The organism is Streptomyces sp. NPDC040405, from assembly GCF_055595765.1.
The window spans coordinates 1,405,729-1,518,766 of sequence record NZ_JBVIVI010000001.1; the positions used below are offsets into that span (position 1 = coordinate 1,405,729).

Sequence of the window (113,038 nt, forward strand, 5' to 3'; positions counted from 1 at the left end):
GTGCTCCAGGGCGCCGAGCACCGAGGTGGGGAGGGTGACCGTGACGAGCATCACCGCGACCATCTGGGTCGAGACCAGCCCGGAGACCGGGCCGACCGCCCACGACATGCCGGTCAGCAGCGTCCATACGGCGAGCATCACGACGAAGGTGGCGACGTGGGCGGCGGCCAGATAGCCGAGGAAGGTGGAGACCGCGAGCAGTGACGCGGCGGCCAGCGCCAGCTCCGGCCGGGGCCGCCAACTCTTCTGGAAGATGGCGATCCCGGCGGAGAACGCGCCGAACGCCGACGACACCGCGAGGGTCGGCGAACCGAACCAGAGGGTCAGCCCGACGACGATGGCCACACCGCAGGCGCCACGGACCGCGACCAGCGGCTCCAGCCGGATGCGCTCGATCGTCAGACCCGCCTGGGCCGTCTGCTTCAGCGCGTGTGACCAGCTCATACGGCGAGACTACGACCTTGATCTGCGAGCGAGGAACCGGCCGTCTTGGGCCGATTCCTCGCTTACCCGTCCTTTCGGCCCTCGTCAGCCCTCGGGTGTTGCGCAATCCACGTTGAGCAGCTCGATGGGCCGGGTCGCGTCGAGGTCGACGTAGGCGGTGAAGGAGCTGGGCTCGCCCTGGCCCCAGTACGTGGTGATCGTCGCCCAGCCGACCCGGGCGGACTGGGCCGTGGTCACCTCGCCGACCTCGATGTCCCGCGGCTCGTTCTGCGCGCACAGCAGCAGGTCGTACTCGGGGGTCTGCGCGATCCGCTCCTTCAGGTACTCGGAGACCAGGTTCTCGCGCTCCCAGGGGCGCGGCCCGTGGTTGCCGTAGAAGCCCTCCAGGAAGTGGTGGATCTCCTCGGCGGTGAAGCGGCCGTTCGGATCGGTCTTCACGCCGTGGGACGCGGCGGCCGCGGGCGAGCCCGCGGCCAGCACGAGTCCGAGGCCGAGCGCGGCGGCGCAGCTTCCGGCGACCGCCGCGGACCGACGAAGGGTACGAAGCATGAAACATCCCCCTGTGTATGGTCTTGTGCCCATTGTTCGGGCGAACACTCAAGAAGACCTACAGGCGGGGTGGATGGTTGCACTGTGCCGCGGCGTTTTCCGGCACGACCAATCCCCCGCCGGTCGGTGACCGGCGGGGGACGCGAGTCTCAGGCGATCAGTGGTTCTTGGGGAAGCCCAGGTTGATGCCGACCTCTTCCGACGGCTCCGGCCAGCGGGTGGTGACGACCTTGCCGCGGGTGTAGAAGTGCACCCCGTCGTTGCCGTAGATGTGCTGGTCGCCGAAGAGCGAGTCCTTCCAGCCGCCGAAGGAGTGGTAGCCCACCGGCACCGGGATCGGCACGTTGATGCCGACCATGCCCGCCTCCACCTCCAGCTGGAAGCGGCGGGCGGCACCGCCGTCGCGGGTGAAGATCGCGGTGCCGTTGCCCCACTTCGAGGAGTTGATCAGCTCGATGGCCTCGTCGTAGGTCTCAGCGCGGACCACGCACAGCACCGGGCCGAAGATCTCGTCGCGGTAGGCGTCGGCGGTCGTGGGGACCTTGTCCAGCAGCGAGACGCCGATGAAGAAGCCGTTCTCGTGGCCGTCGACCGTGTAGCCGGTGCCGTCCACGACCACCTCGGCGCCCTGGGCGGCGGCACCCTGGACGTAACCGGCGACCTTGTCCCGGTGCTCCTTGGTGATCAGCGGGCCCATCTCGGAGGACGGGTCGTTGCCGGGGCCGATCCGGAGCTTGGCGGCGCGGTCGGCGATCTTCTTCACCAGGTCGTCGCCGATGTCGCCGACGGCGACGACGACGGAGACCGCCATGCAGCGCTCACCGGCCGAGCCGTAGGCCGCGTTGATCGCGTTGTCGGCGGCGAAGTCCAGATCGGCGTCGGGCAGCACCAGCATGTGGTTCTTGGCGCCGCCGAGGGCCTGCACCCGCTTGCCGTGCTCGACGGCCTTGGACTGGATGTACTTGGCGATCGGGGTGGAGCCGACGAAGCTGACCGCGGCGACGTCCGGGTGCTCCAGCAGCCGGTCCACGGCCACCTTGTCGCCGTTGACGACGTTGAGCACACCGTCCGGCAGCCCCGCCTCGGACGCCAGCTCGACCAGCCGGTGGGAGGCCGACGGGTCCTTCTCGCTGGGCTTGAGGACGAAGGTGTTGCCGCAGGCGACGGCCACCGGGAACATCCACATCGGCACCATGGCCGGGAAGTTGAACGGCGTGATGCCCGCGACGACGCCCAGCGGCTGGCGGATCGAGGAGACGTCGACCCCGGTGGAGACCTGGGTGGACAGCTCGCCCTTGAGCTTCTCGGCGATGCCGCAGGCCAGCTCGACGATCTCCAGGCCGCGGGCCACCTCGCCGAGCGCGTCCGAGTGCACCTTGCCGTGCTCGGCGGTGATCAGCTCGGCGATCTCGTCGCGGTGGGCGTCCAGCAGCTCGCGGTACTTGTAGAGGATCGCGGAGCGCTTGGACAGCGAAACGGTGCCCCAGGACCGGTACGCCTCCTTCGCGGAAGCGACGGCCGCGTCGACGTCCTGGACCGAGGCCAGGGCGACCCGGGTGTCCTGGGCGCCGGTGGCCGGGTTGAATACCGGGCCGAAGGTGCCGGACGTGCCCTCGACGGACTTTCCGCCGATCCAGTGGTTGACGGTCTTCATGGGTGCGAAGCCTTTCTCTCGAAAAACGTCAGAGGTGGCGGCGGCGGCCGGCGGCGTGCCGGTCGTACTCCTCGCGGGCCTTCACGGCAGCCGGGCGGGTCGCGGTCTCGGCTACAGGCACATCCCACCACGCCTGTGCGTCGGGTGCGCCCGACACTGTGTCGCCCGTTTCCGTCTCCACGTAGACACATGTGGGACGGTCCGATGCGCGGGCGGTCGCCAGCGCCTCCCGCAGCTCGGCCACGGTCGCGGCGCGCAGCACGTCCATGCCGAGCGAGGCGGCGTTCGCGGCCAGGTCCACGGGGAGCGGATCGCCGGTGTACGTGCCGTCGGCGGACCGGAAGCGGTAGGCGGTGCCGAACCGCTCGGCGCCGGTCGTCTCCGACAGACCGCCGATCGAGGCGTAGCCGTGGTTCTGGAGGAGGACGATGTTGATGTTGATGCCCTCCTGGACCGCGGTGACGATCTCGGTCGGCATCATCAGGTACGTACCGTCCCCGACCAGCGCCCACACGGGGCGGTCGGGCGCCGCGAGCCGTACGCCGATGGCGCTCGGGATCTCGTAGCCCATGCAGGAGTAGCCGTACTCCAGGTGGTACTGGCGGGGCGACCGGGCCCGCCACAGCTTGTGCAGGTCGCCGGGGAGCGAACCCGCCGCGTTGATCACCACGTCGTCGTCGCCGACCGTCGCGTCCAGCGCGCCCAGCACCTGGGTCTGGGAGGGGCGTACGGAGGTGTCCTCGGCGGCGTACGCGGCGTCCACCAGGCGCTCCCAGCGGGCCTTGCCGGTGCGGTACTCGGCCTCGTACGTCTCGTCGACCCGGTGACCGGCCAGCTCGGCGGTCAGCGCGTCGAGACCGGCGCGGGCGTCGGCGACCAGCGTGGTGGCGGCGAGCTTGTGGGCGTCGAAGCCGGTGATGTTGAGGTTGAGGAACCGGACGTCCGGCTGGGCGAAGAGGGTCGCGGAGGCGGTGGTGAAGTCGCTGTAGCGGGTGCCGACCCCGATGATCAGGTCCGCGGTGCGGGCCAGGTCGTCGGCGACGGCGGTGCCGGTGTGCCCGATGCCGCCGATGTCCGCGGGGTGGTCGTAGCGCAGCGACCCCTTGCCCGCCTGGGTGGAGGCGACCGGGATGCCGGTGGCGTCGGCGAACGCCAGCAGGGCGCCCTCGGCCTCGCTGTGGTGAACGCCGCCGCCCGCGACGACCAGCGGCCGCCGGGCGGCCCGGATCAGCCGCGCGGCCTCGGTGGTCTCGGCCGCCTCCGGGGCGGGGCGGCGCACCCGCCACACCCGGTCGGCGAAGAACTCCTCCGGCCAGTCGAACGCCTCGGCCTGCACGTCCTGCGGCATGGCCAGGGTGACCGCGCCGGTCTCGGCCGGGTCGGCGAGCACCCGCATGGCGGCGAGCGCGGCCGGGATCAGCGCCTCGGGGCGGACGACGCGGTCGAAGTAGCGGGAGACCGGGCGCAGCGCGTCGTTGACGGACACGTCGCCCGCGTACGGCACCTCCAGCTGCTGGAGCACCGGGTCGGCGGGCCGGGTCGTGAAGACGTCGCCGGGCAGCAGCAGCACCGGCAGCCGGTTGACGGTGGCCAGCGCGGCGCCGGTGACGAGGTTGGTCGCGCCGGGCCCGATGGAGGTGGTGACGGCCTGGGCGGCGAGCCGGTTGGACTGGCGGGCGTAGCCGACCGCGGCGTGCACCATCGACTGCTCGTTGCGGCCCTGGAGGTACGGCATGGTGTCCTGCCCGGCCTCCAGCAGCGCCTGGCCGAGCCCGGCCACGTTGCCGTGGCCGAAGATGCCCCAGGTGGCGTTGATCAGACGGTGCCGCTGCCCGTCCCGCTCGGTGTACTGGTGCGCCAGGAACTCGACCAGGGCCTGGGCGACGGTGAGGCGGCGGGTGGTCATCGGGCGTCTCCTGCGGGCGCGTCAGGGGCGGGAGTCTCAGGGGCTTCGTACAGCGGAAGGCGGGAGTCGACGGGCTGGTCGGGCCAGGTGGAGCGGATCCAGCCGTGGTCGGGGTGGTCGCAGATCAGCCAGGCGCGCTCCTCGCCGGGGCCCGACATGACGTTGAGGTAGTACATGTCGTGGCCGGGCGCGGCGATCGAGGGGCCGTGCCAGCCGTCCGGGATCAGCACGGCGTCGCCGGAGCGGACCTCGGCCAGCACATCGGTGTTGCGGCCGTGGCCGGAGGGCGAGACCCGCTGGTAGCCGATGCCCTCGTTGCCATGGGCCTCGGCGATCTCGAAGTAGTAAATCTCCTCCAGCTCGCTCTCCACGCCGGGGCGGCACTCGTCGTGCTTGTGCGGCGGGTACGAGGACCAGTTGCCGCCGGGGGTGATCACCTCGACGGCGATGAGCTTGTCGCACTCGAAGACCCCGGCGGCACCGAAGTTGTTGACCTGGCGCGAGCAGTTGCCGGTGCCGCGCAGCTCGACGGGGACGGCGGAGGCGGGCCCGTAGCGGGCGGGCAGCCGCCGCTCGCAGCGGGCGCCGGTGAGCGCGAAGCGGCCCCCGGCGCCGCTGGCGATCGTGGCGTGCGCGTCGCGCGGGACGTACGCGAAGTCGCTCACCCCGCTGAACACGCTCTCCCGGCCGTGCAGTTCGAAGGTCTCGCCCTCGGTGATCACCGTGCAGCCGCCGCTGAGCGGCAGCACGATCCACTCGCTGTCGCCGGTGGCCAGCTGGTGCGAGCCGCCGGGCGGCAGGTCGAGCACGCGCAGGCTGGAGTAGCCCCAGCCGGCCCGCCCTGGGTCGATGTCCAGCGCGTACGGGCCGTCGGCCGCCTTGCCGGCCTGCACATGGAAGCCGAGGGACGATTCGTTGGTGGTCATGGCGTCAGTGTTTCCTCCGGTTCCGGGGCCGATTCACAACAGGCCGATTCAAGGCAGGCCGATTCACAGCAGGCCCGTTCACAGCAGGCCGACGGCAGTGTCCACGGCGGTCTCCACGCTGCCCTCCGCCGGATAGAGCAGCGAGCGGCCGACGACCAGGCCCTGGACGGTGGGCAGACGCAGCGCCTTGCGCCACTTCTCGTACGCCCCCTCCTGGTCCTTCCCCACCTCGCCGCCGAGCAGCACCGCCGGGAGCGTGCTCGTCTCCATGACGGCGGCCATCTCGTCCGGGTCGTTGGTGACCGGCACCTTCAGCCAGGTGTACGCGGAGGTCCCGGCGAGCCCGGAGGCGATCGCGATGGACTTGGTGACGGCCTCGGCGCTCAGGTCGTTGGAGACCCTGCCGTCTATCCGGCGGGAGATGAACGGCTCGACGAAGACCGGCAGCTGCCGCTCCGCCATCTCGTCGATGGCGCGGGCCGTGGTCAGCATGGTGTTGAGCGACCCGGCGTCGTCGTAGTCGACCCGCAGCAGCAGCTTCCCGGCGTCGAAGCCGAGCCGGGCGATGTCCTGGGGGCGGTGGCCGGTGAAGCGGTCGTCCAGCTCGAACGAGGCACCGGCCAGCCCGCCGCGGTTCATCGAGCCCATGACGACCTTGCCGTCGAGGGCGCCGAGCAGCAGCAGGTCCTCCAGGATGTCGGCGGTGGCCAGCACCCCGTCGACGCCCGGGCGGGACAGCGCCACGCACAGCCGCTCCAGCAGATCGGCCCGGTTGGCCATGGCCAGCTTGTGCCCGCCGACGGCGAGGGCGCCGCGCGCCGGATGGTCGGCGGCCACGATCATCAGTCGGCCGCTGTCGCCGATGAGCGGGCGGCGGATCCGGCGGGCGGCCGCCTCGGCGATGGCCTCGGGATGCCTGCTCCGCACCGTCACGAGGTCGGAGATGCTGATGCTCAAGGTAGGGGTCCTCTCTTATCGGCCGGTACGGCGGGCTTCCCGAGCGCCGGATGTGCCCCATGGATTGAGGCGGCACGGGCGCACCGCGTCACTCTTGGCTGAGCAGGGCCTCGACCTCGGCCTGGGTGGGCATCGCGGAGGAGCAGGCGAGGCGGGACGCGACGATCGCGCCCGCGGCGTTGGCGTACCGCATGATCCGCTCCGGGTCCCAGCCCGCCAGCAGCCCGTGGCACAGGGCGCCGCCGAACGCGTCGCCCGCGCCGAGGCCGTTGACGACGTCCACGGGGACGGGCGGGACCTCGGTGGCGGTGCCGTCGCGGTGCACGGCGAGGACGCCCTTGGGGCCCTGTTTGACGACGGCCAGCTCGACCCCGGCGTCCAGCAGGGCCTGGGCGCATGCCGCGGGCTCCCGTACGCCGGTGGCGATCTCGCACTCGTCCACGTTGCCGACGGCGACGGTGGCGTGGCGCAGGGCCTCGGCGTAGAAGGGGCGCGCCGTCTCCGGGTCCTTCCAGAACATGGGGCGCCAGTCGAGGTCGAAGACGGTGGTGCCGCTCTTGGCGCGGTGGGCGAGGGCGGCGAGGGTGCTGCCGCGGCTGGGCTCCTCGCTGAGGCCGGTGCCGGTCATCCAGAAGATCCGGGCGGCGCGGATCGCGTCAAGGTCCAGCTCGCTGGGGTAGATCTCCAGGTCGGGGGCCTTGGGGCGGCGGTAGAAGTAGAGCGGGAAGTCGTCGGGCGGGAAGATCTCGCAGAAGGTGATCGGGGTGGGGTAGTCCTCGACCGGCGTGACGAAGCGGTCGTCCACCCCGAATCCCTGGAGTTCCTGGTGGATGTACTCGCCGAACGGGTCGGCGCCGGTACGGCTGATCACCGCGGAGCGGTGGCCGAATCGGGCTGCGGCCACCGCGACATTGGTCGCCGAGCCGCCCAGGAACTTTCCGAATGACTCGACCTGCGGCAGCGGCACTCCGGTCTGCAGCGGGTAGAGGTCCACTCCGATGCGGCCCATCGTGATCAGGTCGTACGGCTCACTCATGCGTGCCCCTTCGGGAAAGACGCAGCTCAGGGTTGTCGAGGGCGAACACCTGGTCCCGCCCGGCCCCTTCAGGTCTAGACGGGCCCACGGCCCGCTGTCAAGGATTTGTCATTACATTCGGACGTAACCACGAGAGCGCCACGGAGCGCGTTATAGCCTCGTTACGTCCAGATGAAATGTTGTCATGACAAACTCTTGACAGGTAGTGGCCACGAGGAGTTGGCTCCCCCTCATGCAACGGCTGTGTTAACACCGGACCTGGCTTGAGAGGTGCTGGAGCAGATGGACCTCAGATTCGACCGTCGCCACAGAGCGGGACTCGCCACCATCGCCGCCGTAACGGTTCTCCTCGCAACGGGATGCAGCAGTCAAGGGGGCAAGAAGGCCCAGGACGCCGCGGACGACATCTCCGCGGGCAAGGCCAACACTCCCCGGATGAAGATCGCGATGATCACCCATGCCGCCCCCGGTGACACCTTCTGGGACACGGTGCGCAAGGGCGCCAAGGCGGCCGCCGCCAAGGACAACGTCGATCTGGTCTACTCCAGCAGCCCCAACGGCGGCGACCAGGCCAACCTCATCCGGAACGCGATCAACCAGAAGGTCGACGGCATCGCCGTCACGCTGGCCAAGCCCGCCGCGATGAAGGGCGCGATAGCCAAGGCCGAGAAGGCCGGGATCCCCGTCGTCGGCTTCAACTCCGGGCTTGAGGACTGGAAGTCCCAGGGGCTGCTCGAATACTTCGGCCAGGACGAGAACCTCGCCGGACAGGCTTTCGGCAAGCGCCTCAACGAGGTGGGCGCCAAGCACAACATCTGCGTCATCCAGGAGCAGGGCCATGTCGCCCTGGAGGCCCGCTGCGCGGGCGTGAAGAAGACCTTCAAGGGCAAGACGGACACCCTCTACGTCAACGGGACCGACATGCCGTCGGTCAAGTCCACGATCTCCGCCAAGCTCAAGCAGGATTCGAGCATCGACTACGTGGTCACGCTGGGCGCGCCGTTCGCACTCACCGCCGTGCAGTCCGCCAAGGAATCGGGCGGCAAGGCCAAGGTCGCCACCTTCGACCTCAACAAGGACCTCATCGCCGCCGTCAAGAGCGGGGATGTGCAGTTCGCGGTGGACCAGCAGCCCTACCTCCAGGGCTATCTGTCCATCGACTCGCTGTGGCTCTACAAGAACAACGGCAACTTCAGCGGCGGCGGCGAGAAGCCCGTGCTGACCGGCCCCGCGTTCGTCAACAAGGACAACGTGGAGAAGATCGCCAAGTTCGCCGAGAAGGGCACGCGGTGATCCGGCCATGACCCAAGCCGCCCCACCCGCCGCCGCCATGCCACCGGCCTCCCCCGCGGCGCGCCCCAAGACCCGCACCGCCGAACGCTCGCTGGCGCGCCGGGCCTTCGCCCGGCCGGAAATCGGCGCGCTGGTCGCCGCCGTCGGCGTCTACGTCTTCTTCTTCGCCGTCGCCCCGACCTTCCGGCAGGCGGACTCGTTCGCCACCGTGCTCTACCAGGGCTCGACGCTGGGCATCATGGCGCTCGCCGTGTCCCTGCTGATGATCGGCGGCGAGTTCGACCTGTCGGCCGGTGTCGCCGTCACCTCCTCGGCGCTGACCGCGAGCATGCTCAGCTTCCAGCTCACCGCCAACGTCTGGGTCGGCGTCGGGGTCGCCTTGGTCGTCTCGCTCTCGGTGGGCCTGATCAACGGCCTGCTGCTGATCAAGACCGGGCTGCCCAGCTTCCTGGTCTCGCTCGCCAGCTTCCTGATGCTCCAGGGCCTCAACCTGGCCGTCACCAAGCTGCTGACCGACAACGTCGCCACCAACACCATCAACGACATGGACGGCTTCGACTCGGCCAAGGCGGTCTTCGCCTCCGAGATCACGGTCTTCGGCGTCGATGTGAACATCACCGTGTTCTACTGGCTGGCCTTCGCCGCCCTCGCCACCTGGGTCCTGCTGCGCACCAAGTTCGGCAACTGGATCTTCGCGGCCGGCGGCTCCAAGGAGAGCGCCCGGGCGGTCGGCGTGCCGGTGAACCTCACCAAGATCGCGCTCTTTATGACGGTGGGCCTCGCGGCCTGGTTCGTCGGCATGCATCTGCTCTTCGAGTACAACACCGTGCAGGCCGGTGAGGGCGTCGGCAACGAGTTCTACTACATCATCGCGGCGGTGATCGGCGGCTGTCTGCTCACCGGCGGCTACGGCTCCGCGATCGGCGCGCTCCTCGGCGCCTTCATCTTCGGCATGGTCAACCAGGGCATCGTCTACGCCAACTGGAACCCGGACTGGTTCAAGTTCTTCGTCGGCGTGATGCTCCTGCTCGCCACGCTCGTGAATCTGTGGGTGCGCCGTCAGGCCGCCAGGAGGTGATGGGAATGTCCGCCAACGACCTCACGAAGCCCGCACCGGCCGCGGAGGCCGCCACGGAGCCGGTCGTCCAGCTCAAGGGCGTCGGCAAGCTCTACGGCAACGTCCGGGCCCTGGAGGGCATCGACCTCGACGTCCGGCCGGGCCAGGTGACCTGCGTACTCGGCGACAACGGCGCGGGCAAGTCCACCCTCATCAAGATCATCTCCGGGCTGCACCGGCATGACGAGGGCGAGTACATCGTCGACGGCAAACCGGTGCGGCTGAGCAACCCGCGCGAGGCCCTCGACCTCGGCATCGCCACCGTCTACCAGGACCTGGCCACGGTGCCCCTGATGCCGGTGTGGCGGAACTTCTTCCTCGGCTCCGAGCTGACCCGCGGCCCCTGGCCCGTCCGGCGGCTCGACATCGAGCGGATGAAGGAGACCACCCACGCGGAGCTGTCCGCCATGGGCATCCACCTGGACAACCTGGAACAGCCCATCGGCACCCTCTCCGGGGGCCAGCGGCAGTCGGTGGCCATCGCGCGGGCGGTGTACTTCGGCGCCAGAGTGCTGATCCTGGACGAGCCCACCGCGGCGCTGGGCGTCAAGCAGTCGGGCGTCGTCCTGAAGTACATCGCGGCGGCCCGCGAGCGGGGCCTGGGTGTCATCTTCATCACCCACAACCCGCACCACGCGTACATGGTCGGCGACCACTTCTCGGTGCTGAGACTCGGCGCCCTGGAGCTGAACGCCGCCCGGGACGACGTCAGCCTCGAGGAGCTGACCAACCACATGGCCGGCGGCACCGAGCTGGCCGCCCTCAAACACGAGCTGGCGCAGGTGCGCGGGGTCGATGTGGAGGAGCTTCCCGAGGTCGTCGACACCCCTTCACCCTGACCTGACGACCTGACATTCGGACCTGATGACGTGACATTACGTCCGAATGTCCTGACGAAGTCTTGACGGCCCCCGGTCCGGCCCGTAAAGCTGCCCAAACCAGCATGAAACGCGGGCCCCGGCCACCACCGGAAACGAGCGACCCGCACCGCCCCCTTCCCCGGTCCCCCGACCGGCGAGAGGAGACCCTCTTCCATGACTGCCGCCGCCTCCCCCGTGCCCGCCCTGGACCGACTCCGGGTCGGCTCGGCCCCCGACTCATGGGGGGTGTGGTTCCCCGACGACTCGCAGCAGGTCCCCTGGCAGCGCTTCCTCGACGAGGTCGCGGAGGCCGGCTACGAGTGGATCGAGCTGGGCCCGTACGGCTATCTGCCGACCGACCCCGCCCGGCTCACCGAGGAGATCACCCGCCGGAACCTCACGGTCTCGGCGGGCACGATCTTCACCTCCCTGCATCACGGCCCCGAGGTCTGGGACGCCACCTGGGAGCACGTCTCCCAGGTAGCGGAGCTGACCCGGGCCATGAACGCGAAGCACCTCGTGGTCATCCCCTCCTTCTGGCGCGACGACAAGACCGCCGAGATCATCGAGCCGCCCGAGCTGACCGCCGAGCAGTGGCGCCATCTGTCCACCGGCATGGAGCGCCTCGGCCGTGAGGTGCGCGAGCACTACGGGCTCGACATCGTCGTCCACCCGCACGCCGACACCCACATCGACGGCGAGGAGAACGTGGCGCGCTTCCTCGACGCCACCGACTCCGACCTGGTCAACCTCTGCCTGGACACCGGCCACTACGCCTACTGCGGCGGGGACAGCGTCAAGCTCATCGAGACCTACGGCGAGCGCATCGGCTACCTCCACCTCAAGCAGGTCGACCCGGAGATCCTGGCCGATGTCGTCGAGAACGGGGTGCCGTTCGGCCCGGCCGTCAAGCGCGGCGTGATGTGCGAGCCGCCGAAGGGCGTCCCGGAGCTGGGGCCGGTCCTGACGGCCGCCCAGAAGCTGGACGTGGACCTGTTCGCCATCGTCGAGCAGGACATGTACCCGTGCCCGCCCGACCAGCCGTTCCCGATCGCCGAGCGCACCCGCCGCTTCCTGCGTTCCTGCGGCGCCTGACCCGCTCCCCTTCGATCCCTTTCCGATCCCCTCCGATCCTCCGGACGAGCAGAAAGAGAAGAGAGACACCTATGACCCAGCAGGGCACGCTCGGGATCGCCGTCATCGGGACCGGCAAGATGGGCGCCGACCATGTGCGCCGCATCAACGAGGTGATCAGCGGCGCCCGGGTGGCGGCCGTGGTCGACATCGACGAGGCACGCGCGAAGGCCGTCGCCGACACGTCCGAGGGCTGCCAGGCGTTCACCGACCCGGCCGCCGCCATGGCCGCGCCGGGCGTGGACGCGGTACTGATCGCCTCGCCCGGCCCCGCGCACGAGGCCGCGCTGCTCAGCGCGTTCGAGCACGATCTGCCGGTGCTGTGCGAGAAGCCGCTGACCCCGGACTCGCAGTCCGCGCTGCGGGTGCTGGAGGCCGAGCAGCGGCTCGGTCACCGTCGCATCCAGGTCGGCTTCATGCGCCGCTACGACACCGAGTTCATGAAGCTCAAGACGCTGCTCGCCTCCGGTGAGCTGGGCCGTCCGCTGCTGATGCACTGCCGTCACCGCAACGCCTCGGTGCACTCGTACTTCACCACCGAGATGCTGATCAACGACTCCGTGGTGCACGAGATGGACCAGTCGCGCTGGCTGCTGGAGCAGGAGATCGCCAACGTCACCGTGCTCAAGCCGACCCCCAACTCGCACGCCCCCGAGGGGCTTGCCGACCCCCAGCTGGTGATCTTCGAGACCACCGGCGGCGCGATCGTCAACGTCGAGATCTTCGCGAGCTGCGGCTTCGGCTACCAGGTCCAGGCCGAGGCGGTCTGCGAGCGCGGCACCGCGCGCGTCGGCGACGCCCACGGCATGCTCGTCAACCGCCCCGGCACCTGGGGCGGCGAGATCGCCCCCGACTTCGTGGCCCGCTTCGAGGAGGCGTACGACCGCGAGGTGCAGGCGTGGGTCGACGCCACCCGGCGCGGCGTCGTCGAGGGCCCGAGCGCCTGGGACGGCTACGCCGCGGCCGCCGTATGCGAGGCGGGGGTGCGGGCGCAGACCACCGGCGAGCGCACGCCCGTCGACATGATCGCGCGCCCCGACTTCTACGCCTGACGCTCAGGGGCGGGCCGGTCGCCACCACGACCGGCCCGCCCCCTTTGTTCCACACTCCGCACGCTTCCCCGCTTGAAAGGTTTGTCCTTCTTATGAAGATCGCCCTCGACCCGCATATGCTGCGCAAGGGGCCCCTGCTCGAACTCCCCGCGCTCGTCGCCGAGCTGGGCTTCGAGTACATCGAGCTGTCCCCCCGCGACGACTTCATCCCCTTCTTCAAGCATCCGCGGGTGGACGACGGCACGGTGCGGCAGTTCCGGAAGGCGCTGGACGCCGCCGGGGTGCAGATCTCCTCGATTCTGCCGCTGTTCCGCTGGTCCGGTCCGGACGAGGACGAGCGCCAGGCCGCCGTCCGCTACTGGAAGCGGTCCATCCAGATCGCCGCCGACCTGGGCGTGGACAGCATGATCTCGGAGTTCAACGGCCGCCCCGAGGACCCCAGCCGCAGCGAGGGCCAGTTCTGGCGGTCGATCGAGGAGCTGCTGCCGGTCTTCGAGCGCGAGTCCATCCGGCTGACGCTGGAGCCGCACCCGGACGACTTCATCGAGGAGGGGTACGAGGCGATCAACATGATCCGGGGCATCAACCACCCCCTGGTCTCCTACCTCTACTGCGCCCCGCACACCTTCCACCACGGCAATGACGCCCCCGGCCTGATCAAGCACGCGGGCGACCTGCTCACCCATGTGCATCTGGCCGACACCTTCGACCACACCGCGTCCTCGGGCCTGCGCTACATCATCAACCCGCCCGGTTCGGCGGCCCGTATCCACCAGCACCTGGACATCGGCCAGGGCGAGGTCGACTTCGACGCGCTGTTCGGCGCGCTGCGGGACAACAACTTCGACGGCACGCTGACCTCCTGCGTCTTCGCCTGGGAGGACCGCGCCCGCGATTCGTCCGTCTTCATGCGCCGGAAGATCGACGAGTACCTCTCCACCTGGAAGTAACCGGCCTCCTGGAAGCAGGGGCCGCCGCGTCACCCGGCGGTCACAGGCGTCACATCTCCGCGCGGCTTACGTCACAGGTGTTCAACAGCCCCTAGCCGCCCGTCACCCGGCTCGTTCACCGAACACAGGCCGAGTGAAAGGGCGCGAGTGATGACCGATCGAAGGCTGTGGTCCTACAAGGAGATCGCCGCACATATCGGTGTACAGACCGACACCGTACGGTCCTATCGCAAGCACGGTCACATGCCGCCCCCCGACCTCGTGGAGGGCGGCAAGCCGTTTTGGTACGCGGACACGATCCGGGCCTGGGTGGCCCGCAGACCCGGCAACCGCCGCGCCCGGCGCGACTCCAAGGACTAGGGGGTGTCTTGTGGATCGCGCCGGGCGCCGCGGGTCAGCGGACGCTCACCCGGTCCCGGCCGCGGCCCCTCCCCGGGTCCGCGCCGGTGTCCCCGTCCGCCTCCCCGGCGGCGCCGGGAGACTCATCGGAGGGGGCGAGGGAGCCGGGCGCGGCCTCCCCTTCGCTCAGCCCGAACCGGGTGTGCAGCCGCCGCAGCGGGCCCGGGGCCCACCAGGTGGCCCGGCCGGTCAGCTTCATCACCGCCGGGACCAGCAGACTGCGCACCACCATCGCGTCCATCAGCACGGCCAGGGCGATACCGAGGCCGAGCATCTTGGTGTTGGTGACCCGCGAGGTACCGATGGCCACCATGACCACGGCCAGGATCAGCGCCGCCGCCGTGATCAGCCCGCCGGTGCGCCGCAGGCCGAACTCCACCGCCGCCTCATGGTCGCCCGTGCGCTCGTACTCCTCCTTGATACGGGAGAGCAGAAAGACGCCGTAGTCCATGGAGAGCCCGAAGGCGACGCAGAACATCAGCACCGGCAGGGTGGTCTCTATGTCTCCGGAGCTGGTGAAGGCCAGCGGCCCGGACAGATGCCCCTCCTGGAAGACCCACACCATGGCGCCGAACATCGCGGTGAGGCTGAGCGCGTTGAGCAGCACGGCCTGGAGCGGGATCAGCACGCTTCCGGTGAGCAGGAAGACCAGCAGCAGGGTGACGGCGATGATGATCGCGCCCGCCCAGGGCACCCGGTCGGCCAGGGACTCCTTGGTGTCCACCAGGACGGCGGCGGTGCCGGTCACCGAGGTGCGGAACGGGGGATCCTGGGCGCGGATGTCCCGCACCAGGTCCTGGGTGGCGGGCTCCACGCCCTCGCCCTTGGGCTGCACGCTGAGATACGCCGCGCCGTCGGCCGCGCGCGCCGCCTCGGCCGGGCCGGGCTTGCCCAGCTGGCGGCCGTCCGCGAAGTGACCTGCCGGGCTGTCCACCCGCAGCACCCCGGGAAGGGCGGAGACCTTGGCGCTGTAGTCGGCGAGCGCCGCGGCACCGGGCCTGCCCTCGGCCAGGATCTCGACCCCGCCGCCGGGTCCGCCCGCGAAACCGTCCCGGATGTGCTGCTGGACCACGTGCGATTCGGCGCCGGAGGGCAGCTGGCGGTCGTCCGCGGTGCCGAACTCCACCCGTAGGAAGGGCAGCCCCAGCGCCACCAGCCCGGCGACGGTGGCCAGCGCGAAGAGGGGGGCGCGCCGCATCACCAGCCGGGCGAACCGCCCCCAGCCCGCGCCCGGTTCGGCCTTGCCTGCGGCCCCGTCGCTCCCGTCGGCGCTCGCGTCGGCGCGACGGCCGCGGCGCAGCAGCCGGGTGAGGTCCCACTTGTTGACCCGGTCGCCGAGCAGCAGGAGCGCGGCGGGCAGCACCACCAGGGCGGCGGCCGCGGCAATGAGCACCACGGCGATGCCCGCGTAGGCGAAGGAGCGCAGGAAGTACTGCGGGAAGACCATCATCGCGGCGAGCGAGACGGCGACGGTCAGCGCCGAGAACAGCACGGTCCGCCCGGCGGTGCGCAGGGTGGCGGCGACGGCCGGGAGCGTCTCCCCGCCCGCCGACAGCTCTTCGCGGAAGCGCCGCACGATGAACAGGGCGTAGTCGATGGCGAGTCCGAGGCCGAGCGCGGTGGTCAGGTTCTGCGCGAAGACCGAGACATCGGTGAACTCGGTGAGCACGCGCAGCACGGCGTCGGTGCCCAGGATCGCGATGACGCCGATGAGGAGGGGAAGCAGGGCGGCCACCGCGCTGCCGAAGACCATGACGAGCAGCACCAGGGTGACGGGCAGCGCCATCATCTCGGCCCGCAGCAGGTCTTCCTGAATGGTGGTCTGCATCTCCTGCTTGACGGCGACCGGTCCGCCGACGGAGACCTCGACCGGCCCGTGCTGCCCGCGGAGGTCGGGGGCGATGCGCTCCAGCGTCTTGCCCGCGGCGTTCTCGTCACCGGTGATGCGCGCGGCGATGATCGCCTCGCCGCGGTCCTTGCTGCGCAGGGCGGACGCGCCGGTGCCCCAGTAGGAGGTGACGCCCGTGACCGCCTGCTCGGCCGCGAGCTTCTTGGCGAGCCCCCGGGCCTCGGTGGCGACCGCCGGGTCGTCCACCTTCTTGCCGCCGCTGTCGACGAGCAGGATCAGGTTGGGCTGGGAGGCGGGGAACCGCTTCTCCAGCGCCTTGGTGGCGTACGAGGACTGGGACGCCGGGTCCTCCCAGCCGCCGCCCGAGAGCCGGTCGGCGACGCCGCTCCCGGCCACGACGGCGAGCGCCGTGAAGAGCAGAGCGATCAGCAGGGACAGCCGCGGCCTGGCGGTGACCAGGCGCGTCCATCCTCCGATCCGCTCGCCGGGCGGCCGATTGGCATCGGTCATGACGCGGTGTCCCCTTCGCCTGTGCCCATGCGGCCGGCCCCGCCCGGACGGACATACCGGCAGGCGGGCAGGCAGCATGGGTCGCTGATTGCCGACGAACCGGCAAACACGAGCGACCGCTCGCATTTCTCAAGAATGCGAGCGGGCACTCGTGTTTGTCAATCGCACATGGGAAGCTGTGGATTGTGACCGAGAGCCAGGAAGCCCGACCCGCGAGCCCCCGCCGCAGGCAGGCGCGCGGCGAGCGCCGGATCCAGCAGCTGCTGGACGCCGCCGCCAGCATCTTCTGCCGCACCGGCTACGCCTCCGCGAGCACCAACGCGATCGCCCGCGAGGCCGGGGTCTCCCCCGGCACGCTGTACCAGTTCTTCCCGAACAAGGAGGCCATCGCCGTCGAGCTGGGCGACCGCCTCACCCAGCAGATGCGGGACGCCCACGGCGTGGCCTTCACCGCCGAGAACGCCGCACTGCCGCTCGGCGAGATGCTGGACGTGGTCCTCGACCCGCTGATCGAGTTCAACTGCGCCAACCCCGTCTTCGTCGCCCTGATCTGCTCCTCCGATACCCCGGGCACGGTCGCCGAGGAGCATGTGGCGCTGCACGCCGCGCTGCAGACCCAGGTCGAGGACCTGATCGGCACCTACGCCCCCGAGCTGCCCCCGGAGCGCCGCACGCGCACCGCGACCATGGCGTTCGCCCTGTTCAAGGCCGGGCTGGAGCTGATCATCTCCCACGAGGGAGAGGACCGCGAGGCGTACATCACCGAGGTGAAGAACTGCCTGTACGGGTACCTGGCCCCCGTCATCGGCACCGAGGCGGCATCCGCCAGGACCTGACCGCCACCGGGCCGGCCACCCCTGTGACGACACCCCAAGGGGGTATCACTCCAGCGGCGCGATGAGCGCTGTCGACAGCCGGAGCACTCCCGGCTTCCGGGAATACCCCCTAGGGGTATAGAGTTGAAGCGTCAGGAGGCGCTGCGCCAACCGGCGCCCCTCGCGTACCGTCAGCCACTCCCCCACAGAGGAGAAGTCCATGAGCTCCGAGGCGAACACCGTCACCGCCGTCTACCAGGTGACCGGCATGACCTGCGGCCACTGCGAGGGTGCCGTCGCCGAGGAAATCGGCGCCCTCGACGGCGTCAGCTCCGTCAAGGCCGTGGCCTCCAGCGGCCAGGTCACCGTCATCTCGGCCGCCCCGCTGGACGACGAGGCCGTCCGCGCCGCAGTCGACGAAGCAGGTTACGAGCTCGCATGACCATCACGGCTCCCGTCGCCGGGCACGAGGAGCGGGTCGAGCTGGCCATCGGCGGCATGACCTGCGCCTCCTGCGCGGCGCGTATCGAGAAGAAGCTCAACCGACTGGACGGCGTCACCGCCACGGTGAACTACGCCACCGAGAAGGCCCAGGTGTCCTACGGCAGCGGCGTCGAGGTCGCGGACCTCATCGCCACGGTCGTCAAGACCGGCTACACCGCCGAGGAACCGCGCCCCGAAGAGCCCGAGCCCGCCCCCGACCGCACCGCCGACGGCGCCGAGGCCGCGCCCCCGGCGCCTGGCGAGCACGGCGCGCTGCGCCACCGCATGCTCGTCTCGCTCGTCCTCTCCCTGCCCGTCGTGGTGCTGGCGATGGTGCCCTCGCTCCAGTTCGACAACTGGCAGTGGCTCTCCCTCACCCTCGCCGCGCCCGTCGTCGTCTGGGGCGGCGCGCCCTTCCACAAGGCCGCCTGGACCAACGCCCGGCACGGCGCGGCCACCATGGACACCCTGGTCTCCCTCGGCACGCTCGCGGCACTCGGCTGGTCCCTGTGGGCCCTGTTCTTCGGCGACGCGGGCATGCCCGGCATGCAGCACGGCTTCGACGTCACCGTCACCCGTGCGAACGGCTCGTCCTCCATCTATCTGGAGGCGGCCGCCGGGGTGACCGCCTTGATCCTCCTCGGCCGCTATCTGGAGGCGAAGTCCAAGCGGCGGGCGGGAGCGGCGCTGCGCGCCCTGATGGAGCTGGGCACCAAGGACGTCGCCGTCCTGCGCGGCGGCCGCGAGGTACGGATCGCGGTGCGCGAACTGGCCGTCGGGGACCGCTTCGTCGTGCGCCCCGGCGAGAAGATCGCCACCGACGGCACGGTGGTCGAGGGCAGTTCGGCCGTCGACGCCTCGATGCTGACCGGCGAATCCGTCCCCGTGGACGTCGCGGTGGGCGACGCGGTCGCGGGGGCGACCGTCAACACGGCGGGCCGCATCGTCGTGGAGGCCACCCGGGTGGGCGCCGACACCCAGCTGTCCCGGATGGCCCGGCTGGTGGAGGACGCGCAGAACGGCAAGGCCGAGGTGCAGCGGCTCGCCGACCGGATCTCCGGCGTCTTCGTGCCGATCGTGCTGCTGATCGCCGTGGGCACCCTGCTGGTCTGGTGGCTGACGACGAACGACGCGACCGCCGCCTTCACCGCCGCCGTCGCCGTCCTGATCATCGCCTGCCCGTGCGCCCTGGGCCTGGCGACCCCGACCGCGCTCATGGTCGGCACCGGCCGCGGCGCCCAGCTGGGCATCCTGATCAAGGGCCCAGAGGTGCTGGAGTCGACCCGCCGGGTGGACACGGTCGTCCTCGACAAGACCGGCACGGTGACCACCGGCAGGATGAGGCTGCACCGGATCATCCCGGCACCGCGCACCAGCGAGGACGAGCTGCTGCGGCTCGCGGGCGCGGTCGAGCACGCCAGTGAGCACCCCATCGCCCGCGCCATCGCGGACGGCGCGGCCGAGCGCACCGGGACGCTCCCCGCGCCCGAGAGCTTCGGATCCGTGCCCGGGCTCGGCGTCCAGGGCGTCGTGGACGGACACGCGGTGCTCGTCGGCCGCGACACCCTGCTCACCCAGTGGGCCATCGACCTGCCGGAGGACCTGGCAGCCGCCAAGGCCGCGGCCGAAGCGGAGGGCCAAACGGCGGTCGCCGTGGCCTGGGACGGGCACGCGCGCGGCGTCCTCACCGTCGCCGATGCCGTGAAGGAGACCAGCGCCGAAGCCGTCGCCCAGCTGCGCGCCCTCGGCCTCACCCCGGTGCTGCTGACCGGCGACAACCGGCGCGTGGCCGAGACGGTCGCCCGCGAGGTCGGCATCGACGAGGTCATCGCCGACGTCCTGCCGCAGGACAAGGTCGACGTCGTGAAGCGGCTGCAGGGCGAGGGCCGGTCGGTCGCCATGGTCGGCGACGGAGTCAACGACGCCGCCGCCCTGGCCACCGCCGACCTCGGGCTCGCCATGGGCACCGGAACGGACGCGGCGATCGAGGCCGGTGACCTCACCCTCGTCCGGGGCGACCTGCGCGTGGCCGCCGACGCGATCCGGCTGGCCCGCCGGACCCTGGCCATCATCAAGGGCAATCTGTTCTGGGCGTTCGGCTACAACGTCGCCGCGCTGCCGCTCGCGGCGGCCGGTCTGCTCAACCCGATGATCGCGGGCGCCGCGATGGCGTTCTCCTCCGTGTTCGTCGTGAGCAACAGTCTGCGACTGCGTTCCTTCACGGCATCCACGGTCTCCACCAAGTCCCCATAAGCCGCACAACACCCATACACAGGAGCCTCGATCTTTGAATCGAGGCTCTTGCCCTTTTACGCCCCCATATGACAAGAGACGCAGATCACAGACAACCCAACGTAACCATTGAGGGGGGTCGCGAGTCTAATGGGGCGGTGAGGATACGTCTTGGGGGACGCATCCTGCTACGCGTGGCCGGGGCGACGTACTCGGGGAGCTTTGAGCGGCCCTCCCGTACGTACGCGTCCCGGCAGATCGCGTCCGTACGAGCCCGTACGGCCCACTGAACGCCCGGACCGGATCCCGTGGGGGGAATCCGAACCGGGACAAGGGAAGCGCCCCGCTCCGACCCGTGGGGGGATCGGTAGCGGGGCGCTTCTGGCCTACTGCGGCGCTTGCGGCGCCGCGCTCAGCACTGTCGTTTATTTAGCGCTGCTCGACCGGGACGAAGTCGCGCTCGACGACGCCCGTGTAGATCTGGCGCGGGCGGCCGATGCGGGAGCCCGGCTCCTTGATCATCTCGTGCCACTGGGCGATCCAGCCCGGCAGCCGGCCGAGCGCGAACAGCACGGTGAACATCTCGGTCGGGAAGCCCATCGCCCGGTAGATCAGACCGGTGTAGAAGTCCACGTTCGGGTAGAGCTTGCGCTCCACGAAGTAGTCGTCGGCGAGCGCGTGCTCTTCCAGCTTGAGCGCGATGTCGAGCAGCTCGTCGGACTTGCCGAGCGCGGAGAGGACGTCGTGCGCCGCGGACTTGATGATCTTCGCCCGGGGGTCGAAGTTCTTGTAGACGCGGTGCCCGAAGCCCATGAGCTTCACGCCGTCTTCCTTGTTCTTCACCTTGCGGATGAAGGTGTCGACATCGCTGCCGGACGCCTGGATGCCTTCCAGCATCTCCAGCACCGACTGGTTGGCGCCGCCGTGCAGCGGGCCCCACAGCGCGTTGATGCCCGCCGAGATGGAGGCGAACATGTTGGCCTGCGAGGAGCCGACGAGCCGGACCGTGGAGGTCGAACAGTTCTGCTCGTGGTCGGCGTGCAGGATCAGCAGCTTGTCGAGCGCGCTGACCACGACCGGGTCGAGGTCGTACTCCTGCGCCGGGACCGAGAAGGTCATCCGCAGGAAGTTCTCGACGTAACCGAGGTCGTTGCGCGGGTAGACGAACGGGTGACCGACCGACTTCTTGTACGCGTACGCCGCGATGGTCGGCAGCTTGGCCATCAGCCGGATCGTCGACAGGTTGCGCTGCTTCTCGTCGAACGGGTTGTGGCTGTCCTGGTAGAACGTCGACAGCGCGCTGACCACGGAGGACAGCATCGCCATCGGGTGCGCGTCACGCGGGAAGCCGTCGTAGAACCGTTTGACGTCCTCGTGGAGCAGCGTGTGGCGCGTGATGTCCTCACGGAACGCGGCCAGTTCGTCGACCGTGGGCAGCTCGCCGTTGATCAGCAGGAAGGCGGTCTCCACGAAGGAGGCGCGCTCCGCCAGCTGCTCGATGGGGTACCCGCGGTACCGCAGGATGCCCTGCTCACCGTCCAGGTAGGTGACGCCGGACTTGTACGCGGCGGTATTGCCGTAGCCGGAGTCCAGGGTCACCAGACCGGTCTGGGCGCGCAGCTTGCCGATGTCGAAGCCCTTGTCACCGACGGTGCTGTCGACCACCGGGTAGGTGTATTCGTCGTCTCCGTACCGCAGTACTACAGAGTTGTCGCTCACGTCATCCCTCACCGACGTCTGGTTCTCTTCCTCGAGGTGCCCTGACTCCCCCACCTTCCCCTACTCGGGTGATGGATGTGCACTCGGGGTCGACTAAAGGGCCTTTTGGCGGCACTCAGTGCCGCCTACACGGCCATCCTGCCCCGTTCGTCACCGTTCGGAAACCCTCTTGACACGCTCGACTCCTATGGCCCGCCGAGCCGGTGATCCAGCGCCGTACAGCGTCTGCCCGCCGAGACGGTACGCACCGCCTGCCCGAGCGCGCGGCGCGAGCCGACCAGCACCACAAGGCGCTTGGCCCGGGTCACCGCCGTATACAGCAGGTTCCGCTGCAACATCATCCAGGCCCCGGTGGTCACCGGGATCACGACGGCCGGGTACTCACTGCCCTGGGAGCGATGGATGGTCACCGCATAGGCGTGAGCCAGTTCATCCAGCTCGTCGAAGTCGTACGGCACCTCCTCGTCCTCGTCCGTCAGCACGGTCAGCCGCTGCTCGTCGTTGTCGAGGGAGGCGACGACTCCCACCGTGCCGTTGAAGACCCCATTGGCCCCTTTCTCATAATTGTTGCGGATCTGCGTCACCTTGTCGCCGACACGAAAGACCCGGCCGCCGAAACGGCGCTCCGGGAGGTCCGGCCGGGCCGGGGTGATGGCCTGCTGCAACAGTCCGTTGAGGGTCCCCGCGCCCGCCGGGCCACGGTGCATCGGGGCGAGAACCTGCACGTCACGGCGGGGGTCGAGGCCGAACTTCGCGGGGACGCGGCGGGCCGCGACGTCCACCGTGAGCCGCCCGGTCTCCTCCGTGTCGTCCTCCACGAAGAGGAAGAAGTCCGACAGGCCCTGGGTGATCGGCGGGGTCCCTGAATTGATCCGGTGGGCGTTGGTGACCACCCCGGACTGCTGCGCCTGGCGGAAGATCCGGGTCAGCCGGACGGCCGGCACCGGGCTGCCGTCGGCCAGCAGATCGCGCAGCACCTCCCCGGCGCCGACGCTCGGCAGCTGGTCCACATCCCCCACGAACAGCAGATGGGCGCCCGGTGGGACCGCCTTGACCAGCTTGTTCGCCAGCAGCAGGTCGAGCATCGAGGCTTCGTCGACGACCACCAGGTCGGCATCCAGCGGTCGGTCCTTGTCGTACGCCGCGTCCCCGCCGGGCTTCAGCTCCAGCAGCCGGTGCACCGTGGACGCCTCGGCCCCGGTCAGCTCGGCGAGCCGCTTGGCGGCCCGGCCGGTGGGGGCCGCGAGCACCACCTTGGCCTTCTTGGCGCGGGCCATCTCCACCACGGACCGCACGGTGAACGACTTGCCGCAGCCGGGGCCGCCGGTGAGCACCGCGACCTTCTCGGTGAGCGCGAGCCGCACCGCCTGGCTCTGCTCGGGAGCCAGATCGGCGCCGGTGCGCTGGGCGAGCCAGCCCAGCGCCGCGCCCCAGTCCACGCCCCGGAAGGCGGGCATCCGGTCCTCCTCCGTGCGCAGCAGCCGCCGCACCTGCCCGGCCAGCGAGATCTCGGCGCGGTGGAAGGGCACCAGATAGACCGCCGAGACCGGCTGACCGTCCTCCGGGCCGGGCACCGGCTCGCGCACCACACCCTCGTCGTCGGCCGCCAGTTCGCCCAGGCAGTCGATGACCAGGCCGGTGTCGACCTGGAGCAACTTCACCGCATCGGCGATCAGTTGCTCCTCGGGGAGGTAGCAGTGGCCCTGGTCGGCGGACTGGGACAGCGCGTACTGCAGACCGGCCTTGACCCGGTCGGGGCTGTCGTGCGGGATGCCGACCGATTGGGCGATCTTGTCGGCGGTGAGGAAGCCGATGCCCCAGACGTCGGCGGCCAGCCGATACGGCTCGTTCTTCACTATCGCGATCGACGCGTCGCCGTACTTCTTGTAGATCCGCACCGCGATGGAGGTGGAGACGCCGACGCCCTGGAGGAAGACCATCACTTCCTTGATGGCCTTCTGCTCCTCCCAGGCCGCGGCGATCATCTTGGTCCGCTTGGGACCCAGACCCGGGACCTCGACCAGCCGTTTGGGCTGCTCCTCGATGACATCGAGGGTGTCGACGCCGAAGTGCTCGGTGATCCGGTCGGCGATCCGCGGGCCGATGCCCTTGATCAGGCCCGAGCCGAGATAGCGCCGGATGCCCTGGACGGTGGCGGGCAGGACGGTCTGGTAGTTCTCGACGGTGAACTGTTTGCCATATTGCGGATGGGAACCCCAGCGGCCCTCCATCCGCAGCGACTCACCCGGCTGCGCGCCCAGCAGTGAGCCGACGACGGTCAGCAGATCCCCCGAGCCGCGGCCGGTGTCGACCCGGGCCACCGTGTACCCGTTCTCCTCATTGGCGTAGGTGATCCGCTCCAGAACCCCTTCGACCACCGCGAGTTTGAGCATGCACCGACCGTACCGCCGGGGGCGGACACCGGGTCAGGGGCGGACGGCGAGCCTGTGGATAACCCGGGGGACCGAGGCGACGCATCGGGCGGAGCGGATCATCACGATCCGGTTGCGGCCCGTTCCGGCATCTTGCACCGGCCTCGTGTAATCGATTCCAATCTCCCTCGGCGTCATCGATGTAATCGATTCCACGAGGAGGTGGGGGATGCCGGCCATCAAGGACGTGGCGCAGCGCGCCGGGGTCTCCGTCGCGACGGTCTCCCGGGTGCTCAACGATCACCCGTCCGTCCGTACGGACACCCGGGACAGGGTGCTCGCCGCCGTCGCCGACCTCGGCTACCGGCCCAATGCCGTCGCCCGCTCGCTGCGCACCCATCAGACCCGGGCCCTCGGGCTGGTCATCAGCGATGTGCTGAACCCCTTCTTCACCGAACTGGCCCGCTCGGTCGAGGACGCCGCCCGGGACCGCGGCTACAGCGTGGTCATCGGCAACGCCGACGAGCGGCCCGACCTCCAGGACCACCACGTCCGCACCCTGATGGACCGCCGCATCGACGGCCTGCTGGTCAGCCCCACCGACGGCGGCTCCCCGCTGATGCTGGACGCCGCCCGCGCCGGAACGCCCATGGTCTTCGTCGACCGCTGGATCGAGGGCGAGGGGCTGGACGAGGTGCCCGTCGTCCGCACCGACGGCGGGGCCGCGGTCCGCGATCTGGTGGCCCATCTGCACGCCCTCGGCCATCGCAGGCTCGCCATCATCGCGGGCCCGGCCGCCACCACCACCGGGCGCGAACGGGTCGACGTCTTCCGCTCCGCCCTGCGCGAATTCGGCCTCGCCCTGCCCGACGACCACATCGGCCAGGGCGACTTCCAGGCCGACAGCGGGCGACGGGCGACCGCCCGCTTCCTCGACCTGCCCCATCCCCCGGAGGCGATCTTCGCCGCCGACAATCTGATGGCGCTCGGCGCGATGGACGAGATCCGCTCCCGCGGGCTGCGGGTGCCCGACGACGTGGCGCTCGCCGCGTTCGACGACATCCCGTGGTTCGTCCACACCGATCCGCCGATCACCGCCATCGCCCAGCCCACCGGAGACCTCGGCCACGCCGCCGTCGGCGCGCTGATCGATCGCGTCGAGGGGCGGCCCACCGCATCGGTGACCCTGTCCGCCCGCCTGGTCCCCCGCCGCTCCTGCGGCGAGCCCGAAGGGAGCACGCCATGACCACGACGCCCAGCCCCGAGCCGGAACCGGCGGACCACGGGGCGGAGATATTGCGGATGGAGGAGGTCCGGAAGACGTTTCCCGGCGTGGTCGCGCTGGACGGCGTCGACTTCGACCTCCGCCGGGGAGAGGTGCACGTACTCCTCGGCGAGAACGGCGCGGGCAAGAGCACGCTGATCAAGATGCTGTCCGGGGCGCACCGCCCCGACGGGGGACGCGTTCTGGTCGACGGGAGCCCGGTCCGTATCCATGGTGCGCAGGATGCCGAGCGGCTGGGCATCGCCACCATCTACCAGGAGTTCAACCTCGTCCCCGACCTGAGCGTCGCCGAGAACATCTTCCTGGGCCGTCAGCCGCGCCGCTTCGGGGTGGTCAACCGTACGAAGATGGACGAGCAGGCCGCCGAACTCCTCGCCCGCGTCGGCGTGGACGTCTCCCCGCGGACCCGGGTCCGCGACCTGGGGATCGCCCGGCTCCAGATGGTGGAGATCGCCAAGGCGCTGAGCCTGAACGCCCGCGTGCTGATCATGGACGAGCCGACCGCCGTGCTCACCACGGAGGAGGTCGACAAGCTCTTCCGGATCGTCCGCACGCTGCGCGCGGACGGAGTGGGCGTCGTCTTCATCACCCACCACCTGGAGGAGATCGCCGCCCTGGGCGACCGCGTGACCGTCCTGCGCGACGGCCGCAGCGTCACCCAGGTCCCGGCCGACACCGATCAGGACGAGCTGGTGCGGCTGATGGTCGGACGGTCCATCGAGCAGCAGTACCCGAGGGAGCGCCCGACGTCCGACGGCACTTCGGCAGGCTCCTCCGAAAGCGCCTCCGGGGACGCCTCCGGAAGCGCCGGCGAGCCGTTGCTGAAGGTCCGGGGCCTCACCCGGGACGGCAGCTTCCACGGCGTCGACTTCGACGTGCACGCCGGAGAGGTGGTCGGCCTCGCCGGGCTCGTCGGGGCGGGCCGTACCGAGGTCGTACGGGCGCTCTTCGGCGCCGATCCGTACGACACCGGCACCGTCGAGGTCGGCGGCGTACCGCTCCCCCGCCATGACGTGGTCGCCGCGATGGACGCCGGGATCGGCCTCGTACCGGAGGACCGCAAGGGCCAGGGGCTGGTCCTGGACGCGTCCGTGCACGAGAACCTGGGCCTGGTCACGCTGCGCGGCGCCACCCGCGCCGGGCTCGTCGACCGGGCCGGACAGCGCCGCGCGGCCGAGCGGATCGCCGGGCAGCTGGCGGTCCGGATGGCCGGGCTCGACCAGCAGGTACGCACCCTCTCCGGCGGCAACCAGCAGAAGATCGTCATCGGCAAGTGGCTGCTCGCCGACAGCAAGGTGCTCATCCTCGACGAGCCGACCCGCGGTATCGACGTGGGCGCCAAGGTCGAGATCTACCAGCTCATCAACGAACTCACCGCGTCCGGCCATGCCGTCCTGATGATCTCCAGCGACCTCCCCGAGGTGCTGGGCATGAGCGACCGCGTCCTGGTCATGGCCCAGGGCCGGATCGCCGGAGAGCTGACCGCGCGGGAAGCGACCCAGGACGCGGTCATGGCCCTGGCGGTGAAGGACGTCAAGGGCGTCGAAGGAAGCACAGACGGCGCCGACGAGGGAGTCGGCGGCAACGAAAAGGAGGGCTCCCGTGGCCACTGACACGCTTCGGTCCACGAAGGACCCCGGGGGCCCGGCCGTGCTGCGCCGTGTGCTGCTCGACAACGGCGCGCTGAGCGCCCTGGTGCTGCTGCTGGCGGCGATGTCGCTGCTGTCCGGCGACTTCCTCACCACCGACAATCTCCTCAACGTCGGCGTCCAGGCGGCGGTCACCGCGATCCTCGCCTTCGGCGTCACCTTCGTCATCGTCTCCGCGGGCATCGACCTGTCGGTCGGCTCGGTGGCCGCGCTGTCCGCCACCGTGCTCGCCTGGTCGGCGAGTTCACAGGGGCTGCCGGTGTGGCTCGCGGCGGTGCTCGCCGTCGCCACCGGTGTGGCGTGCGGCCTGGTCAGCGGGGCACTGGTGTCCTTCGGCAAGCTGCCGCCGTTCATCGCCACGCTCGCGATGCTGTCGGTCGGCCGGGGCCTGGCCCTGGTCATCTCGCAGGGCAGCCCGATCGCCGTCCCCGACTCGGTGTCCGGCCTCGGCGACACGCTCGGCGGCTGGCTGCCGGTCCCGGTGCTCGTGATGATCGCGATGGGCCTGATCACCTCCGGGGTGCTGGGCCGTACGTACGCGGGCCGTGCGATGTACGCGATCGGCGGCAATGAGGAGGCGGCCCGGCTCTCCGGTATCCGGGTGGGGCGTCAGAAGCTCGTCGTCTACGCCCTGTCCGGCGGCTTCGCCGCGATCGCGGGCATCGTGCTCGCCTCCCGGCTCTCCTCCGCGCAGCCGCAGGCGGCGGTCGGCTACGAACTGGACGCGATCGCCGCGGTCGTCATCGGCGGCGCGAGCCTGTCCGGCGGCGTCGGCAAGGCGTCCGGCACGCTCATCGGCGCGCTGATCCTGGCCGTGCTGCGCAACGGGCTCAACCTGCTGGACGTCTCCGCCTTCTGGCAGCAGGTCGTCATCGGCGTCGTCATCGCGCTCGCGGTGCTGCTCGACACGGTGCGCCGCCGCGCCGGGGCCCGGCCCGCGGCGCCCGGTGCGTCGGCCGGAGGACCGTCCGGTGGCGGTCGCCAGGCGGCCATGAACGCCGGGAAGTTCGCGGTGGCCGCGGTGGTCGTCGCCGCCTTCGCCTTCGGCTCGTCCCTCTGGCACTCCGGTTCGGACAGCGGCGCGAAGACCAAGGTGGGGCTGTCGCTCTCGACCCTCAACAACCCCTTCTTCGTCCAGCTCAAGACGGGCGCCCAGGCCGAGGCCAAGCGCGCCGGGATCAGCCTCACCGTCACCGACGCCCAGAACGACGCCTCCCAGCAGGCCAATCAGATACAGAACTTCACCAGCCAGAACATGAAGTCGATCATCATCAACCCGGTCGACTCCGACGCGGCGAGCCCGTCCGTCAAGACCGCCAACAAGGCCGGTATCCCGGTGCTCGCCGCCGACCGCACCGTCAACAAGGCGGACATCGAGTCCCTGGTGGCCTCCGACAACGTCGCGGGCGGCAAGCTCGCCGCCAAGACGCTGGCCGAACGGCTCGGCGGCAAGGGCAAGATCCTCGTCCTCCAGGGCGTCGCCGGTACGTCGGCCTCGCGCGAGCGCGGCCAGGGCTTCGCGGAGGGGCTGAAGGCGTACCCGGGCATCAAGGTCGTCGGCAAGCAGCCCGCGAACTTCGAGCGGGCCAAGGCCCTGGACGTGACCACCAACCTGCTCCAGACCCACTCCGACGTCGACGGCGTCTTCGCCGAGAACGACGAGATGGCGCTCGGCGCGATCAAGGCGCTCGGCTCCAAGGCGGGCAAGTCCGTCAAGGTCGTCGGCTTCGACGGCGAGCCGGATGGCCTCAAGGCGGTACAGGACGGCACGCTCACCGCGACCGTCGCCCAGCAGCCCGAGCAGTTGGGGCGGCTGGTCGTACGGAACGCGATCAAGGCCGCGAAGGGTCAGAAGGTCGCCGGGGCGGTCAAGGTCCCGGTGAAGGTTGTCGAGTCGAAGTGACCGGCTGACGCGTATCAGCTGACAGGCAACAGCTGACGAGTAGCGGCTGACAGGTATCGGGTGACAGATATCGCCTGACAGGTATCAGCTGACAAGTAGCGGCTGACACATAACAGCTGACAGATATGGGCTGACAAAAATGCCCGTCTGAGAGGACATACCGCATGCACGACTACGACCTGCTGGTCGTGGGGTCGGCCAACGCCGATCTGGTGGTCGGCGTCGACCGCCGCCCCGGGGCCGGGGAGACCGTCCTCGGCTCCGACCTGGCCGTCCACCCGGGCGGCAAGGGCGCCAACCAGGCCGTCGCCGCCGGGCGCCTGGGGGCTCGTACGGCCCTGCTGGCCCGGGTCGGCGACGACGACTACGGCCGACTGCTGCTGGACTCGCAGCGGGCGGCCGGGGTCGACACCGTCGGCGTCCTGGTCGGCGGCGCGCCCACCGGGGTCGCGCTGATCACCGTGGACCCCTCGGGCGACAACAGCATCGTGGTCTCCCCCGGCGCCAACTTCCGGCTCACCCCCGGGGATGTGCGCGACGCCGGGAGCCTGCTGGCCGCCGCCCGCGTCGTCTCGCTCCAGCTGGAGATCCCGCTGGAGACGGTCGCCGAGGTGGTGCGCACGGCGGAAGCGGGCATCGGCGACCGGCCCGGGCCGCGCGTGGTGCTCAACCCCTCGCCGCCCGCGCCCCTCCCCGCCGACGTACTGGCCGCGTGCGATCCCCTCGTCGTCAACGAGCACGAGGCGCGGTATCTGCTGAGCGACCATCCGGCCGGAAGCGCCACGGACCCCGAGGCGTGGGCGTCGGCGCTGCTGGAGCGCGGCCCGCGCTCGGTGGTGGTCACCCTGGGCGGCGCGGGCGCGCTCGTCGCCGACGGCGACCGTACGGTCCGGGTCCCCAGCCTGCCGGTCGAGGCCGTGGACACCACGGGCGCCGGTGACGCCTTCACCGGCGCGCTCGCCTGGCGCCTGGGCGTCGGCGACGACCTGGAGACCGCGGTCCGGTACGCCGTGCGCGTCGGCGCGGCCGCGGTGACCCGGGCCGGGGCGCAGGTGTCGTTCCCGACCGCCGACGAGGTGTCCGCCCTGTGAAGCGTGCGGGGATCCTCAACCGTCATCTGAGCGCGGGGCTGGCGCTGCTGGGCCACACCGACACGGTGATGGTGTGCGACGCGGGCCTGCCGATACCGTCCTCCGGCCCCGTCGTCGTCGACCTCGCCTTCACGGCGGGGGTGCCGTCCTTCGAGCAGGTGCTGACCGGGCTGCTGGACGAGCTGGTGACCGAGGGGGCCGTCGCGGCGCAGGAGGTGAGCGAGTACAACCCGGCGGCGATGGCCCTGCTCGACGCCTATTTCCCGTACCCCGCGCTGGATCTCGTGTCCCACGAGGAGCTGAAGGCCCGTACCGCCACGGCCAAGCTGGTCGTCCGTACCGGCGAGGCGCGGCCGTACGCGAACGTGCTGCTGCGCTGCGGCGTGCCGTTCTGAATTGACCCGGTGCGGTGGAGGCGAAATACGTTCCGGCGCCTCCGCCCTTCCGCCGTTCCGGCCTTCCGCCATAAGTGAGTTATTTGTCACGCGACCAACTGGTCAGTAGGAATTCGGGGGCTCGCGTAGAAATGACTGATCGCTACACTCCCTCCACATGTGTAAGGCCAGCCGGAACCTCAAACGACAGAAAACCCGTCTCATAGCGACAGCTCACCGCCTCGCGGTGGTGAGCTCCGTGCCCGGCACCGCACCGGGCCGAAGACGTGTCGTCCGGGTCCCCCGGCAGGTGGCCCCGGGCGTCGACGGATGAGCCGCAAACCCAGACGCAGGCATGCCGCGGCCCGTGATCCCCGCGGGCACTGGCTGTTCCTGATCATCGTCCTCCCCGTGATGTTCGCGCTGCTGATGTTCCAGGGGTGGACCGACAACGAGATCGACACCGCGAAGACGCGGCGCTCCTGCACCACCCCCGTTCCCCGGGCCGTGGACAAGGGAGGTCCGGTTCTCCGCATCGAGGACGGCAAGGTGTCCTCCGCCTCGGTGCCCGCACGTACCGTGGCGCTCACGTTCGACGGCGGGCCCGACCCCGTATGGACGCCGCGCCTGCTCGACCTGCTGCGCAAGCACCATGCGCATGCCACCTTCTTCCTCTACGGCGCCAAGGCGGCCGAGCATCCGGACCTGGTCAAGCGGATCCGCGCCGAGGGCCACGAGGTCGGGTCGAACACCTACACCGGCGCCGACCTGGGCACCTCGTCCACCGCCCGCACCCGGCTGGAGCTGTCGCTCACACAGTCGGCGCTGGCGGGCTCCTCGGGCGCCCGCACCCAGCTGCTCCGGATGCCCCAGACGACCGCGATGGACACCCTGTGCGGCGCCGAGTGGCGGGCGGCGCAGCGCGTCGCCGCGGACGGATACACCCTGGTCACCGCCGACCAGTGGTACCGCAAGCCGTCGCAGGGGGTGGTCCGGCAGTTCAGCCAGACCTCGGCGGCCTACCAGGAGACGAAGAAGCTGCTCGGCGACCGGCACGTCCACCGGTTCACCACCGTGAGCGCCGGGGTCGGGGCGTCCTCGGGCGACCCGTCGGCGTCCACCTGGGAGCACTGGGAGGGCAAGGCCCTGATCTGGGCAAGTGCCATCGGGCGGGCGTTCACCAACGCCATGGCCTGGGTGCTCGTGATCGCGGGCACGCTGGGCCTGCTGCGCCTGGTGACGCTCGTCTTCTTCGCCCGCGCACACGTCCGGCGACTGACCCGCTACCGCCCCGGCTCCCCCTGGCTGCGCGAGGTCAACGATCCGGTGACGGTGATCGTCCCCGCGTACAACGAGGAGGCGGGCATCGAGGCCACCGTCCGTTCGCTGCTGGCCTCCACCCATCCGTATCTGCAGGTCATCGTGGTCGACGACGGGTCGACGGACCAGACGGCGGACCTCGCCACGTGGATCGACGACCCCCGGCTGTCGGTCATCCGGCAGATCAACTCCGGCAAGGCGACCGCTCTCAACACCGGGCTGGCGTACGCGTCGCACGACATCGTGGTCATGGTCGACGCCGACACCGTCTTCGAGCCCGACACCATCCACCAGCTCATCCAGCCGCTCGCCCATCCGGCCGTCGGCGCGGTGAGCGGGAACACCAAGGTCGGCAACCGGCGCAGCCTGCTGGGCCGCTGGCAGCACCTGGAGTACGTCTTCGGCTTCAACCTCGACCGCCGCATGTTCGAGGTGCTGGAGTGCATGCCGACCGTCCCCGGTGCCATCGGCGCCTTCCGGCGGGACGCCCTGATGGGCGTCGGCGGGGTCAGCGAGGACACCCTCGCCGAGGACACCGACCTCACCATGGCCCTGTGGCGGGCCGGGTGGCGGGTGGTCTACGAGGAGACCGCCGTCGCCTGGACCGAGGTGCCCACCTCGCTGCGCCAGCTCTGGCGACAGCGCTACCGCTGGTGCTTCGGCACGCTCCAGTCCATGTGGAAGCACCGGAGGGCCGCCGTCGAGCTGGGCCCGGCCGGGCGCTTCGGGCGCCGCGGCCTGTCGTACCTCCTGCTCTTCCAGGTGCTGCTGCCGCTGATCGCGCCGATCGTCGATCTGTTCGCCCTGTACGGTGCGCTCTTCCTCAGCCCCGTGCAGTCGGCCGGGATCTGGTGCGCCTTCCTCGCCGTCCAACTGGTGTGCGCCGGGTATGCGCTGCGGCTGGACGGGGAGCGGATGCGGTCGCTGTGGTCGATGCCGTTCCAGCTCTTCGTCTACCGGCAGCTGATGTACCTGGTGGTCATCCAGTCCGTGGTCGCCGCCCTGCTCGGAGCCCGGCTGACGTGGCACCGCATGCAGCGCTCCGGCACCGCCGCCCAGCAACTCCGGTCTCACGATCATGAAGAACTGTCGTCTATTTGATGTAGAGGAAGTGAACATGCAGACTGGCGCGCCATGAACGAGTGGGCGGACGGGCGGACCGGTATGAACCAGTACGGCGGCGGGATGGAGCCGCCGCACGTCACGACGGGCGACGTGTGGGGCCCCGGCGGCCCTGGCGGCTCCGGCAGCCCCAGCGGCTCCGGCAGCCCCGGCGGCTCCGGCGGGGGCCCGGTCCTCAGACGCAGACCGCCCTGGAGACCCGCCAGCCGGCGACGCCGGATCGCCCGGGCGCTGGCCCTCCTGATCTGCCTGCCGCTCGTGGCGTCCGCCGGGACCTACGGCTGGGCCGACAGCACGCTCGACCGCGAGGTCGACCTCGGCAAGGCCGCCGCGGACCGCCCGCCGCACGGCAAGGGGACCAACTACCTGATCGTGGGCTCCGACAGCCGTACGGGACTGTCCGGCGCGGCCAAGAAGCAGCTGCACACCGGCTCCGCCGACGGCGGCCGCACCGACTCGATGATGGTGCTCCACACCGGAGCCCACGGCAGCACGCTGATGAGCCTTCCGCGTGACTCGTGGGTGACCATTCCCTCATTCATCCGCCCCGAGACCGGCAAGCATTACCCGGCCGCCCGGAACAAGCTGAACGCGGCGTACTCGCGCGGTGGTCCCGACTTGCTCATCCGTACCATCGAGCGCAATACGGGCCTCCGCATCAACCACTACGCGGAAATAGGTTTCGCGGGTTTCGTGGGTCTGGTGAACGCGGTCGGCGGCGTGGACATGTGCGTGAAGAAAAATGTCAGGGACGAAAAATCGGGCCTGAACCTGAAGAAGGGCTGTCACACCCTCGACGGCACCAAAGCGCTCGCATTTGTCCGGCAGCGCCATCAAGAGGCCCAGGGTGATCTCGGCCGTTCCCAGAATCAACAGAAATTCCTGGCCGCGCTCGCCCACAAGGCCGCCACGCCGGGTGTCGCGCTCGATCCGTTCACGGTCTATCCGACGATGCGTGCGGGGCTGGACACGCTCATCGTCGACAAGGGCATGGATCTGAGCGACCTCCTGTCGCTGTTTCAGGCGATGAAGGGCGTGACGGCCGGTGAGGGGCAGCGGATCAACGTCCCTGTCTCCAGCCTGGGCTTCCGGACCTCGAAGGGCAGCGCCGTACGGTGGGACACCGCCCGGGCGAATAAGCTCTTCGGCGAGCTGAGGGACGACCGCCCGCCGAGCCCCGACCCGCGCTAGATGAGCCCCGACCTGCGCTGGAGCGAGGTGCGGAAACATTTCGAGGGGCCCGGTCCGTCGACCGGGCCCCTCGTTTCCCCCTCCACAGGGCTCCCTCTGAAATCCCCCCAGATCCCCTCCCAGGAAGCCCGATGCCAGGTACGACCTGCCAAGGCCGGGAAGGGTTGCACGGTTTTCGGAAGTTATCGTTCTGTGACGTAGCGGCCGCAGAACTCCGCCTCGATCACGTCAAAGAAGCGGGACGAGTCCGGAAGCCGGTCGCCGTTGGCGTTGAACGTCAGCTGGTGCGTGCCGTCCTCCGTGCCCACCACCGCCGACAGCGAGCCGTTGGTACGGCCGGTCTTGCCCACCACGGTCACCCCGCAGGACAGGGTGGCCGATTCGACCCCGAGCCCGTACCGGATCCCCTCGTCCGAGGGCACCAAGTTCAGCATCTCGTCCAGCTGGGCGCGGGGCAGCAGCCGACCGCGCATCAGGGCGCGGTCGAAGCGGTTGAGGTCACCGGCGGTGGAGATCAGCTCGCCCGCCGCGCCCAGCCAGCTCATGTTCTGCTCGGTGGCGTCGTGGACCGGGGCATCGGGCGAATCGTCGTGGAGCCACGAGTACGCGACGGGGTGCGGCCTCGGCATCCGCGGCCCGGTGCCGGGGAACAACGTTTCGCGCAGCTTCAGCGGCTTGATGATCCGCCGCTTCGCCTCCCAGGCGTAGGAGTGCCCCGTCACCTTCTCGATGACCATTCCCGCGAGTACGTAGTTGGTGTTCGAGTACCGCGGCTTCCCGCCCGATACGGAGGGCTGCGAGTGCTTCATCGCGACCGCCACCAGGTCCTCGGGCGAGTAGGTGTCGTAGCGGTGCTCGGGGAAGCCGCTGCCCGAGGTGTTGATCTGGAAGTCCGGGTCTTCGGTGTAGTTGTAGAGGCCGCTGGTGTGGTTGAGCAGACTCCGCAAGGTGATCTCGCCACCGTCGTTCTCGTTGCCCGGCACCACCCCGGGCAGCCACTTCTCGACCGAGTCGTCCAGGCTCAGCCGTCCCTCCGCCTCCAGTTGAAGGAGAACGGTCGCGATGAACAGCTTGGTGATGCTCGCCGCCCGGAAGTGCTCACCGGACGACCGCTTCCGGCCGGTGTCGGTGTCCGCGTATCCCGCCGACCCGAACCACTCCTCCCCGTCCTTCCACACTCTGGCCGCCACTCCGGGCGTCCCGCCCTCCGCTACCCACACCCGCAGCGCGTCCCGCGTCGCCTCATGGCCGTCCGCCGTGGCGGCGTGCGCGGGCGTGAGGGTGGCCGCGCCCACGGCCAGGCTCACCATCAGGGCGCATAAACCGCTGCGTATCGCTCGCTGTCTCATCCACAGACCTCCGGATCACCGGTGGGCCCGAATGGCCCCCGGGTGTGAGTGACGCGCACCACGGCCCGGGGGTTGATCCGAACGGGTCCGGGGTCGGCCGCGCCGACCCTCCGCCGACCGGCTGTTCGGCCGCTACGTGAGCGGATCCACCCGGCTCCAGCCGCGCGAGTACGTCGCCGAGACCTCGGCGCGGGAGGAACCCCCCGCCGGGTGACGCCGGAAACCGGCCTTCTCCAGCACCCTGATGGACGGCGGGTTCGACAGCTCCACGGTGGCGTGGACCGTGTGGACATCCGGGGCGGTGAGCGCGAAGGCGGTGAGGGCGCCGGTCGCCTCGGGGGCGTAGCCGTGGCCCCGGCGGGAGGGGACGATCCCGTAGCCGATTTCGAGGGTGCCGTCGCTCGGCGGCCAGAACAGGCCGATCGAGCCGATCACCAGGCCGGTGGTCCGCTCGATGATCTGGCGGTGGCCGTACGGGCCCAGCCAGGCGGGGTGTTCGGGGAGGAGACCGGCGATGACCTGGTCGCCCTCGGCGGGGAAGTCGTCGGCCCAGTGCGGTGGACGGGCGCCGTCGCGGACGGCGGTGGCCTCGGCGGGGGTCCAGGACCGCAGGATGAGGCGGTCGGTGGTCAGGTCGGGATGCGTGGCGGGGGTGGAAGAGGACACGTGGTGCTCCTGGTTGTCCGGAGGAGCCGGTCCGCGGTGGCGCTGTCGCCGTGCGCGGGCCGGACGAGGGCATGCCGACGAGGGCTGGTGGCAGCCATATTCATCAAGCTCCCTCGTCACCGATGAGCACGCGTCTCTCGCGCCGCGGCGACCGTAGTGGCCCTTCGCCGCACGTGCAACGGAATTACCGCGTCGGCGTCAGGTCCCGTAGAGCCAGCTCCCGTACGCCGCCTCATCGACCACGCCGTACAGCCCGATCGCGGCGGGCGCCAGGACCAGGGCCATGACGCCGCAGCGGACCAGGGCCGGTGCCATGATCGTGACGCCCTCCGTCTGCCCGGTGACCGAGCGCCAGTCGCGCCACCGGCGGATGTCGCCGCCGCAGGTCCACCAGAAGAACGCGCCGCACAGGAGGAAAACCCCGCCGAAGATGAGCCCGATGCCACCGACGACCGCGAGGAACTCCATCCGGTCGTGGTGGTCGGCGACGCACCACATGGCGACCACGAGCGCGAGGAGCGCTGCCAGCCCGTACAGCGCGCCGCGCCACAGTACGTCGCGCAGCCGCAGCCGTGGCCGGATGATTCCGCTCGCCCCCGAGTTCATGATCGCACCCTAACCGGCCCGGTCGGTGCTAGCTTCCGGAGGCGTGAACGACAGCGTGGACGACAGCGGGAACGGCAGCGCGAGCGACAGCGTGTACGTGGGCAACGCGGGCAAGGACGCGGCACTGGACCGGGGATGGATCCTCGGTCACTTCAAGGACGCCGACGACCCCCGCCACAGTGCGGACGTGGAGATCAAGTGGGGTGTCCACCCGCCCGGGGACGAGCGGGCGGAGTGGGTGCGGGGCGAGGAGCGGACGGCTCTGCTGGTGCTCATCAGCGGCCGCTTCCGCGTGGAGCTGCCCGGCCGCAGCGTCCTCCTGGAGCAGCAGGGCGACTACGTCGTGTGGGGGCACGGAGTCGACCACTCCTGGGTCGCGGAGGAGGAATCGGTGGTGCTGACCGTGCGGTGGCCGTCGGTGCCCGGATACGCGGTGGCCCCTTAGATATACGGGCGGCCGACGGCGGGAGCCACGAGCGTCAGAGCACCAGCGCGCGGTAGCGGTCGGCCACCTCTGCCAGGACCTCGGCGCCGTCGCGGGCCCAGAGCTCCGGGTTGAAGATCTCGACCTCGATGGGGCCGTCGTAGCCGGTCGCGTCGACCTGCTCGCGGAACCAGCGGAAGTCGACCGCGCCGTCGCCGAGCTGGCCGCGGCCCAGCAGGACCCCCTCCGGCAGCGGCGTGATCCAGTCGGCGAGCTGGAAGGCGGCGATGCGCCCCTCGGCGCCCGCGCGGGCGATCTGGGCGGCCACGGTGTCGTCCCACCACAGGTGGTACGTGTCCACGACGACGCCGACTTGGTCGGCCGGGAAGCGTGTCGCCAGGTCGAGGGCCTGGGCGAGGGTGGAGACCACGCAGCGGTCGGAGGCGTACATCGGGTGCAGGGGCTCGATGGCCAGGCGTACGCCGCGCTCGGCGGCGTACGGGCCCAGCTCCCCCAGCGCGTCGGCGATGCGCTCGCGGGCGGCGAACAGGTCGCGGCTGCCGGGCGGGAGGCCGCCGGAGACCAGGACCAGGGTGTCGGTGCCGAGGGTGGCGGCCTCGTCGATGGCCGCGCGGTTGTCGGCCAGGGCCGTGGCGCGCGCCTCGGGGTCGAGCGCGGTGAAGAAGCCGCCGCGGCACAGCGACGTGACGGTCAGGCCCGCGTCGCGGATGAGCCGGGCGGCGGCCTCCACGCCGTACTTCTGGACCGGCTCGCGCCACAGGCCGACGCCCGTGACGCCCGCCTTGACGCAGCCCTCCGCCAGCTCCGGCAGCGACCACTGCTTGATGGTCTCCTGGTTGAGGCTGAGACGCCCTGCGGAATTCAGGGATGCGGAACTCACTGGGCGACTCCATGGACGTTCAGCAGGTGCTTCATACGGGACTCCGCCAGAGCCGGGTCCGGGAACAGGCCCAGGCCGTCGGCCAGTTCGTACGCCCGCGCCAGGTGCGGCAGCGAACGGGCCGACTGGAGGCCGCCCACCATCGTGAAGTGCGACTGGTGGCCCGCCAGCCAGGCCAGGAAGACCACGCCGGTCTTGTAGTAGCGGGTCGGGGTCTGGAAGAGGTGCCGGGAGAGTTCCACGGTGGGGTCGAGCAGGGCGCGGAACGCCTCCGTGTCGCCGGTGTCGAGGCGGCGTACGGCCTCGGCGGCGAGCGGGCCCAGCGGGTCGAAGATGCCCAGCAGGGCGTGGCTGAAGCCGCGGTCGTCGCCCGCGATCAGCTCGGGGTAGTTGAAGTCGTCGCCGGTGTAGCAGCGCACCCCGTCCGGCAGGCGGCGGCGCAGGTCGATCTCGCGCTGGGCGTCGAGCAGGGAGACCTTGATGCCGTCGACCTTGTCGGGGTGGGCGGCGATCACATCGAGGAAGGTGTCGGTGGCGGCGTCCAGATCGGCGCTGCCCCAGTAGCCCTCCAGCGCCGGGTCGAACATCGGGCCCAGCCAGTGCAGAACGACCGGTTCGGTGGCCTGGCGCAGCAGGTGGCCGTAGACGTCGAGGTAGTCGTCCGGGCTCTTCGCCACGGCGCACAGGGCGCGGGAGGCCATCAGGATCGCCTGGGCGCCGGACGCCTCTACGACGGCGAGCTGTTCCTCGTACGCCGCGCGGACCTCGTCCAGGGTGCGGTCGCCGGGCGGCAACTGGTCGGTGCCGACGCCGCAGGCGATGCGGCCGCCGACCGCCTGGGCCTCCGCCGCCGAGCGGCGGATCAGTTCGGCGGCGCCCGCCCAGTCGAGGCCCATGCCGCGCTGCGCGGTGTCCATGGCCTCGGCCACGCCGAGCCCGTGCGACCACAGGTGGCGGCGGAAGGCGAGGGTGGCGTCCCAGTCGACGGCGGCCGGGCTGTCGGGGCTGACGTCGGCGTACGGGTCGGCGACCACATGGGCGGCCGAGAACACGACTCGGGAGGTGAGCGGAGCCCCGGGTGTCAGGGAGAGGGGCTCGGTGCGGGGTTCGTGGGGGCGGGTCGTGCCGCCCGGCCCGGGGAGGTGGAGGGTCACAGGCTCAGCTCCGGTACGTCCATCCGGCGGCCTTCCGCCGAGGAGGCGAGGCCCAGTTCGGCGAGCTGCACACCGCGCGCACCGGCCAGCAGGTCCCAGCGCCAGGGCTCGTCCAGGGCGACGTGGCGCAGGAACAGCTCCCACTGGGCCTTGAAGCCGTTGTCGAACTCGTCGTTGTCCGGGATCTCCTGCCACTGGTCGCGGAAGGACTCGGTGGCCGGGAGGTCCGGGTTCCAGACCGGCTTGGGGGTGGCCGAGCGGTGCTGGACGCGGCAGTTGCGCAGGCCCGCGACGGCCGAGCCCTCGGTGCCGTCGACCTGGAACTCGACCAGCTCGTCGCGGTTGACGCGGACCGCCCAGGAGGAGTTGATCTGGGCGATGGCGCCGCCTTCGAGCTGGAAGATGCCGTAGGCCGCGTCGTCGGCGGTGGCGTCGTACGGCTTGCCCTGCTCGTCCCAGCGGTGCGGGATGTGGGTGGTGGCCTGGGCCGAGACGGTGCGGACGGGGCCGAACAGCTCGTGCAGGACGTACTCCCAGTGCGGGAACATGTCGACGACGATGCCGCCGCCGTCCTCGGCGCGGTAGTTCCACGAGGGGCGCTGGGCGCTCTGCCAGTCGCCTTCGAAGACCCAGTAGCCGAACTCGCCGCGGATGGAGAGGATCTTCCCGAAGAAGCCGCCGTCGATGAGCCGCTTCAGCTTCAGCAAGCCCGGCAGGAAGATCTTGTCCTGGACAACGCCGTGCTTGATGCCCGCGGCCTGGGCGAGCCGGGCCAGTTCGAGGGCGCCGTCGAGGTCGGTGGCGGTCGGCTTCTCGGTGTAGATGTGCTTGCCCGCCGCGATGGCCTTCTTGAGCGCGTCCTCGCGGGCAGCGGTGACCTGCGCGTCGAAGTAGATGTCGACGCTTTCGTCGGCGAGCACGGCGTCGAGATCGGTGGAGACGTCGGCGACGGGGTCGAGGCCATGGCGCTCGGCCATGTCCTTCAGGGCGTGCTCGCGGCGGCCCACGAGCAGCGGTTCGGGCCACAGCACGCTGCCGTCACCGAGGTCGATGCCGCCTTGCTCGCGGATGGCGAGAAGCGACCGGACGAGGTGTTGGCGGTATCCCATCCGGCCGGTCACACCGTTCATGGCGATCCGCACGGTCTTGCGTGTCACGTGGCTTCGTCTCCTCACCAGAGTCACCAGTTCCACCGGAGGTGGTGGCAAGCGTCGTAGTAAGCGCTTCACAGTAAGCGCTTACTAAAAGCTACGCTAGCTGCCCCGGCCACCCCTGTACAGGGCGTGCACAGGGGCGGCACAGGGGCAGTCAGCGCTTCATCACGGAGTCACCGCGGACTCACCGCAGAGTCAAGCGATATGCGAGGGGCGAACGCCCGGTGATCAGCACGCGCGGCCCGGACACGGGCAGATCGCCGCCCATCCAGGTGTAGCGCTCCCCCGGGTCCACCACGGCGGGCTGGCGCGGGCCGCTGCCGTTGCCCGGCCCGAAGGTGATCACGTCATCGCCCGACGTGTACGTCCCGTACCCCTTGACCAGCTGATACGTGTCCTTCTGGCCGGGCACGGGCTCGACGCCGCTCAGCGTGCCCCCGGCGCGGAAGCACAGCTCGAAGGCGAGCGGGACCTCGGACTCGCCGACCTCGACGTCCAGATTCCAGCCGCCGTCCGCCTCGGCCGCCCGCACCTCGGTGTGCAGAGTGCGCCACTGCTTGGGGCGGTGCGGGAAGTCCATCGCAGACCAGAAGCGGCCGTCGTCGGTCAGCGGGTAACGGCCGTCCGGGCGGCGGTGCTGCGGCGGCAGCGGGAGGTGGTATCCGGCGCGGACGTCCGCCCACAGCCGCCAGCCGTCCGCCGTGCGCTCGACGTTCTCGGCGCGGAAGTGGCCGAGCGAGAAGAACTGCGGGGACAGCCGCAGCGAGTCCAGGATCGCGGCGCCCTTGCGCCACTTGAAGAAGGTCGGGTTGGTGGACAGGCCCGAGGAGATCGCGTGGACGTCGGGGAAGTCCGTGCCGCCGAACAGGGACGTACGGGTGGCGCCGCGGCCGATCCGGACCAGCCCGCTGTCCTTGTCGTGCCAGGTGAACTCGGACGGCGCCGCGGTGGCCTTCGGCAGCGGCGCGGCCAGCTCCGGTTCGTCCAGCACCTCGGCGAGGAAGTCCCCGAGCGGGGTCTCGTCGAAGGTCTGGTCCGCCCCGCGCCGCTGGACGGTCTCGGCCATGGCCGCGAAGCGCCCGTCCTTGTCCCGTATCGCCAGCGCCCGGTACTGGAGCCAGTACTCGGACAGATGCTTGACCGTCTTCTGGTCCTGGCGGCGCGAATGCACCGTCTCCACATCGCCGTTGGGCTCCACGAGGTGGAGCGTGGCCTCCAGATTGCGGCGCACGGTGTCGTACAGCTTCGGGCGGTCGGTGAGCCGGGCGAGGGTCAGCAGCGCGGGGTTGGTGACGATGGGCGCGTACGTGGCGCTGCGCTCGCTGTACTGGCCGCGCTCGTACTGGTCGATGCCCTCGGCCAGCCAGGCGTCGATGCGGCGGGTGTAGCGGGCGTCGGGCCAGAAGGAGTGGATACGGGCGAGCGCGGCGCACACCTTCCAGCGGTGGTTGGGCGTGTGCAGTCCGCCCGTGGAGAGCCCCGCCCCGGCCTTGCGGAGGATCTTCTTCAGGGTGGCGCGGACCTTCGCGGTGGACGCGTGGTCGTCGTCGTCCAGCAGCCCGTACAGCAGGCCCAGGTCGACGATCGAGAAGGCGGTGTCCGGCGGGGAGTGCACCGCGCCCTGGTCGAAGAGCCCGTCGTCGAACTGGGCGGCGGCCAGCGCGTCGGCGAGCCGGGTCATCGGCGCGATGAGCGCCGCGTCGTGGTGGTGCTCGGCGTCGGCCCACACATGGACCGAGGTGAGCAGGCGCAGACCGCGGGCAGCCGGGCGGGCCTGGCCGAGGTTGTTGAGCTGGGCGAGCGTCGCGTCGAGCCCGTCCACCACCTCGGCCACCCGCTTGTCGGCGGCCTTGGTGAGCAGGTCCAGGAACGGCTTGTCGGTACGGCCGGGGGAGGCAGCCGCGGCCTGGGGCGCCCCGGAGGCGAGCAGTCCGCTCACGGCGGCGGTTCCGGCGACGAAGTGACGGCGGGGCAGGCTCATAGGTGGTGCTCCGTGGCTCTGGCGGCGATCGCGAGGGGGCCGGGGACGAGGAAGAGGAGGGGCGGGTAGGCCCAGGCGCAGACGGCGGCGGTGGCCACGGCCAGCAGCAGGACGAGGCTCGCGCGGGGGGTGCGCACGCTGGCGTACGCCGCCGAGCGCAGTGCGATGCGCCAGCTCGTCGCCGATTCGGGGCGGGCGCAGGCCCGCAGCAGGACGACCGTGAGCAGCCCGGTCACGACGAGCAGCGCGGGCCGGAAGGCGACCGCGCCGGGCAGGCCCGCCCCGGACGCGAGCGCGTTGAACAGCAGCAGCGCGCCACCGGCCAGCATCCCGGCCCCGGCCAGCAGATCGCCGGTGCGCAGCCGGGCCCGCAGGGCGCGGAGGTAGCCGCCCGCGGTGGCGGGGGCGTCCTCCCGTACCCGCCGGTCGAGGACGGCGCAGGCCGTGGACATGGCGGCGGGGGCGGTGATCAGCGGCAGCGAGGCGGCGGCGGTGGCCAGCCCGACCGCCAGGACGTCGGCGAAGAGGGCGAAGCGGGGGCCGGTCAGCTCGCCCGGTTCACGGGTGGACGCGGAGGACGGCATGGCGTCTCACCCCTTCAGCCCGGAGTTGGCCATGCCCTCGACCAGGAACCGCTGGAAGGCGAGGAAGAAGAGCACGATGGGCAGCAGGGCGAAGACCGACATCGCGAACATCGGACCGAACGCCGACTGGCTGGAGGCGTCCACGAAGGAGCGCAGGGCCAGGGTCAGGGTGAACTTCTCCGGCTCGAAGAGGTAGATGAGCTGGGTGAAGAAGTCGTTCCAGGTCCAGATGAAGGTGAAGATCGCGGTGGTGATCAGCGCGGGCCTGGTCAGCGGCAGGATGACGCTGAAGAAGGAGCGGAAGGGCCCGCAGCCGTCGATCCGGGCCGCCTCTTCCAGCTCGCGCGGCAGGGAGCGCATGAACTGGACGATGAGGAAGACGAAGAAGGCATCGGTGGCCAGGAACTTCGGCAGGATCATCGGCCAGTAGGTGTTCACCATGCCGAGCTGGTTGAAGATGATGTACTGCGGGATGAGGATCGCGTGGTGCGGCAGCATGATCGTCGCGATCATGAAGGCGAACAGCGGCCCGCGCATCCGGAACCGCAGCCGGGCGAAGGCGTACGCGGCGAGCGAGCAGCTGATGACGTTGCCGAGGACGGCACCGCACGCGATGAGCAGCGAGTTCCAGAGCAACCGCCCGACGCTGACCTCGTTCACGCCCTCCAGGGCGGTGGTGTAGTTGCTGAATTCCAGGTGGCTGGGGAGCAGCTTCAGGCTCGCGATGACCTCGTCGGCCGGTTTGAACGAGGTGGCCAGCAGCCAGGCCAGCGGATAGAGCATCACCAGCATGACGGCGATCAGGCAGACGTGCAGCACGATCCGGCCGGTGGGCTTTGGCCGGGCTGCCGGAGTGGTGGCCATCGGGGCGGTGGTCATCGGGCCCCCTCGTTGTTGTCGTTGGCGTAGAAGACCCAGGCCCGGGAGGTCCGGAAGAGGATCGCGGTGACGACGCCGATGGCCAGCAGCAGCGCCCACGCCATGGCGGAGGCGTAGCCCATGTGGGAGGCGGTGAAGGCGCGGTCGTAGAGGTAGAGGGTGTAGACGAGGGTGGAGTCGGCGGGGCCGCCCTTGCCCGCGCTGACCGCGAAGGCCGGGGTGAAGACCTGGAACGCCTGGATCATCTGCAGCACCAGGTTGAAGAAGAGCACCGGCGACAGCATCGGGATGGTGATCGAGCGGAACTGCCGCCACCAGGACGCCCCGTCGACCGCCGCCGCCTCGTACAGCTCGGCGGGGATCTGCTGGAGCCCGGCGAGGAAGATCACCATGGGGGCGCCGAACTGCCAGATGGTCAGCAGCGCGACCGACAGGATCGCCCAGCCCGGCTTGTTGATCCAGCCGCCGATGTCGATGCCGACGCCGGAGAGGAGGTTGTCGACGGTGCCGCCGTCGTTGAAGATCGCCCGCCAGACGAGGGCGATGGACATCGACGCGCCGAGCAGCGAGGGGGCGTAGAACGCCGAGCGGTAGAAGCCCTTGCCGCGCTTGACGGACTTCAGCGCGATCGCGACGGCGAGGGCCAGCACCAGCTGGAGCGGCACCGCTATCACGACGTACGTGAGCGTCGTGGTGACCGACCGCCAGTAGCGGGGGTCCTCCGTGAACATCTGCGTGTAGTTACGGAGGCCCACCCACTGCGGGGCGTCGAACATGTCGTAGTCGGTGAACGACAGATACAGCGAGACGGCCATCGGCAGCAGCGTCAGCACGGTCGCGCCGATCACCCATGGCGACAGGAACACCCAGGCGGCGCCCTGCCTCTCGCGCTTCGGTGCCCGCTTGGCGCCCGCGGCGGGGGGCGCGGCGTCCTGGGGGCGGGTCGCGGTCGCGGTCATTGCCTCAGCTCCGCCTTCGCCTCGGTGATGTAGTTCTCCGCCGCTTCACGCGGCGACAGGCGCTCGTACGACACCTGGTCGTAGTCGCGCGTGAAGGTGGACTGCAGCGAGGCGTCGCCCTTGGGCGGCGCGGCGGGCGGAGCGCTGAGCTTGCCCTCGAACTGCTTCTGGTACGCGGAGACGACCTTGTCGAAGCCCTCCAGCTTGGGCAGCACCTTGTCCCGGATCGAGTCGTTGGCCGGGATGCCGCGGGTGGCGCCGAGGATGGCCCCGGCCGCCGGGTCGTTGAGCAGGAAGTCGATGAACTGGGCGGCCTGCTTGGGGTGCTGGGTCTTGGCGGAGGCCCCGAAGAACATCGACGGCTTGTAGTACAGGGCGGGCTTGCCGTCGTCACCGGCGGGCATCGGGGCCAGCTTCAGCCCCTTGCCGACGATCGGGTCGTAGCCGCTGGACGGGGCGTCCCAGTTGAAGTCGGAGACGGACTTGAGGCGGCCGAGCGGGGTGTTCTCCACCGTGCCGTCCATCTGGGTGGTCTGCTCGGCGGGAGCCACCACGCCCTCCTTGCGGAGCTTGGTGGTGAACTCCCAGAAGCGCGTCAGATCGTCGGCCGTGAAGCCCAGCCCGCCGCCGTCGGTGTACAGGGCCTTGCCCTGGCCCCGCAGCCAGATCTCGAAGACGTCCTCGCTCTGGCCCGGGTCGGTGGAGCCGACCCGGCCGCCGGTGGCCTTCTTCGACGCCTTCAGCTTGCGCATCGCGTCGGTCCAGTCGGCCCACGTCCAGTCGATCGTCGGCTCGGGTACGCCCGCCTTGCGCCACAGCGCCGCGTCGTACGGTATGGCCTCGGCGCCGCGGGCGACCGGCAGCGCGTACTGCTTGCCGTCCACCGCCCCGGTGGCCAGCAGCCCCTTGTCGATGTCCTTGGTGCGCAGCTCGCGGTGTTCGCCGAGGTCGAGCAGGATGCCGGAGGTGGCGTACTGGTTGATCTGCCGGTAGTCCAGCTGCATCACATCGGGTGCGTCGCCGCCCGCGGCCTGGGTGGCGAGCTTCGCCTTGTACGTGTCGAAGCCCGCGAACGACGTGCTGATGTCGATATCGGGATGGCGTTTCTCGAACAGCTTGACGGCCTTGTCCGTACGGGCCGCCCGGTCGGGGTTCCCCCACCAGGTGAACCGCAGGGTGACCTTGCCGCCCGAGCCGCCGCCCTCACCGCCGCCGCAGCCCGTCAGGGTCCCGCCGAGTGTGAGGACGAGAGCCAGGGCGCAGGACACCGTTGTCCTTTTCTTGCGCATCGCCGGACCGACCTCCCTCCTGTGATGTGCCGATGTGCCTGTTCATGTGGGGGGAATGCCGGTGCTTATTCGCCGTAGTACGGGAGCGTGGCGCCGGGCAGTTCGTACTCGTCCCGCCGCCCGCACATGCCGTAGCCGCCGCGGCGGCTGGGCCCGGTCGCGGTGACCCGCGCCTGCGCGAGATGGGCCGGGTCGCCCGCGGCCAGCGCGGTCAGCTGCTCGCCGGTGCGGTGGGCGGCGGCGAGCGCGCCGTCCCGCCAGCGCGGCTCCCAGTCCTTGACCTTGGGGGCGACGATCCGCACCGCCGCCTCGTGGAAGGCGCGCAGCGGTGCGTCGTCGCCCTTCTCGGCGGCGGCCCGCAGGGTCAGATAGCCCTCGACCGCGAGGTCGCGGCGGCGCCGGGCGGCGGCGTCCGCCTCCGGGCCCTCCTTGGCGGGCAGCGCGGCGGCCGCCGCGTACGCCTCGGGGTCGGCCAGCACCTCGGGCGGGAACGTGAACACCGCGTCCCCGGCCTCGGGCAGCCCGCTGTTCTGCATCAGCACGGTCACCTTGAGCCCGCCGCCCTGCACCATGCGGTGCACGGTGCCGGGGGTGAACCACACCACCGCGCCCGGCTCCAGCGGCGTCTCGGTGAAGCCGTCGGCCACGGTCAGGGTCTGGACGGCGCCGCGCCCGGCGGTGACCACGTACGCCTCGGTGCAGGCGAGGTGGAGGTGGGGGCTGCCGCCGCATACGCCGTCGGCCGCCTCCCAGTCGTAGGCGCTGATGTGGGACATCCCCACGCCGCCCGGCAGCGGGGCGGGCATCGCTGTCATCTCGCTCACCATCCGTGGTTCTTGAGGTAGCCCTCGGCGCGCGTACGGTCCCACGCGCCGTCGGCGACCACCACGCGGTAGCGGTAGCCGAAGGACTCCCCCGGCGGCAGCTCGAACTCCTCGAAGAACGCCCACGAGGGGGCGACCGAGGGGATCGGCTCGGAGCGCACGAACCAGTGCGAGGCGTGGATCGCGTCAGCGTTCTCGGGGGCGTGCGCGAACAGCAGCGTGGAGTGCGCGTCGATGTCGTCGTGTTCGCCGGTGAAGGCGACCCAGGGGGCGTCGGCGGCCGGGGTGCCCATCAGGTCCGAGGCGCCCTTCTCGCCCTCGCCGCCGCGCCCGTCCGGGCCGAAGGCGTCGCCGCCGGTGAAGTCGCGGGGGCCGCGCCAGTTGAGCCCGGTGTACCCGGCCATCTCGCGGCCCGCGGTGGTCGGGGAGCCGAAGTGCAGCGCCTCGCCGCGGGTGTTGGTGAGGCGGATGGACCAGTCCAGGGCCCAGGTGCCCTCGTCCGGCTCGACCGAGTGCAGCTCGATGGTGCGCAGTTCGCGCGCCCACTCCTGGCCGCCGTTCTCGATCCAGGTGAGCTGCTCGGTGAAGCGCAGCCGGTCGTCGGTGACCGTGAACTCCTCGAAGCCGTCGTGCCGCATGGAGCCGACCCGCTCCTCGACCCGCTGGTAGCCCTGGTCGGGGCCGAGGTAGGAGTTGCCGCCCCAGAAGTTCTGGCCGGACAGATGGCTGGAGGTCATCTGCAGACCCTTGTGCCAGCGGTGGTCGTTGGGCCGGTAGCCGGAGACCGGGCTTCCGGCGAGGGTGCGCAGCGGGTGGGCGTACGGCTTGCGGGCCTCGAAGGCGTCCGGGTCGGGCGCGTAGACGTAGGCCATCAGCTCGACGCCGCCGGAGGCGACCGAGATCCGCTCGCCGTGGGTGTGGGTGACGGTGATCTGCGAGGTCATGACGGCCTCAGCTCTCCTTCTTCTCGGCCTGCGGTGCCTTCGGTGCCCACTCGGGGTGGTTTCCGTGCATGGCGTCGTAGTACGGGTCACCGGGCGCGATCTCTCCCGCGTGCACGGGCCGTCCGGTGAAGGCCGCCTTGTAGAGCGCGGCGATGAATTCGAGGGTGCGCCGGGCGTCCGGGCCGCTGCCCGGGGGCCGTACGCCGTCCCGCATGGCGTCCAGCAGCCCCGTCAGCTGGGCCGCGTGCGAGCTGGGCAGATCGGCGGCGGGGGTGCGCCAGCGCTCCTGCCGGGCGGGCTCGTCGCGGACGTGCGGGGCGGGGGTGTAGATCCAGTCGTCGTTGCGGTGCCCGTAGAGATGGGTCAGCTCGACGGTGGCGTCGGCGCAGTCGATACGGATGCGGCTGACCTCGTCGGGCGAGAGCACGCTGTTGACGACGGTGGCCATCGCGCCGTTCGCGAAGCGGACCAGCGCGGTGGACACGTCCTCGCTCTCCACGTCGTGCACCAGCCGCCCCGCCATGCCGCGGATCTCGGTCCAGTCGCCGAGGAGGTGCAGCAGCAGATCCATCTGGTGGATGCCGTGGCCCATCGAGGGGCCGCCGCCCTCGGTCTCCCAGCGGCCGCGCCAGGGCACGGCGTAGTACGCGGTGTCCCGGTGCCAGGTGGTCTGGCAGTGGGCCACCAGCGGGCGGCCGAGGGCTCCGGTGGTCAGCAGGTCCCGGGCGTGGACGGCGCCCGAGCCGTAGCGGTGCTGGAAGACGACGGACGCGTACGGCCCGCCCGTCTCCTTCTCCGCCGCCGCGATCTCGTCGTACTCGGCGAGCGTGAGGCACAGCGGCTTCTCGCACAGCACCCACGCGCCCGCCTTCAGCGCGGCCACCGTCTGCTCGCGGTGGAGGGACGGCGGGGTACCGATGAGGACCAGGTCGGGGCGCTCGGCCTTCAGCATCGCGGCCACATCGGGATAACCGGCGACGGTGAATCCGGCGCTCTCGGCCGCCGTCGCGCGGAAGGCGTCGAGCCGGTCCTCGTCCACGTCGACCGCGGCGACCAGATCGACCCGGTCGGCGTGATCGCGCAGGGCGGGCAGATGGCTGCCCGTGACGATGGCTCCGGTGCCGATGACTGCGGCACGGATACGGGCGGTGGCTGCTGAGGCCATGGAGTGGGGCTCCTCGCCGACGGGACGGAAAGCGCTTGCTGGGGGTCGACCCTAGGCACGGTCCGGATGTCAGGACAAGACCCCGGCGAGCAGATTCCCGCGCCCGTTCCCGGTTCGATACGCGAGGGCCGGAGCGGCGCTGACCAGTGAGACGATGGACCCGGCCCCACCAGCGCACGGTGTCGCACCAGATGACCCAGGTGACCATCCGACGGAGGAAAAATGGCAGTGACCCTGGCCGATGTGGCCGCACGGGCTCGGGTCTCGGCGGCCACCGTGTCGCGCGTCCTGAGCGGCAACTATCCGGTTGCCGAATCGACCCGGGCCCGGGTGCTGCGCGCGGTCGAGGATCTGGAGTACGTGGTCAACGGCCCGGCAAGCGCTCTCGCGGCCGCCACGTCCGATCTGGTCGGGGTACTGGTCAACGACATCGCGGACCCCTTCTTCGGCATCATCGCGGGCGCCGTGCAGTCCGAGATGGGCGCCCCGGGCGGCAACGGCGGCCTTGATGGCTCCGGCGGCTCCGGCGGCTCCGGCGGCGAGGTCGTGCGCGGCGGCGAGAAGCTGGCCGTCATCTGCAATACGGGCGGCTCGCCCGAGCGCGAGCTGAACTACCTCACCCTCCTCCAACGGCAGCGCGCCGCCGCCGTCGTACTCACCGGCGGCGCGGTCGAACACCCCGACCACGCCGCCGCGGTCGCCGCCAAGGCGTCCCGGCTCGCCGCCTCCGGCACCCGGGTGGTGCTGTGCGGGCGGCCCCCGATCGAGGACGCGATCACCCTCACCTTCGACAACCGCGGCGGCGCCCGCCGGTTGACGGAGCATCTGCTGACCCTCGGCCACCGCCGCATCGGCTACGTCGCTGGCCCCGCCGAGCGCACCACCACCCGCCACCGGCTGGAGGGCCACCGCGAGGCCCTGACCGCGGCCGGGCTCGACGCGGACGCGGAGCAGCTGACCGTCCACGGCCTCTACGACCGCGCCTCCGGCTACGACGCCACCCTCGAACTCCTGCGCCGCGACACCGGCTTGACCGCCATCGTGGCCGCCAACGACACCATCGCCCTGGGCGTGTGCGCGGCCCTGCGCGACCAGGGCCTGCGGATCCCCGACGACGTATCGGTGGCGGGCTTCGACGACCTCCCCTTCAGCGCCGACGCCGTCCCCGCCCTCACCACGGTGCGGCTGCCGCTGCACGACGCGGGCGTACGCGCCGGACGGCTCGCCCTCGGCCGCGAACCACAGCCGCCGGGCGGGGTGGCCATGATCCGCGCCGAACTGATGGCCCGGGCCTCGACGGCCCCGCCGAGCCACTGAGGCGGGCGGCATGTCCGAGGCACACCTCCGCACCCCCGGCCCCGGCGACCTGGGCTGGATCGTCCACCGGCACGGCGTCGAGTACGCCCGGGAGTACGGCTGGAACACCGAGTTCGAGGCCCTGGTGGCCCGTATCGTCGGCGACTTCGGCACCCAACACGACCCGGCGTACGAGCGCGTCTGGATCGCCGAGCGCGACGGCCGCCCCGTCGGCTCGGTGATGTGCGTACGGGACGAGGCCCCCGCGACGGCCCGCCTGCGGCTGCTCTTCGTCGAACCGGACGCCCGGGGCCTGCGGCTCGGCGAGCAACTGGTGGCGGCATGCGTGGACTTCGCCCGCGCGGCGGGCTACCGCGACCTGGTGCTGTGGACCACCGACGTCCAGGCCACCGCCCGCCGGATCTACCAGCGGGCGGGCTTCGAGCTGACCGCCGAGGAGCCGCACCCGGGATACGGCGCGGGCCCGGTGACGGCGCAGGACTGGCGGCTCTCCCTTACGTCCCCGTAGGACGTACCTCCCCCTAGGACCTACCTCTCCGTAGGACTCCGCTCCGATCACGCGGAGTCTTCCAGGGTGGCACGCCAAACGGGGCTGTCGACATAGTGGTTGTCGAAGCGGTCGGCGGACTCGGCGATCTCCTTCGGGTCGGCCTCCCCGCGCATGACCCGGCCGAGCAGCCGCAGGTAGTCGAACCGGCCCATACCCGGGGTGAACACGAACAGGACGTCCGCCTCCGCGCCGGGCGCCGCGGCGAAGGCGTGCGGGGTGTGCGGCGGCACCGCCAGGAAGTCACCCTCGTCGAGGACGGTGACCTCCTCACCCACCAGCACGCGCAGGGATCCGCCGATCACGAAGAACAGCTCCGTCGCCTTGGTGTGGAAGTGGGCCGGTGCCCCCACGGCCCCCTCGGCGAAGCTGGACCGATAGCTCGTGAAGCCGCCGGGGGTGCCGTCCGACTCGCCGAGCAGGGTCATCACACTGCTCGGGTCGGCACAGGTCTCGGCGTCCGCGCGGCGGGTCAGTACCGCCTCGTTGTCTGCAGTCATGGGGCGACCGTACGGCCTGGAATGACCCGCCACATGGGTCATTCCAGCACCGAAATCCCGGGCCAATTAGGGAGGGGTCAGCCGCCGGGGAAGATCACATCACTGCACGAGTAGAAGGTCTGGTCGAAGTGGCTGGCCTGCCAGATCATGAACACCACGTGGCGGCCCGTGCGCCCGGGCGCGTTGACCGGGATCGAGACCGTGACCCCGTTCAGGACGGGGTCGGTGGAGGGCTCCCCCACTCCGGGGGCGATCTTGCCGGTCTGGGCGACGAGTTCGAGGTTGCTCCAGCGCAGCGGCTGGGTCGTGGGGTCGTAGCCCTGCTTGGTGACATAGATCCGGTAGTAGTCCGCGCCATGCTTGGCCTGGTCGTGGTTCTTGAAGGTGAAGCTGTTGCCGACCGAGGTGGCCTCCCACTTCCCGGGCACGTCCAGCGCGTTGTAGCGCCCGGACGAGGTGTGCCCGGCGCTGCACAGCTGCCCGTCGGGCAGCGCGGCCTGGTGATTGCCCGCGACCCCCTCGCGGTAGAGGCCGTTCCAGTTCCACATGGCGTTGGTGTCGGCCTGCCACGCCTGCCAGCACATGGGGTCCTTGGTCTTCATCTCCGGATTCTGGAAGTCCCCTCCCCAGCGCTTCCAGCACCCGTAGTTCCGCGACGCCGGCCCGATGGCCGACCCATGCGCATCGGCGGTGCCCACCAGCCCCACGGTGGCCAGCAACGTCGCGGCCGACGCGACGGCCGAGGCGCGAAGCCCCCATCTACGAGCATGCCCATGACAATTCATTGCGCCTCCAGAACCGCTGCGAGAGTGTGCGGGAGCGCTCCCATCGTAGGACGGGGATCATGAAGCGACCAGAGGCACGACGGGGCGTCATGGGCCCTGCCCATGGGATGGTCCGGCCGCGCATTCCGTGGCCGGTGTTCACGGCGGAACCGCCGCCCCCTACCGGGGCAGCAGCTCCACCCGGCCCCTTCAGAGCCTACGCTTCATGGGTCTCAATCCAGGCCGGTGCGACCGCTCCCAGAAGCGTTCGCCAGGGGCGCGCGGAAGAAGTTTGTGATGGTGCACCATTACGACTGCCCCTCTCCGGGTTCCTCACCGGTCGTTGAGGCCCGCTCGTCATCGGGAATCGCCAGCACGACCCAGACCGCTTTTCCCACCACCGCCCTTGGGGTCACACCCCACTGGTCGGCGAGCGCCTTCACCAGGAGCAGCCCTCGGCCGTGCACGGCATCTGGAGCCAGCGTCCCCAGCCTCGGGTACTGGTCGGCCGCGTCGTGCACCTCGATTCGCACGCTGCCCCCTTGATGCAGGTAGCGCGTCTCGATGTGACGTCCGGGCACGTGTGCATGACGCACAGCGTTCGTTATCAACTCGGACAGCACCAGGAGCGCGACTTCTTCCATGGTGGACAGACCCCAACTCGTCAACACTGTGCGCAAGTCGGCCCTCGCCCGGGCGACACATCGAGGGTGGCGGGCCCAGTGCCGCACCACCGTGGTCTCGTCCGGGCCTGTCAGCTCTGGCTTCATGGCGATAAGCGTGCAGGTGGAGCACAGAGTTCGGGACGACCAACGGGGTACCCAAGGCAGCGGAATGGGGTACCCCGACGCTCGGCAAGATCTACGCTTTACTTGACATACACCCCTACACCTCGTGAGCCGCCCATGAGTGAACGTGATGCCCGACGCAGCGGATATCCCCTCACCATCCCGAATCGCTTACTGCTGAGCGAGGACATGAAACGGGCCTGTAGGCGTCAGGACTTCGGTGAGATCTTCCGGCTGGTCAACCGGCGAGGACCAGCGAGCTACGCCGAAATCGCCGCCGCGGTCGGCAAGATGACCAGCGCCCGGGTAGGCGATGTGATCCGGGGCGTTCGTGGTATCCGCGGCGTCGCCGTCATGGAACGCATCGCCGATGGACTGGGGATTCCAGGCCACATGCTCGACCTTCCCGAGCGGCCGTGGGAGGGTACCCCGTCGCCGCGCGCCACCGCCCCGCCCCACGACTACGCTCACAGTTGCCAAGACGGTCCGGACGAAATCCCGTCCGTATTTCCATCGGGGACAACGTCTGGTCTGCCGACTGTGCACGTGGACCCACCGGACTCGGTGAACGCAAACGCGTTAACCAGACCCCTTCTGGTGTCGGTATTTGTCGACGGGAAGGAGCAGATGGTGCCGGTAAGCCGCCGAGCCCTTCTCGAGCACGCAGTCGGCGTGGCCCTGAACGGAAACGGTCCCTTCAGTACCGCGACCGCTTCTGCTGACATCGTACGACGCACCAGTTCACCCCGCTTATCAGCCGGGCGTAGCGAAGCGGCGATTGAGCACCTTCGGGACATGTGGCATGCACTGGTCAGAGCCGATAACCTGTTCGGGCCGCGCCATGCCCTCACGGCAGTCCATCATCAGCTCGCTGTGCTGCAAAGTCTGTTGGAAGACAGCCGCGGCGGGTACCGGCAAGAGCTTCTGAAGCTGTCGGCTCAGTACGCCGAGTCCGCGGCATGGCTCCACGAGGACTCCATGGATGCGTCCAGCGCGGAAACTTGGACGAGCCGTGCCATGGAATGGGCCATGGAAGCCGGCGACGAGGCGATGTTGTCGTGGACTCTGTTTCGCCGCAGCCAACTTGCGGCAGGAAAGAAGAACCCGGGCCAGACGATCGGATTGGCTCAGGCTGTCCAGCGCCACGAACGAGCTCTCACCCACCCAATGAAGGCAGCGGCCATCCAACAGGAAGCCCAGGGACTCGCACTCGACGGGGACGAGGTGTCCTGTCACCAGAGACTGGATGAGGCCCACGAGTACGCCGCCATCGCTGAATCCTCCGGTGACGCACGATCCGGCCACGGGGATTTCTGTACCCCCGGCTACATCGAAATCCAGCGCGCGAATTGCTGGCTCAACCTGTCCCGGCCTGACCGGGCGGTCTCCACCTTCCAGACCGCCTTGGCCGAACTTCCGGACGTCTACCAGCGAGACCGGGGATTCGCCCAGGCGCGCCTGGCCGTGGCGTACGTGGGAATCCAGGAGTACGAGCAAGCTGCCGCAGAGACCGCGTCAGTACTCGACATGGCCCACGACTCGGGCTCCGGCCGCACTCTGCAAGAGGCTGCCACAGCGATCAACGCTCTTGCGGCGGCGAGTAATGTTCCCGCTGTGCGGCAGCTACTCGACGCAGTCAAGGAGAACGCGGGGTTCTGATGGCCACGCCCAATGAACTGGCTGCCATGCGGCGGGCAATCGTCATCTCCGCCCAAGGCCTCGGGACGACGAGCCCCAACCCACCCGTTGGGTGCGTGATGCTCGACCGCGACGGCGTGCCGGTCGGCGAGGGCTACCACCTCCGCAAAGGAGACCACCACGCCGAGGTCAACGCCCTCACGGCAGCGGGCGAGCGGGCCGAGGGCGGCACGGCGGTGGTGACGCTGGAACCCTGCAACCACCACGGCCGCACCCCGCCCTGCCGACAGGCCCTGATCGACGCCAAGGTGTCCCGCGTCCTGATGGCGGTCATGGACCCCACCTCACGCGGGGCGGGCGGCGCGACGGTGCTCGCACAAGCGGGCATCGAGGTGGAGCGCGCAGTCCTGGAGCAGGAAGCGCTGCTCGTCCTCAGCCCGTGGCTGCACTCACTGCGTACGGGGCGGCCGCACATCACCTGGACGTACGCCGTCGGCGCCGACGAGGACCACAGCGACCAGCTGGTGACCGAGCTGCGCCGCACTCATGATCTGGTGATCCGGCGGAACGGGGCGATCGAGGAAGGCGTGCCGGGCGGCCACGGTGAAGGCGCCTTCCGTACGCCAGCTGGGCCGCTCGGCGACGAGCCAGCGAAGGCGGCGAGCGACTTGACCGAGTCCGGCGCTCGCTCGGTACTTATCGAGGGGGCCGGGAATGAAGCGGCACGTTTGCTCGCCAGCCTTGTAGACCGCGTCATCATCGACGCGCCCGGCACTCCGCCATCCTCTGCGCCGCCGTCGGCGAGCAGATTGATCCCGGGCGGATTCCGGCTTGTGGACACAGAGAGCTTCGGTGCGCACGTGCGTCTGATAGCGAAGCGAGCAGTCGACCGAGGTCATTAGGGCCTGTCCGGCGGATCTTTGATCAGTATGGTCATAGCCCTATGAAGGTTCTGATCGTGTTGTCCGCTGCGTTCGTCGTTTTCGTCATGCCAACCTCCCTAGTTTGGCTGCTGGGGCGGCGAGCGAAGATCCCTAACTGGATGCTGATCGTTTTCTTGCTGGCCGGGTGGCTGACAGTGTTCGCCGGCTGGTTCCTCTCGCAGCGTGCGCAGCCGAGCCTGTTTCCCGATACGTCGCCCTGCCACGGCATCAGCGCCACCCCTGTCTCGCAGTACTTCCCGCCCGACTCTTTCTGCCGCCACGCTGACGGGGAATTGCGGACGGTCAACGGGTCGGACTCCAAGTTCGTGTTCTGGGCCGCCGCCAGCACCACCTTGGCGATGCCGATCGCCGCCGTCCGTGCGCGGCGTCGTCAACAAGCCTGATCGCGCTCGCCTCGTCACAGGCGCCCCGGACCTCGACCACTCACCTGTAGTCGGGTAGCTGGGTCGCGCCAACGTGACTTGGATGCCCATCGCTTGAAGCCTGAGCTGTGTACCGAGGTCGCTTGATCGGGTTGTGCAGGTCAGGAGCGAAGCCAGAGACGGATCGAGGCGACGGTGACGGTGCCGTGGAAGATGTAGGCGCGCTTGTCGAACCTGGTGGCTACAGCTCGGAAGTTCTTGAGGCCGTTGATCGTCCGCTCGACTTCGTTCCTCCTCTTATAGATCGTCTTGTCGAAGCTGGTGGGCCGGCCGCCTCTGCTGCCCCGGTTCTGGTGGTTGACGCGCTGATTCTTCGGCTCGGGGATGGTGTGCTTGATCTGGCGGCGCCGCAGGTAGCGGCGGTTGCGGCGGGAGGAATACACCTTGTCGCCGCCCACATGGTCGGGACGGGTACGGGGGCGGCCGCCATCGGATGCGGTCCATGATGGGGATGAACTGTGGGGCATCGCCCCACTGGCCCGGCGTGATCAGTAAGGCCAGTGGGCGGCGTCCGCCTTCACTGGCGAGATGGATCTTGCAGGTAAGACCGCCCCGGGAGCGTCCGAGTCCCTCATCAGGGCGGTGCTGCCGGGGCGTTGTTCTTTTCGCTTCGGCAGATGCGGCTTCAGCCGGGCCCACTCCTCGTTCGTGAGAGCCCCCGCCCCATGAACACGTCAACGACCTCAGCGTGAGGAAGTCACATGATCCGTCGGACAGGCTCTAGTCGGCTTCCCCGGATCGGAGGTTCGCGCTCTTGAGGAGCAGGCGCCTGTCGGTCCCCCAGACGGCCAGCGCGCAGGCCGCGGATCCGGCCCCGAGGAGACTGGAGCCCGGCCAGCCGTGGGTGGCGAAGAGGGCGGTGGTTGCGGCTGCGCCGAGGGCGGAGCCGAGCGAGTAAAAGACCATGTAGCCGCCGATGACACTGCTGAGGCGATCCGGATGCGCGGCGGTGAGCAGGTGCTGGTTGCTCACATGCACGACCTGGACCGCGAAGTCGAGAACCACGATTCCGACGAGGGGGAGCCACAGCGACCACGGCAGCCGCGCTATCGCTGCCCACGAGAGGATGAGCAGAGTGAGCGCGAGACCGGTGACCGGGGCCGCCCGTCCTGCATCCGCCCACCGTCCCGCGCGTGCCGCGCCGAGCGCACCGGCGAGCCCGGCGAAGCCGAACAGTCCGATCTGGCTCTCGCTCAGCTGCCACGGCGTGTCCGCCAGCGGCAGCGACAGTCCGCTCCACAGGGCGCCGAACGATGCGAACAAGAAGAACGCGATGAGCCCGCGCGTCAGGAAGATGCGCTGCCCGAACAGTCCGCCGAGCGAGGCGACGGCCCGCCTGTAATCCCCAGATCGGTTGGGGCGCTCCTCTGACGGCAGTACGACGAGGACGAGGACCGCGAGCACGAGGGACAGCACCGCGAGCAGGGCGTAGACGCTCCGCCAGCCCCACACCTCGGCGAGCGTGCCGGTGACGGCCCGTGCGCCCAGGATGCCGACCACAACGCCCGAGGTCACTACACCGATGTTCCGTCCGCGTTCGGCAGGCGGCGAGACCGACGCGGCGTAGGCCACCGCGGTCTGCACCACGACCGCGAACACCCCAGCCGCCGCGAGCCCCGCGAACGCCACCCATGCGGCTGATGCCGAGGCCGTAAGGACCATGCCCACTGCGGTGACTGCCAGGTGCACGGCGATGAGTCGGCGCCTGTCGACCACATCGCCAAGCGGCACCAGCAGCACCAGCCCTGCCAGATAGCCGAACTGGCCGGTCGCGACGATCCACCCGGCGAGTTCTGCCGACACACCGAGGTCGCGTCCCATCGGCTCCAGAACGGGCTGCGCGGCGTAGATGCTCGCCACAGCGACACCACACACCATCGCGAGCAGCAACCGTCGCCACACGTTCATCGCACCCCAACCCCAATGAGTAGCAGATTGCAACCATTTTGACCGTACGACATAATGGTTTCAATCTGCAACTCATTGGGAGGTGTCATGTCACGCACGACCGTGCGCGCCCCGAACTCCGACTGGACCGACCCCGACTGCCCCGTCGCCCGCACGCTCGACCTCGTCGGCGACAGGTGGAGCCTTCTCGTCATCCGCGACGCGATGGACGGGGCACGATCGTTCACCGAGTTCCAGCGACGCACCGGCATCGCCCGCAACATCCTCACCGACCGCCTCCGCAAGCTCTCCGCTCACGGGCTCCTCGCCCAGCGCACCGCGCTATCGGGCCGCCGCCAGGAATACGTGCTCACCGACGTCGGGCACGACCTCTTCCCCGTCATCCTCACCCTGCGGCAGTGGGGAGAACGCCACGCCTTCGCCCCCGGCGAGGCCCACTCCACCCTTGTCGACCAGCACGGCACCCCTGTGCCGGAAATCGCGCCGACCAGCGCCGACGGCACCCTCCTCGACAGCGACACCACCCACGTGCGGAAGACCCGGTAGAAAGCAGACCTCGGCGCCTCATGCTCGGTCACCGACTCCTCGGCCTCGGCGAACGCCCGGTGCGGCGTCCGTACGGCGCTCATCGGTCCGAGGTCACTTGAAGCTGTGTGCTCCGCTGTCCGATGGCTCAAGTCCTCGCCGCAAGTCCAGCTCGCCGGCGCTCTGGTTCCCGCTCGTCTCGCCCGTCGGCTGAAATCCGAGCCTGAGGTAGAAATTCACGGGTCCGCCCGCGCCCGGACGCCAGGGGGTGGTCATGCGGGTGCCGTCCCGACGGCGGATTTCGGCAGCTACGGACTCGACCGCGAAGCGGCCGTCGATCGAGTGGTCGGACCGCTATCAGCCCGGGGCTCCGGCCGTAGTCTGCGAAAGGCAGTCGCACGGTCAACGCTTCTACCGGCGGCCAGTGATATTCCCGCTGCGCGAGATCTGATGGCCTTCCCCGCACTCAGGTAAGGAACCACGCCATGACCACCCCGGACGCCTTCCCCCTGGAGCCCACGCCGATCCATGTGGCCGACGGGGTCCTCGACGACCTGCGGGCCCGTCTCGCGCTGACGCGGCCGCCGCTGGACGAGGGGAATGGGGACTGGTCCTACGGCGTCCCGGACGGCTATCTCCGGGAGCTGGTCGCCTACTGGCGGGACGGCTACGACTGGCGCGGGGCCGAGGCGGCCATCAACGCCTACGAGCACTACCAGGTGAGCGTCGCCGGTGTCCCGGTGCACTTCATGCGCAAGCCCGGCCGTGGTCCCCGCCCGGTCCCGTTGATCCTCACCCACGGCTGGCCATGGACGTTCTGGCACTGGTCGAAGGTGATCGATCCGCTCGCCGACCCGGCCGCGTTCGGCGGTGACCCCGCCGACGCGTTCGACGTCATCGTGCCGTCCCTGCCCGGCTTCGGTTTCCCCGGCCCGCTCACCGGCTTCCCGGACGTCAACTTCTGGAAGGTTGCCGACCTCTGGCACACCCTGATGACCGGGACCCTGGGATACGAGAAGTACGCCGCCGGGGGCTGCGACATCGGCGGGATCGTCTCCAGCCAGCTCGGCCACAAGTACGCCGACGAGCTGTACGGCATCCACATCGGCTCCGGGCTGCCGCTCGACTTCTTCACCGGACCCCGCGCCTGGGACTTCGCCCGGAACCGGCCCCTCACCGACGACCAGCCCGCCGACGTCCGCGCCCGCATCATCGAGCAGGACCACCGCTGGGCATCCCACCTCGCCGTGCACATGATCGACGGCGCCACCCTGGCCCACGGGCTGAGCGACTCACCCGCCGGACTGCTCGCCTGGCTGCTGGAGCGGTGGAACGCCTGGAGCGACAACGGCGGCGACGTCGAGTCCGTGTTCACCAAGGACGACCTGCTCACCCACGCCACGATCTTCTGGGTGAACAACTCCATCGCCACGTCCATGCGTTACTACGCCAACGCCAACCGCTACCCTTGGGCCCCCGCCCACGACCGCACCCCGGTCGTACAGGCCCCGGTCGGCCTCACCCTCGTCACGTACGAGAACCCGCCCGGCATCCACACCGCCGACGAGCGCGTCCGGGCGTTCAGGACCGGCCCGCAGGCCGACTGGTTCCACCATGTCAACGTCAATGCCCACGACCACGGCGGCCACTTCATCCCCTGGGAGAACCCCGGCGCCTGGGTCAGCGACCTGCGCCGCACCTTCCAGGGCCGCAGGCCCTGAACACGGCAGATGTCCGACTCCCGTCGTAGGCTGAATCCCGCGCGCGAGAGCTGAGGTATCGGGAGGCTGACGTGGCCGAGACGACGGTGGCCGAGGTGATGGCCGAGCTGGCCGAGCTGGCGGACCCGAAGATCCGCAAGGTGAACGAGAAGCACGGTGACGATCACGGTGTGAACCTCGGCAAGCTGCGCGCGCTCGCGAAGCGGCTGAAGACGCAGCAGGAACTCGCGTGCGGGCTGTGGAGGACGGGTGACAGCGCGGCGAGGCTGCTGGCGATCCTGATCTGCCGCCCCAAGGCGTTCGGGCGGGATGAGCTGGACGGCATGTTGCGCGAGGCGCGCACCCCCAAGGTGCAGGACTGGCTCGTCAACTACGTGGTGAAGAAGAACCCGCACGCCGAAGAGCTGCGCCTGACCTGGTTCGCCGATCCGGATCCCGTGGTCGCCAGTGCGGGCTGGGCGCTGACCACCGAGCGCGTGGCGAAGAAGCCCGAGGGCCTCGGCCTCGTGGGGCTGCTCGACGTCATCGAGGCCGAGATGAAGGACGCCCCGGACCGCCTGCAGTGGGCGATGAACCACTGCCTGGCTCAGATCGGGATCGAGCACGCCGAGCACCGCACCCGCGCCCTCGGCATCGGTGAGCGCCTGGAGGTGCTCAAGGACTACCCGACGCCCCCGGGCTGCACCTCCCCGTTCGCGCCCGTCTGGATCACCGAGATGGTGCGCCGGCAGAACGGCAAGACGGTGGCGTGACCCGGGCCTCTACCTGAAAACCGCTCGCGCCGGGGCGGCCGTACCGGAAGGATCGGCTCCCATACGCACCACTGGTGCGAACCGCACAACAGCAAAGGGTGTACCCCCTGCGCGGCGCACCGCCACCCCGGCGGGTCGTGATCGCCGACGACCGGATGACGGCCGACGCCGCGTACCGCCTCGTCTGCGAGGGCACCGCGCTGCTCTGGCACGGCGACTACCAGGGCGCCCGCCAGCTCCTCGCCGCGCTGGCGCGGCGGGTCGACCGGGGGCCACGGCGGCCCCGGGGGCGGCGCGGACCGGCGGAGAGCCCGGCCGAGGCGTTCCACCGGCACCGCCAGGAGCAGGGCCGCCGGGCCCGGTTGCTGGGCATGCTGCTGGTGCCGCTGGACGCCGACCTCGCCGTACCGCTGCACCGGGCGCCCGAAGTTCGCCGGGTGCTCCTTGTCCCCCGACGCCTTCAGGACCGCACGCCGCCTGTCGGCTGCCCTGCCGACGTCGAGGACCAGGCCGCAGCCCACTCCGCAGTAGGAGCAGACCGTCCGCACCTTCGTCGTGTCCTCACCGCGCGAAGCCGGCGCGGCCACGGGCGCCTCCTTGCTCTGCTCGGTCCGATCTCACTCTTCGTGACCGTACGAACAGCTCATTACGCGGGTGCCTCTGCACCCGATCGCCCACGGTTAAGCCCGTCGCGCAGGACGGGGCGAGCGGGTGTGAGCAGAGGCTCCGAGTGGAGGTGAGCAGAGGCTCCGGCGTACGGGCTCGGGCAGCTGGGAAGCAGTGCTCAGCTGGGGAAGCTGCGCAGGAGCAGGCGCCACGCCGCGGTCGACGAGACCGGCGTCAGGGTGGCCGTCCGGGCGTCCGCCCCGGTCACGGCCCACAGCCCGTCGGCGGTGTCGAGGACCCGCAGGGTGCCCGTGCAGGTGTTGCCCGACGCATCGGGCCACCGCGTCGCCACCTCCCACCACCGCGCGCCGTCCGCGGTGGACGCGCCGACCGCCGCCAGCACCCGGAGTCCGGCCGGCGGACCGTCGTGCGGCGCGGCACCGGACAGCTCCTCGGGTGCGGCACCGAACAGGCCGTCGACCTCGGCGGCGGGCAGCGGCACCGGCACCGCGCCGGGCACCGGCCGCGGCCCGAGCCCGACGACCCGGGCCACCGCGGCCGGCACCGAAACGGGCACCAGGCAGGCCAATTCCACCAGGCCGTCCGGGGCGTCTTGCGCCTTCGAGGTGTCCGGGGGCTCCGGGGTGTCCGGGACCTCGGGGAGGTCCAGGAGCAGTGCCGCGGACTCGGCGCCCAGCCAGCCGGCGCCGTGCACACCGCTGCCGTCCACCGCGGCACCACGGACGGACACCATGGACACGGGGTCGGCGATGGCTTCCGCCAGCGGCGCGACGGCCGGGTGCGGCTGCCCGTCGGACAGCACCCCGGCGTCCACCAGCGCCCGCAGCCCCGCGCCGTCGGCCCGCTCGCCCTCCGCCCAGTCGTAGAAGGCCTCGAACAGCTCCGGGGACAGCCGCAGCCGCCCGCTGTCACGGTCGAAGTACGCAGTGGCCGTGCCGGCCGTACCGGCCCTACCGGTCACGCGGCCCCCTCCCGGAGCCGGAAGCGGCCCGCGACCGAGGCGAACAGCTCCGCCTTCGCGTCGTAGTCGAAGGTCGCGGCCGAGGCGGTCACGGTGAAGCCGCGCCGCCCGCTCGTCCACGCCCACTGTTCCCCGGTGATGGCCCCGGCCTCGGGGAGAACATGGTGGAAGAGCCGCCGCGTACCGGAGCCCGCGGGCTGCTCGTCCAGCAGCAAGTAGTCCTGGAGGTGGTCCGTCAGCGCCTGGCCCACGATCCGCTGCCACTGGTGCCCGTCGGCGACGTCCTCGGCCGTGACGACGACGTTCGCACGGAACGCCGCGCCGTCGCCCGGCTCCACCGCGATCAGGGCGACCGGCGGCCCCGGTGACTCGACCTGCTCCCAGTGCGCCGGCAGCGCGATGCGGAACTCCCGCTCCTCGTAAGGGCGCAGTTCGGTACTGGTCATGTGAGCTGCCCCGCCTGCTCCTTGATGAACGCGGCCACCTGCGGTGCCTTGCCCCTGGCCACGTCGAATACGTGGGCGTCGCTCGCGGTCCGCACGACCAGCCGGCGGAAGGGCGACCGCATCCAGAACCCCCGGCGCGGGCGGCCGTCCGCGCCCGCCCGCGCGGGCACCACCTCGACCCCGGTGATCTCCCCCGCGGGAACCGTCACCACGGTCGCCTTCCCGCGCAGCGAGTCCTCGCGCTTGGTGGCGGCGAAGCCGAGGCCCTGCGGGTACCAGGCCAGCGTGCCCTCGACGGTGCCCTTGCGGGCCAGCGCGTGATCCTGCTCGTCGGTGTCCGGGTCGCGCACCCACCCGCCCTTCCACTGCGCCACGGGCTCAGCCACGTGCCCGAACTCCCGCCGGACCTCTTCCTGGCTGAGCACGGCGGGAGCGTCCTCGGCGTAGGAGTCGATCAGGGTCGTCAGCGCGCCCTGGGGCGGCGCGCCCTTGAAGTCCTTCTTGTACTCGCCACTACGGAACCAGCGAGGCCCCCACCATTTCGGGAGGCTGAAGAACCCGGCGAACAGGACCAGGGCATGCACAGCGCTGATCAAGCCGAAGGGAAGGATTACCCACTTGGGAACGCCGAAGAGGTAGTAAATCCCGCCGCCGAACAGCACGAAGGCGAAGGCGGGAATGCCGATGAGCGCCAGGTTCGGGCCGCGGTCGATGACTGCCCAGGAACGGGCCTGCAGCGTACGACCGAGCCAGCACCAGACGGTGTAAACACTTCCGACCCCGCCTACGACGGTCCCGGAGAGGCCCCGGACCCCCCAGGATTCCGCATGGTCGAATTCCAGGTAGCCGCCCAGGAAGACCAGACCCATGACGACCACGGGCGACCTCGGCGAAAAGATCGACAGGGTCCGCTGGCGCCCCACGATTACCTCACTTCCCAATAATTCCGTTGATCCAGTCGCCGGCTTCACTGCCGATACCGGAACCTGCCGCAGCACCGACAAGACCACCGACCACCGCGCCCACCGGCGCGCCGACACCGCCGAACACGGCACCGACCGCCGCACCGGCTGCGGCGCCTCCCTCCGCGCCTGCCCAGGTTCCGCCGGTCGTCGCGAGGGATTTGGTAGCGGTACGGGCAACCCGCTTCCCGGTGGACATGTTCTTGTCCTGCGCATCGGCGCCCCACTGGCTCAGCCCCGAGGTGACGGCGGTGAGACCGAGGCTGGCCCGGCCACCCCACTTCCCGACCGCGGCCCACTTATTGCGGGCCGCGGCCGCATAAGGCTTGGCCTGCCAGTTCTTGCTCCACATCCGCCGGTAGGTGTTCTTCCAGAGCGGCTCGTTCTTCCACTTCAGGTAGCCGTAGCGGCCGCTCGACAGCACTCCTCTGGGCGCGAATCGGCCGTGTCGGTAATAGCCCATCCAAGAAACGGCGGCGCCGAGCCCCGTCGTCCCGAAACCACCCCACCCCAGGGTCTGTCGTCCCTGCTCGGCCCAATTCGTCCCGGGCCCGTCATTCGTGGCGTTGATCTTGTCCACGGCGGTCTGGAGGGCCTCGCCATACGCGGCGACCTTGCCGCGAACGGCCGAGGCGATGCGGTCATTCTCCTCGACCAGGTCCGGCTTGTGTCGCCAGCCGTCGCCCAGTGGCTTCGCCTTGGCGGCGAGGCTCTCGGCGTCGCGTTTCAGCTGCCGAAGCGACTTCTTGACCGGCGCGCCGGTGTGGGCGTATTCCTGCAGGGCGTCGGCGGTGGTCCGGGCGGCCTCGGCGACCTTGCTCGCCTGCTGCTTGACGGGCGTCATCTTCTCGCTGAGGACGATGCCGTTGGGCACGAGGTAGTGCATACCGACACCCTCGGCCCACGCCACATCGATTTCCCCGCCGCGGCGCTCCAGCCCGGAGGCGTTACGGCGGATTTTCTTGACCGCCGTCTCCAGATCATCGAAGTGCACGTCGTCCAGCGACGGGATTTCCTCCGGGTCGACCAGCGTGTCCGTCATTCACCGAACACCCGGCCCGAGCCAGTCGTTTCCCGTGGAGTTCGCCCGGTCGATTCCCTGGTTCGCGTTCCCCCGCATTTCGTGATCCCCCTCGTCGAACACTCCGGTTGCCTGCCCGGCACCGTCCACCGTGCGCGTCACCCGGGACGACATGATGCCGGTCTTCTGCTGGACGTCTCCCGCGAGCCGGGTCAGGGCGCTGGCGACGGGAGCGTCGCTCGCCAGCCCCGCTTCGTCGAGGGCGTCGAGCAGCATCCGGACGTCCGTGCCGATGTCGTCGCCCTGCCGGGTGGCCTTCCGGCCCGTCTCATGCATCCCGGTCGGCGAAATGTTGAATTTCATGACTCGGCCCTCAGCGAATTCCGTTCGGCGCACTCTCGAATAGCCGTGCGCCAACGATTCGCTCCCCCGGCATCCCGCGGCCGCCCTCGGCAGCGGCACGGACCGGCCGGCAGAGCGCGGACAGCGTCTCGCTTCTCCGGTTGAATTCGAGGCTCACCCCGTTGTCCTCTCGCTCGGGTATACGGATGCGTCCACCCGCACCGACCCCAGTGAACCCGACCGCGCGACGCCGGGACAACCCCGGCCCGAAGGGCGCGCCTGCTATTGCCAGGGATGTCGGACACCGCCGGATGAAGTGCCCTGCGGACCCTGGACCACCGTCTCCAGCGGGTGCGGCGGCTCACCGATCTCGATCCCGGGACCGCCATTGGCGTCCGCATCCTGAGCGCCGTGGCCGCCAGGGACTCCTCCGGCGCCTGGACGACATGAGCCCGTTGCGCCGAGCCTCAGAGCTCGCAGTTGATCTCGACTTCGGCATCACACCGGTCGGTCCCGGGACCGCCGTTGGCGGCGTCGTAGCCGGGGACGCCGATCAGGGTGTCGTTGCCGGAGTGTGAGGCGTTGTCGGGGCTGTCGCCGAAGAGGTAGTCGTTCCCGGTGCCGCCCGTGATGTTGTCGTTGCCGTTCTGGCCGCTCACGCCGAAGTACGTCCCCACCGACACATTGGTCGGGTCGCTCGGGTTGAAGTTGTCCGAGCCGCCCGTCCGAGACGGGCGCCGGACTGTCAATCCGCGCAAAGCCGGAGTGGTCCGGGCGCTATGTTCTGAAAAACCGCTCGCTCCGGGACCGCCGTGCCGGAAGGATCACCTCGCACGCACCACGGATGCGAACCGCACAACAGCAAAGGGTGTACCCCCTGACTACGCAGCACCTCATCGAGTGGACCGAGGACGGCCATCCCCGAACCGCCCAGTGGCGCTCCGAAAGCGGCGCGCCGCCACCGCGACGGGTCGTGATCGCCGACGACCGGATGACGGCCGACGCCGCGTACCGCCTCGTCTGCGAGGGCACCGCACTGCTCTGGCACGGCGACTACCAGGGCGCCCGCCAGCTCCTCGCCGCGCTGGCGCGACGGGTCGACCGGGGGCCACGGCGGCCCCGGGGGCGGCGCGGACCGGCGGAGAGCCCGGCCGAGGCGTTCCACCGGCACCGCCAGGAACAGGGCCGCCGGGCCCGGCTGCTGGGCATGCTGCTGGTGCCGCTGGACGCCGACCTCGCCGTACCGCTGCGCCGGGCGCCCGACGTACGGGAGGCGTGTACGCAGGCGTACGGCGTGGCCGAAGGCCCGTCCGTGGTCTCGCTGCGGGAATTACTGGGACTGATCGGCGCGCACGAATGGCGCGAGAAGGGCGTCGAGATCCCGGCGCTCGGCGGCGACCGAGTCCATCCGTACTACGGGGTCTTCTCACCCGTGCGCGGCGAATACGTCGACCTGGTGGCCGAAGCCCCGCTGCCCGCCTCCCGCGCGGCCGCCTTCGACATCGGCACCGGGACGGGCGTGCTGGCCGCCGTGCTCGCGCGGCGCGGCGTGGAGCACGTGGTGGCCACGGACCAGGACGAGCGGGCGCTGGCCTGCGCGCGGGAGAACGTGGCGCGGCTGGGCGTCGCCGAGCGGGTCGAGGTGGTCCGCGCGGACCTCTTCCCGCCGGGCCGCGCCCCGCTGGTGGTCTGCAACCCGCCCTGGGTCCCGGCGCGCCCCAGCTCACCGGTCGAGTACGCGGTGTACGACCCCGGGAGCCGCATGCTGCACGGCTTCCTGAACGGGCTCGCGGACGCCCTCACCCCCGGCGGCGAGGGCTGGCTCATCCTCTCCGACCTCGCCGAACACCTGGGCCTGCGGCCCCGAGAGGAGCTGCTGGGCGCCTTCGAGGCCGCCGGACTGCGCGTCGTCGACCGCCTGGACACCCGCCCGTCCCACCCCCGCGCCACCGACGCCACCGACCCGCTGCACGCGGCCCGCGCGGCTGAGGTGACGTCCCTGTGGCGGCTGGCAGCGGGGTGAGAGCGACGCCTTAGCGAGTCGCGGCGGCGCGGGCTTCCTCGCGGGCTGCGCGGTGCAACTCGTTCCCGGTGGCACATCTCCGCCCCGCCCGGCAGTGGGCGCAGCCTTCGGCGTGGTCGAGGAAGCGGCTCCATGCGAGCTGTTGAGGTGGCGTCATCGGCGCTCGCCCGAGCGCAGATTGGGGTCCAGCCGGGTCCCGGCGAAGGGGTCGGGCTGCTTGGGAAAGGTGGGCGCGCAGTCGGGACAGGCGTAAAGGGTGCGGCCTCCCACACTCCCGCCGTGCTCGATCGCGACGATGACCGGCCGACTGGTGGTCTTCTGGCAGCGGGCGCAGACCTGGGGCATCACGGAGCCGTCACCTCGTCGGCAAGCTCGGTGGCGATCGCCCGTACCAGGGCCTCGCACAGGGCGTCGGCGTCCGTGAGGTACCGGTCCGGACCCATCGGGACGCGCCAGTGGAGGCGGGGGCCGGTGGTGTGGGCGGCTGGCGGGACGCCGACGTACGTGGTCTCGGCACGGTCCGTCCCGAGCACCTGGACGTGCCGGATGCGCCGCCACTCCCCGGCGCTTCCGGTCCGGATGAGCCAGTACATGCGGCCGTAGTCGGCGATGACGGCCCCGGTCCGTTCGCCCAGTAGCTTCAGTGCGCGTGCACCTAAGTCGGCGGGAGCGCGTACGGCGTCCCAGCGGGAACCGACCTCGACCATCTCGACGTCGTTGCCGTGCGGCGGCGTCCATGGCGCGGATGTTCTGTGGTTCTGCACGGGGTCCCCCGGCATCATCGGTGAAGGAGCTGACACTCCTTGAGATTGGCCGTGTGACCGCGACTGCGGGATAACCGGCAGGGGTTACCAAGGCGGTAATACGCTCGTTCTTCGTTCAGCGCAGCGGTTAACTGTGCTTACGATCAACCGGAAGTCGGCCTCATGGATGCCATCAGCCCCGGCCCGCTCGCCCCGGACGTCCTCGACAGGGACGACGTACGCCAAGCCTTGGAAGAGCACGACTTCGCCGCAGCGTTCTCCCTGATCAAAAAGTGGGGCGGTCTGTCACAGAACCGGATCGCCGCTGCGTGCCAGCTCACTCCCGGCAAGGTCTCCACGATCATGAGCGGGGCCAGCCGGGTCACTTCGATGGAGGTCATCCGCCGGATCTCGGACGGGCTGCGCATCCCCGGGCACCTCGTCGGCCTCGCGCCTCGCCCGTGGGAGAGCGCGACGCCCGTACCGCAACCGCACGGCCCCCACACCGGGCAAGCAGATGCCGACGCCGTACCGTGGCGGCCGGACGCCACCAGTGGCATGGCCGCCGACCTCACCGGGAGCGATCTGATGGACCGCCGAGCCGCAGCGCGTACCCTCGCGGGCATCATCAGCGGCGCCCCGCTTCTCGACGCCCTCGACGGGTGGCGCACACCAGCCGCCGCCGACGACCGATCACGCCGCCCCGGCCGCCTCGGTGCTCGCGATGTGGAAGAGCTGGAGACCATCGCCCGCGCCTTCCGCCACTGGGGCCGCGCCGGTGGGGCCGGGCTCTACCGCAAGGCCGTCGTCGGGCAACTCGGAGAAGTGACTGCGGCCCTGGACGAGCACCAGGCCCCGGCCATCGAACGACGTCTGTACAACGTGATGGCCGAACTCGCGAGCACGGCAGCCTCCATGGCATGGGACGTCGGCCAGCAGCGCCGTGCCCAGGACTACTACAAGCTGGCGCTCCGTGCTTCTCATGCGGGTGGCGACATACTCTTCGGCGCGAACGTGCTGGCGGGCATGGCCCGGCAGATGCTCTACCAGGACCGACCGCATGACGCCCTCGAACTGGTTCGCCTGGCTCAGGATGGCGCGCGGCGCATGGCTGGCTCCCGGCTCCGGGCGATGCTCCACACCCGAGAGGCTTGGGCCCTGGCTAGCATGGACCGGCCTTCCGGGTTCCGGCGCGCGACCGCGCAGGCGGCCGATGTCCTGGGCGCCGCTGACCAGGGCGAGACCGAGCCTTACTGGATCGGCTATTTCGACGAGGCCGAACTGGCCGGAGTGACTGGCGGCAGGCTCCTGGAGATGGCCCGCTCACGACCGCGCGCCTACGCGGACCAGGCATCCGAGCACATCCGGACGGCGCTGAAGAGGCGCGGCCCGGAGGCGGGCCGCAGTCACGCCCTGGACTGGATCGGCCTGGCCGAATGCGCGTTCCTGCTGGGCGATCTTCAGGGCGCGGCCGACTACTCACAGCGGGCCGTCGGCGTGGCGTACGGCCTCCGATCCGGACGCGTGCGCGCGCAGCTCGCGCAGTTGTATCCGTACACGGTGGGGGACGGTGTGCCGCGGAACGTGGCTGAGGTGCGCGGTAGCATCCGGAACCTGCTGACGACATGACGAGTGACCACATGACGAGGAAGGCCGCGATGACGACGATCGCCGTGACCGGGCACATGGACCTCACCGACGCCTCGGTCCCCCTGGTGCGGGGCGAACTGGACAAGCTCCTCGCCGCGTACGAGCCCTCCGGCCTGGTCGGTGTGTCGTGCATCGCGCAGGGCAGCGACAGCCTGTTCGCGGAGGCGGTCCTGGCGGCGGGTGGGCGCCTCGTCGTGGTGGTGCCTTCGGAGGACTACCGGCAGGCGAAGGTGAAGCCCGGCCACGCCGAGACCTTCGACCGGCTCGTGGACGCGGCGTACGAGGTGCTGGTGATGCCGCATGCCACGGCGGACCGGGAGGCGTACGAGGCGGCGAACGGCGTACTGCTGGAGCGTGCCGACCGGCTGGTGGCGGTGTGGAACGGGCAGCCGCCGAACGGCAAGGGCGGCGGCACGGCGGATGTGGTGCTCGCGGCGCGGGCGGCGGGCGTTCCGGTGGATGTGGTGTGGCCGGACGGCGCGTCCCGCCGGTCGGGGTGACGGACGCCGCAGCGGCGCGTCCCGACGGTCGGGGTGACGGACGCCGCAGCGGCGCGTCCCGACGGTCGGGGTGACGGACCCCTCAGCGGTGCGTCCCGACGGACGCGGGGGGACACCCCAGCGGTGGGGTGAGGGCGCGTTTGGGGTCGGCGGTGCCGGGATACCGGTCTTCGGCACGGCAGGATTGACCTCGCCCCTGCCGAGTCCCCACGACCCACGCCCCCACGACCCGATGGAGCCCGCCATGAAGCTCGCCTTCTCGACCCTCGGCGTCCCCGGCCTGCCCATGCCCGACGTCGCCCGGCTCGCCGCCGGGAGCGGGTATCACGGTGTCGAGCTGCGCGCGCACCCCGAGGAGCCGGTGCATCCGGGGATCGCCGCGGACGAACGCGCCCGGGTGGTCGGGGAGTTCCGGGACGCCGGGGTGGAGATCCTGACCGTCGCCGGGTACGTACGGGTCGCGGCGGAGGGCCCCGACGAGCCGGTCCTGTCCGGGCTGCGGGAACTCCTCGCGCTCGCCCACGACCTGGGGGCGCGGAACGTCCGCGTCTTCCCGGGCGGCGGCGACCAGGACCCCGCCGAGGCCGACGCGACGGCCGCCCGCCGGCTGGGCGCCGCCGCGCCGTACGCCACCGAGCTGGGCGTACGGCTGCTGCTGGAGACCCACGACTCGCACCGCACCGGCGCCGACGCGGCCCGCGTCCTGGGGCCGGTCGGGCACGGCAGCGTCGGCGCGATCTGGGACGTGATGCACCCCTGGCTGGGCGGCGAGGACCCCGCCACCAGCTACGCGGCGCTCTCCCCGCACCTGGGCTACGTCCAGGTCAAGGACATCGCCTCCGCCGAGGACACCACCCCGCTGCCCCTGGGCGCGGGGGTGCTGCCGCTGACCGAGTGCGTGGAGCTGCTCAGCCGCGAGGGGTGGGACGGCTGGCTGTGCTGGGAGTACGAGAAGCGGTGGTACCCGCAGGCTCGGGAACTCCCGGCGCTGCTGGGCCCGGGCCGGGATCACCTGCTGCGGCTGCTCGCCGACGCGGCCTGAGCCGGACAACGCTCAGGGACGGGAGCGACGTCAGCGCCACGCCGCCCACCAGCAGGGCCGCGGCCAGCCACCGCAGCGGGCTGATCCCCTCCCCCAGGACCAGCGCCGCCGAGGACATGCCGAAGACCGGCACCAGCAGGGAGAAGGGCGCCACCGCGGAGGCGTCGTACGTGCGCAGCAGGAACCCCCAGAGGCCGAAGCCCAGCACGGTGGCGCCCCAGGCGACGTAGACGATGGCACCCGCCCCGGCCCAGTCGAGCGCGGCCAGCGCGTGCAGGCCGGGGTCCGCGCCCTCGAACATCAGCGACAGCCCGAGCAGCGGCAGTACGGGCACCACGCTCACCCACACCATGAAGCTCAGCGGGTCGGGCGGGGCGGCCTTGCGGGTGAGCACGTTCGAGACGCCCCAGAAGGCCGCCGCCGCGATGACGAGGACGAAGCCGAGCAGCGGGCCCGAGGTACCCTCGTCGACGGCGGCGACGGCGATACCGGCGAGCGCCACCGCCATGCCCAGCAGCCGTCGGCGGCCGGGGCGTTCGGCGAGCACGACGGCCGCGAACAGCGCCGTGAACACCGCCTGGATCTGCAGTACCAGCGAGGACAGCCCGGCGGGCATCCCCTCGTGCATCCCGATGAACAGCAGCCCGAACTTCGCCACGCCCAGCGTGAGTCCCACCCCCAGGATCCACCGCCAGGAGACCCGCGGCAGGCCGACGAAGAAGATCGCGGGCACCGCCGCCACCAGGAAGCGGAGGGAGCAGAAGAGGAGGGGCGGGAAGTGGTCGAGGCCCACGTCGATGACCACGAAGTTGATGCCCCACAGGGCCGTGACGAGCACGGCGAGGCCGATGTGTGCAGGTCGCATAAGTCGAGGATCGGGGGCGGGACCTTTTAGCACCAGCGCGGATGACTTCATGGTTGGATGCAGCATCCGTAAAAAGTGAGGGAGTGGCCGATGCTGGACCTGTCCCGGCTGCGGGCGCTGCACGCGGTGGCCGTGCACGGCTCGGTCAGCGCGGCCGCCATCGCGCTCGGCTACACCCCGTCGGCCGTATCGCAGCAGATCGCCAAGTTGGAGCGGGAGACCCGGACGACGCTGCTGGAACGGCAGGGCCGCGGCGTCGCCCTCACCGACGCGGCCCAGCACCTGGCCGCCACCGCGCGGCAGCTCCTGGCGATCGTCGAACAGGCGGAAACCAGCCTGGAGCAGCGGCGGGGCCGACCGACCGGGCGGCTGGTGATCGGCGCGTTCGCGTCCGCGGCACGCGGGTTGATGCCCGCCGTCCTGGCCCGGCTCGCCGCGGACCACCCGACGCTGGACGCCCGGCTCGTGGAGGTCGACCCGCATCTGTCGGTGGACCTGGTGGCGCAGGGCGTCATCGACCTGGCCGTCGCCCACGACTGGGACATCGCCCCGCTGCCCGCCCCGGACGGGCTGGAGCGGTCGGTCATCGGGGACGACCTGTGCGACGTCCTCGTACCGGTGGGGCACCCGCTGGCGGAGCGGGGGACGTTGCGGCGGGAGGAGCTGCCGGGCCAGCGATGGATCTGCCAGCCGCCCGGGACGGTGTGCCACGACTGGCTCGTACGGACGCTCCGCGCATCGGGCAGCGAACCGGACCTGGCCTACCAGGCGGCCGAGAACCACACCCAGATCGCGCTGGTCGCGGCGGGCCTGGGCATCGCCCTGATGCCGCGCCTGGGCCGCGGCCCACTGCCGGAGGGTGTGCGGGCGCTCCCACTGGAGCCGATGCCGGTACGCCGCCTCTACGCCCTCTGGCGCGAAGGCGCCGCCCGCCGCCCCGCGATCACGGAGACGGTAGCGGTGCTCGCGGAAGAGTGGCCCCGCGGCGCCGCCGCCTGACGCTTCCGGCCGGTGTTGTCCCCCACCCCGCCCCTTCCCGAACCGGGGGCTACCCCCGGGCCCCCACACGCGGGCTGCGCCCTCGGCCACCGAAGGGCGCCGACCGGCCCGGCGAAGCTCAGGGGCAGGCCCCGCCACATCCCGAACCGACGGTTTCCCCGGGCCCCCACGCACAGGCTGCGCCCCCGGCGCCCGAGGGAACCGACCGGCGCGGCACGGCTCAGGAGCAGGCGGCTTCCCCCACCCCGCCCCTTCCCGAAACCGGGCGTACCCCGGGCCCCCTTCCGGGGGTGCGCCCCAGACACCCGAACGCCCGGGGCCGCCCGAGGGCGCCAACCGGCCCGGCGGGGCTCAGGGACAGGCCCGGGCGCGGGTGTGCACCGATTCGCCGAGCCCGGTCCCCACCGCGGAACCGGCGCGGCCCGGGGGGCGTCCAAGCGGCGTGCTGATGGGGAGTCTCCGTACGGCGGTATCGGCCTCGCTGCTGGCTGCGTCGCTGACCACTCTCCTCGCCGCCCGCGGCCATCAGCCCCCGCCGTCGGCGCACACCCCTCCCAGAGCGTCGGCGGCACGGGCCGCGCTTCGATGCCTTTTGGCGACCGAAGCCGCCCGCTCATGAACGAAGTTGAACCGAATCACCGGTTCCCATTGACCCGGCCCCACCGGGCACACCAGCGTGTCATATGAACGCCAGTCACCCCCTCCGCTGCTCATGGAAGGAGTGCGGGTGCCCAAGCCGACCTCGCGCCGCACCCTGCTCGCCGCGGCGACCGCCGCCGTCGCCACCGCGTGCAGCCCACGGACGCTCAGCTCGCCCGAGATTTCCGGCTCGACGTCCACGTCGGCCTCCGCCTCGCCCTCCGCGTCGGCGGCTCCGCGGCGGACCGCGCCTGCCCGCCGCAGCGATCGGGACCGCGCCTCGGCGCTGCTCGGCCGCATGACGCTGGACCAGAAGATCGGCCAGCTCTTCGTCCTGTCGGTGTACGGCCACTCCGCCACCGCGCCCGATCCCGCCGACGCCGCGGCCAATCGGAAGAAGTACGGCGTCGGCAGCGCCGCCGAGTTGGTGGCCAGATACCACCTCGGTGGGATCATGTACACCGAGTGGGCGCACAACATCCGCGGCCCCCTGCAGATCGCCGCGCTCTCCAACGGTCTGCAGAAGGCCGCCCTCGACGGCTCGGCGGGCGTGCCGCTGCTCCTCTCCACCGACCAGGAGCACGGCATGGTGGCCCGGATCGGGGCACCGGCCACGCTGCTCCCGGGCGCGATGGCGCTCGGCGCGGGCGGCAGCGTGCCGGACGTACGGGACGCCGCCCGGATCGCCGGGGCGGAGCTGGCCGCGCTCGGCATCCGGCAGGACTACGCGCCGGACGCGGACGTCAACGTCGACCCGGCCAACCCGGTGATCGGCATCCGCTCCTTCGGTGCCGACCCCAAGGCGGTCGCCCGGCTGGTCGCGGCCCAGGTCGCGGGGTATCAGGGCGCCGGGGTCGCGGCCACCGCCAAGCACTTCCCGGGGCACGGCGACACCTCCGTGGACAGCCATGTCGGGCTGCCGACCATCACCCACTCCCGCAAGGAGTGGGAGCGGCTGGACGCGCCGCCGTTCCGGGCCGCGATCGCCGCCGGGATCGACTCGGTCATGACGGCGCACCTGCTGTTCCCCGCGCTCGACCCGGCCGACGACCCGGCCACGCTCTCCCGCCCCATCATCACCGGCGTCCTGCGCGACGAACTCGGCTACGACGGCGTCGTGATCACCGACTCCCTCGGCATGCAGGGCGTGCGCGAGAAGTACGGCGACGAGCGGGTGCCGGTGCTCGCGCTGAAGGCGGGCGTGGACCAGCTGCTGACCCCGCCCGACCTGCCCGCCGCCTGGAACAGCGTCCGCGCGGCGGTGCGCAAGGGCGAGATCAGCGAGGCCCGGCTCGACGCGTCGGTGCTGCGCATCCTGCAACTCAAGGCGCGCCGGGGGCTGCTGGACGAGCCGTACACCAGCGGCCGCGCGGTGGACCGTACGGTGGGCACTCGCGCGCACGCCGCCACCGCCGCCCGGATCGCGGACCGCACCACCACCCTGATCACCAACCGCGGCGGGCTGCTGCCGCTGTCCCGCCGCCGCCACCGCAAGCTGCTCGTGGTCGGCGTGGACCCCGCCGCCCCGACCGGCACCGGCGGTCCGCCGACGGCCGTCCTCGCCCGTGCCCTCGACGCGCTCGGCTTCACGGCGAAGGCCCTGTCCACCGGCACCGGCAGCGCGCCCGATCCGTCCCCGGGACGGATCGACGAGGCGGTCGCGGCGGCGCGCGAGCGGGACGCGGTGGTCGTGCTGACGCGTGACGTCGACGCCGGGTCGTCCGGGCAGCGGCGACTGCTCTCGGAGCTGTCCGCCACGGGGGTGCCGGTGGTCCACGTCGCGATCAAGGATCCGTACGACATCGCCCAGTTGGGCAACGACCCGGGCGCGTCGCTGGCCACCTATGGCTGGACGGACGTCGAAGTGCGGGCCGCCGCGCGGGTCATCGCCGGGAAGCGGAACCCGCGCGGACGGCTGCCGGTCGCCGTGCGGCGCGCGGATGCGCCGTCGCGGGTGCTGTACCCGATCGGGCACGGGCTGTCGTACTGAGTCCGGTGGGCGGGGTGGGTAATCCCCCACCCCGCCCCTCCCCGAAACCGGGGGAAACCCCCGGCACCCCGGCCTTCGGGCCTGCGGCCCAAGCGGTCAGGTCCAGGCCCGGTCGACGCCCCAGACCCCGGGACGAGATGCCACGGACCCGCCCGAGCCCGGCGGCAGCCGGGACCCGCGACCCGCCCCCAGGGCGGAGCTCCGGGGCGGCCCGGGCCCGTCCCCGGGCCGGGCGGCCAGCCCACGAGCCCGACACAGGCCAGGGCCCAGGGCCCCGAAACCCGAAGCCGGAGCCAGGCCAGAGCCAAGGCCACCGGCTCCGGGACGGGAACCCGAGGCCGGGACCGAAGCCCGGGGCCGGGACCGAAACCCGGGGCCCGTGCCAGGCCGGGGCTCAAGCCAAGGCCCGTGGGTGCCGGTCCGGCGCCGAGGCCAAGGGCCCGGCCAGAGCCAAGGCCAGCGGCCCCGAGCCCGAAGTTCGAAGCCGGGGTCCGAAGCCCGAGGCCGGGGACCGGGGCCAAAGCCCGGAGGTGCCGGGGCCGGGTGGGCCGGGGCGGCATGGGCACTGGCCCGGGCGGGGCCGGGGCGTGGGCCGGGGTTATGGGCGCAGTACCGGCTCGTGTTTGGGCTCTTGGCGGTCCAGCTTCGCGTCGTGGCGGGCCAGGGGCTTGGACGAGGCCGGGACGCCTGCCCACTTCTGGACCGCGGCCGTCGCCTTCGCCTTCTCGGCGGCCGTCAGCTGGGCGATGTTGGAGCCGTGGTTGCCGCCGGGGGCCGTGTAGACGTAGGAGTCGCGCGCGCCCTTGCCCAGGCGGAACGGCTCGGCGCCCCACGGGTCGTTCTCCCCGTAGACGAACAGCATCCGCTGCGCGTCATGGCGGACCCAGCGGTCCACGTCCCGCATCGCGCTCGGCTTGAAGCGCATCGGGATGTCGCGCGGGACGTAGTTGCGCGGGTTGTAGATGCCGGGGTAGCGCAGCAGGCCGTCCAGGTGCGGGGTGTCGAAGGTGGGGGCGCCCAGTTCGGTGCCCGCCTGGTAGTAGTACGGGGTGTAGGTCTCCAGGCCCTGGTCGGTGTAGGCGGAGAAGCCGGAGATCTCGTCGATGAACTTGTACAGCTCATCGGTGGAGGCCGTGGCCGCGGGGACGTCCGCGCAGTCCTTCAGCAGGTGGTACTGCCAGAAGGCCCACACCAGGTCGAGGACGACGTTCTCGTACGCCTTGTCGGCGCTGCCGACGACCTTGAAGGTCTGGTCGTTCTCGTCGGCCCACTTCTGGTAGCGGTCCACGATCTCGTCGCGCCGCACGAGCGCCTCGCGCTGGACCGCGTTCAGCCTGGTGCGGCATTCGGCGGTGCCGACGCCCGCGAAGAAGCGGTCGTAGGCCGAGTCCTCGTTGTTGACGACGTCGTTGGGCGCGACATAGGCGATCGTGCCCGCCATGTCGTGCGGGTAGAAGCGGCGGTAGTACGTGGCGGTCATGCCGCCCTTGCTGCCGCCGGTGGCGAGCCACTTCTTGTCGTAGACGCGGTGCAGCGCCCGGTACAGCCGGTGCTGGTCGCTGGCGGCCTGCCAGATGTCGAGCTTCGACCAGTCGGCGGGCTGGGGCCGCGACGGCGTGAAGAACCGATACTCCATGGACACCTGGTTGCCGTCCACGATCTGCGTGGGCTCACTGCGGCGCGGCGCGGTGTTGACGTTGTAGCCGGAGGTGAAGAACACCGTCGGCCGGTCGGTGGCCTTGTGCAGCAGGGTGAACCGCTGCGTGAAGGTGCCCTTGGACGGGTGCCGGTGGTCGACCGGCTGCCGGTAGGTGAAGACGAGGAAGCGGTAGCCGTCGTACGGCTGCTCCTCGACGAAGCTCATCCCGGGTATCGCCAGGACACGTTCCTTGATGTCCGGCTCGGCGCCGGGGGCGGCCGCCGCCGCCGGTGCGCCGCCCGCACCGGCGCCGACCGCCCCCACGATTATCACGAGCGACAACAGCCATCTGAGCGCCTTGCCCATTCGCCCTCCCCTTGGAACACATCATCTGGGTGCACATCAATCGCACAGGTCGCCGAGAACCTATCGGGGCACAGACGACAGTGGCTAGAGGTGTCGGATCGCGCCAACCAGTCGCCGAATACGGAGAGTTGTTACCGTCACCCTCTTTCGTAGCGGGCTGTGATGGCGCATCCTGGCGACATGGACCGAGACGAACGGCACGACCGGAGCGAACGGGCCGAGCGGCTGACGCAGTATCTGACCGAATTACAGGACCGAATCGATCCCCGCTCGCTGGAGCTGCTCATGCGGCTGCTGCGCGAGCTGAGCACCTCACCGGCCGTCCGCGGGGGGACGTACGAGCTCGGCATGGGGCCCGAGGAGAAAGAGCTGTTCACCCCCGCCCTCCAGGCCGAGTTGCTGGTGCTGTTCGGCCTGCTCACCTCCCAGGACGAGCGGGTGGTCGTCGACCTCGGCGACAGCCCGCACGCCAAGGGCATGAAGGTGCTGGTGCCCCAGGACCGGGCCCAGGACCCCGACTTCCTGCACCGCCACAAGCAGCGCGTGGCGGCCGAGGCGGAGCAGCGGGAGGCGGACCGGCGCGAGGTGGAGGGCATCGCGAGGGCGAGCGGCATGGAACCGTGACGTCACGGTACGTGATGAGCGGCGAACGCCGAGAGTTACCGGCCGTATAGTCACGGCCGGGCGGCGCACTCACGAGACGGCATGTGGCGGCCGAACCCGCCCCGACGGCACGGGCGTTACGCCCCCACCGGTGCCGTCTCTCCCGTGAAGGTGCGCCACAGCTCGGCATACCGGCCGTCCGGCCGCGCCACCAGCTCCTCGTGCGTACCGTCCTCGACCACTCGTCCGTGATCCAGGACCACCACCCGGTCCGCGCGGGCCGCGGTGGTCAGCCGGTGCGCGACAACGAGCGTGGTACGGCGGCCCGCCAGCCGGTCCGTGGCCTGGTTGACCAGGCCCTCGGTGGCCAGGTCGAGTGCGGCCGTGGCCTCGTCGAGCAGCAGGATGTCCGGGTTGACCAGCTCGGCGCGCGCGAGCGCGATCAACTGGCGCTGCCCGGCCGACAAATTGCGCCCGCGCTCGGAGACCGCGTGCAGATAGCCGCCGTCGAGCGAGGCCACCATGGCGTGGGCGCCGACCGCCCGAGCGGCCGCCTCCACTTCGGCGTCGCTCGCGCCGGGGCGACCGTAGGCGATGGCATCGCGCACGGTCCCCGGGAAGAGATACGGCTCCTGCGGGACGACGCCCAGCCGGTTGCGGTACGCGGTGAGGTCCAGCTCGCGCAGATCCGTACCGTCGACCCGTACGGCACCGCCGGTGGGGTCGTAGAAGCGGGCGACCAGCTTGACGAGCGTGGACTTGCCCGCCCCCGTCTCCCCCACGAACGCCACCGTCTGCCCGGCCGGGATCGACAGCCGGATGCCCGACAGGGCCTCCTCGCCGTCCCCGTAGCGGAAGTGCACCTCGTCGAAGGCGACCTCGCCGCGCACCGTCCGCACCGCGCGCGGGTCCTTCGGCGCCGGGGTGGTGGTCGGCTCCCGCAGCAGCTCCTGGATGCGGCCCAGCGACACCGTGGCCTGCTGATAGCCGTCGAACACCTGCGAGAGCTGCTGCACGGGCGCGAAGAACAGGTCGATGTAGAGCAGATAGGCGACCAGCGCGCCCGCCGTGAGCGTCCCGTCGCTCACCCGCCCGGAGCCGACGATCAGCACCAGTGCGGCGGCGGTGGACGACAGCAGCTGCACGAACGGGAAGTACACCGAGATCAGCCACTGACCGCGCACCCGCGCCTGCCGGTACGCGTCGCTGCGCGCGGCGAACCGCTCCCGGCCGAGGCCCTCCCGCCGGAACGCCTGCACGATCCGCAGCCCCGCCACGCTCTCCTGAAGGTCGGCGTTGACGGTGCCCACGCGCTCACGGGCGAGTTCGTACGCCTTGACGCTCTTGCGGCGGAACACGAACGTGCCGATGATCAGCGGCGGCAGGGTGGCGAACACCACCAGCGCCAGCTCGACGTCGATCACCAGCAGCGCGACCAGGATCCCGAAGAAGGTCAGCAGGCTGACGACGGCGGTGACCAGACCGGTCTGGAGGAACGACGACAGCGCGTCCACGTCGGTGGTCATCCGCGTCATGATCTTGCCGGTCAGCTCGCGCTCGTAGTAGTCGAGTCCGAGCCGCTGCAACTGCGCGAAGATCTTGACCCGCAGGGCGTACAGCACGCGCTCGCCCGTGCGCCCGGTCAGCCGCGTCTCCCCGAACTGCGCGGCCCACTGCGCGACGACGACGACCAGCGCCAGCCCGGACGCCGCCCACACCGCGCCCAGCGCGAGGCGCTGGACGCCCTGGTCGATGCCGTGCCGGATGAGCACGGGCAGCAACAGCCCGGACACCGCGTCGACCATCACCAGCAGCAGACAGAACAGCAGCGGCGCCCCGAAGCCGCGCAGCAACTGCCGCAGCCCGTACGCCTCCTCGGGCCGCGCGGCCCGCTCCTCGTCCACCTCGGGCGCGTCGGTGGCGGGCGGCAGGGCCTCCACCTTGGCCAGCAGCTCGGGCGTGGCGGGCATCCCGGCGAGCGCCCCGGCCATCCCGGGGGCGGGGGCGGGGGCGGCGGTGGATCGCGCCTCCGGGGACGCCTTGCCGTCCCCGTCGGGCCGCACCCACAGCTCGGGGGTCACGCCGCCCTCCGTACGCGGTGCCGCATGCTCGGGGTCGTCGCCGCCGCGCGCCGTCGGCCGGTCGCCATTGTTGTGGGCGGCGTTCCCGTGGGCGCCGTTGCCGTGGGCGGCGTTCCCGTGGGCGGCGTCCGGGCACGGCTCGACCAGCGCGGTGGCGGCGGCCTCGCCGCCGAACGCCCCGGCGAGCCCCACCGCGTTCGCGCTCGCGTGCTCGGGGTCGTCCCCGCCGCGCGGCCGCACGGCCAGGCGCCCGGCCGGGTCGCGGGCGATGCCGCTCAGCTCGTCCGGGTCCGTCAGCAGGCGGCGGTACAGCTCGCACCGCTTGCGCAGTTCCTCGTCCGTGCCGATGTCCACCAGGCGGCCGCCGTCCAGGACGGCGATGCGGTCGGCGAGGGCGAGGGTGGAGAGGCGATGGGCGATGAGGAGGGTCGTACGGCCCGCCATGACACCCCGCAGCGCCTCGTGGATCTCGTGCTCCACGCGCGCGTCCACCGCCGAGGTGGCGTCGTCGAGGACGAGCAGCCGGGGATCGGTGAGGATCGCGCGGGCCAGGGCCATGCGCTGGCGCTGGCCGCCGGAGAGCGTGAGGCCCTGCTCGCCGACCTCGGTGTCGTAGCCGTCCGGGAGGGCGGAGATGAAGCCGTCGGCCTGGGCGGCCCGGGCGGCGGCCCTGATCTGCTCGTCGTCGGCATCCGGCAGCCCGTAGGCGAGGTTGGCGCGCACGGTGTCGGAGAAGAGGAAGCTGTCCTCGGGGACGAGCCCGATGGCGGCGCGCAGCGACGCGTACGTCAGCTCGCGCACATCCTCGCCGCCGACCCGCACCGCGCCGCCCGTCACGTCGTAGAAGCGGGGCAGCAGCATGGACAGGGTGGACTTGCCGCTGCCCGAGGCGCCGACCACGGCCACCGTCTCGCCCGGTTCGATGCTCAGCGACACATCGGAGAGCACGGGCCGGTCGGGGTCGTAGCCGAAGGTGACGCGATCGAATTCGACCGTCGCGGGCGCGTCGGCGGGCAGTTCGCGAGCGTCCGGGCGCTCCTGGATGACGGGTTCGGTGTCGATGAGTTCGTAGACCCGCTCGACACCGGCCCGGGCCTGCTGCCCGACGGTCAGCATCATGGTCAGCATCCGCACCGGGCCGACGAGCTGCGCGAGGTACGTCGAGAAGGCGACGAACGTGCCGAGGGTGATCTGCCCGCGGGTCGCCATCCAGCCGCCGAGGGCCAGCATCGCGACCTGGCCGAGGGCGGGGACGGCCTGGAGGGCGGGGGTGTAACGGGCGTTCAGCCGGACCGTGCGCAGCCGGGCGGCGAAGAGGCCGCGGCCGACCTCGCGGAGCTTGCCCGTCTCCTGGGCCTCCTGCCCGAAGCCCTTGACGACGCGGACGCCGGTGACGGCCCCGTCCACGACCCCGGCGACGGCGGCGGCCTGCCCCTGGGCGTACCAGGTGGCGGGGAAGAGCCGGACGCGGCTGCGCGAGGCGATGACCCACAGGGCGGGGGCGACGGCGAGGGCGACGACGGTGAGCAGCGGGGAGAGCACCGCCATCACGACGAGCGAGACCAGGAAGAGCAGTACGTTGCCGATCATCATCGGCACCATGAAGAGCAGGCCCTGGACCAGCTGGAGGTCGCTGGTGGCGCGGCCGACGATCTGGCCGGTGGACAGTTCGTCCTGGCGCCTGCCGTCGAGCCGGCTCAGGGACTCGTACATCTCGGTCCGCAGATCGTGCTGGACGTCGAGCGCGAGCCGTCCGCCGTAGAAGCGGCGGACGTAGGTGAGGGCGTAGACGACGAGGGCCGCCACGAGCAGCAGGACGGCCCAGGGCGCGAGCGCCCGGTCGTGCCGGACTATCACCTCGTCGATGATCAGCTTGGTGACGAGCGGGACCAGCGCCATGACGCCCATCCCGGCGAGCGAGGCCCCGAGCGCGAGCAGCACATTGCGGCGGTACCGCATGCTGTGACGGGTCAGCCGCCGCGCCCAGCCCGGCTCCGCGCCCGCCGCGTCACCCTTGCCGCCATCGCTGTTTTTGTCGGCCTTGTCACCTTTGCCGCCCGCCACTCGTGACCTCCCGGTTTCCACTGCTGCCGGAAGGCCCAACACACAGGTGTGCGGATTTCATCCTTCCGCAACAAAAGGGAGCCGGGGGCGCCTGGGGGTGTCTTGTCGATCAGGCCGGGTCAGCGAGCGGCGTCTGGTGCAGGGGGCACCTCCCAGCGGTAGCTGGGGGAGGCTCGCAACCCGCGTGAGGAGAGCGCAGGGGGCACCGCCCAGCGGTAGCTGGGGGAGGCGCTGCGTGCGACGAGCGCGGGGCCGCGAGGTGCCGCCCGCCGCGGCAGCGGCTGATGTCACAGCGGCGTCGGGAGCCCGGCATGATCGGCGAGACACCCCCTCAGGCAGCCTCGTCGCGCGGCACCTCCTCCGGGGCGGTGACCACGGCGCAGCGCGCGGCGATGTCGTCCAGCCGCAGACCCAGGGTGGTGGCCAGGGCGGCGAGGGTGAAGAAGGCGGGCGTGGGGGCCCGGCCGGTCTCGATCTTGCGGAGGGTCTCCGCCGAGATCCCGGCCGCGGCGGCGACGTCCGCCATGCTGCGTTCGCCGCGGGCCTGCCGGAGCAGGACGCCGAGGAAGCGGCCGCGTTCACGTTCCAACGGGGTGAGAGGAGTGCGCACCATGACCGTGATACTAATACCGGTATAAGAATTGGGTCGAGCCCGGGAGGGCAGCACTGTGGTCGAGATCAAATCCGACGCGTCGATGGACGCCATGCGGGAGGCGGGCCGGATCGCCGCGGACATCCTCACGGCGACGCGCGAGACCGCCGCCGTGGGCGTGAGCCTGCGCGAGCTGGACGAGGTGGCCCGGGACGTGCTGCGCCGGGCCGGGGCCACTTCTCCGTTCCTCGGCTACCGGCCGCACTTCGCCCCGACCCCCTTCCCCGGGGCCATCTGCGCCTCGGTCAACGACGCGATCGTGCACGGCATCCCGGACGGCTACCGGCTGCGCGACGGCGATCTGGTGTCCATCGACTGCGGCGCGGTCCTCGACGGCTGGGCCAGCGACTGCGCGACCAGCTTCATCATCGGCACCCCCCGCCCCGAGGATCTGCAGCTCGTCGAGACCGGCCGAAAGGCCCTGGAGGCCGCCATCTCGGCGGCCGTCGTCGGCGCCCGGACCGGCGACATCGCGCACGCCGTCGGATCGGTGGGCCGCGCGGCGGGGTACGGCATCCCCGAGGACTTCGGCGGCCACGGCGTGGGGCGGCAGATGCACGAGGACCCGCCGGTGCCCAACGAGGGGCGCCCCGGGCGCGGTTACCCCCTGCGGCACGGGCTGGTGCTGGCCATCGAGCCGATGCTCACGGCGGGCGGCCGGGACACGTACCTGACGGACGACGACGGCTGGACGCTCCGCACGGTGGACGGCAGCCGGGCGACGCACAACGAGCACACCGTGGCGATCACGAACGACGGACCACGGGTGCTGACCGCGCCCTGACCCCTGAAGCGTTCATCAAACACTTATGGCTGCCGACTAGGGTCACACCAGGTGAATCACCGCACATCAGAAGGGTGATGATCGAGATGGTGACCCCGATCGACGACATCCCGCCCTCGGAACGGTTCGCGGCCTGGCGCGCCCTGTGCGACCGGACGACGATCCCCATGGAGCTGCGCAGCACCCACGAGGACGACTTCCGGGCCACGATGTGGGGCATCCACCTGGGGCAGGTCATGGTGTCCGGCACCTCCGTACCCTCCCTGTGGAACGACCGGGCACCGGCCCACATCCGCCGGTCGGATCCGGAGCTGTACCACCTCCAGCTGCATCTGCGCGGGGAGACGGACGTCCGGCACGCGGGCACGACCACCACGCTCGGGGCGCGGCAGTTCATGCTCTCCTCCACGTCCCGGCCCTATCAGGCGCTCGTCGGGCGCGGCAGGACCGACACGATGACGGTCGCGGTGCCGCCGTCCCTGCTGCCGTTCCCGGCGGCCGACCTCGACCGGCTGCTGGGGCGGCGGCTGTCGGGGCGGACCGGCATCGGCGCGCTCCTCGCCGACGTCCTGATCCGGCTGAACGCGGAGCACGCCGCATACCGCCCGGCCGACGCGCCGCGCCTGGGCACCGTCGTGGTCGATCTGCTCACCGCGCTGCTCGCGCACGAGCTGGACGGCGACGCGGAAACCGGGGCCGGGACGGAGGCCGGGGCCGCCACTGCCCGGATGGCCCCCGAGAGCCACCGGCGCGCCCTCGTCCTGCGGATCCAGGACTTCATGCGACGGAATCTGCACGCCGCCGACCTGACCCCGGCCTCGATCGCCGCGGCCCACCACATCTCGGTGCGCTACCTCCACCGGCTCTTCGAGCGGCAGGGGCACACCGTCGCCGCCTGGATCCGCGCCCAGCGCCTGGAGCGCTGCCGCCGCGACCTGGCCGACCCGGCGCAGAGCGGCATACCCATCCACGCCATCGCCGCGCGCTGGGGCTTCAGCCACGCGGCCGACTTCAGCCGGGCGTTCCGCGGCGCCTTCGGCGTACCGCCCCGGGACTTCCGCCGGACGGCGCTGACGCTGCAGCCGTCGGAGCTGGCGGAGCTACCGTCGGAGCTGCCGCAGCTTTCGCAGCTCTCACACGGCGGAAAGTAAGCAGGGCTCCCCCCGTCGAAGCCCTGCTTACCTTCGCTGATCAGCATGGACCGGCGGCCGCCGGGTGTCGTTGGCGTGCAGTGCACAGCTCTTGATGCTCTGTGCACTGCACGCCCGGTGCGGGGGCTACTTGGTGACCTTCAGCTCCTCGATGCCCGCGCGCTTCTTGTCGTCCGCCGAGCGCAGCGTGACGCGCACATAGCGGGCCGGGCCCGTCGCACCGTCGCGCCAGTGCTTGCCGTCGAGCGAGGTCTCGACGCGGTGCGAGGCGGGGCGGGTGGTGGTCCACTCCGCGGTGACATTGCCGATCCGTACGGTCCGGCCGAGGTCGGCGGTGAGCGTGCCCTTGGCCGCGTCGGGGACCCAGGCGGTAGCCGTGTTGCCGTCGAGGGCGGCACCCGGCTCCATGCCCGGCTCCCGCGAACTCGCCGTCGCCTCCTGGCAGCGGGCGAGGTTGGTGGTCGGGGTGAGGTCCGGGCGGCGGGTCTTGAGGACGGCGGGGGCGCCCTCGCTCACGACCTGCTTCCCGCCCTGCGGGGTGTCGATGTCGAACGGCGCACCGGCGGTCAGCCGCACCGTCGTCTCGTGCGGGCCGATCGCCACGTCGTACGTACGGCCCTGCCAGCGCAGGCCCCGCAGGGTGACTCCGTCGCGGAGCTGCGGCGGCAGCATGGGGTCGAGCCGTACGGCGTCCTCGCGCATCCGCATCCCGGTCAGGCCGTGCGTGAAGACCTGGAGGAAGCCGCCCTTGCCGGTCAGGAAGTCCTGGGCGGGGGACCCCGCGAGGGGGTCGTTGGCGCCCGCCTTCTCGCCGCGCGCCTCCGAGAACTGGTCGAACGGGCCGCGCACGAACGGCTTGATGGAGCGCATCAGGTACGTGTACGAGGAGCAGCCGGGCTCCCCGATGGACGCGGCGTCGACCGCGTGCACCGAGTCGGTCATGGCCGGACCGTCGGGGTCGGTGCGCGCCGCGTAGTAGTCGAGCGTCTTCGCGGCGGACTGCCCGGACATCGGCCACTCCAGCGGATACATGAGCAGCACGGTGTCCGCCTGCTTGATCATCGAGCCCTTGTAGCCGTCGTACTGCTGGAAGACCTGCTTCTTCTTGTCGTACGGAATGCGCAGCTTGTCCGCGATCCGGGACCATGCGGCGGGCGGCTTCTCGCCGAGGACGCGGGCGGCGCGGGCGGCGTCGCGCAGGGCGGTGGCGGCTCCGGCGTTGGTGAACACCGCGTCGTCCACGCCGTTGCTGTACTCGTCGGGGCCCGCGACGTTTTTGATGGAGTAGCTGCCGTCGGCGTTGTGGGTGGCGCGCCCGGCCCAGAACTCGGCGATGCCCTTGAGCACCGGCCAGCCGCGCTCGCGCAGCCAGGCGGCGTCCCCGGTGGCCTGGAAGTACTGCCAGGCCGCGAGGGCGATGTCGCTCTGGAGGTGGTTCTGGGTGCGGCAGTGCGGCGGGTCCCAGCTGTGGCATTCGGTCCACAGCCCGCCCTTGCTCGCGCTGGTCCAGGGGTAGAAGAGGCCGGGGTAGCCGAGCTTGCGCGCGTTCGTCCGGGCACCGGCGCGGGTCTTGTAGCGGTACTCGACCACGGACTTGGCCAGTTCGGGGTGGCTGGCCAGCAGCCCCGGGTACATCCAGGTCTCGGCGTCCCAGAAGATCAGGCCGCCGTAGTTGTCGCTGGTCAGCCCGGTCGGGGAGATGCTGTTGCGGGAGCCCGCGCGCGTGGCGGACAGCAGTCCGTACTGCGCGGAGCGCACCCAGCCCTGGAGGTCGCGCTGCCTGCGGCCGCCGATCTCGATGTCGGAGCGCCAGAGCTTTCGCCACGCGGCGGTGTGCTCGGAGAACAGCGCGGGCCAGCCGCGGTCGGCGGCCCGGCGGGAGGCGGCGACGGCGTCGGCGCGCGGGGCGTGCGAGGTCAGGGCGGTGTCGACGCCCACGTACTTGGTGAAGTCGTAGGCGCGGCCCTGCCGCACCGGGAAGCGGACGCCCTGCCGGGCGCTCAACTTCTCTTCCCTGTCGGCTTGTTCCGCGTTCGCCTTCTGTACGTTACGGCCGGGCCGCAGGGTGGACGCGACGGCGCCGTCGGTCTTGGTGCCGTCCGTACGGAACGCCACATCGACTGTACGGTCGCCATGGGTTCCGCCGCCGGTCTGCGTCATGCGGCGCGCGCCGCGCCCGTCGATGCGGTCGGTGACGGTGGCGTCGCCGCTCCAGTGCGGGGTCATGCGCAGCCGTACGGCGCCCACATGCGCGTCGTTGCGGTCGGCGAGCACGTCGTAGGTGAGGTCGGTGGCGCGGCCGTCGGACGCCGTCCAGGTGAGGGACGTGCGCACGAAGCCGCAGCGCAGGAAGACGGTCTGCCGGTAGTGCGAGACGCGCCCCGGGGACGTCCCGGAGCCGAAGGTCTCCGCGCCTTTGCCCCCGGTGGCCACGTTGAGGGTGGACCAGTTGGGAATGGCGGCGGCGACCTGCCGGTTCTCGGTGGTCTTCTTGTTGTGCGCGTACAGGCCGGAGACGAACGCGCCGTCGTAGCGGGGCGTGAACAGCGGCCAGCCGGTCTTGTCGCCGCCGCCCGAGTAGCCGGTGCCGTTCGGCGGTACGCGCTGCCCGAGATAACCGTTGCCCACGTACGCGTGGTAGCTGTCCTTGGGATCGATGCGGTCGGAGGTCTGCGCCCAGCCGTCGGACGGCCCACGCGCGCAGCCCCCGGCGCCGGCACGGGCCGCCGCTGAGGAGTCGGATTCGGGAGCGGCGGACGCCGGGGGCACGGCGGCGATCAGCCCGCAGACGAGCAGCGGGGCGATCAGCCGGGCAGCGCGCGGCAGCCGGGGGGAGGAGTACGTCATTGTTCTCCGTCGTGGTTCGCCGGTGACGGTCGCAGCGACGATAAAGAGGTGAACACAATCGGTCAATGGATGGCGTGATGTCTTCACTAACTGAACATGCGTTCACGAGTCAGAGCGTCGTGGGGCGTACGAGACCCGTCTCGTACGCGAACACCGCGGCCTGGGTCCGGTCGCGCAGGCCCAGCTTGAGCAGGATCCGGCCGACATGGGTCTTCACGGTCTGCTCCGCCACCACCAGCCGGGTGGCGATCTCCGCGTTGGACAGGCCCTGCGCGATCAGGGCCAGCACCTCGGTCTCGCGCTCGGTCAGATCGCCGACGCGGTCCTTGAGGGGAGCGCGCGGGGCGGCGGCGGTCACCCGGGAGAACTCGGTGATCAGGCGCTTGGTGATGTTCGGCGCGAGCAGCGCGTCCCCGGCCGCCACCACCCGTACCGCATGGGCCAGTTCCTCGGCCGACGCGTCCTTCAGCAGAAACCCGGACGCGCCCGCGCGCAGCGCCTCGTACACATACTCGTCGAGGTCGAAGGTGGTGAGGACGAGGACCTTGACGGTCGCGCCGTCCGGTTCGGTGAGCCGCCGGGTGGCCTCGATGCCGCCGAGGCCGGGCATGCGGATGTCCATCAGGACGACATCGGGGGCGAGTTCGGTGACCTGGGCGACGGCGTCCTCACCGTCCACGGCCTGGCCGACGACCTCGATCCCGGATTCGGCGTTCAGCAGCACCGTGAAGCCCTGGCGGACCATGCTCTGGTCGTCGGCGATCAGGACGCGGATACTCGTCGTCATGCGGTGTCCTCGGCGGTCTCGGCGGTCTCGATCGGGCCTGGGGATAAGAGAGAGGCGGGCTCGCGCAGGGGCAGGACGGCGGCCACCTCGTAACCGCCGCCCGGTATCGGCCCGGTGGCCAGCTCGCCCCCGAGCATCGCGGTGCGCTCACGCATCCCGAGCAGCCCGTGCCCGGCGCCCGGCGAGGGCGGGGCGGGCCGGTCCGGGGCGGTGTTGACGACCCAGACGGTGAGCCCGTCCGGGTGATACCCGATCTCCACCCGGACCTCCGCCCCCGGCGCGTGCCGCAGCACATTGCTCAACGCCTCCTGCACGATGCGGAACGCCGACAGCTCGATGCCCGGCGGCAGCGGCCGCCGCTCGCCGGTGATCTCGACGGCCACCTCGATCCCGGTGCTCCGCACCGTGCCCACCAGCTCGTCCAGCCGGTCGAGGGAGGGCTGCGGGGCATGCGGTACGCCATCGGCGAGGGCGTCCTCGGAGCGCAACACGCCCAGCACCCGGCGCAGTTCGGTCAGCGCCTCGACCGCGCTCCATCGGATGCCCGCGAGATTCTCCCTCAGCTCGTCGGAGGGGTTCTCGACCAGATGCGGGGTGACTTGCGCCTGGATGGAGATCACCGACATGTGGTGGGCGACCACGTCGTGCAACTCGCGGGCGATCCGGTTGCGCTCCTCCAGCAGGGTCCGCCGGGCCCGCTCCTCCGCGGTGATCTCCTCCTGCGCGACCAGCCGCGCCCGGGCCACCCGGCGGCCGCGCAGCGCGGTGCCGACCACCACGGCGATCACCAGGACCGAGACGACGAAGCCCGGGTCGGAATCGGGGACGGGCGCCGGGCCGATGAACACGCGGCTGGCCAGGCACACCAGCAGGCTGATCACCAGCACCTCGGCCGCGATCCGGGGGCGGGTGCGCAGCGCCAGCAGGAACAGCACCAACGCCTGCACCGTCAGCCCCTCGCCGGACCACGGGTACATCGTCTCGGAGAGGGCTCCGGGCCTCGCGAACAGCTCGATCACCATCGTCACGGCCGTGATTCCCCACCAGGCCGGGACCGGCCGGAACAGCGCCACGGCGAGCGCCAACGACTGGACCGCGGCGAGCAGGACGCCGACACCCTGATTGAACCCGTACAACTCCCCGTACTTGTCGACGCACGCGATGAACAGCACCACCGCGCCCAGCACCACCGGGAGCGCGAACGCGGGCAGCCAGTCCAGCCAGCTCGGCCCGCTCCGGCGCGGCAGGGGATCGGCCGCCGTCGTCCACAAGTCCTCGCGCAGGGTGCCCGGAACCGCCCGCAGCCCCCGCCGCACCCGCCCCGCCCACGCCCGCCCCCTCATGGACGCGACCCTATCCACGGCGCACCACTCCCGCTCCCTTCCGCGCCTCCCCCGGCGCCCCGTACGGGCGGCCCTCGCGCACCACCCGGCCGCCCCCGCGCGGCCTGCCGTGCTCGTACGCGCCGAACGCCGCCCGGCACACCAGCAGCGCCGCCGCGAACACCGGCAGCCAGGCCAGCCGGGCGGCCAGCCAGCCCGGCCCGTCGGGCACGGTGTGCAGACCGGGCAGCGGGCCGCTCAGCCGCAGAGCGGTCGAGGTGACCGCCATCATCGCGGTCTGGTGCCACAGGAAGACGGTCATCGCGGAGAGGTTCAGCAGCGCCACCACCGCCCAGACCGCGGGCCGCGCCAGCACCCGCCGCAGCGGCCCGAGCAGCAGCAGGGCCGCCCCGCACTGGGCCAGGCCGAAGGTGACGGCGGCCAGGGTCGGCGGGTTGAGGTTGGATATCGCGGCGCCGGGCACCCCGACCATGGCCGCCGGATAGCCGCCGAACAGGACGAGAGCGGCCGTGGTCACCCCGCCGCCGAGCAGCAGCACCCAGCCGGTCGTGCGCCCCCGCAGCCCACCGCGCGCCCACGCCGCGCCCAGGCAGTACGGGACCAGCCAGCCCGCCGCCAGATTGATCCAGCCGACCCAGGCGGGCCCGCCGAAGCCGAACCGGAGCAGGTCGACGTGGAGGACGACGGCGAGCGGCCACAGCGGATGCAGCCGCGCCACCAGCGGGGTCGCCGCCGTGAGCGCCGCGAAGACCAGCAGGAACCAGAGCGGTGACAGCACCAGTTTGAGCAGGGTGTGCAGGGTCGTCAGGCCCACCCCGGAGGCCAGCATCGCGCCCGCCGCCAGGGTCCACACCACCAGCACCGCGGCGACCGGCCGGAACAGCCGGGCCAGCCGGGCCCCCAGCCACTGCCGGTACGTCACGCCCCGGGCGCGAGCGGACGCGTGGCTGCGCGCGCTCATCTGCCCTCCCACCAGGAAGAAGACCGCGAGGGTCTGGAACGCCCAGGAGAGCGGGACGAGATGGGGCTGGTACTGCAGCGGGCTGGCGGCCCGCACCGTGCCGCTGTCGGCGACCAGGGCGGTCACCAGCCAGTGGCCGAGCACGACGCCGAGGATGGCGAACGCGCGCAGCGCGTCCACGGCGCGGTCGCGCTCGGGTGCGGTGGCGGCGTCGACCCGCCGGATCAGCTCACGCATGCCCGTCCCCCACGATCCGGGCCAGGCTCCGCAGGCTGACGGAACCGGGCTTGAGGTAGTCGCTGTGGCCGCCGCCGCCCGCGTCGAAGATCTGGGCGCCGAAACCCTTCGAGACGGGATCGGTCCCCAGCCCGACGGTGGTGAACAGCAGCGGAATCCGCACATGCGGGACGTCGGCTATCCAGTCGTGCCCGCCCCGGCCCGCCCAGACGGCGGCCCGGGTGTGCAACTGGCCGACGCTGTGGGCGCCGACGCCGGGGCTCCCGTACAGGACGATGTCCGCTATCGCCAGGCCGGACGCGGCCCGGGCGCAGAGCAGCGAGCCGTAGGAGTGGCAGAGCAGCGATATCCGGGCCCGGGGCGCGGCGGAGGCCAGCTCCCCGGCGAAGGAGGCGAGCCGGGGCGCCGCCCGGTCGGCCCGCCCCGCCGTCAGCACCTCGGGGCTCACCGTGCCCGGCGTCCGGTACCCGAGCCAGGCGACGACAGCGCCCCGCTGCCCGAGTTGGTGCTTCAGCGCGACGGCCCCGGCGCGCAGGCGCCGGTACCGGTCGAGACTGGTGTCCGACCCCGGGACCAGGACGGCGATCCGCGTGGCGCGCGACAGATCCCCGAAGACCTCGGCGGAACGGCCCCCGTCCCGCCCGTCGAAGGAGAGGAACTGCCGCGCCGGGTCCGCCATTTCCCGCAGCGCGGCCGCCCGCCGCCGGTCCCCGTGCCCCGCGGCCATCCGCTCGGCGGCCCGGATGTCCGCGCGATGGGCGGCATACCGCGCGCCGAGGGCGGCGGGCGTCGCGGCGGTCAGCGCGGGGAGCGCCGACGGCGCGGGCGCCGGAACCGCCGCGGGCCGCGCGGCCCCCGCCACCGGCACGGCCACCGAGGCGGCGACGAGCACACCGAGCAGAGTGCGGCGCAGGCGGCCGCGCACACGAGATGCCATCCCTGTCCCCTTCCGTGCCGGATGTCGCACATACGGAAGGTAGGGAGCGGGACGGGTAGTTGGCGTCACTCCTGGGGGTGCACTCGCCACGTAGCTCTCAGGTACTACGGGTACGACCACTACGGGTACGGCCCGGGGCGCCCCTCAGCACCCGCCCACCCGCGGGCGCAGCACCTGCCCACCCGCGGGCGCGGGACCTGCGACGATCACGCCATGCCTGAAATCACCTTGATGTCCGACCCGAGGGTCGCGGCCGTGCCGGTCAGGGAGTGCGGGGAGCCGCTGGCCGACGTACGCCGCACACCGCGGCTGCTGGTCGACGGCCGGGCGGCGGACCCGGCCGGGGCCTACGCCTATCTGCGGCAGGGTCTGCTGGAGCGGCTGCTGGCGGCGCAGTCGGCGCTGCCGCGGGGGCTGCGACTGCTGTTCATCGAGGGTTACCGGCCGCCGGAGCTGCAGCGGCACTACTTCGAGCGCTACTCCGCCCGGCTGCGCGCCGCGCACCCCGCCTGGTCCGACGGGGAGATCCGGACCGCGGCGAGCCGCTACGTATCGCCGCCCGAAATCGCCCCGCACGGCGCCGGTGCCGCCGTCGACCTGACCCTCGCCGATGCGGACGGGCGCGAGCTGGACATGGGCACCCCCTGGGACGCGCCCCCGGAGGAGAGCGCGCGCGCCTGCTACACCGAGGCCCCGAACATCCCCGCCGGGGCCCGCGCCCACCGGAACGCCCTGGGCGCGGCGCTGACCTCGGCCGGGCTGGTGAACTACCCGACCGAGTGGTGGCACTGGTCGTACGGCGACCGCTACTGGGCCCTCCAGACCGGCGCCCCGGCGGCCCTGTACGGTCCGCGGGACCTCATGGAGACGCCCTGACCACACGGGCAGAGCGCGGCGACGGGCCCGTGTCGACGGACCTCAGACGGCGCGCGAGGCGGCGATCTGGCGGGCCATGATCGTCGTCAGTTCGTACGCCGTGTGGGAGGCCGCCACCGCGGTGATCTCCGCGTGGTCGTACGCCGGGGCGACCTCGACCAGGTCGGCGGAGACCAGGTGGCATCCGGCCAGGCCGCGCAGGATCTCCAGCAGCTCGCGGGAGGTGAGGCCGCCCGCCTCGGGGGTGCCGGTGCCGGGGGCATGGGCCGGGTCCAGGACGTCGATGTCGATGGAGATGTAGAGCGGCCGGTCGCCGATGCGCTGCCGCAGCTGGTCGGTGATCTCGTCCACGCCGCGCCGCATGACGTCGGCGGAGGTGACGATGCCGAAGCCCATTTTCTCGTCGTCGTCCAGGTCCTGCTTGCCGTACAGCGGGCCGCGGGTGCCGACGTGCGAGAGGGCGGAGGTGTCGAGGATGCCCTCCTCGACGGCGCGCCGGAAGGGCGTGCCGTGGGTGTACTCGGCGCCGAAGTAGGTGTCCCAGGTGTCCAGGTGGGCGTCGAAGTGCAGCAGGGCGACCGGACCGTGCTTGCGGGCGACGGACCGCAGCAGCGGGAGGGCGATGGTGTGGTCGCCGCCGAGGGTCATGAGTCGGGCGCCGCTGTCGAGGATGTCGTCGGCGGCGGCCTGGACCGTCTCCACCGCCTCGTCGATGTTGAAGGGGTTCGCGGCGATGTCCCCGGCGTCGGCGACCTGGGCGAGGGCGAAGGGCGCGGCGTCCTGCGCCGGGTTGTACGGGCGCAGCAGCCGGGACGCCTCGCGGATGGCGTTGCCGCCGAAGCGGGCGCCGGGGCGGTAGGAGACGCCGGTGTCGAAGGGCACACCGACCACGGCGACGTCCGCGGTGCCGCCGACCTCGTCGACGCGCGGCAGCCGGGCGAAGGTGGCGGGGCCCGCGTAGCGGGGGATGCGGGACGAGTCGACGGGGCCGACGGGGGTTCCGGTGGGCTCACTGTCTGCTGCGGTCATGAATTCGAGCGTAGGCAGAGTGGTCGCGCGACCACATGTACGTTCCCCAGCACCCGGCCCGGGCGATTTGGACACCGCGTCCATTGGCCCCACGGCCGCGCGGGTGTCGTGCCTGGTGACGCGCCCCGGGCGCGCCCGGGGTGCGCCCGGGTCGCGCCGGGTGACACGCCCGGGTCACTGCCCGGGTGCACCTGATGTCGCGGCGGCTCTGTCGGGTGATCTGTATCTCCCCCCGCTCGAGCACCTCGCGTGTTAGGCTCGTGGCAGTTGCAGTTTTGGTACCCATGAACGTTATGTGCGCCTGACGAGATGTAGCGTCAGGCGCATTTTTGTTTTCACCGGTCATTTCCGGATGGGGTCAATGCGGCGACGCGGAGTCCGTGACATACGGGTTCCGGTTCGGCCCCCATTGAAGGAGAAATGACATGGCTACTGGCACCGTGAAGTGGTTCAACTCGGAAAAGGGTTTCGGCTTCATCGAGCAGGATGGCGGCGGCGCCGACGTCTTCGCCCACTACTCGAACATCGCCACCCAGGGCTTCCGTGAGCTGCAGGAAGGCCAGAAGGTGACCTTCGACGTCACGCAGGGCCAGAAGGGCCCGCAGGCCGAGAACATCGTTCCCGCCTGACGCAGCGCATACCGCGAGCCGGGGCCCGCACCTGACCAGGTGCGGGCCCCGGCTCGTGCCCGCTTTCCGCGGGCCGATCCCCGCCCGTTACAGGAAGGCGCCGCATGAGCCGTTACGCCAGCTCGTCCCGCAGGCCCCGGTCACACTCCCGTTCCCCCGTTCGTACCAGCCGTCCCTCCGACGGCGGCAACGAATTCGCCCTGCCGCGCGGCACCACCCCGGTGCTGCCCGCCGTCGCGACGTTCGCCGAACTGGACCTTCCGGACGGTCTCGCCGCGGAGCTGGCGCTCCAGGGCGTCACCGTGCCGTTCCCGATCCAGGCGGCCACCCTCCCCAGCGCTCTGGTGGGCCGTGACGTACTCGGGCGCGCGCAGACCGGCTCCGGAAAGACACTGGCCTTCGGCCTCGCACTGCTGGCCCGCACCGCCGGGCAGCGCGCCGAACCCCGCCGTCCGCTCGGCCTGGTCCTGGTGCCCACGCGGGAGCTGGCCCAGCAGGTCTCCGACGCGCTCACGCCGTACGCCCGTCGGCTGCGGCTGCGCCCGGCCACCGTGGTGGGCGGCATGTCGATCAACCGTCAGGCCGAGGCCCTGCGCAACGGCGCCGAGGTGGTCATCGCGACGCCGGGCCGCCTTCACGACCTGATCGAACGCGGCGACTGCCGACTGGACCAGGTGCGCATCACCGTTCTCGACGAGGCCGACCAGATGGCCGACATGGGATTCCTCCCCCAGGTGACCCGGCTGCTGCGTCAGGTGCCCGCCGACGGCCAGCGCATGCTGTTCTCCGCGACCCTCGACAACAACATCAGTAAACTGGTGCGCGAGTTCCTCACCGACCCGGCGCTGCACTCGGTCGACCCGTCGGCGGGCGCGGTCACCACGATGGAGCACCATGTGCTGCACATCGCGGACACCGACAAGCGCTCCGTCGCCACCCGGGTCGCCGCGCGGGACGGCCGCGTCATCATGTTCCTGGACACCAAGCACGCCGTCGACCGGCTGACCCGTCATCTGCTGGCCAACGGCGTACGGGCGGCGGCGCTGCACGGCGGCAAGTCCCAGCCGCAGCGCACCAAGACCCTGGAGCGCTTCAAGACCGGCGTCGTCACCGCGCTCGTGGCCACGAACGTCGCGGCCCGCGGCATCCATGTCGACGACCTCGACCTGGTCCTCAACGTGGATCCGCCCGCGGACCACAAGGACTATCTGCACCGCGGCGGGCGCACCGCCCGCGCGGGCGGCTCCGGCAGCGTCGTCACCCTCGTCCTGCCCGACCAGCGCCGCGACATGACCCGGCTGATGGCCGCCGCGGGCATCACCCCGAACACGGCCCGGGTGCACTCGACCGACTCCGAGCTGACCCGCATCACCGGCGCGCAGGAGCCCTCGGGGGTCCCGGTGACGATCAGCACCCCCGCCCCCCAGCAGGCGCCCGGCCCCCGGCAGGCGCGCCGCGGCGGCGGCTCCGGCCGCGGCTCCCGGGGCGGCTCGGGGCGCGGCTCCGGCGGCGGAGCGGGGCGCGGGGCCTCCGGCGGCTCTGGGCGTAGCTCCGGCGGCGGTACGGGACGCGGGACCGGCGGCGGCTCCGGCGGCGGCTCCGGGCGTGGCTCCGGCGGCGGAACGGGCGGCTCAGGCGGCTCCAGCGGGTCGGGGCGGGGCTCCGGCGGCGGAGTGGGCCGTAACCGCCGTTCCGGTCGCTAGCAGGTGCAGGCGGTCCGCGACCGCCCCGGCCATGACGTACCCGGCACCCCTGGGTTCGTCATGGCCGCGTCACATCGGGACGCGTCCGCGGGGCGAGTATTGCCCCCCCATTTCCCGGACACAGGGGCGACAATGGGCCACATGCCGATACCCAGTACCGTGCCCAGCCGTACCGAGCTGATCGACCATCTCGTCCGTACGCGCATCGCGGGTGACGTCGCCACCCCACGCGAGAACAACCTCTCCCACTACCGCAAGCTCGCGAACGGCGACCGCCACTACTGGCTGGGGCTGGAGCTGGGCGACCGCTGGGTGGACGAGCAGGACGTGCTGGCCGTCATGGCGGAGCGGTGCGGCGTGGTCGACGACCCGGAGCACCGCACCGGGCAGGACACGATCGACCCGGAGCTGACGGTCGGCGCGCTGGACCGGATGGCGTCGGTGCTGCGGAAGGCGGCCGAGGCGCGGCAGCGGGTGCTGTTCGCCACGGGCCACCCGGGCGGGCTGCTGGAGGTGCACAGCGCCACGGCGTCGGCGCTGCACGCGGCGGGGTGCGAGATCGTCGAGATCCCGGGCGGGCTGCACGCGGACGAGGGGTACGTCTTCCAGTTCTGCGACGTGGCCATGCTGGAGCGCGGCGCCACGCTGTGGCACACCCACTCCCCCGCCCCCATGGCGGCGATCCTGGACGGGCTGGCCCGGGAGGGGCGGCCGCTGCCGGACCTGGTGGTCGCCGACCACGGCTGGGCGGGGTGCGCGGGAGAGCGCGGCATCGACGCGGTGGGGTACGCGGACTGCAACGACCCGGCGCTGTTCCTCGGCGAGGCGGAGGGGACGCTTCAGGCGGTGGTACCGCTGGACGACCACGTCACCAACCCGAGGTTCTACGCGCCGATGACGGCCTATCTGCTGGACGCGGCGGGGCTGACGGCCCAGTTCTGACGCCGGTCGCCCGGGACGCGCGTTGGTCGCCCGGGACGCGCGTCCCGGGCGACGCGCGTCACGTGGCCGCTCCCGGGGTCACTTCCTCGGCCGCGGGACCCGCATGACCCCTTCCTGGATCACCGAGACGGCCAGCCGCCCGTCGGCGGTGAAGATGCGGCCCTTGGCGAGGCCGCGGCCGCCGGACGAGGACGGGCTCTCCTGGTCGTACAGCAGCCAGTCGTCCACGCGGAACGGCCGGTGGAACCACATGGCGTGGTCGAGGCTGGCGCCGACGATGTCGCCGACCGCCCAGCCGCCGCGGCCGTGGGCGAGGAGCACCGAGTCCAGCAGCGTCATGTCGGACACATAGGTGGCCAGGCAGAGGTGCAGCAGCGGATCGTCGGCGGCGCCGTCCAGTTTGCCGTCGGTCCGGAACCAAACCTGCGACTTCGGCTCGCGGGGCTGCCCGACGCTGCCGTACGGCGGAGCGTCCACGTACCGCAGGTCGACGGCAGCCCGGGCCTGGAGCATCCGGTCGACCACCCCGGGCCCGGCGAGCAGGTGCTCGTACCGGGGCAGCAGCTCCTCGGCGGTGGGCAGCGAGAGCGGGTCCGGTACGTCCGGCATCGGCTCCTGGTGCTCCAGCCCCTCCTCGTGCAGCTGGAAGGAGGCGGACAGATGGAAGATCGGCTGCCCGTGCTGGACGGCGACCACGCGGCGCGTCGTGAAGGAGAAGCCGTCACGGATCCGGTCGACCGTGTAGACGATCGGCGCCCCGGGGTCACCGGGCCGCAGGAAGTAGGCGTGCAGCGAGTGCGGCGGCCGGTCCTCCGGGACCGTGCGGCCCGCGGCGACCAGGGCCTGGGCGGCCACCTGGCCGCCGAAGACCCGCGGCACGAGGGGTGCGGCATCGCTGGTGCCGCGGAACATGTCCTCTTCGATCCGCTCCAGGTCGAGCAGGTCGAGCAGGCTCTGTAGTGCGTCATTCATGGTTCACGCAGTCTTGCAGACCCGTGTTGCGACGCCGTTGCCGATGAGCGCGCACATGGCGACCGTCACAGTCCCATCGACTTGGCGACGATGGACCGCATGACCTCGCTGGTCCCGCCGTAGATGCGGGTGACGCGGGTGTCCGCGTACAGCCGGGCGATGGGGTACTCCATCATGTAGCCGTAACCGCCGTGCAGCTGCAGGCACTTGTCGATGACGACGGCCGCGCGCTCGGTGGTGAACAGCTTCGCCGAGGCGGCGTCGGCGGCGGACAGCTCACCGGCGTCGTGCGCCTCCAGGGCCCGGTCGACGACGGCCTGCATCGCGTCCACCTCGGCCTTGCAGTCGGCCAGGGTGAACTTGGTGTTCTGGAAGGACGCCACGCTCTTGCCGAAGACCTCGCGGTCCTGCACATAGCTCTTGGCGAACTCGACGGCCGCGGCGGCCTGCGCGTACGCGCCGACGGCGATACCCAGGCGCTCCTGCGGCAGGTTGTGCGCGAGGTAGCCGAACGCCTTGCCCTCCTCGCCCAGCAGGTCCGCCACCGGCACCTTGACGTCGGTGAACGACAGCTCGGCGGTGTCAGAGGTCTTCAGCCCCAGCTTCTCCAGCTTCCGGCCGACCGCGTACCCCTCGCTCTTGGTGTCCACGACCAGGATGGATATCCCGGCGCGGCGGTCCTCGGGGGTGGCGGGGGCGGTGCGGGCGCAGACCAGGACGCGGTCGGCGAGCACCCCGCCGGTGATGAAGGTCTTGGCGCCGTTGAGCACGTAGTGCGTGCCGTCCTCGGACAGCTTGGCGGTCGTCTTCATGCCCGCCAGGTCCGAGCCGGTGCCCGGCTCCGTCATGGCGATGGCGGTCATCAGGTCGCCCGAGACGAAGGAGGGCAGCCAGCGCCGCTTCTGCTCCTCGTTGGCGTACTTGAGGATGTACGGCAGGCAGAGCGCGGTGTGGACGCTGCTGCCGCCGAAGCTCACCCCGGCGCGGGCGGTCTCCTCGGTGATGACCGCGTTGAACTTGAAGCTGGTCTCGCCCGCGCCGCCGTACTCCTCGGGGACCTCGATGCCGAAGATGCCCAGCTCGCCGAGCTTCTTGTAGAAGTCGCGCGGAGCCTGACCGGCCTCCCGCCACTCCTCGTAGTACGGAACGACCTCGGCGGCGATGAAGTCGCGGATGGTCTCCCGGAATGCCTCGTGGTCCTCGTTGAACACCGTGCGACGCATCTCTGCGGCCTCCCTCTGGCTAAGCGCTTGCTCAGCCGAAGTTACCGTCGAGTTAGCGCCCCTGTCCAGAGCCGTCCGCGTCGTGGGCCGCACCGAACGCACCCAGGGCCAGCCGGTGCAGCAGGGCGGCGGTGGCCTCCCGGCCGGGGAGGGCGCCGGGGCGGCCCAGGTGGGGGGTGGAGTTGAGCAGCCCGAAGACGGCGTGGACGCAGGCCCGGGCCTCGGTCTCGGTGAGCCCCGGATAGACCTGCCGCACGACCTCGACCCACAGCTCCACGTACTGCCGCTGGAGCGAGCGCACCAGCTTGCGGTCGGTGTCCCGGAGCCGGTCCAGCTCGCGGTCGTGGAGGACGATCAGCGGGCGGTCGTCCAGGGCGAAGTCGATGTGGCCCTCGATGAGCGAGTCCAGCACCGCCGCCGGGGCGTCCCCGGCGTCCGCCGCCTCCGCGGTGCGCCGCTTGCCGCCGGTCAGCAGCCGGCCGCTGATGCCGACCAGCAGCTCGGCCAGCATCGCCTCCTTCCCGGCGAAGTGACGGTAGAGGCCGGGGCCGCTGATGCCGACCGCCGCGCCTATCTCGTCGACGCCGACGCCATGGAAGCCGCGCTCGGCGAAGAGCCGGGCGGCCTCCTTGAGGATCTGTTCGCGGCGGGTCGGTGCAGGGGCTTGCGTGCTCATGGAAGCAATTCTAGACAGCGCGGTTAGTGGTCGTTAACCTAGTGGGTATCAGGTTAACGACCACTAACCACTCGGCGGGTGAGCGCACACCGAGTGGGCACGCGAGCGAGGGGGCCCGTAGCGATGGAGCAGGCACCGGTGCTGCGAAGCGGCGCCGATCCGGGGTCCGACGCCTGGCAGGCCAACGAGGCCGCGCACGGCGAGCTGGCCGCGGGGCTGCGCGAGAAGCTCGCCGCGGCCCGGCTGGGCGGCGGCGAGAAGGCGCGGGCCCGGCACACCGCGCGCGGCAAGCTGCTGCCGCGCGACCGGGTGGACACCCTGCTGGACCCGGGCTCGCCGTTCCTGGAGCTGGCGCCGCTCGCCGCCGACGGGCTGTACGAGGGCCAGGCCCCGGCGGCGGGGGTGATCGCCGGGATCGGGCGGGTCGCGGGCCGCGAGGTGGTCGTCATCGCCAATGACGCCACGGTCAAGGGCGGCACGTACTACCCGATGACGGTGAAGAAGCATCTGCGCGCCCAGGAGGTCGCGCTGGAGAACCGGCTGCCGTGCGTCTATCTGGTCGACTCCGGCGGCGCCTTCCTCCCCATGCAGGACGAGGTCTTCCCGGACCGCGACCACTTCGGGCGGATCTTCTACAACCAGGCCCGGATGTCCGGCGCCGGGATCCCGCAGATCGCGGCGGTGCTCGGGTCGTGCACGGCGGGCGGGGCCTATGTCCCGGCGATGAGCGACGAGGCCGTCATCGTGCGCGGGCAGGGCACGATCTTCCTGGGCGGGCCGCCGCTGGTGAAGGCGGCCACCGGCGAGGTCGTCACCGCGGAGGAGCTGGGCGGCGGCGAGGTCCACTCCCGCGTCTCGGGCGTCACCGACCACCTCGCCGAGGACGACGCCCACGCCCTGCGCATCGTCCGTACGATCGTCTCCACCCTGCCGCCCTCCCCCGCCCAGCAGGGCGCGCCGCCCTGGCCGCTCACGCCCTCCGAGGAGCCCGCGGTCGACCCCGCGGGGATGTACGGGGCGGTCCCGGTCGACTCCCGGACGCCGTACGACGTGCGCGAGGTGATCGCGCGCGTGGTGGACGGCTCGCGGTTCGCCGAGTTCAAGGCCGAGTTCGGGACGACGCTGGTCACCGGCTTCGCCCGGATCATGGGCCATCCGGTGGGCATCGTCGCCAACAACGGCATCCTGTTCTCCGAATCCGCCCAGAAGGGCGCCCACTTCATCGAGCTGTGCGATCAGCGCGGCATCCCCCTGGTCTTCCTGCAGAACATCTCGGGCTTCATGGTCGGCCGCAGCTACGAGGCGGGCGGCATCGCCAAGCACGGCGCCAAGATGGTCACCGCCGTCGCCTGCACCCGCGTTCCCAAGCTGACGGTCGTCATCGGCGGCTCCTACGGCGCGGGCAACTACTCGATGTGCGGCCGCGCCTATTCGCCGCGCTTCCTGTGGATGTGGCCCAACGCCAAGATCTCGGTGATGGGCGGCGAGCAGGCCGCCTCCGTCCTCGCGACCGTCAAGCGCGACCAGTTGGAGGCGCGTGGCGAGAAGTGGAGCACGGAGGACGAGGAGGCGTTCCGGGCGCCGGTCCGCGAGCAGTACGAGACCCAGGGCAGCGCGTACTACGCCACGGCGCGGCTGTGGGACGACGGGGTGATCGACCCGCTGGAGACCCGTACGGTGCTCGGCCTCGCCCTCACCGCGTGCGCGAGCGCCCCGCTGCCCGACCGCACGGCCAAGGAACCCGCGGCGCCCGGCTACGGCGTCTTCCGGATGTGAGGGGATGCACCCGATGAGTGCGGCGCATGCGATGTTCGACACGGTCCTGGTGGCCAACCGCGGGGAGATCGCGGTGCGCGTCATCCGCACCCTGCGGCGGCTCGGCGTCCGCTCGGTCGCCGTGTACAGCGACGCCGACGCGGACGCCAGGCACGTCCGGGAGGCGGACACGGCCGTGCGGATCGGCCCCGCGGCCGCCGCGGAGAGCTATCTGTCGATCGAGCGGCTGCTGGAGGCGGCGGTCCGCACCGGCGCCCGAGCCGTCCACCCCGGCTATGGCTTCCTCGCGGAAAACGCGGCGTTCGCCCGCGCCTGCGCCGACGCCGGGCTCGTCTTCATCGGCCCGCCGGCCGGGGCCATCGAGCTGATGGGCGACAAGATCCGCGCCAAGGAGACCGTGCGCGCGGCCGGTGTGCCCGTGGTGCCGGGCTCCTCCGGCAGCGGCCTGACGGACGCCCAGCTCATCGACGCCGCCCGGGAGATCGGCACCCCCGTGCTGCTCAAGCCGTCCGCGGGCGGCGGCGGCAAGGGCATGCGGCTGGTGCGGGACGAGTCGCTGCTCGCCGACGAGATCGCGGCCGCCCGGCGCGAGGCGCGCGGCGCGTTCGGCGATGACACGCTGCTGGTCGAGCGCTGGATCGACCGGCCGCGCCATATCGAGATCCAGGTGCTGGCGGACGGCCACGGCCAGGTGATCCACCTCGGCGAGCGCGAATGCTCGCTGCAGCGCCGCCATCAGAAGATCATCGAGGAGGCGCCCAGCCCGCTGCTGGACGACACCACCCGGGCGCTGATGGGTGAGGCCGCGGTGCAGGCGGCGCGGTCGTGCGGCTATGTGGGCGCGGGCACGGTGGAGTTCATCGTGCCGGGCGCCGACCCCTCCGCGTACTGCTTCATGGAGATGAACACCCGCCTCCAGGTCGAGCACCCGGTCACCGAGCTGATCACCGGGCTCGATCTGGTCGAGTGGCAGCTGCGGGTCGCCGCGGGCGAACCGCTGCCCTGCGGGCAGGACGGCATCACCTTCGGCGGCCATGCGGTGGAGGCCCGTATCTGCGCCGAGACCGCCCGCGTGGCGGGCGACGGCCGGGTGGACTTCCTGCCGTCGGCCGGGCCGGTGCTCGCTCTGGACGAGCCCACGGGCGAGGGGGTGCGCGTCGACTCCGGGCTGAGCACCGGCACGGAGGTCGGCACGGTGTACGACCCGATGCTCGCCAAGGTCATCGCCCACGGCCCGGACCGCCCCACGGCGCTGCGTCGGCTGCGCGCCGCCCTCGGTTCCCTGACCGTCCTCGGCGTCGACACCAACACCGGCTTCCTCCGCCGTCTGGCCGCCCATCCCGAGGTCGTCTCGGGCGTCATGGACACCGGTCTGGTCGACCGCGCGGCGGCCTCGCTCAGCCCGTCCACGATCCCCGACGAGGTCTACGCGGCGGCGGCGCTGCTGCGCCAGGCGGCGCTGGAACCGGCCGTCGCGGATGCCTGGCTCGACCCGTTCTCGGTCCCGACCGGCTGGCGCCTGGGCGCCGAGCCCGCCTGGACGGTCCACCGCCTCCGCGTCGCGGGCCACGCCCCGGTGACGGTCCGGGTCCGCGGGCGGGCCCACGACGCGCGGGTGCGCATCGAGCACCCGGATGCCACGGAGGCGGACGGCGCGCGGCGCCCTGCGGCCGACCACACGGCGGGGACCGGCAGCGGCGGTACCGCAGCGGCCTCGGGCGTCGCGGCGCGGCTCGTGGGGCTGGAGGACGGCGCGGTCCTGCTGGACCTCGGCGGGGTCACCCACCGCTTCCGGTATGTCGCCCACGGCGCGAGCCACTGGCTGGGGCAGGGCGGGGATGCCTGGCGGGTGGTGGGGCACGACCCCATCGAGGAGGCGCTGCGCGGCGGGGCCACCGCGGCGCACGCCGGGGAGCTGACGGCCCCCATGCCCGGCACCGTCACCGTCGTGAAGGCGGCCGTCGGGGACGAGGTCACCGCGGGCCAGGGCCTGCTGGTGGTCGAGGCGATGAAGATGGAGCACCTCATCTCCGCCCCGCACGACGGGACCGTCACCGAGCTGGAAGTGACCCCCGGCAGCACGGTCGCCATGGACCAGCTGCTGGCGGTCGTCGCCCCGCGCGAGACCGAGGAGCGTGCGTGATGACCCTCCCCATGACCGTCCCGGCCCCGGGGCTGCCCGCCCGGGTGCGTATCCATGAAGTGGGGCCGCGGGACGGGCTGCAGAACGAGAAGACGCTCGTGCCGGTCGCGGTGAAGGCCGAGTTCATCCGGCGGCTGGCCGACGCGGGGCTGACCACCATCGAGGCCACCAGCTTCGTCCGCCCGGAGTGGGTGCCGCAGCTGGCCGACGCCGAGCAGCTGATGCCGCTGATCGACGACGTGCGCGCCCGGCTTCCAGTGCTGGTGCCCAATCAGCGCGGTCTGGAGCGCGCGCTCGCGCTCGGCGCGCGCGAGATCGCCGTCTTCGGCAGCGCGACCGAGTCGTTCGCCAAGGCCAACCTCAACCGGACGGTGGACGAAGCGCTCGCCATGTTCGAACCGGTCGTCACCGCGGCGCGCGAGGCGGGCGTGACCGTGCGCGGCTATCTGTCGATGTGCTTCGGCGACCCCTGGGAGGGCCCGGTCCCGATCTCGCAGACCGTCTCGGTCAGCCGCCGCCTGATCGACATGGGGTGCGACGAGGTGAGCCTCGGCGACACCATCGGCGTGGCCACCCCCGGCCATGTGCAGGAGCTGCTGGCCACGCTGGGCGAGGCGGGCATCCCCGCCGACCGGCTGGCCGTCCACTTCCACGACACCTACGGTCAGGCCCTCGCCAACACCCTCGCCGCGCTCCAGTACGGCGTGACCACCGTCGACGCCTCCGCGGGCGGCCTGGGCGGCTGTCCGTACGCGAAGAGCGCCACCGGCAACCTCGCCACCGAAGACCTGGTCTGGATGCTCGACGGCCTCGGCGTCGAGACCGGGGTCGACATCCGCCGTCTCACCGCCACCAGCGTGTGGATGGCCCGGCACCTGGGCCGACCCAGCCCGTCCCGCACCGTCCGCGCCCTCTCCCAGAAGGAGATGTGAGTCATGGCGATCGACCATCGTCTCTCCCCCGAGCACGAGGAACTGCGCCGCACCGTCGAGGCGTTCGCGCACGATGTGGTCGCCCCGAAGATCGGGGAGTACTGGGAGCAGCACGAGTTCCCGTACGAGATCATCCGCGAGATGGGCCGGATGGGGCTGTTCGGGCTGCCGTTCCCGGAGGAGTACGGCGGGATGGGCGGCGACTACTTCGCGCTGTGCCTGGCCCTTGAGGAGCTGGCCCGGGTGGACTCCTCCGTCGCGATCACCCTGGAGGCCGGGGTCTCGCTCGGCGCGATGCCGATCTTCCTCTACGGGACGGAGGAGCAGAAGCGCCAGTGGCTGCCGGGGCTGTGCTCCGGGGAGACCCTGGGCGCCTTCGGCCTGACCGAGCCGGGCGGCGGCTCCGACGCGGGCGCCACCCGCACCACGGCCCGGCTGGACGAGACCACCGGCGAGTGGGTGATCAACGGCACCAAGTGCTTCATCACCAACGCGGGTACGGACATCACCGCCCTGATCACCGTCACCGCCGTCACCGACCGCACGGAGGACGGCCGCCCCAAGATCTCCTCCATCATCGTGCCGTCCGGCACCCCCGGCCTCAGCGTCGCCGCCCCCTACTCCAAGGTCGGCTGGAACGCCTCGGACACCCGCGAGCTGTCCTTCGCCGACTGCCGCGTCCCGGCCGCCAACCTCCTGGGCGACCTGGGCCGCGGCTACGCCCAGTTCCTCCGCATCCTCGACGAGGGCCGCATCGCCATCTCCGCCCTGGCCACCGGGCTCGCCCAGGGCTGCGTGGACGAGTCGGTGTCGTACGCCAGGACCCGCGAGGCCTTCGGCCGCCCCATCGGCGCCAACCAGGCCATCCAGTTCAAGATCGCCGACATGGAGACCCGCGCCCATATGGCCCGCGTCGCCTGGCGCGACGCGGCCTCCCGCCTGGTGCGCGGCGAGCCGTTCAAAAAGGAGGCGTCGATCGCGAAGCTGTACTCGTCGGAGATCGCGGTCACCAACGCCCGCGAGGCGACACAGGTCCACGGCGGATACGGCTTTATGAACGAGTACCCGGTGGCCCGGATGTGGCGGGATTCCAAGATCCTCGAAATCGGGGAGGGGACGAGCGAGGTGCAGCGGATGCTGATCGCGCGGGAGCTGGGATTCGCGAGCTGAGCGCACCGGGGCGCGGCCGTCGGCGACACGGGCCAGATCTTCCGGTTCGATCCGGTCCGGGCGCCGACGGCGATTCCCGCCATCACCGGTAACTGATCACCCCGCCGCGGGCCAGGGCACCTGCGGGGAGCGGTAGTAGTCGATGCCCAGGGCGTCCCAGCGGGGTGCCTGCGCGGCCAGTCGCACCCGGTAGTCGTCCCAGTTGTGCGTGGACCGGGGCGACCAGCCCAGTTCGGCGATGCCGGGGAGGCGCGGGAAGGCCATGTACTCGATGTGGGCGCTGGTGGAGAGGGTCTCCGACCACAGTGGTGCCTCCACGCCGAGGACCGAGGACGGCGGGGCGTCGGCGATGTAGCTGCCCGGGTCCCAGTCGTAGGACTGCTTCGCCTCGACGTATCCGGCCCAGCTGAGCCCCAGCGGGGTGCTCGCGTCGTACTTCATGTCCAGGTAGGCGCGGTTGGCGGGCGAGAGGATGAGCCGGGTGCCGTTCTTGGCGGCGTCGGCGACCTCCTTCTCGGTGCCGTTGGTCCCCCAGTACTGGGCGATCGCCCCCTCCGCGGGGCGGGCGCCGGTCAGCTGGTGCCAGCCGACCACGGTCTTGCCGTACTTGGCGACGATCGGCTGGACCCGGTCCATGAAGGCCACGTAGTCGGCGTGGCTGGTGGAGTGCGCCTCGTCGCCGCCAATGTGGAGGTAGCGGCCGGGGGTGAGGGCGGCGAGTTCGCGGATGACGTCGTCGACGAAGTCGTACGTCACCTCCTTGGGCGCGCACAGCGAGCTGAAGCCGACCTCGGTGCCGGTGTAGAGCGGTGGGGCGACGCCGTCGCAGTTGAGGTCGGCGTAGGAGGCGAGGGCGGCGTTGGTGTGGCCGGGCATGTCGATCTCGGGGACGACGGTGAGATGGCGGGAGGCCGCGTAGCGCACGATCTCCCGGTAGTCGGCCTTGGTGTAGAAGCCGCCGGGCCCGCCGCCGACCTGGGTGGAGCCGCCGTATGTCGTCAGCCGGGGCCAGGAGTCGATGGCGATCCGCCAGCCCTGGTCGTCGGAGAGATGCAGATGCAGCTTGTTGATCTTGTAGAGGGCGAGCTGGTCGACGTACGCCTTGACCTGGTCGACGGTGAAGAAGTGCCGGGAGACGTCGAGCATCGCGCCCCGCCAGGCGTAGCGCGGCACATCGGTGATGGTGCCGCCGGAGATCCGCCAGGGGCCGGGCTGGCGGGTGGCTCGTTCGACGGACGCGGGCAGCAGCTGGCGCAGCGTCTGGATGCCGTGGAAGAGCCCGGCGGACGTACGGGCGCTGATGGTGACGGCGCGCCGGTTCACCTCCAGCCGGTAGCCCTCCGCGCCGAGCGCCTCCGTGGCGGGCCCCTTCGCGGTGCGCCGGGGTGCGTCGCGCACGATCCGCAGCCGGATGCCGTCGCCGCCCGCGCGCGCGGTGACCGGCAGCCGGTAGCCGGTGGCGGGGCGCAGCACGCCCGCGAGATAGTCGCCCGCCGTGCGCGCCGCGCGGGAGCCGGGCGCCACCCGGATCAGGGTCGTCGGGCGGAGCGTGTACGGGCTCTTGCCGGGCCGTACGGAGGCGGGCGCGGGCACGACCCGGTCCAGCGGCACCGGCGCGCCGACGGCGGCGGAGCCGGAGGTGGCGGCGGCCGGGGAAGCCGAGGAGGCGGCGGCGGTCCCCGCCCCCGCCGCCACGGTCAGCAGGAGGGAGCACAGCAGTCGAGCACGGCGTCGTCTCACAGGGGTTCCCTTCAACGAAGCGTCCGTGGAGCGTCCGCATCTTGCGTACCGCGACGCCCAGTTGGGGTCAAGGTGTAGACCAATGTGTCGCTGTGCGCCTGTCAGAATCCATCTCATGGCGGAAATCACCCAGCGCGATGGTGCATGGACCTTTGACGGTGAGTCGGTACGGATCGTCCCGGGGCGGGACAAGAACGTGCACCTGGTGCGGCAGGCGCTCGGCGAACTGACCGTGCCACTGGAGGCGCTGGCGGGCGTCGCGTACGAACCGGGGCGCAAGTCCGGCCGACTGCGGCTGCGGCTGCGCCCGGGGGCGGATCCGCTGGCGCAGGCCACGGGCGGCAAACTGCCGGACGCGGCCGATCCGTATCAGCTGTCGGTCGACCCGGACCGCACCGGCGTCGCCGAGTATCTGGTCGACGAGGTCCGGCAGGCGATGCTGCTGGACCAGGTGCCGTCCACCCCGTGCGACCGCTATCTGCTGCCCGGTCCGCCGGTGCCGCTGTCGGCGACGGCCGGTGACGCCACCGCGTCGTTCGACGGTGAGCGGATCCGGCTGGAATGGAACTGGAAGACGGAGGAGTCGAAGAAGTCGGGCGGCCCCCGCACCCTCCCGCTGGCGGACCTGGCGGCGGTGGAGTGGTTTCCCGCCGTCGGGCTGGAGAACGGCTTCCTCCGCTTCACCGTGGACAAGGCGACGGCGACGGCCGCGCCCAAGTACGACCCGCACGCCGTCGTCCTGTACGGCTTCCGCAAGGATCCGCTGATGGCGCTGGTCGCGGCCGCCGTCACGGCCCGGATGCCGCATCCGTTCGCCCCGGCCCCGGCGGAGCCCGCCGACGCACCCCCGGCCCCGGACCCGGACGCGGCCGCCACACGGCTCACGAAGCCGGAGAGCGGTGACGCGGATCACGACGCCCTGCTGCGACGTCTGCGCGAACTCGGCGATCTTCACCAGAGCGGGGTCCTCACCGAGGAGGAGTTCACCACCGCCAAACAGGCCGTGCTCCGTCGGTTTTCTCGCCATTAAGACCGAACCCTGCCCGATATCGGGCAGAAATTTTGCGAAACACCCCAGGGGACCGCAGTATCAACGGATGCTCGATCGCCGCATGTCCCACGATGACCTCATCGACCACCTGGTCCGCAGCACGCCGCTCAGCCGCGGCGAGGCGGCCCGGGTGGTGCTGGACGTGCTGGCGTACTTCGACGAGACGACCGAGGAGTTCGTCCGGCGACGCCACCGCGAGCTGCAGTCCGGCGGACTGACCAACGCGGACATCTTCGAGCGGATCACGGCCGAGCTGCCGTACCGCGCGGTGGCACCGCCCGAACTCTCGCTGCGCCAGCTGCGCCGCATCGTCTACGGCTGACGTCACCACCACGCCCGGGCAGCGGCCGCCACCGCCGGAGCGAAACGGGTGCGAGCGTTCATGATCGATTCAATCGGGAGGGCCTGAACACCATGTGCGGAATCGTCGGATACATCGGGAAACGCGACGTGGCACCGCTGCTACTGGAGGGGCTGCAGCGACTGGAGTACCGCGGCTACGACTCCGCGGGCATCGCAGTCCAGGCCAAGCCGGGCAAGGGGGCACAGAGCGGGCAGTCCGCCGCCGGGCTGAAGACCGCCAAGGCCAAGGGCCGGGTCCGCGACCTGGAGGCCAGGCTGCCCAAGCGCTTCGCGGGCACCGCGGGCATCGCGCACACCCGCTGGGCCACCCACGGCGCGCCCAACGACGTCAACGCCCATCCGCATCTGGACGCGGACGGCAAGGTCGCGATCGTCCACAACGGCATCATCGACAACGCCTCCGACCTGCGCGCCAAGCTCGCCGCCGACGGCGTGGAGCTGATCTCCGACACCGACTCCGAGGTCCTCGCCCACCTCATCGGCCGCTCGCAGGCCGCCACCCTGGAGGAGAAGGTCCGCCACGCGCTCGCCCTGGTCGAGGGCACCTACGGCATCGCCGTGCTGCACGCGGACTTCCCGGACCGCATCGTCGTCGCCCGCAACGGCTCCCCGGTGGTGCTGGGCATCGGCGAGAAGGAGATGTTCGTCGCCTCGGACGTCGCCGCGCTGGTCAGCCACACCCGCCAGGTGATCACCCTGGACGACGGCGAGATGGCGACCATCAAGGCCGACGACTACCGCACCTACACCACCGAGGGCAGCCGCACCGCCCCCGCGCCGACGACGGTGGAATGGGAGGCCGAGTCGTACGACATGGGCGGCCACGACACGTACATGCACAAGGAGATCCACGAACAGGTCGACGCCGTGGACCGGGTGCTGCGCGGCCGGATCGACGACCGTTTCTCCACCGTCCGGCTGGGCGGGCTGAACCTGGACGCGCGCGAGGCGCGCGGCGTCCGCCGGGTGAAGATCCTCGGCTGCGGTTCGGCGTACCACACGGGCCTGATCGGCGCGCAGCTGATCGAGGAGCTGGCCCGTATCCCCGCGGACGCCGAGCCCGCGAGCGAGTTCCGCTACCGCAACCCGGTAGTGGACCCCGACACCCTCTACATCGCGGTCAGCCAGTCCGGCGAGACGTACGACACGCTGGCCGCCGTCCAGGAGCTGAAGCGCAAGGGCGCGCGGGTGCTGGGCGTCGTCAACGTCGTGGGCAGCGCGATCGCGCGCGAGACGGACGGCGGCGTGTACGTCCACGCCGGTCCCGAGGTGTGCGTCGTCTCCACCAAGTGCTTCACCAACACCGCCGTCGCCTTCGCGCTGCTCGCCCTCCACCTCGGCCGGATCCGCGATCTGTCGGTCGCCGACGGCAAGCGGATCATCGCGGGGCTGCGGAAGCTGCCCGAGCAGATCGCCGAGGTGCTGCGCGGCGAGGAAGACATCAAGAAGCTCGCCGCGGAATACGCGAATGCAAAGAGCATGATGTTCGTCGGGCGGGTGCGCGGCTACCCGGTGGCGCGCGAGGCGTCCCTGAAGCTGAAGGAGGTCTCCTACGTCCACGCCGAGGCGTACCCGGCCTCCGAGCTGAAGCACGGGCCGCTCGCGCTCATCGAGCCCGAGGTGCCCACCGTCGCGGTGCTCCCGGACGACGAGCTGCTGGAGAAGAACCGCGCGACGCTGGAGGAGATCAAGGCCCGCAGCGGCCGGATCCTGGCCGTCGCGCACCAGCCGCAGGAGAAGGCGGACCACACGATCGTGGTACCCCGCAACGAGGTCGAGCTGGACCCGATCCTGATGGGCATCCCGCTGCAACTGCTGGCGTACCACACGGCGCTGGCGCTCGGCCGGGACATCGACAAGCCGCGCAACCTGGCGAAGTCGGTGACCGTGGAGTGACCTTCGGGTGATCCCGGGGTGCGGCTGGTCGCGGGCGGCTGCCTGGCGGCTGGTTACGGGCGCCGGAACGCCCCCAGGTTCGGCGGTCCCCCGCGTGTGCCACCACGCACGCGGGGGCCCGCCCCTGGGCCGGCGTCGCCCTAACGCCGGCGCTGGCCACCGCGCGAGAACCGTCACTTCCCGCCCGGCGCCACGCCGAACGGTTTATGCCCCGCACACGTGCCCAATCCACCTCTACGCACGGGTAGTTTCCGCGGGTGTCAAGATGGTCTTGGGACCATCTCGGCTGCGGGGAAAGGGAGTTGAGGCTGTCCAGTTCTGAACGCCCGCCCGGGCCGGGGCCCGCCCGGATGTTTCAGCGCGGGTCCGCTGGAGAAAAGCTCACGCCCCGACGACCGGCCAGGACCCGGCCATGACCCCATGGCCCGGCCATGGTTCAGCCCGGACCCGGCCAATGCCGGGTCCGGGCTCAGGGGATGACGATGACGGGCCGCTGAGCGCGCCGCGCGAGCCGCCCCGCCACCGAGCCGAAGATCCGCCCCACCAGCCCATGCGTGGAGCCGACCACGATCGCGTCGGCCGCGTACTCCCGGCCGACCTCCTCCAGCTCATGGCAGATGTCGCCGCCCCGCTCGACGAGGATCCACGGCACCTCGGTGAGGTGCTCGGCACAGGCCAGCTCAAGGCCCAGCACCTCGGTGCGGTGATCGGGAACGTCGACGAAGACGGGGGGCTCGCAGCCCGCCCAGACAGTCGTCGGCAGCCGGTTGGCCACATGGACGATGATCAGACCTGAGCCGGAGCGCCGGGCCATGCCGATGGCGTACGCGAGGGCGCGCTCGCTCGATGTGGAACCGTCGAATCCGACCACGACGCCGTGCTGGAAGGCTGGATCGCAGGAATGACGTGTTTCTTCCGCCGCTTGGGGGTGCGCCAGGTGATCGGCGACCCGCTTGCGGTCCGCGGGTTCGGGGATTTCGTGACCGGCCATCGGTGTCTCGGCGAAGGGTGTCCTCGTGCGGAGGGATACGGCGGGGACTCAGGTTGAAGTTGGCGGGGGACTAGAGCTCCGCTAGAGCTCAAGACGAGGATCGAACGAAAAAAATCCGTCCGGGATTCATCTTTCCAAGCCCTTACCCCCAAGGGTACGGCGCCATTCCTCGCCTGCCCAGAGGTTGCCCCGGCAGCGGAGCGGCCGAAGCGTTCCCCGGAGCATGCCGGAGGGCGGCCCGTAACGCAATGCCCCAAGTGGTCCCGACTCCGACCCCGCCGACCCCTCGCGTACGCCGTGCGGTCGCCCCGCAGTGACCTGTCGGCGGGCCGGACGTTGTAGTACCCGCGGAGCGATCACCTCCGTACGGAACGGGCCCGGACGGCACGCACCGGCCACGGCCACGACCGCCCCACGGCCCCCTCCCCCCGGCCGGGACCGACCCGCGCCGGAGCCCCGTTCCACTACTCCTCCACCGTCCGCCGACCCGTTCTCCCCTCATCTGTCCACCATCTGTCCACCGCGCGAGAGGAGCCGCCACCGTGCCAGGCATCCGCGAGTACGACGCCCCCGGCGCCCCGCCCGGCGACGGCCCGGGGCGCCTCCACGGCGACCCCCGCCGCGGCGCCCCCGGACGCCCTCCCGGCGGCACCCGGGGCGACACCCGAGGCGACCCCCGCGCCACTGGCCCCGGCGGCGTCCCCGGCGGCGGTACGGGCACGGAGCCCGGCGTGGGGCCCGGCGGCGGCCCCGGCAGCGACCCGGTG

Annotated in this window: 96 protein-coding genes and 6 pseudogenes (2 of these 102 running past the window's edge); 48 read left to right on the forward strand and 54 right to left on the reverse strand. The window is 71.3% G+C overall.

Features of this window, described 5'->3' with window-relative positions; all coding sequences use genetic code 11:
* The 7 genes from ACZ59A_RS05545 to iolC form a co-directional block, all read right to left on the reverse strand.
* Window positions 1–444: the 5' portion of an FUSC family protein gene (locus ACZ59A_RS05545; protein ID WP_470953836.1), read on the reverse strand. Its footprint begins 1,677 nt before the window's first position; only the first 444 of its 2,121 coding nucleotides appear in the window; its start codon is at window positions 442–444; its stop codon lies beyond the left edge, outside the window.
* An 84-nt stretch (window positions 445–528) separates the two neighbouring features.
* Window positions 529–993 carry a hypothetical protein gene (locus ACZ59A_RS05550; protein ID WP_470953838.1) on the reverse strand — a complete coding sequence of 155 codons (465 nt, stop codon included), beginning with the start codon at window positions 991–993 and terminating at the stop codon, window positions 529–531.
* Window positions 994–1,150: 157 nt separating this feature from the next.
* Window positions 1,151–2,647, reverse strand: a complete 1,497-nt coding sequence (locus tag ACZ59A_RS05555; protein WP_470953841.1) for a CoA-acylating methylmalonate-semialdehyde dehydrogenase — start codon at window positions 2,645–2,647, stop codon at window positions 1,151–1,153.
* A 28-nt stretch (window positions 2,648–2,675) separates the two neighbouring features.
* A complete protein-coding gene (gene iolD / locus ACZ59A_RS05560; RefSeq protein ID WP_470953844.1) occupies window positions 2,676–4,553 on the reverse strand; it encodes a 3D-(3,5/4)-trihydroxycyclohexane-1,2-dione acylhydrolase (decyclizing) in 1,878 nt (625 codons plus the stop codon).
* The gene (iolB, locus tag ACZ59A_RS05565) at window positions 4,550–5,479 is read right to left on the reverse strand and encodes a 5-deoxy-glucuronate isomerase (protein ID WP_470953846.1); all 930 of its coding nucleotides are present in this window, start codon (window positions 5,477–5,479) and stop codon (window positions 4,550–4,552) included. Before iolB ends, iolD begins: the two co-directional genes overlap by 4 nt.
* Window positions 5,480–5,557: 78 nt before the next feature.
* On the reverse strand, window positions 5,558–6,436 hold the full coding sequence (locus ACZ59A_RS05570; protein WP_468050018.1) for a Cgl0159 family (beta/alpha)8-fold protein: 879 nt from the start codon (window positions 6,434–6,436) through the stop codon (window positions 5,558–5,560).
* 88 nt (window positions 6,437–6,524) lie between these two features.
* Window positions 6,525–7,472, reverse strand: a complete 948-nt coding sequence (iolC, locus tag ACZ59A_RS05575; RefSeq protein ID WP_470953849.1) for a 5-dehydro-2-deoxygluconokinase — start codon at window positions 7,470–7,472, stop codon at window positions 6,525–6,527.
* A gap of 282 nt (window positions 7,473–7,754) precedes the next feature.
* Here iolC and ACZ59A_RS05580 point away from each other — a divergent pair, with 282 nt between their 5' ends.
* The 7 genes from ACZ59A_RS05580 to ACZ59A_RS05610 all read left to right on the forward strand — a co-directional run bounded on the left by ACZ59A_RS05580 (window position 7,755) and on the right by ACZ59A_RS05610 (window position 14,238).
* Window positions 7,755–8,765 carry a sugar ABC transporter substrate-binding protein gene (locus ACZ59A_RS05580; protein ID WP_470953851.1) on the forward strand — a complete coding sequence of 337 codons (1,011 nt, stop codon included), beginning with the start codon at window positions 7,755–7,757 and terminating at the stop codon, window positions 8,763–8,765.
* 7 nt (window positions 8,766–8,772) lie between these two features.
* Window positions 8,773–9,843 carry an ABC transporter permease gene (locus ACZ59A_RS05585; protein WP_470953853.1) on the forward strand — a complete coding sequence of 357 codons (1,071 nt, stop codon included), beginning with the start codon at window positions 8,773–8,775 and terminating at the stop codon, window positions 9,841–9,843.
* A gap of 5 nt (window positions 9,844–9,848) precedes the next feature.
* Window positions 9,849–10,721: an ATP-binding cassette domain-containing protein gene (locus ACZ59A_RS05590; protein WP_470953855.1), complete on the forward strand. Its 873-nt coding sequence runs from the start codon at window positions 9,849–9,851 to the stop codon at window positions 10,719–10,721.
* A 195-nt stretch (window positions 10,722–10,916) separates the two neighbouring features.
* The gene (locus tag ACZ59A_RS05595) at window positions 10,917–11,837 is read left to right on the forward strand and encodes a sugar phosphate isomerase/epimerase family protein (protein ID WP_470953857.1); all 921 of its coding nucleotides are present in this window, start codon (window positions 10,917–10,919) and stop codon (window positions 11,835–11,837) included.
* A gap of 71 nt (window positions 11,838–11,908) precedes the next feature.
* Window positions 11,909–12,928, forward strand: a complete 1,020-nt coding sequence (locus ACZ59A_RS05600; RefSeq protein ID WP_470953859.1) for a Gfo/Idh/MocA family protein — start codon at window positions 11,909–11,911, stop codon at window positions 12,926–12,928.
* A gap of 92 nt (window positions 12,929–13,020) precedes the next feature.
* Window positions 13,021–13,878, forward strand: a complete 858-nt coding sequence (locus ACZ59A_RS05605) for a sugar phosphate isomerase/epimerase family protein (RefSeq protein WP_470953862.1) — start codon at window positions 13,021–13,023, stop codon at window positions 13,876–13,878.
* 150 nt (window positions 13,879–14,028) lie between these two features.
* On the forward strand, window positions 14,029–14,238 hold the full coding sequence (locus tag ACZ59A_RS05610) for a helix-turn-helix transcriptional regulator (protein WP_470953865.1): 210 nt from the start codon (window positions 14,029–14,031) through the stop codon (window positions 14,236–14,238).
* A 34-nt stretch (window positions 14,239–14,272) separates the two neighbouring features.
* Here the strand turns inward: ACZ59A_RS05610 and ACZ59A_RS05615 are convergent, their stop codons facing one another.
* A complete protein-coding gene (locus ACZ59A_RS05615; RefSeq protein WP_470953868.1) occupies window positions 14,273–16,636 on the reverse strand; it encodes an MMPL family transporter in 2,364 nt (787 codons plus the stop codon).
* A 185-nt stretch (window positions 16,637–16,821) separates the two neighbouring features.
* Here ACZ59A_RS05615 and ACZ59A_RS05620 point away from each other — a divergent pair, with 185 nt between their 5' ends.
* From ACZ59A_RS05620 to ACZ59A_RS05630, 3 genes are all read left to right on the forward strand, one after another.
* The gene (locus ACZ59A_RS05620) at window positions 16,822–17,472 is read left to right on the forward strand and encodes a TetR/AcrR family transcriptional regulator (RefSeq protein ID WP_470953871.1); all 651 of its coding nucleotides are present in this window, start codon (window positions 16,822–16,824) and stop codon (window positions 17,470–17,472) included.
* 199 nt (window positions 17,473–17,671) lie between these two features.
* On the forward strand, window positions 17,672–17,893 hold the full coding sequence (locus ACZ59A_RS05625; RefSeq protein ID WP_470953874.1) for a heavy-metal-associated domain-containing protein: 222 nt from the start codon (window positions 17,672–17,674) through the stop codon (window positions 17,891–17,893).
* Entirely contained in the window at window positions 17,890–20,187 is a 2,298-nt protein-coding gene (locus tag ACZ59A_RS05630; protein ID WP_470953877.1) for a heavy metal translocating P-type ATPase, read from the forward strand. Before ACZ59A_RS05625 ends, ACZ59A_RS05630 begins: the two co-directional genes overlap by 4 nt.
* Window positions 20,188–20,595: 408 nt before the next feature.
* Here the strand turns inward: ACZ59A_RS05630 and ACZ59A_RS05635 are convergent, their stop codons facing one another.
* Both ACZ59A_RS05635 and recD2 read right to left on the reverse strand, forming a co-directional pair.
* Complete coding sequence (locus ACZ59A_RS05635) at window positions 20,596–21,885, reverse strand: citrate synthase (protein WP_468052490.1); 1,290 nt, start codon at window positions 21,883–21,885, stop codon at window positions 20,596–20,598.
* A gap of 185 nt (window positions 21,886–22,070) precedes the next feature.
* Window positions 22,071–24,278, reverse strand: a complete 2,208-nt coding sequence (gene recD2, locus ACZ59A_RS05640; RefSeq protein WP_470953880.1) for an SF1B family DNA helicase RecD2 — start codon at window positions 24,276–24,278, stop codon at window positions 22,071–22,073.
* Window positions 24,279–24,486: 208 nt separating this feature from the next.
* On the opposite strand from recD2, the gene ACZ59A_RS05645 reads away from it, so the two are divergent.
* The 7 genes from ACZ59A_RS05645 to ACZ59A_RS05675 all read left to right on the forward strand — a co-directional run bounded on the left by ACZ59A_RS05645 (window position 24,487) and on the right by ACZ59A_RS05675 (window position 34,192).
* The gene (locus tag ACZ59A_RS05645) at window positions 24,487–25,503 is read left to right on the forward strand and encodes a LacI family DNA-binding transcriptional regulator (protein WP_470953881.1); all 1,017 of its coding nucleotides are present in this window, start codon (window positions 24,487–24,489) and stop codon (window positions 25,501–25,503) included.
* Window positions 25,500–27,155: a sugar ABC transporter ATP-binding protein gene (locus tag ACZ59A_RS05650; RefSeq protein ID WP_470953884.1), complete on the forward strand. Its 1,656-nt coding sequence runs from the start codon at window positions 25,500–25,502 to the stop codon at window positions 27,153–27,155. The genes ACZ59A_RS05645 and ACZ59A_RS05650 overlap by 4 nt, the downstream gene beginning before the upstream one ends.
* Window positions 27,145–29,094: an ABC transporter permease/substrate-binding protein gene (locus ACZ59A_RS05655; protein ID WP_470953886.1), complete on the forward strand. Its 1,950-nt coding sequence runs from the start codon at window positions 27,145–27,147 to the stop codon at window positions 29,092–29,094. Before ACZ59A_RS05650 ends, ACZ59A_RS05655 begins: the two co-directional genes overlap by 11 nt.
* 164 nt (window positions 29,095–29,258) lie before the next feature.
* Window positions 29,259–30,185 carry a ribokinase gene (locus ACZ59A_RS05660; RefSeq protein ID WP_470953889.1) on the forward strand — a complete coding sequence of 309 codons (927 nt, stop codon included), beginning with the start codon at window positions 29,259–29,261 and terminating at the stop codon, window positions 30,183–30,185.
* Window positions 30,182–30,580 (forward strand): D-ribose pyranase, encoded by a 399-nt coding sequence (rbsD, locus tag ACZ59A_RS05665; protein WP_470953892.1) that lies wholly within the window; start codon window positions 30,182–30,184, stop codon window positions 30,578–30,580. The genes ACZ59A_RS05660 and rbsD overlap by 4 nt, the downstream gene beginning before the upstream one ends.
* Window positions 30,581–30,889: 309 nt before the next feature.
* Window positions 30,890–32,980, forward strand: coding sequence for a bifunctional polysaccharide deacetylase/glycosyltransferase family 2 protein (locus ACZ59A_RS05670; protein ID WP_470953895.1), 2,091 nt, complete (start codon window positions 30,890–30,892; stop codon window positions 32,978–32,980).
* 33 nt (window positions 32,981–33,013) lie between these two features.
* Window positions 33,014–34,192 (forward strand): LCP family protein, encoded by a 1,179-nt coding sequence (locus ACZ59A_RS05675; RefSeq protein ID WP_470953898.1) that lies wholly within the window; start codon window positions 33,014–33,016, stop codon window positions 34,190–34,192.
* Window positions 34,193–34,374: 182 nt separating this feature from the next.
* Here ACZ59A_RS05675 and ACZ59A_RS05680 read toward each other — a convergent pair whose 3' ends face one another.
* The 3 genes from ACZ59A_RS05680 to ACZ59A_RS05690 all read right to left on the reverse strand — a co-directional run bounded on the left by ACZ59A_RS05680 (window position 34,375) and on the right by ACZ59A_RS05690 (window position 36,813).
* Window positions 34,375–35,541: a serine hydrolase domain-containing protein gene (locus ACZ59A_RS05680; protein ID WP_470953901.1), complete on the reverse strand. Its 1,167-nt coding sequence runs from the start codon at window positions 35,539–35,541 to the stop codon at window positions 34,375–34,377.
* A 132-nt stretch (window positions 35,542–35,673) separates the two neighbouring features.
* On the reverse strand, window positions 35,674–36,207 hold the full coding sequence (locus ACZ59A_RS05685) for a GNAT family N-acetyltransferase (protein ID WP_470953903.1): 534 nt from the start codon (window positions 36,205–36,207) through the stop codon (window positions 35,674–35,676).
* Window positions 36,208–36,405: 198 nt separating this feature from the next.
* Window positions 36,406–36,813, reverse strand: coding sequence for a DUF6336 family protein (locus tag ACZ59A_RS05690; RefSeq protein WP_470953905.1), 408 nt, complete (start codon window positions 36,811–36,813; stop codon window positions 36,406–36,408).
* 43 nt (window positions 36,814–36,856) lie between these two features.
* On the opposite strand from ACZ59A_RS05690, the gene ACZ59A_RS05695 reads away from it, so the two are divergent.
* Window positions 36,857–37,258: a cupin domain-containing protein gene (locus ACZ59A_RS05695; protein WP_470953908.1), complete on the forward strand. Its 402-nt coding sequence runs from the start codon at window positions 36,857–36,859 to the stop codon at window positions 37,256–37,258.
* A 34-nt stretch (window positions 37,259–37,292) separates the two neighbouring features.
* On the opposite strand, the gene ACZ59A_RS05700 is transcribed toward ACZ59A_RS05695, so the two are convergent.
* The 11 genes from ACZ59A_RS05700 to ACZ59A_RS05750 all read right to left on the reverse strand — a co-directional run bounded on the left by ACZ59A_RS05700 (window position 37,293) and on the right by ACZ59A_RS05750 (window position 49,071).
* Entirely contained in the window at window positions 37,293–38,138 is an 846-nt protein-coding gene (locus ACZ59A_RS05700; RefSeq protein ID WP_470953911.1) for a sugar phosphate isomerase/epimerase family protein, read from the reverse strand.
* On the reverse strand, window positions 38,135–39,292 hold the full coding sequence (locus ACZ59A_RS05705; RefSeq protein WP_470953914.1) for a dihydrodipicolinate synthase family protein: 1,158 nt from the start codon (window positions 39,290–39,292) through the stop codon (window positions 38,135–38,137). The genes ACZ59A_RS05700 and ACZ59A_RS05705 overlap by 4 nt, the downstream gene beginning before the upstream one ends.
* On the reverse strand, window positions 39,289–40,449 hold the full coding sequence (locus tag ACZ59A_RS05710; protein ID WP_470953916.1) for a Gfo/Idh/MocA family protein: 1,161 nt from the start codon (window positions 40,447–40,449) through the stop codon (window positions 39,289–39,291). Before ACZ59A_RS05710 ends, ACZ59A_RS05705 begins: the two co-directional genes overlap by 4 nt.
* 181 nt (window positions 40,450–40,630) lie before the next feature.
* A complete protein-coding gene (locus ACZ59A_RS05715; RefSeq protein WP_470953917.1) occupies window positions 40,631–42,427 on the reverse strand; it encodes a hypothetical protein in 1,797 nt (598 codons plus the stop codon).
* A complete protein-coding gene (locus ACZ59A_RS05720) occupies window positions 42,424–43,011 on the reverse strand; it encodes a hypothetical protein (protein WP_470953919.1) in 588 nt (195 codons plus the stop codon). Before ACZ59A_RS05720 ends, ACZ59A_RS05715 begins: the two co-directional genes overlap by 4 nt.
* 6 nt (window positions 43,012–43,017) lie before the next feature.
* Window positions 43,018–43,890, reverse strand: coding sequence for a carbohydrate ABC transporter permease (locus ACZ59A_RS05725; protein ID WP_470953922.1), 873 nt, complete (start codon window positions 43,888–43,890; stop codon window positions 43,018–43,020).
* A complete protein-coding gene (locus ACZ59A_RS05730; RefSeq protein ID WP_468052458.1) occupies window positions 43,887–44,849 on the reverse strand; it encodes a carbohydrate ABC transporter permease in 963 nt (320 codons plus the stop codon). The genes ACZ59A_RS05725 and ACZ59A_RS05730 overlap by 4 nt, the downstream gene beginning before the upstream one ends.
* Entirely contained in the window at window positions 44,846–46,138 is a 1,293-nt protein-coding gene (locus ACZ59A_RS05735) for an ABC transporter substrate-binding protein (protein ID WP_470953926.1), read from the reverse strand. Before ACZ59A_RS05735 ends, ACZ59A_RS05730 begins: the two co-directional genes overlap by 4 nt.
* 65 nt (window positions 46,139–46,203) lie before the next feature.
* Window positions 46,204–46,953 (reverse strand): cupin, encoded by a 750-nt coding sequence (locus ACZ59A_RS05740; protein ID WP_470953929.1) that lies wholly within the window; start codon window positions 46,951–46,953, stop codon window positions 46,204–46,206.
* 5 nt (window positions 46,954–46,958) lie between these two features.
* Window positions 46,959–47,906: a DUF6807 domain-containing protein gene (locus ACZ59A_RS05745; protein ID WP_470953932.1), complete on the reverse strand. Its 948-nt coding sequence runs from the start codon at window positions 47,904–47,906 to the stop codon at window positions 46,959–46,961.
* A 7-nt stretch (window positions 47,907–47,913) separates the two neighbouring features.
* Window positions 47,914–49,071, reverse strand: a complete 1,158-nt coding sequence (locus tag ACZ59A_RS05750; protein WP_470953933.1) for a Gfo/Idh/MocA family protein — start codon at window positions 49,069–49,071, stop codon at window positions 47,914–47,916.
* Between the two features lie 222 nt (window positions 49,072–49,293).
* Here ACZ59A_RS05750 and ACZ59A_RS05755 point away from each other — a divergent pair, with 222 nt between their 5' ends.
* Both ACZ59A_RS05755 and ACZ59A_RS05760 read left to right on the forward strand, forming a co-directional pair.
* Entirely contained in the window at window positions 49,294–50,388 is a 1,095-nt protein-coding gene (locus ACZ59A_RS05755) for a LacI family DNA-binding transcriptional regulator (RefSeq protein ID WP_470953935.1), read from the forward strand.
* 10 nt (window positions 50,389–50,398) lie between these two features.
* Window positions 50,399–50,896 (forward strand): annotated as a pseudogene (locus tag ACZ59A_RS05760) (GNAT family N-acetyltransferase); the annotation flags it as partial.
* A 47-nt stretch (window positions 50,897–50,943) separates the two neighbouring features.
* On the opposite strand, the gene ACZ59A_RS05765 reads toward ACZ59A_RS05760, so the two are convergent.
* The 3 genes from ACZ59A_RS05765 to ACZ59A_RS05775 form a co-directional block, all read right to left on the reverse strand.
* Window positions 50,944–51,435, reverse strand: coding sequence for a cupin domain-containing protein (locus ACZ59A_RS05765; protein WP_470953938.1), 492 nt, complete (start codon window positions 51,433–51,435; stop codon window positions 50,944–50,946).
* A gap of 77 nt (window positions 51,436–51,512) precedes the next feature.
* Window positions 51,513–52,220 (reverse strand): lytic polysaccharide monooxygenase auxiliary activity family 9 protein, encoded by a 708-nt coding sequence (locus ACZ59A_RS05770; protein WP_470953940.1) that lies wholly within the window; start codon window positions 52,218–52,220, stop codon window positions 51,513–51,515.
* A 287-nt stretch (window positions 52,221–52,507) separates the two neighbouring features.
* Window positions 52,508–52,969, reverse strand: coding sequence for an ATP-binding protein (locus ACZ59A_RS05775; protein WP_470953943.1), 462 nt, complete (start codon window positions 52,967–52,969; stop codon window positions 52,508–52,510).
* 135 nt (window positions 52,970–53,104) lie between these two features.
* Between ACZ59A_RS05775 and ACZ59A_RS05780 the strand changes: the two genes are divergently transcribed.
* Genes ACZ59A_RS05780 through ACZ59A_RS05790 form a run of 3 tightly spaced genes read left to right on the forward strand, consistent with a single transcriptional unit; the run spans window position 53,105 to window position 55,952 of the window.
* Window positions 53,105–54,646 (forward strand): hypothetical protein, encoded by a 1,542-nt coding sequence (locus ACZ59A_RS05780; RefSeq protein WP_470953946.1) that lies wholly within the window; start codon window positions 53,105–53,107, stop codon window positions 54,644–54,646.
* Window positions 54,646–55,527 (forward strand): bifunctional diaminohydroxyphosphoribosylaminopyrimidine deaminase/5-amino-6-(5-phosphoribosylamino)uracil reductase RibD, encoded by an 882-nt coding sequence (gene ribD, locus ACZ59A_RS05785; protein WP_470953949.1) that lies wholly within the window; start codon window positions 54,646–54,648, stop codon window positions 55,525–55,527. The genes ACZ59A_RS05780 and ribD overlap by 1 nt, the downstream gene beginning before the upstream one ends.
* Before the next feature lie 41 nt (window positions 55,528–55,568).
* Complete coding sequence (locus ACZ59A_RS05790) at window positions 55,569–55,952, forward strand: hypothetical protein (RefSeq protein ID WP_470953952.1); 384 nt, start codon at window positions 55,569–55,571, stop codon at window positions 55,950–55,952.
* 140 nt (window positions 55,953–56,092) lie between these two features.
* Here ACZ59A_RS05790 and ACZ59A_RS05795 read toward each other — a convergent pair.
* Together ACZ59A_RS05795 and ACZ59A_RS05800 are read right to left on the reverse strand one after the other, a co-directional pair.
* Window positions 56,093–56,585 (reverse strand): annotated as a pseudogene (locus ACZ59A_RS05795) (IS5 family transposase); the annotation flags it as partial.
* 126 nt (window positions 56,586–56,711) lie between these two features.
* Window positions 56,712–57,899: an MFS transporter gene (locus ACZ59A_RS05800; protein ID WP_470953955.1), complete on the reverse strand. Its 1,188-nt coding sequence runs from the start codon at window positions 57,897–57,899 to the stop codon at window positions 56,712–56,714.
* A gap of 87 nt (window positions 57,900–57,986) precedes the next feature.
* Between ACZ59A_RS05800 and ACZ59A_RS05805 the strand changes: the two genes are divergently transcribed.
* Window positions 57,987–58,445: a winged helix-turn-helix transcriptional regulator gene (locus ACZ59A_RS05805; protein WP_470953957.1), complete on the forward strand. Its 459-nt coding sequence runs from the start codon at window positions 57,987–57,989 to the stop codon at window positions 58,443–58,445.
* A 93-nt stretch (window positions 58,446–58,538) separates the two neighbouring features.
* Here the strand turns inward: ACZ59A_RS05805 and ACZ59A_RS05810 are convergent.
* Window positions 58,539–58,757, reverse strand: a pseudogene (locus ACZ59A_RS05810) (N-acetyltransferase); the annotation flags it as partial.
* Window positions 58,758–58,909: 152 nt separating this feature from the next.
* On the opposite strand from ACZ59A_RS05810, the gene ACZ59A_RS05815 reads away from it, so the two are divergent.
* The 3 genes and pseudogenes from ACZ59A_RS05815 to ACZ59A_RS05825 form a co-directional block, all read left to right on the forward strand.
* Window positions 58,910–60,145 carry an epoxide hydrolase family protein gene (locus ACZ59A_RS05815; RefSeq protein ID WP_470953959.1) on the forward strand — a complete coding sequence of 412 codons (1,236 nt, stop codon included), beginning with the start codon at window positions 58,910–58,912 and terminating at the stop codon, window positions 60,143–60,145.
* 71 nt (window positions 60,146–60,216) lie between these two features.
* Window positions 60,217–60,897 (forward strand): DNA alkylation repair protein, encoded by a 681-nt coding sequence (locus tag ACZ59A_RS05820; RefSeq protein WP_470953962.1) that lies wholly within the window; start codon window positions 60,217–60,219, stop codon window positions 60,895–60,897.
* Window positions 60,898–60,968: 71 nt separating this feature from the next.
* A pseudogene (locus ACZ59A_RS05825) lies at window positions 60,969–61,331 on the forward strand (methyltransferase); the annotation flags it as partial.
* On the opposite strand, the pseudogene ACZ59A_RS05830 reads toward ACZ59A_RS05825, so the two are convergent.
* The 7 genes and pseudogenes from ACZ59A_RS05830 to ACZ59A_RS05860 form a co-directional block, all read right to left on the reverse strand.
* A pseudogene (locus ACZ59A_RS05830) lies at window positions 61,317–61,484 on the reverse strand (hypothetical protein); the annotation flags it as partial. The pseudogenes ACZ59A_RS05825 and ACZ59A_RS05830 overlap by 15 nt on opposite strands.
* A gap of 197 nt (window positions 61,485–61,681) precedes the next feature.
* Window positions 61,682–62,485 carry a hypothetical protein gene (locus ACZ59A_RS05835; RefSeq protein WP_470953965.1) on the reverse strand — a complete coding sequence of 268 codons (804 nt, stop codon included), beginning with the start codon at window positions 62,483–62,485 and terminating at the stop codon, window positions 61,682–61,684.
* Entirely contained in the window at window positions 62,482–62,931 is a 450-nt protein-coding gene (locus ACZ59A_RS05840; RefSeq protein WP_470953967.1) for a hypothetical protein, read from the reverse strand. Before ACZ59A_RS05840 ends, ACZ59A_RS05835 begins: the two co-directional genes overlap by 4 nt.
* Window positions 62,928–63,809 (reverse strand): hypothetical protein, encoded by an 882-nt coding sequence (locus ACZ59A_RS05845; RefSeq protein WP_470953969.1) that lies wholly within the window; start codon window positions 63,807–63,809, stop codon window positions 62,928–62,930. The genes ACZ59A_RS05840 and ACZ59A_RS05845 overlap by 4 nt, the downstream gene beginning before the upstream one ends.
* Window positions 63,810–63,861: 52 nt before the next feature.
* Window positions 63,862–64,935, reverse strand: a complete 1,074-nt coding sequence (locus tag ACZ59A_RS05850; RefSeq protein ID WP_470953971.1) for a hypothetical protein — start codon at window positions 64,933–64,935, stop codon at window positions 63,862–63,864.
* Window positions 64,936–65,277 carry a DUF6507 family protein gene (locus ACZ59A_RS05855; protein WP_470953974.1) on the reverse strand — a complete coding sequence of 114 codons (342 nt, stop codon included), beginning with the start codon at window positions 65,275–65,277 and terminating at the stop codon, window positions 64,936–64,938.
* Between the two features lie 446 nt (window positions 65,278–65,723).
* A complete protein-coding gene (locus ACZ59A_RS05860) occupies window positions 65,724–66,014 on the reverse strand; it encodes a hypothetical protein (protein WP_470953976.1) in 291 nt (96 codons plus the stop codon).
* A gap of 86 nt (window positions 66,015–66,100) precedes the next feature.
* Between ACZ59A_RS05860 and ACZ59A_RS05865 the strand changes: the two genes are divergently transcribed.
* Window positions 66,101–67,279: a methyltransferase gene (locus ACZ59A_RS05865; RefSeq protein ID WP_470953979.1), complete on the forward strand. Its 1,179-nt coding sequence runs from the start codon at window positions 66,101–66,103 to the stop codon at window positions 67,277–67,279.
* A 153-nt stretch (window positions 67,280–67,432) separates the two neighbouring features.
* Here the strand turns inward: ACZ59A_RS05865 and ACZ59A_RS05870 are convergent, their stop codons facing one another.
* The gene (locus ACZ59A_RS05870; RefSeq protein WP_470953981.1) at window positions 67,433–67,624 is read right to left on the reverse strand and encodes a hypothetical protein; all 192 of its coding nucleotides are present in this window, start codon (window positions 67,622–67,624) and stop codon (window positions 67,433–67,435) included.
* On the reverse strand, window positions 67,624–68,043 hold the full coding sequence (locus tag ACZ59A_RS05875) for a hypothetical protein (RefSeq protein ID WP_470953983.1): 420 nt from the start codon (window positions 68,041–68,043) through the stop codon (window positions 67,624–67,626). The genes ACZ59A_RS05870 and ACZ59A_RS05875 overlap by 1 nt, the downstream gene beginning before the upstream one ends.
* 162 nt (window positions 68,044–68,205) lie before the next feature.
* Here ACZ59A_RS05875 and ACZ59A_RS05880 point away from each other — a divergent pair, with 162 nt between their 5' ends.
* The 3 genes and pseudogenes from ACZ59A_RS05880 to ACZ59A_RS05890 all read left to right on the forward strand — a co-directional run.
* Entirely contained in the window at window positions 68,206–69,651 is a 1,446-nt protein-coding gene (locus tag ACZ59A_RS05880) for a helix-turn-helix domain-containing protein (protein ID WP_470953986.1), read from the forward strand.
* A gap of 29 nt (window positions 69,652–69,680) precedes the next feature.
* Window positions 69,681–70,172, forward strand: coding sequence for a type 2 periplasmic-binding domain-containing protein (locus tag ACZ59A_RS05885; protein WP_470953989.1), 492 nt, complete (start codon window positions 69,681–69,683; stop codon window positions 70,170–70,172).
* A gap of 286 nt (window positions 70,173–70,458) precedes the next feature.
* Window positions 70,459–71,085: pseudogene (locus tag ACZ59A_RS05890) on the forward strand (sugar phosphate isomerase/epimerase family protein); the annotation flags it as partial.
* Here the strand turns inward: ACZ59A_RS05890 and ACZ59A_RS05895 are convergent.
* Window positions 71,081–72,079 carry an EamA family transporter gene (locus tag ACZ59A_RS05895; RefSeq protein ID WP_470953990.1) on the reverse strand — a complete coding sequence of 333 codons (999 nt, stop codon included), beginning with the start codon at window positions 72,077–72,079 and terminating at the stop codon, window positions 71,081–71,083. The pseudogene ACZ59A_RS05890 and the gene ACZ59A_RS05895 overlap by 5 nt on opposite strands.
* Window positions 72,080–72,169: 90 nt before the next feature.
* On the opposite strand from ACZ59A_RS05895, the gene ACZ59A_RS05900 reads away from it, so the two are divergent.
* Entirely contained in the window at window positions 72,170–73,078 is a 909-nt protein-coding gene (locus ACZ59A_RS05900) for a LysR family transcriptional regulator (RefSeq protein WP_470953992.1), read from the forward strand.
* A gap of 727 nt (window positions 73,079–73,805) precedes the next feature.
* Complete coding sequence (locus ACZ59A_RS05905) at window positions 73,806–75,707, forward strand: glycoside hydrolase family 3 protein (RefSeq protein WP_470953994.1); 1,902 nt, start codon at window positions 73,806–73,808, stop codon at window positions 75,705–75,707.
* 598 nt (window positions 75,708–76,305) lie between these two features.
* On the opposite strand, the gene ACZ59A_RS05910 is transcribed toward ACZ59A_RS05905, so the two are convergent.
* Window positions 76,306–77,712 (reverse strand): S28 family serine protease, encoded by a 1,407-nt coding sequence (locus ACZ59A_RS05910; RefSeq protein ID WP_470953997.1) that lies wholly within the window; start codon window positions 77,710–77,712, stop codon window positions 76,306–76,308.
* Window positions 77,713–77,892: 180 nt separating this feature from the next.
* Between ACZ59A_RS05910 and ACZ59A_RS05915 the strand changes: the two genes are divergently transcribed.
* The gene (locus ACZ59A_RS05915) at window positions 77,893–78,336 is read left to right on the forward strand and encodes a hypothetical protein (RefSeq protein WP_468052413.1); all 444 of its coding nucleotides are present in this window, start codon (window positions 77,893–77,895) and stop codon (window positions 78,334–78,336) included.
* Window positions 78,337–78,452: 116 nt separating this feature from the next.
* Here the strand turns inward: ACZ59A_RS05915 and ACZ59A_RS05920 are convergent, their stop codons facing one another.
* A complete protein-coding gene (locus ACZ59A_RS05920; RefSeq protein ID WP_470954658.1) occupies window positions 78,453–82,355 on the reverse strand; it encodes an ABC transporter ATP-binding protein in 3,903 nt (1,300 codons plus the stop codon).
* Window positions 82,356–82,791: 436 nt separating this feature from the next.
* Window positions 82,792–83,073, reverse strand: a complete 282-nt coding sequence (locus tag ACZ59A_RS05925; protein ID WP_470953999.1) for a helix-turn-helix domain-containing protein — start codon at window positions 83,071–83,073, stop codon at window positions 82,792–82,794.
* Window positions 83,074–83,128: 55 nt separating this feature from the next.
* Here ACZ59A_RS05925 and map point away from each other — a divergent pair, with 55 nt between their 5' ends.
* Complete coding sequence (map, locus tag ACZ59A_RS05930) at window positions 83,129–83,896, forward strand: type I methionyl aminopeptidase (RefSeq protein ID WP_470954001.1); 768 nt, start codon at window positions 83,129–83,131, stop codon at window positions 83,894–83,896.
* Between the two features lie 74 nt (window positions 83,897–83,970).
* Complete coding sequence (locus ACZ59A_RS05935; RefSeq protein WP_470954003.1) at window positions 83,971–85,047, forward strand: AraC-like ligand-binding domain-containing protein; 1,077 nt, start codon at window positions 83,971–83,973, stop codon at window positions 85,045–85,047.
* Window positions 85,048–85,173: 126 nt separating this feature from the next.
* On the opposite strand, the gene ACZ59A_RS05940 is transcribed toward ACZ59A_RS05935, so the two are convergent.
* The 5 genes from ACZ59A_RS05940 to ACZ59A_RS05960 all read right to left on the reverse strand — a co-directional run bounded on the left by ACZ59A_RS05940 (window position 85,174) and on the right by ACZ59A_RS05960 (window position 92,159).
* Window positions 85,174–87,894, reverse strand: a complete 2,721-nt coding sequence (locus ACZ59A_RS05940) for a glycosyl hydrolase family 65 domain-containing protein (protein ID WP_470954006.1) — start codon at window positions 87,892–87,894, stop codon at window positions 85,174–85,176.
* A 109-nt stretch (window positions 87,895–88,003) separates the two neighbouring features.
* Window positions 88,004–88,681: a response regulator gene (locus tag ACZ59A_RS05945; RefSeq protein ID WP_470954009.1), complete on the reverse strand. Its 678-nt coding sequence runs from the start codon at window positions 88,679–88,681 to the stop codon at window positions 88,004–88,006.
* Window positions 88,678–90,024, reverse strand: coding sequence for a sensor histidine kinase (locus ACZ59A_RS05950; RefSeq protein WP_470954012.1), 1,347 nt, complete (start codon window positions 90,022–90,024; stop codon window positions 88,678–88,680). The genes ACZ59A_RS05945 and ACZ59A_RS05950 overlap by 4 nt, the downstream gene beginning before the upstream one ends.
* Window positions 90,025–90,034: 10 nt before the next feature.
* Entirely contained in the window at window positions 90,035–91,222 is a 1,188-nt protein-coding gene (locus tag ACZ59A_RS05955) for an acyltransferase family protein (protein WP_470954015.1), read from the reverse strand.
* Entirely contained in the window at window positions 91,215–92,159 is a 945-nt protein-coding gene (locus tag ACZ59A_RS05960) for an alpha/beta hydrolase (protein WP_470954017.1), read from the reverse strand. The genes ACZ59A_RS05955 and ACZ59A_RS05960 overlap by 8 nt, the downstream gene beginning before the upstream one ends.
* A 213-nt stretch (window positions 92,160–92,372) precedes the next feature.
* On the opposite strand from ACZ59A_RS05960, the gene ACZ59A_RS05965 reads away from it, so the two are divergent.
* Window positions 92,373–93,035 carry a M15 family metallopeptidase gene (locus ACZ59A_RS05965; protein ID WP_470954021.1) on the forward strand — a complete coding sequence of 221 codons (663 nt, stop codon included), beginning with the start codon at window positions 92,373–92,375 and terminating at the stop codon, window positions 93,033–93,035.
* A gap of 42 nt (window positions 93,036–93,077) precedes the next feature.
* Here ACZ59A_RS05965 and speB read toward each other — a convergent pair whose 3' ends face one another.
* The gene (gene speB, locus ACZ59A_RS05970) at window positions 93,078–94,064 is read right to left on the reverse strand and encodes an agmatinase (RefSeq protein WP_470954023.1); all 987 of its coding nucleotides are present in this window, start codon (window positions 94,062–94,064) and stop codon (window positions 93,078–93,080) included.
* Between the two features lie 425 nt (window positions 94,065–94,489).
* On the opposite strand from speB, the gene ACZ59A_RS05975 reads away from it, so the two are divergent.
* The 3 genes from ACZ59A_RS05975 (at window position 94,490) to ACZ59A_RS05985 (ending at window position 97,338) form a co-directional block, all read left to right on the forward strand.
* Entirely contained in the window at window positions 94,490–94,693 is a 204-nt protein-coding gene (locus ACZ59A_RS05975; protein ID WP_009715709.1) for a cold-shock protein, read from the forward strand.
* Between the two features lie 104 nt (window positions 94,694–94,797).
* Entirely contained in the window at window positions 94,798–96,396 is a 1,599-nt protein-coding gene (locus ACZ59A_RS05980; protein WP_470954025.1) for a DEAD/DEAH box helicase, read from the forward strand.
* A gap of 132 nt (window positions 96,397–96,528) precedes the next feature.
* Window positions 96,529–97,338, forward strand: coding sequence for a phosphatase (locus ACZ59A_RS05985; RefSeq protein ID WP_468052391.1), 810 nt, complete (start codon window positions 96,529–96,531; stop codon window positions 97,336–97,338).
* Window positions 97,339–97,416: 78 nt separating this feature from the next.
* Here the strand turns inward: ACZ59A_RS05985 and ACZ59A_RS05990 are convergent, their stop codons facing one another.
* The 3 genes from ACZ59A_RS05990 to ACZ59A_RS06000 form a co-directional block, all read right to left on the reverse strand.
* On the reverse strand, window positions 97,417–98,310 hold the full coding sequence (locus ACZ59A_RS05990) for an acyl-CoA thioesterase (protein ID WP_470954030.1): 894 nt from the start codon (window positions 98,308–98,310) through the stop codon (window positions 97,417–97,419).
* A gap of 65 nt (window positions 98,311–98,375) precedes the next feature.
* A complete protein-coding gene (locus tag ACZ59A_RS05995) occupies window positions 98,376–99,533 on the reverse strand; it encodes an acyl-CoA dehydrogenase family protein (protein WP_470954032.1) in 1,158 nt (385 codons plus the stop codon).
* A 52-nt stretch (window positions 99,534–99,585) separates the two neighbouring features.
* Window positions 99,586–100,209: an SACE_7040 family transcriptional regulator gene (locus ACZ59A_RS06000; protein ID WP_470954035.1), complete on the reverse strand. Its 624-nt coding sequence runs from the start codon at window positions 100,207–100,209 to the stop codon at window positions 99,586–99,588.
* 123 nt (window positions 100,210–100,332) lie between these two features.
* Between ACZ59A_RS06000 and ACZ59A_RS06005 the strand changes: the two genes are divergently transcribed.
* Genes ACZ59A_RS06005 through ACZ59A_RS06020 form a run of 4 tightly spaced genes read left to right on the forward strand, consistent with a single transcriptional unit; the run spans window position 100,333 to window position 106,230 of the window.
* Window positions 100,333–101,985: a carboxyl transferase domain-containing protein gene (locus ACZ59A_RS06005; RefSeq protein WP_470954038.1), complete on the forward strand. Its 1,653-nt coding sequence runs from the start codon at window positions 100,333–100,335 to the stop codon at window positions 101,983–101,985.
* Window positions 101,986–102,016: 31 nt separating this feature from the next.
* Entirely contained in the window at window positions 102,017–104,128 is a 2,112-nt protein-coding gene (locus tag ACZ59A_RS06010; RefSeq protein WP_470954660.1) for an acetyl/propionyl/methylcrotonyl-CoA carboxylase subunit alpha, read from the forward strand.
* Complete coding sequence (locus ACZ59A_RS06015) at window positions 104,128–105,060, forward strand: hydroxymethylglutaryl-CoA lyase (RefSeq protein WP_470954039.1); 933 nt, start codon at window positions 104,128–104,130, stop codon at window positions 105,058–105,060. Before ACZ59A_RS06010 ends, ACZ59A_RS06015 begins: the two co-directional genes overlap by 1 nt.
* 3 nt (window positions 105,061–105,063) lie before the next feature.
* Entirely contained in the window at window positions 105,064–106,230 is a 1,167-nt protein-coding gene (locus ACZ59A_RS06020) for an acyl-CoA dehydrogenase family protein (protein WP_470954040.1), read from the forward strand.
* Between the two features lie 96 nt (window positions 106,231–106,326).
* Here ACZ59A_RS06020 and ACZ59A_RS06025 read toward each other — a convergent pair whose 3' ends face one another.
* Window positions 106,327–107,970 carry a beta-N-acetylhexosaminidase gene (locus ACZ59A_RS06025; protein ID WP_470954043.1) on the reverse strand — a complete coding sequence of 548 codons (1,644 nt, stop codon included), beginning with the start codon at window positions 107,968–107,970 and terminating at the stop codon, window positions 106,327–106,329.
* Window positions 107,971–108,085: 115 nt separating this feature from the next.
* Here ACZ59A_RS06025 and ACZ59A_RS06030 point away from each other — a divergent pair, with 115 nt between their 5' ends.
* The 3 genes from ACZ59A_RS06030 (at window position 108,086) to glmS (ending at window position 111,280) form a co-directional block, all read left to right on the forward strand.
* Complete coding sequence (locus tag ACZ59A_RS06030) at window positions 108,086–109,000, forward strand: DUF4429 domain-containing protein (RefSeq protein WP_470954045.1); 915 nt, start codon at window positions 108,086–108,088, stop codon at window positions 108,998–109,000.
* Between the two features lie 67 nt (window positions 109,001–109,067).
* A complete protein-coding gene (locus ACZ59A_RS06035; RefSeq protein ID WP_055552634.1) occupies window positions 109,068–109,343 on the forward strand; it encodes a hypothetical protein in 276 nt (91 codons plus the stop codon).
* Between the two features lie 92 nt (window positions 109,344–109,435).
* Window positions 109,436–111,280, forward strand: coding sequence for a glutamine--fructose-6-phosphate transaminase (isomerizing) (gene glmS / locus ACZ59A_RS06040; RefSeq protein ID WP_470954048.1), 1,845 nt, complete (start codon window positions 109,436–109,438; stop codon window positions 111,278–111,280).
* A gap of 469 nt (window positions 111,281–111,749) precedes the next feature.
* Here glmS and ACZ59A_RS06045 read toward each other — a convergent pair whose 3' ends face one another.
* The gene (locus tag ACZ59A_RS06045) at window positions 111,750–112,271 is read right to left on the reverse strand and encodes a universal stress protein (RefSeq protein WP_470954051.1); all 522 of its coding nucleotides are present in this window, start codon (window positions 112,269–112,271) and stop codon (window positions 111,750–111,752) included.
* A 542-nt stretch (window positions 112,272–112,813) separates the two neighbouring features.
* Here ACZ59A_RS06045 and ACZ59A_RS06050 point away from each other — a divergent pair.
* On the forward strand, window positions 112,814–113,038 hold the 5' portion of the coding sequence (locus tag ACZ59A_RS06050) for a hypothetical protein (RefSeq protein WP_470954054.1). Its footprint extends 249 nt past the window's final position; the window shows 225 of its 474 coding nt (coding positions 1–225); the start codon lies at window positions 112,814–112,816; its stop codon lies off the right edge, out of view.

Excerpts from the sequence above, each read along its gene's own strand:
- ACZ59A_RS05755 (WP_470953935.1), top strand. The coding sequence starts at position 49,294 with ATGGCAGTGACCCTGGCCGATGTGGCCGCACGGGCTCGGGTCTCGGCG.
- ACZ59A_RS05880 (WP_470953986.1), top strand. The coding sequence starts at position 68,206 with ATGGATGCCATCAGCCCCGGCCCGCTCGCCCCGGACGTCCTCGACAGG.
- ACZ59A_RS06035 (WP_055552634.1), top strand. The coding sequence starts at position 109,068 with ATGCTCGATCGCCGCATGTCCCACGATGACCTCATCGACCACCTGGTC.
- ACZ59A_RS05805 (WP_470953957.1), top strand. The coding sequence starts at position 57,987 with ATGTCACGCACGACCGTGCGCGCCCCGAACTCCGACTGGACCGACCCC.
- ACZ59A_RS05605 (WP_470953862.1), top strand. The coding sequence starts at position 13,021 with ATGAAGATCGCCCTCGACCCGCATATGCTGCGCAAGGGGCCCCTGCTC.
- ACZ59A_RS06015 (WP_470954039.1), top strand. The coding sequence starts at position 104,128 with ATGACCCTCCCCATGACCGTCCCGGCCCCGGGGCTGCCCGCCCGGGTG.
- iolB (WP_470953846.1), bottom strand. The coding sequence starts at position 5,479 with ATGACCACCAACGAATCGTCCCTCGGCTTCCATGTGCAGGCCGGCAAG.
- ACZ59A_RS05920 (WP_470954658.1), bottom strand. The coding sequence starts at position 82,355 with ATGCGGTACCGCCGCAATGTGCTGCTCGCGCTCGGGGCCTCGCTCGCC.
- ACZ59A_RS05840 (WP_470953967.1), bottom strand. The coding sequence starts at position 62,931 with ATGACCAGTACCGAACTGCGCCCTTACGAGGAGCGGGAGTTCCGCATC.
- ACZ59A_RS05720 (WP_470953919.1), bottom strand. The coding sequence starts at position 43,011 with ATGCCGTCCTCCGCGTCCACCCGTGAACCGGGCGAGCTGACCGGCCCC.
- ACZ59A_RS05735 (WP_470953926.1), bottom strand. The coding sequence starts at position 46,138 with ATGCGCAAGAAAAGGACAACGGTGTCCTGCGCCCTGGCTCTCGTCCTC.
- ACZ59A_RS05925 (WP_470953999.1), bottom strand. The coding sequence starts at position 83,073 with ATGGTGCGCACTCCTCTCACCCCGTTGGAACGTGAACGCGGCCGCTTC.
- ACZ59A_RS05590 (WP_470953855.1), top strand. The coding sequence starts at position 9,849 with ATGTCCGCCAACGACCTCACGAAGCCCGCACCGGCCGCGGAGGCCGCC.
- ACZ59A_RS05615 (WP_470953868.1), bottom strand. The coding sequence starts at position 16,636 with ATGACCGATGCCAATCGGCCGCCCGGCGAGCGGATCGGAGGATGGACG.
- ACZ59A_RS05600 (WP_470953859.1), top strand. The coding sequence starts at position 11,909 with ATGACCCAGCAGGGCACGCTCGGGATCGCCGTCATCGGGACCGGCAAG.
- ACZ59A_RS06020 (WP_470954040.1), top strand. The coding sequence starts at position 105,064 with ATGGCGATCGACCATCGTCTCTCCCCCGAGCACGAGGAACTGCGCCGC.
- ACZ59A_RS05645 (WP_470953881.1), top strand. The coding sequence starts at position 24,487 with ATGCCGGCCATCAAGGACGTGGCGCAGCGCGCCGGGGTCTCCGTCGCG.
- ACZ59A_RS05790 (WP_470953952.1), top strand. The coding sequence starts at position 55,569 with ATGAAGGTTCTGATCGTGTTGTCCGCTGCGTTCGTCGTTTTCGTCATG.
- ACZ59A_RS06010 (WP_470954660.1), top strand. The coding sequence starts at position 102,017 with ATGTTCGACACGGTCCTGGTGGCCAACCGCGGGGAGATCGCGGTGCGC.
- ACZ59A_RS05740 (WP_470953929.1), bottom strand. The coding sequence starts at position 46,953 with ATGACAGCGATGCCCGCCCCGCTGCCGGGCGGCGTGGGGATGTCCCAC.
- ACZ59A_RS05550 (WP_470953838.1), bottom strand. The coding sequence starts at position 993 with ATGCTTCGTACCCTTCGTCGGTCCGCGGCGGTCGCCGGAAGCTGCGCC.
- ACZ59A_RS06000 (WP_470954035.1), bottom strand. The coding sequence starts at position 100,209 with ATGAGCACGCAAGCCCCTGCACCGACCCGCCGCGAACAGATCCTCAAG.
- ACZ59A_RS05960 (WP_470954017.1), bottom strand. The coding sequence starts at position 92,159 with ATGGCATCTCGTGTGCGCGGCCGCCTGCGCCGCACTCTGCTCGGTGTG.
- ACZ59A_RS05815 (WP_470953959.1), top strand. The coding sequence starts at position 58,910 with ATGACCACCCCGGACGCCTTCCCCCTGGAGCCCACGCCGATCCATGTG.
- ACZ59A_RS05895 (WP_470953990.1), bottom strand. The coding sequence starts at position 72,079 with ATGCGACCTGCACACATCGGCCTCGCCGTGCTCGTCACGGCCCTGTGG.
- ACZ59A_RS05910 (WP_470953997.1), bottom strand. The coding sequence starts at position 77,712 with ATGGGCAAGGCGCTCAGATGGCTGTTGTCGCTCGTGATAATCGTGGGG.
- ACZ59A_RS05765 (WP_470953938.1), bottom strand. The coding sequence starts at position 51,435 with ATGACTGCAGACAACGAGGCGGTACTGACCCGCCGCGCGGACGCCGAG.
- ACZ59A_RS05955 (WP_470954015.1), bottom strand. The coding sequence starts at position 91,222 with ATGCGTGAGCTGATCCGGCGGGTCGACGCCGCCACCGCACCCGAGCGC.
- ACZ59A_RS05660 (WP_470953889.1), top strand. The coding sequence starts at position 29,259 with ATGCACGACTACGACCTGCTGGTCGTGGGGTCGGCCAACGCCGATCTG.
- ACZ59A_RS05555 (WP_470953841.1), bottom strand. The coding sequence starts at position 2,647 with ATGAAGACCGTCAACCACTGGATCGGCGGAAAGTCCGTCGAGGGCACG.
- speB (WP_470954023.1), bottom strand. The coding sequence starts at position 94,064 with ATGACCGCAGCAGACAGTGAGCCCACCGGAACCCCCGTCGGCCCCGTC.
- ACZ59A_RS05630 (WP_470953877.1), top strand. The coding sequence starts at position 17,890 with ATGACCATCACGGCTCCCGTCGCCGGGCACGAGGAGCGGGTCGAGCTG.
- ACZ59A_RS05770 (WP_470953940.1), bottom strand. The coding sequence starts at position 52,220 with ATGAATTGTCATGGGCATGCTCGTAGATGGGGGCTTCGCGCCTCGGCC.
- ACZ59A_RS05650 (WP_470953884.1), top strand. The coding sequence starts at position 25,500 with ATGACCACGACGCCCAGCCCCGAGCCGGAACCGGCGGACCACGGGGCG.
- ACZ59A_RS05915 (WP_468052413.1), top strand. The coding sequence starts at position 77,893 with ATGGACCGAGACGAACGGCACGACCGGAGCGAACGGGCCGAGCGGCTG.
- ACZ59A_RS05965 (WP_470954021.1), top strand. The coding sequence starts at position 92,373 with ATGCCTGAAATCACCTTGATGTCCGACCCGAGGGTCGCGGCCGTGCCG.
- ribD (WP_470953949.1), top strand. The coding sequence starts at position 54,646 with ATGGCCACGCCCAATGAACTGGCTGCCATGCGGCGGGCAATCGTCATC.
- ACZ59A_RS05940 (WP_470954006.1), bottom strand. The coding sequence starts at position 87,894 with ATGACGTACTCCTCCCCCCGGCTGCCGCGCGCTGCCCGGCTGATCGCC.
- ACZ59A_RS05975 (WP_009715709.1), top strand. The coding sequence starts at position 94,490 with ATGGCTACTGGCACCGTGAAGTGGTTCAACTCGGAAAAGGGTTTCGGC.
- ACZ59A_RS05885 (WP_470953989.1), top strand. The coding sequence starts at position 69,681 with ATGACGACGATCGCCGTGACCGGGCACATGGACCTCACCGACGCCTCG.
- ACZ59A_RS05985 (WP_468052391.1), top strand. The coding sequence starts at position 96,529 with ATGGGCCACATGCCGATACCCAGTACCGTGCCCAGCCGTACCGAGCTG.
- ACZ59A_RS05865 (WP_470953979.1), top strand. The coding sequence starts at position 66,101 with ATGCGAACCGCACAACAGCAAAGGGTGTACCCCCTGACTACGCAGCAC.
- ACZ59A_RS05775 (WP_470953943.1), bottom strand. The coding sequence starts at position 52,969 with ATGAAGCCAGAGCTGACAGGCCCGGACGAGACCACGGTGGTGCGGCAC.
- iolC (WP_470953849.1), bottom strand. The coding sequence starts at position 7,472 with ATGAGTGAGCCGTACGACCTGATCACGATGGGCCGCATCGGAGTGGAC.
- ACZ59A_RS05580 (WP_470953851.1), top strand. The coding sequence starts at position 7,755 with ATGGACCTCAGATTCGACCGTCGCCACAGAGCGGGACTCGCCACCATC.
- ACZ59A_RS05730 (WP_468052458.1), bottom strand. The coding sequence starts at position 44,849 with ATGACCGCGACCGCGACCCGCCCCCAGGACGCCGCGCCCCCCGCCGCG.
- ACZ59A_RS05990 (WP_470954030.1), bottom strand. The coding sequence starts at position 98,310 with ATGAATGACGCACTACAGAGCCTGCTCGACCTGCTCGACCTGGAGCGG.
- iolD (WP_470953844.1), bottom strand. The coding sequence starts at position 4,553 with ATGACCACCCGCCGCCTCACCGTCGCCCAGGCCCTGGTCGAGTTCCTG.
- ACZ59A_RS06030 (WP_470954045.1), top strand. The coding sequence starts at position 108,086 with ATGGCGGAAATCACCCAGCGCGATGGTGCATGGACCTTTGACGGTGAG.
- ACZ59A_RS05850 (WP_470953971.1), bottom strand. The coding sequence starts at position 64,935 with ATGACGGACACGCTGGTCGACCCGGAGGAAATCCCGTCGCTGGACGAC.
- ACZ59A_RS05715 (WP_470953917.1), bottom strand. The coding sequence starts at position 42,427 with ATGAGCCTGCCCCGCCGTCACTTCGTCGCCGGAACCGCCGCCGTGAGC.
- ACZ59A_RS05855 (WP_470953974.1), bottom strand. The coding sequence starts at position 65,277 with ATGAAATTCAACATTTCGCCGACCGGGATGCATGAGACGGGCCGGAAG.
- ACZ59A_RS05625 (WP_470953874.1), top strand. The coding sequence starts at position 17,672 with ATGAGCTCCGAGGCGAACACCGTCACCGCCGTCTACCAGGTGACCGGC.
- ACZ59A_RS05780 (WP_470953946.1), top strand. The coding sequence starts at position 53,105 with ATGAGTGAACGTGATGCCCGACGCAGCGGATATCCCCTCACCATCCCG.
- ACZ59A_RS05585 (WP_470953853.1), top strand. The coding sequence starts at position 8,773 with ATGACCCAAGCCGCCCCACCCGCCGCCGCCATGCCACCGGCCTCCCCC.
- ACZ59A_RS05950 (WP_470954012.1), bottom strand. The coding sequence starts at position 90,024 with ATGAGGGGGCGGGCGTGGGCGGGGCGGGTGCGGCGGGGGCTGCGGGCG.
- ACZ59A_RS06045 (WP_470954051.1), bottom strand. The coding sequence starts at position 112,271 with ATGGCCGGTCACGAAATCCCCGAACCCGCGGACCGCAAGCGGGTCGCC.
- recD2 (WP_470953880.1), bottom strand. The coding sequence starts at position 24,278 with ATGCTCAAACTCGCGGTGGTCGAAGGGGTTCTGGAGCGGATCACCTAC.
- ACZ59A_RS05675 (WP_470953898.1), top strand. The coding sequence starts at position 33,014 with ATGAACGAGTGGGCGGACGGGCGGACCGGTATGAACCAGTACGGCGGC.
- ACZ59A_RS05945 (WP_470954009.1), bottom strand. The coding sequence starts at position 88,681 with ATGACGACGAGTATCCGCGTCCTGATCGCCGACGACCAGAGCATGGTC.
- ACZ59A_RS05995 (WP_470954032.1), bottom strand. The coding sequence starts at position 99,533 with ATGCGTCGCACGGTGTTCAACGAGGACCACGAGGCATTCCGGGAGACC.
- ACZ59A_RS05750 (WP_470953933.1), bottom strand. The coding sequence starts at position 49,071 with ATGGCCTCAGCAGCCACCGCCCGTATCCGTGCCGCAGTCATCGGCACC.
- ACZ59A_RS05595 (WP_470953857.1), top strand. The coding sequence starts at position 10,917 with ATGACTGCCGCCGCCTCCCCCGTGCCCGCCCTGGACCGACTCCGGGTC.
- ACZ59A_RS05870 (WP_470953981.1), bottom strand. The coding sequence starts at position 67,624 with ATGCCCCAGGTCTGCGCCCGCTGCCAGAAGACCACCAGTCGGCCGGTC.
- ACZ59A_RS05800 (WP_470953955.1), bottom strand. The coding sequence starts at position 57,899 with ATGAACGTGTGGCGACGGTTGCTGCTCGCGATGGTGTGTGGTGTCGCT.
- ACZ59A_RS05745 (WP_470953932.1), bottom strand. The coding sequence starts at position 47,906 with ATGACCTCGCAGATCACCGTCACCCACACCCACGGCGAGCGGATCTCG.
- glmS (WP_470954048.1), top strand. The coding sequence starts at position 109,436 with ATGTGCGGAATCGTCGGATACATCGGGAAACGCGACGTGGCACCGCTG.
- ACZ59A_RS05610 (WP_470953865.1), top strand. The coding sequence starts at position 14,029 with ATGACCGATCGAAGGCTGTGGTCCTACAAGGAGATCGCCGCACATATC.
- ACZ59A_RS05980 (WP_470954025.1), top strand. The coding sequence starts at position 94,798 with ATGAGCCGTTACGCCAGCTCGTCCCGCAGGCCCCGGTCACACTCCCGT.
- ACZ59A_RS05725 (WP_470953922.1), bottom strand. The coding sequence starts at position 43,890 with ATGACCACCGCCCCGATGGCCACCACTCCGGCAGCCCGGCCAAAGCCC.
- ACZ59A_RS05690 (WP_470953905.1), bottom strand. The coding sequence starts at position 36,813 with ATGAACTCGGGGGCGAGCGGAATCATCCGGCCACGGCTGCGGCTGCGC.
- ACZ59A_RS06005 (WP_470954038.1), top strand. The coding sequence starts at position 100,333 with ATGGAGCAGGCACCGGTGCTGCGAAGCGGCGCCGATCCGGGGTCCGAC.
- ACZ59A_RS05900 (WP_470953992.1), top strand. The coding sequence starts at position 72,170 with ATGCTGGACCTGTCCCGGCTGCGGGCGCTGCACGCGGTGGCCGTGCAC.
- ACZ59A_RS05670 (WP_470953895.1), top strand. The coding sequence starts at position 30,890 with ATGAGCCGCAAACCCAGACGCAGGCATGCCGCGGCCCGTGATCCCCGC.
- ACZ59A_RS05680 (WP_470953901.1), bottom strand. The coding sequence starts at position 35,541 with ATGAGACAGCGAGCGATACGCAGCGGTTTATGCGCCCTGATGGTGAGC.